Origin of the sequence: Leclercia barmai (assembly GCF_049312895.1) — a bacterium.
Classification (GTDB): Bacteria; Pseudomonadota; Gammaproteobacteria; order Enterobacterales; family Enterobacteriaceae; genus Enterobacter; species Enterobacter barmai.
The window spans coordinates 344,180-459,522 of sequence record NZ_JBMNWZ010000003.1 but is presented as its reverse complement, the minus strand read 5'-3'; the positions used below and the strand labels follow the sequence as shown (position 1 = coordinate 459,522).

The window sequence follows — 115,343 nt, the reverse complement described above, 5'->3', positions numbered from 1 at the left end:
TCACTGCCAGTTCGTGCTTGAGCATCGTTCAGTGCAGGAGGAAGCCGGGTTTCACCGGCAGGCGTGGTGCCAAATGCCCGTTATTATTAGCGGACACGAAAACCAGGCCATTACTCACAGTATAACGGTCGGTAGTGCAGTAACGGTTCAGGGGTTCATCTCTTGCCACAAGGCAAAGAACGGCCTGAGCAAACTAGTTCTGCATGCCGAGCAGATTGATTTGATAGATTCTGGAGACTAGCCAAATGGCACGTTATTTCCGTCGTCGCAAGTTCTGCCGTTTCACCGCGGAAGGCGTTCAAGAGATCGACTATAAAGATATCGCAACGCTGAAAAACTACATCACCGAAAGCGGTAAGATTGTCCCAAGCCGTATCACCGGTACTCGTGCAAAATACCAGCGTCAGCTGGCTCGCGCTATCAAACGCGCTCGCTACCTGTCCCTGCTGCCGTACACTGATCGTCATCAGTAATCGGGCACGGTCCATTAATACGACTTTAAGAGGATAAGGTAATGCAAGTTATTCTGCTTGATAAAGTAGCAAACCTGGGCAGCCTGGGTGATCAGGTAAACGTTAAAGCGGGCTACGCTCGTAACTTCCTGGTTCCACAGGGTAAAGCTGTTCCTGCTACCAAGAAAAACGTAGAGTTTTTCGAAGCACGTCGTGCTGAACTGGAAGCCAAACTGGCTGACGTTCTGGCGGCTGCTAACGCTCGCGCTGAAGAAATCAACGCACTGGGCACCGTTACTATCGCGTCTAAATCAGGCGACGAAGGTAAACTGTTCGGTTCCATCGGTACCCGCGATATCGCTGATGCAGTAACTGCAGCTGGCGTTAAAGTGGCTAAGAGCGAAGTTCGTATGCCGAACGGCGTTCTGCGTACCACCGGTGAGCACGAAGTGGACTTCCAGGTTCACAGCGAAGTATTCGCGAAACTGGTTGTTAACGTTGTTGCTGAGTAAGTAATTACTCTTCACCACGTCGAAGCGCCGGCCTTGTGCCGGCGTTTTGCTTTTTAACGCGACCAGCCCCTTTCTTTGTGACTTGTATGGTGGCTATTCCTTGCGCATTCCCTGATAATAAAATGAAACGACATTTTATCTTTGGGATTTGTCATGGACACCGCTCTGCCTGCACCGCTTTTCTCTCGTAAAAACATTGTCTTCGCCAGCGCGACCCTGTGCTGTCTGTTATGGGGTAGCTCCTATCCCGCGATTAAGAGTGGCTACGAACTCTTTCAGATCGCCGCCAACGACATTCCGTCAAAAGTGGTCTTTGCCGGTTATCGCTTTGTTTTTGCAGGCCTGCTGTTGCTGCTGCTTGCTCTGGCTCAGCGCAAGCCGATTGGCCGGCTTAGCCCGCGACAGTTCGGACAGCTGACGGTCCTTGGCCTGACGCAGACCGCTATTCAGTACACCTTCTTTTATATCGGCCTCGCCTATACCACAGGTGCTAAAGGCTCGATCATGAACGCGACCGCCACCTTCTTCAGCGTTATGCTGGCGCACTTCATCTATCAGAACGACAGGATCAGCTACAACAAGGCACTTGGGTGTATCCTCGGTTTTGCCGGGGTGATGATCGTGAACTTTAACAGCGGCTTGCAGGACTTCCACTTTGTCTGGAACGGGGACGGTTTTGTGGTGCTGGCGGCGTTTATCCTCTCTGCCGCCACGCTCTACGGTAAACGCATCTCTCAGACGGTCGACCCGATGGTGATGACCGGCTGGCAGCTGGCGATTGGCGGGGTGATGCTGGTGGTGGGCGGTTACATCACCGGCGGAACGCTGGCCGTCCCCAGCTTCAAGGCGGCGGCTATCCTCGGCTATCTGACCCTGCTCTCCTCGGTTGCGTTTGCCCTGTGGAGTTTGCTGCTGAAACACAACCGCGTAAGCATGATCGCCCCGTTCAACTTTTTAGTGCCGGTCGCCGGAACCGTACTCTCGGCCATTTTCCTCGGTGAGAATATCCTCGAGATCAAATATGCCGTGGCGCTGGTGCTGGTCTGCTCAGGGATCTGGTGGGTCAATAAAGAGAGTGGAAAGCAGGCCCGGTAAGCCTTACGCCACCGGGCGAACTGCTATTTAGCGCGGATAAAGCTGCCGTCAGACTGACGGGTAAACAGCACCTGCTGGCCGTTTCCGCTGTCAATGGTCAGCCCGGTTACCACACCGCTCGCATTTTGGCGGATCTGCACCATCTGGCCGTTTTGCAGATTGCTCAGCGGCTTGCCAGCACCTTCAACCTGCGCCATGGCATAGACATCGGTCGGCGGCAGGTTATGATCGCGGAACAGCTGCGCCAGGGTTTTACCCGGCTCTACCCGATAGGTCCGCCACTGCTGCTCAATACCGGGAGGGGATTGCCGGGACTGAACAGGCGCGGCGGCCTGCTCCTGGGGTTGATCCTCCTGAATCGGCTCCGGCTCAACAGGGGCGATCTGGCCGGGATCGTTAGACGGGGCCACCAGCTGCGTCTGCATCGGCTGTGCGTCGGGCTGCGGCTGCGTCTGCGAACGAATATCCAGTTCGGCATCGCGACGAACCGGCGTCGTCGCGCTGTCGTCCGCGCCGCCTGGCAGCAGAAATCCGACAATCACCATCAACGCACCAATAATAATGCCTCTGCGGTGCAGGGGCGGCAGCGGGTCCATGATGCGAAAGTTATCCGGCGCATGCCAGATTTTCGTCAGGGTAGGTTTTAGTTCAAATGGCCCGGGCATGGCTCTCCTCCTGCTCCGCGTCTTTTTTCCTGTCCCGAGAAGTATAGTTTGCTAACTGCCTGATGAGCGTAACAAAGCCGGCTTCCGTGACACGCATTCGGGAAAAATCCAGATAGTCTCTATTGTTTCCGTTTCGTCGCAATTTGTCATCTTTCCATAAGACAAAGTTTTACCGGATGGAAGGTGGCTGTTATGCTGCCCGCTACTTTAAATGTGATGGAAGGAAATCCCATGACCACCCCGACTTTTGACACAATCGAAGCGCAAGCAAGCTACGGCATTGGTTTGCAGGTAGGACAGCAGCTGAGCGAATCAGGTCTGCAGGGTCTGTTACCTGAAGCGCTGGTGGCGGGTATCGCCGATGCGCTGGAAGGTAAACAACCGGCGGTTCCGGTAGATGTGGTTCACCGCGCGCTGCGTGAGATCCACGAACGTGCTGACTCCGTGCGTCGCGCTCGTTTCGAAGAGATGGCTGCGGCAGGCGAGAAATTCCTCGAAGAGAACCGTGAGCGTGAAGGCGTGAACAGCACCGAAACCGGCCTGCAGTTCCGCGTACTGACTCAGGGTGAAGGCCCAATCCCGGCGCGTACCGACCACGTTCGCGTGCATTACACCGGTAAACTGATCGACGGTACCGTGTTCGACAGCTCCGTTGCCCGCGGCGAACCGGCAGAATTCCCGGTAAATGGCGTGATCCCAGGCTGGATCGAAGCCCTGACCCTGATGCCGGTTGGCTCTAAATGGGAACTGACTATCCCGCAGAACCTGGCCTACGGCGAGCGCGGCGCTGGCGCGTCCATCCCGCCATTCAGCACCTTGGTCTTCGAAGTTGAGCTGCTGGAAATCCTGTAAGCGACCTTCCTCTTCCTCTCCCCGACAGGGGAGGGGAAATCAGTTAAAAAACCTATAGTTACGCGCCAATCAACAGATTATCTTGCAAAAGGTCACAGTAAGTGTATTTTTGTGAGCTGTTTTGCGTTGCTTAAGTGATATGACACTCAGTTTCAACATGTTGTTAACATAATATTTAAATCATAGTATTCATCCCGCCGATTCTTACCTAATATCGATGAGTCCTTAATCGGGGCCGTCGCTTTTCGATGTAATAAAGGGCCAGAAGAGCCTGAACAACACAGGTAGTCACAACAGGAAAACATCACATGGTAGATCAGGTAAAAGTCGTTGCCGACGAAGAGGCACCGTCTGAACAGTCGCTACGGCGCAATCTCACAAACCGTCATATTCAGCTTATCGCCATCGGCGGTGCTATCGGCACCGGGCTGTTTATGGGGTCAGGTAAAACCATTAGCCTTGCCGGTCCGTCGATCATTTTTGTCTATATGATCATCGGCTTCATGCTCTTTTTCGTGATGCGTGCAATGGGAGAGCTGCTGCTCTCGAATCTCGAATACAAATCCTTCAGCGACTTTGCCTCCGACCTGCTCGGGCCGTGGGCGGGTTACTTTACCGGCTGGACCTACTGGTTCTGCTGGGTTGTTACCGGCATGGCCGACGTGGTCGCCATTACGGCCTATGCGCAGTTCTGGTTCCCGGGGCTGTCTGACTGGGTAGCCTCGCTGGCAGTCATCGTCCTGCTGCTGAGCCTTAACCTCGCCACCGTGAAAATGTTCGGTGAAATGGAGTTCTGGTTCGCGATGATCAAAATTGTCGCCATCGTTGGCCTGATCGTGGTCGGCCTGGTGATGGTGATGACGCACTTCACCTCTCCGAGCGGCGTGCAGGCTTCGTTTACCCATCTGTGGAATGACGGCGGCTGGTTCCCGAAAGGGCTGAGCGGCTTCTTCGCCGGCTTCCAGATTGCGGTCTTTGCCTTCGTGGGGATTGAGCTGGTCGGCACCACTGCCGCAGAAACCAAAGATCCTGAGAAGTCGCTGCCACGGGCAATTAACTCCATTCCCGTGCGTATCATCATGTTCTACGTCTTCGCGCTGATCGTCATTATGTCGGTTACGCCGTGGAGCTCCGTCGTCCCTACCAAGAGCCCGTTCGTTGAGCTGTTTGTGCTGGTAGGCCTGCCGGCTGCGGCGAGTCTGATTAACTTCGTGGTGCTGACGTCAGCGGCCTCTTCGGCCAACAGCGGCGTGTTCTCCACCAGCCGTATGCTGTTTGGCCTGGCGCAGGAAGGCGTAGCGCCGAGCGCGTTCGCGAAGCTCTCTAAGCGTGCGGTACCGGCGAAAGGGCTGACCTTCTCCTGTATCTGCCTGCTGGGCGGCGTGGTGATGCTCTACGTGAACCCAAGCGTGATTGGCGCGTTCACCATGATCACCACCGTCTCTGCGATCCTGTTCATGTTCGTCTGGACCATCATCCTGTGCTCGTACCTGGTGTACCGCAAACAGCGTCCGCACCTGCATGAAAAATCGATCTACAAGATGCCGCTTGGCAAGCTGATGTGCTGGGTCTGCATGGCATTCTTCGTGTTCGTACTGGTTCTGCTGACGCTGGAAGAGGATACCCGTCAGGCGCTGATCGTTACGCCGCTGTGGTTTATCGCGCTGGGGCTGGGCTGGCTGTTTATCGGTAAGAAACGTATGGCAGGTGTAAGGTAAAAGCAAAACGGCAACTTCGGTTGCCGTTTATAGGCCCGGTAAGCGTTAGCGCTACCGGGCTTTTTTATTCCCCGGCAAGCGCCCGCGGGAACAGCACGTTATTCTCAAGACTAATGTGTTCCATCAGGTCGTCAATCATCTCGTTAATCCCGTTATACATCGCGCGCCAGGTGGTGCAGGCATCCGCAGGCGGGGTCACGTTATGGGTGATGTGCTTAATCACTTCGACCAGTTCACCGGCGTCGTCGTGTTCGCTTTCCATCACGCTGATAGGCCCCATCGCCTGGCTACCCATCCCCTGTTTGATCATCGGGAACAGGATCTGCTCCTCTTTCATCATGTGGCTGGAGAGCTCTTCATGCAGCAGGGTCAGGTTTTTCGCCAGGCCGCGCGGAACGGAGGCTTTTTCGGCATGGACGCGCTCAACCTTGGTGGCCTGCAGGATCAGCTCCGGCAGCTGTTCGCGGTGGCGGTCATGGAAACGCACGATGATGTGGTCGATGATCTCTGCCAGCGCCACGCTGCGCCAGTCTTTTTCCAGCGGCTGCTCGGCCAGTTTTTCCAGTTCAGCTTCGATGAGGTCCAGATCCAGTTCCTTACGCGATGCGGCACGCGCCAGGGTCTGCTTACCGCCGCAGCAGTAATCCATATCGTATTTACGAAACAGCGCGGAAGCGCGTGGGATGGAGAGCGCCAGCTCGCCTAAAGGTTGGTCGCGGAAGGCCATGGTCGTTACCTCATCGTTATTTGATAAGATGTATTTTAAATGCATCTTTAAGGTGAAGATATAACCCTTTAGGAGCAGAGGATTAAAAAGGGTGCAATTCACAAAAGTTTCTTATGATTTAACTTGCTGAATGGATTTGATAATTTCCAAATAATAGGGGTGGTTAGACCACGAATTGTTAAATAACACGCCCTCCCTGCCGATATACCCCTCAGACAATATCCTGCAAAAGAAGACTGAGAATGTTTAAACGTATTAAAGTAATCACCCTGTTAGTCTCGGTGCTGCTGGTGCTGGGGGTGATGCAAATCATCGCGGCGTCGGTATTTATCAATGCCCTGAATAACGATAAGGACAATTTCACCGTCTCCCAGCTCTCAAGCCAGAACGTGGCGGAGTTTACCGACGCGTGGATCAGCCTGAACCAGGCGCGCGTCACCCTTAACCGCGGTATGCTCCGTCTGCAGAGCAGCACGGCGAGCGAAATCAACGGCGGCCAGTTGGGCGAGCTGGTGACGGCGGGCAAAAACCTGCTGGCAGAAGCCCAGGGACACTACGACAAATATTACGCCCTGCCGGAAACGCCGGGCCTGGATGAGAAGCTGGCCGATCGGCTGGAAGAGCAGTACCGCGCTTACCACACCACGCTGACGAAAATGAACGAGCTGTTGGCGCAGGGCAACCTGGACGACATGTTCAGACAGAATGCCGAGCAGAAGCAGGTGGCAATGCAGGCTGTTTATCGTGAATGGCGTGAAGCCCAGGCGAAGCTGGCCAGCGCAGGCATTACTGACAACGAGAACGACTACCAGCGGATTCTGTGGATCCTGACGGCAATTATGGTGATTGTGGTGGCGGTGATTGTCGCCAGCTGGATCGCCATGCGCAACGTCCTGCTGAAGCCGCTGCACGAGGTGATTGCCCATATTCGCGCCATTGCCGCAGGGGATCTGACCCAGCCCGTTAACGCCGAAGGTCACAATGAAATGGCGATGCTGTCGCATAACGTACACGAGATGCAGAAGGCGCTGGCTAACACCGTGGGCGTGGTTCGCGATGGGGCAGATACCATCTATACCGGTGCCGGTGAGATCTCCGCAGGCAGCAACGACCTCTCTTCCCGTACCGAGCAGCAGGCGGCCTCGCTGGAAGAGACCGCCGCCAGCATGGAACAGCTGACCGCCACCGTGAAGCAGAACGCCGATAACGCCCGTCAGGCGTCACGCCTGGCGCTGGATGCCTCGAGTACCGCGAAGAAAGGCGGGAACGTGGTTGAAGGCGTAGTGCGCACCATGGACGAGATTGCCAACAGCTCCAGTAAAATCGCCCAGATCACCAACGTGATTGACGGTATCGCCTTCCAGACCAACATCCTGGCGCTGAACGCGGCGGTAGAAGCGGCGCGTGCCGGAGAGCAGGGACGCGGGTTTGCGGTGGTGGCTGGGGAAGTGCGTACGCTGGCCCAGCGCAGCGCCCAGGCGGCGAAAGAGATTAAAGGGCTGATCGACGACTCTGGCGCGCGCGTCAGCGCCGGTTCCGCGCTGGTGAACGAAGCCGGGGAGACGATGGCGGAGATCGTCAGCGCCGTCACCCGCGTTACCGACATCATGGGCGAAATTGCTTCTGCCTCTGATGAGCAGAGCCGCGGGATTGACCAGGTTGGCCAGGCGGTGGCCGAGATGGATCGCGTGACCCAGCAGAACGCCTCGCTGGTTGAGGAGTCTGCGGCGGCGGCAGCAGCGCTGGAAGAGCAGGCAGCGCGCCTGAACGAGGCGGTGGCGGTGTTTAAGATCACAAAGAGCCAGACGGCGAAGGCCGCGCCGATGAAAACTTATACCGCAAAAGCGAAGCCGGTGCTGGCGACGACGGACGCGAACTGGGAAACCTTCTAAAACCTGCCGGGTGGCGGCTTCGCTTACCCGGCCTGGGAAGTGTGCGGCCTGTTGCCCTCACCCCAACCCTCTCCCACCGGGAGAGGGAGCACACATTAAAAACGGCAACCCCAGGGTTGCCGTTTTGCTTTTACCTCGCCGCCGGGCGATACCTACAGCTCCGAAGCCGGAACAACCAGGGGTTTTTCCGGTTTCGCGCTCACCGCAATCACCACGCCTACCACCAGCAACACAATCCCCGTGCCGGTTAACAGCGGCGGCAGACTCTGGCGCATCAGGAAGGTATACAGCAGCCCGGCCAGGGTTTCGAAGACAATCAGCGGCCCTAATATCACCGTCGGTAATTTCTGGCTGGCGACGTTCCAGCACAGCGCACCCACCCACGAGCAGCACACCGCAATTGCCACCATCAGCCCAAGGAAGACCCACGGGCGCGGCCCCAGCGGAAGCGCAAAGTCCGGCTGCTGCACGTTCAGCCATGCGCAGGCGGCGAGATACCCCACCACCGAGACCGGCAGCGTCACCAGCGCCTGGGCGGTGGCCCACATCATCGGATGCTTGTCGGGGTTTTCCCGCAGCCAGCGGGCGTTACGCAGGGCATACCATGCCCAGCAGACCACCGACACCGACGCCAGCAGGATCCCGGACACGTAGCGCCAGCCGCTGCCCCCGGCCACACCATGACGCAGCTCGGCGATATTCACGCACACCAGCCCCAGCGCAATGGCAAGCAGTCCGGGGACCATCTTCGACCACGGCAGTTTACCGTCGCGCTGGCTGTAGAGCAGATTGGCGAACACCGGGATCACCACCGGCAGGGTGCCAATGATCATCGTCGAGACGGGCGCTCCGGTACGCTGGATTGCGCTGGCCAGGCAGATGTAATAGATCACATTGCCCATCATGGTCAGCGACAGCGCGGTGAGCCAGTCCCGGCCTTTAAGCTGGCGCAACCGCGCCCGGCCCAGCCAGGCGATCGGCAGGGCGATAAGCCCCAGCGCCAGATAGCGCCCCATCGACTGCAACGCCGCCGGGTATTCCGGGACGATCAGCGGACCAACAAAAATCAGCCCCCACATCAACCCTGCAAGCAGGGCATACAACATGCCGCTAATCATTTTTCCATCCATCTTATTTGAACCTGCTGGCAGTGTAGAAAGACAAAAGGGGGGACGTATTGTATGAGATTGCGCATTAGCGCTGCGTTACCTGTTTCTGGTAGCGCACGGGAGTGATGCCGTACCGACGCGTAAACGCCCGGGTCAGGTGCGACTGATCGGTCAGGCCCGTCGCAGCGGCAACTTCTGCCGCAGGCAGTCCCTGGGTGAGAAAGGCTTTGGCGCGCCACAGGCGGATGGCCATCAGCATCTGATGGGGTGTGACGTGAAAATGGGCCTTGAACTGGCGCTGGAAATGGTACGGGCTGAGCGACACCACCTGCGCCAGCTCATCAAGGGTCAGGGAGTGCATATAGTTGTCATGCAGGTAGTCGCGCACCCGCTCGAAGCGATGTGCCCCTTCGTGCAGGACAGGCGCATGGCGCGCCAGCGGTTTAAAGGTATCAATCAGGTCCAGCAGCAAGCCTTTTTGCGCCAGCGGATCGTTGGTATGCCACAGGCCGTAGATCAGCTGACAGATCTGCTGCGAACGGCGGGGATCGTGGCGGGTAACGTCGCTGAACCACCAGTGGCGGATGCCGGTCACCTCTTCAAGCAGATCCGGTTCGAGATAGATCATCCGGTAGCGCCAGCCGTCGGCAGTCTCGGCCTCGCCAGTGTGAAGTTCATCAGGATTCATGGTGACGACGGAGTGGACCGGGGCGACGTACTGCGTCCCGCGATAGCGAAAGCGTTCGGCACCGGCTTCTATGGCGCCGATCCCGAAGGCCTCGTGGGTATGGGGCTCAAACGCGTAGCGGGAGATATGGGCGTGATACAGTTCGACGCCAGGCACCTGCGCCAGATGGCGAAAGCGCGCGCTGTCTCTCTCATCGAAGAACTGTTCGGGTACGCCTTGCACGGTGAGCCTCCTCGCGGGTCAGACTGTCATTATCAGAGATGACCCGCGGGGATGCCACACTAATTAACTACATTTTAACAATTACAGGATGCCCTTCACGCTCTCAGCAAGCGTTGTGGTCGGGCGACCCAGCAGCGCGCTCAGGGTGCGGCTGTCATCAAACAGGCCGCCTTTCGAGGCGCCCACGTCGGAGTCGGCCAGCATATCCGCCAGGCCCGCCGGTAAGCCAACGCCCTTCAGCGCGGCGGCAAAATCGGCTTCGCTCAGGTTCTGATACGCCACGTTTTTACCGCTCTGGCGGCTGAGTTCGGCTGCAAGTTCTCCTAATGTCCACGCGTGGTCGCCCGCCAGCTCATATACTTTACCGGCATGGCCCTCTTCGCTGATGACGCGTGCGGCGGCAGCGGCATAGTCGGCGCGGGTGGCAGAGGCGATTTTGCCTTCGCCGGCGGCACCGATGAACACGCCGTGCTCCAGCGCAGGCGGAGCGCTGGCGAGATAGTTTTCGGTATACCAGCCGTTACGCAGCAGGGCATAAGGAATGCCCGACTCTGCCAGGGCGCGTTCGGTGGCGACATGCTCCACGTGCAGGCCCAGCGGCGAGGTATCGGCATGCAGCAGGCTGGTATAGGCGATGAACTTCACGCCCGCCGCCTTCGCCGCGTTAATCACGTTCTGATGCTGCGGGGCGCGCTGGCCCACTTCGCTGGAGGAGATGAGCAGCAGCTTATCCACCCCTGCGAGCGCACGGGTGAAGGCGGCCTGGTCGGTGTAATCGGCCTGACGCACGGTCACGCCCTGCTGGCTGAGCGCCTCAGCCTTTGCCGGGTTGCGTACAATGGCGACCAGCTGGCTGGCCGGAACGGTTTTCAGGAGCTGTTCAATAACGAGTTGGCCAAGCTGGCCGGTAGCGCCGGTGATTGCGATCATGATGATTATCCTTCGTATTGGGTGACTGTTGTGGCACACTATCACTCAAACTAACTTTTAGTAAGTACGCACAAAAAGGTAAGTATCAAATGACGAATCAGACCCTCAGCGAGCAGCTGCGCGACGGCAACCTGTTTGCCGAGCAGTGTCCTTCCCGGGATGTGCTCAAGCATGTGACCAGCCGCTGGGGCGTGCTGATTCTGGTGGCGCTGCGTGATGGAACGCATCGCTTCAGCGATCTGCGCCGCAAGATGGGCGGGGTGAGCGAAAAGATGCTGGCCCAGTCGCTCCAGGCGCTGGAGCAGGATGGCTTTATCAACCGGGTGTCTTTTCCGGTGGTGCCTCCCCACGTGGAGTACAGCCTGACGCCGCTGGGGGAAGAGGTGAGTGAGAAGGTTGCGGCGCTGGCCGACTGGATAGAGCTGAACTTACCGCAGGTGATGAGTAACAGGGGGGAGCGGGCGGCGTGATTATATAAAATTGTGCGGCCTGATGCCCTCACCCCAACCCTCTCCTTTGGTCCGAGGGCGCAAACACTAAAAACGGCAACTTGCGTTGCCGTTTTGCTTTTACCTCGCCTTACCCGGCCTACATAAACGACTATTTGCTCAAATCTAATTGATAAATCGCAAATCCGATCTCATCGGTGGCGACCTGCTGCATCGGGTACTGCGCTTTCTCTTTGATAAACGCCGCCGCTTTTTCCGTTGGCGCGGTCTCAAAGCGAACATCCAGCTTCACGTCGCTGTGGACAGGGGCCAGACGCCAGTTGTTGTCCGCTGCTGGATGGATTTCGCCACGCTTCTTCGACTCCTCGCCAATCCACGCCGCCAGCACCGAGCGGTTCTCATCCGGTGAGGCGAAGGCGATATGGCTGTCGCCGGTTCCGGCAAACTTCCCGCCGTAGGCGCGGTAGTTGTTGGTCGCCACCAGGAAGGTCGCTTTCGGGTCGATCGGCTTGCCGTTAAAGGTCAGGTTCTTGATGCGCTCGGCCTGGGCATTCACCACCTGGCATTCGCCGTCATATTTCGCCGGCTGCGACACGTCAATCTGGTACTCCACGCCGTCGATCACGTCGAAGTTATAGGTACGGAAACCGTCCCAGTTAATCAGCGACTGTGGTTTGCTGCTGTGGGTATCGATCTGGTTGAACTGTCCGGCGGAACACTCCAGCCACTCCTTCACCTCCTGGCCTGTGGCTTTGACCACCACCAGGGTGTTCGGATAGAGATAGAGATCGGCGGCGTTACGGAAGGTCAACTGGCCTTTCTCCACTTCGACGTAGCTGGCCGGATCGTTTTTACGTCCACCCACCTTAAACGGCGCGGCGGCGGAGAGCACCGGCAGTTTCGCCAGATCCGGGTCGCCCTGGATATATTTCTCCACGTAGGCTTTCTGCGCCATGTTCACAACCTGTACGGTAGGATCGTCCTGCACCAGTGACAGGTAGCTGTACATGTTGTCGGCGGATTTACCGATCGGTTTGCTGACAAACTCGCGGGTGGCGTCGTGATCGTGCTTCAGCACCTCAACAATGTGCTTATCCTCGGCCACCAGCGCTTTTTTGGCGGCCAGATCGTAAATCGGTCGGGCTTCGGCTTTCGACTGCGTGACCTGCCATTTCCCGGCGTCGTTATTCAGCACCAGATCGACCACCCCAAGGTGATCCCCCCACATGCCCGGCATCACCGCTGGCACACCGTTCAGGGTTCCTTTCGCAATGTCGGCTCCTTTGATGCTGGCGAAATCTTTGCCCGGGAACACCGCGTGGGCGTGGCCGAAGAGAATGGCGTCCACCCCTTTGACTTCGCTGAGGTAGTAGACCGAGTTTTCCGCCATCGCCTGGTATGGGTCGGCAGAGAGACCCGAGTGCGCCACCACTACCACCAGATCGGCGCCTTTCTCGCGCATCTCCGGCACATACTTGCGGGCGGTTTCGGTGATGTCGTTGACCGTCACTTTGCCGCTCAGGTTAGCCTTATCCCAGGTCATGATCTGCGGCGGGACAAAACCGATATAGCCGATCTTCAGGGTCTGCTGTTTGCCATCCTGATCGACGACTGTCGTTTCTTTAATTAAGTAAGGCGTAAACAGCGGTTTGTTGGTCTTAACGTCGATGATATTGGCGTTAACGTACGGGAATTTGGCCCCGGAGAGCGCCATGTGCAGGTAGTCCAGCCCGTAGTTAAACTCGTGGTTGCCGAGGTTGCCCACCGCGTAATCCAGGGTGTTCAGCGCCTTATATACCGGATGCACATCGCCCTTTTTTAGCCCCTTCGCCGCCATGTAATCCCCAAGCGGACTACCCTGAATTAAGTCGCCATTATCGACCAGCACGCTGTTTTTCACTTCGCTACGGGCGGCGTTAATCAGGCTGGCGGTGCGCACCAGGCCAAATTTTTCCGTCGGGGCGTCTTTGTAGTAGTCGAAGTCCATCATATTGCTGTGCAGGTCGGTGGTTTCCATTATGCGGAGATCGACCGTCGCCGCCTGTACGCTCGCTGCAATCAGCGTCGCCAGAAGCGTTGCGCTAAACTTAATCATCAGAGGAGTCCTTTTTTAGATCCAGGCCACAAAAGAATATGTATCTATATTTTTTTGCTTACAGAATTGTGAATCCTGCCAGAAAAAAGGGCACTGAAACCGGAATTGCTTCACAGATAGCGGATTTATTCACAATGCGATATAAATAAAACAAAGAGTTAAACCCACTGTGTTAACAAAGAGGTGGAGAATGTTAGATAAAATTTGTCAGCTCGCACGGGATGCGGGCGATGCCATTATGCAGGTCTACGATGGCAAGATCCCAATGGACACGATCCGTAAAATCGACGACTCCCCGGTCACTGCAGCCGATCTCGCGGCGCACGGGGTGATCCTGCAGGGTCTGCAGGCGTTGACGCCCGATATTCCGGTGCTGTCCGAAGAAGATCCTCAGCCCTGGGACCAGCGCCAGCACTGGCAGCGTTACTGGCTGGTGGATCCGCTGGACGGCACCAAGGAGTTCATCAAACGTAACGGTGAATTCACGGTAAATATTGCTCTGATTGATAAAGGCAAAGCGGTGCTGGGCGTGGTCTATGCCCCGGTGCTGAAGGTGATGTACAGCGCCGCAGAAGGCAAAGCGTGGAAAGAAGAGTGCGGGGTGCGCAAGCAGATCCAGGTGCGTGACGCCCGGCCACCGCTGGTGGTGATCAGCCGCTCGCATTCGGATAATGAGCTGGAGGAGTATCTGCATCAGCTGGGTGAGCACCAGACGACGTCCATCGGCTCATCGCTGAAGTTCTGCCTGGTGGCAGAAGGGCAGGCGCAGCTTTACCCGCGCTTCGGCCCGACCAACGTCTGGGATACGGCGGCAGGCCATGCCGTTGCCGCCGCTGCGGGTGCACACGTTCACGACTGGCAGGGCAAGCCGCTCGACTATACCCCGCGTGAATCTTTCCTCAATCCGGGCTTCCGGGTCTCGCTTTACTGACCGAGCAGCTTGTGCAGCAGGGCAACCACCTGCTGCACCTCTTCCTGGGTCAGGGCGCCATCTTTCGCCCACTGCACGTTACCGTTTTTATCCAGCACCACGACTGCCGAACTCTCTTCTTCCAGCTGCCAGGCGCTACGCGCGGCACCGTTGCTGTCGACAATGAACTGTGACCATGGATAGAGCTTTTTATTGCTCTCGAGGCTGCTGCGCACGAACATGCCGGAGCCCGGGATCGCATCATCGGTGTTCACGACGGTAGTGGTCTGATAAGTATCTTTTGGTAAATGTGCCGCCTTGATCGCTTCAATCAGGGTTGCGTTTTTCTCTTTTGCCGATGTGCGGCCGGCAATATGTAGCACCACTCGCACTTTGCCCACGAGCTGCGCGCTATTCCAGGTTTTGTAGCTAAACTCATTATTGTCGAGGATCAATTCTCCCCGGTCGGCAATGCCCACCGGCGGCACACGTTGTCCCTTCTCAAAATTATGTGCGGAAGCCATCAGTGGCAGCATCAGGCAGGCAGTTGCCAGGATGTTACGTAAGGTCATGGTGTTTTCCTTTTTGTTTTTAGCAGGTGATCCGACCACTTGGTCTGACGTTTTAATCATAAGTGCGATCGCGGTGCTTTACCCGCAATCCCGGTGCCAGAGTGAGGTGGAACGCACATATCTGCACAAAAACGATGGCTTATACTGCCTGAAAGTTACGTTTGCAAAGAATATTCTGATTATTTGTCATCAAAAGGTAAATAAACTTATGCAGACTGGGTATCACCTTTTTTCTCGTCTATAGTCATTGGGCAACAAAATTTGCGCTCCAGAGGGTCGGCCCGATTGTGGTGCCGCAAGAGCGTATGATTCGCAGGAGATAATAGAATGAAAATTTTCCAACGCTACAATCCGCTTCAGGTAGCTAAATACGTAAAAATCCTGTTCCGTGGACGGTTGTATATCAAGGATGTTGGCGCTTTTGAGTTTGATAAGGGCAAAATCCTTGTCCCGAAAGTGAAGGATAAACAGCACTTTTCTGTGATGTCCGAAGTCAACCGTCAGGTTATGCGTCTGCAAACTGAGATGGCTTAACCAACGTGCTATGCAGTAAAAGAAACGGCTCCCGATGGGAGCCGTTGATGTTTCTGGCTTAGGCCGATACGTTCTCTTCGGCGTCCGGCAGTTTCGGTACCAGCACCGTCGGCTTGTTGTCGATGCGGGTCACCAGCAGCTGGTCGATGCGGTAGTTGTCGATATCCACCACCTCGAACTTGTAGCCCGAGAACTTCACCGAGTCGGTGCGTTTCGGGATCTTACGCAGCATGAACATCATAAAGCCGCCAATGGTCTCGTAGTTGCCCGACTGCGGGAACTCGTCGATATCCAGCACGCGCATGACGTCGTCGATAGGCGTGCCGCCGTCCACCAGCCATGAATTCTCATCGCGCGCCACAATCTGCTCTTCCAGACCCTGGCCCACCAGATCGCCCATCAGGGTGGTCATCACGTCATTCAGGGTGATGATACCCACCACCAGCGCGTATTCGTTCATGATCACCGCGAAGTCTTCCCCGGCGGTTTTGAAACTTTCCAGCGCTTCGGAGAGCGTCAGGGTGTCCGGGACAATCAGCGTATTGCGGATCTGCACGCCGCTGTTCAGCGCCAGGCTCTGGTTTGCCAGCACGCGGTTGAGCAGGTCTTTGGAGTCGACATAGCCGATGATGTGGTCGATATCTTCATTACACACCAGGAACTTGGAGTGCGGATGTTCCGCCACCTTGGTCTTCAGGCTCTGCTCGTCTTCGTGCAGATCGAACCAGATCACGTTCTCACGTCCGGTCATGGATGACGGCACGGTACGGGATTCCAGCTCAAACACGTTCTCGATCAGCTCATGCTCCTGCTTACGCAGCACCCCCGCCAGCGCACCGGCTTCGAATACCGCGTAAACGTCATCAGAGGTGATGTCATCTTTACGCACCATCGGCAGCTTAAACAGGCGGAAAATGGTATTGGCCAGGCCGTTAAAGAACCACACCAGCGGGCGGAACACGAACAGACAGAAGCGCATCGGGTTGATGATGCGCAAAGCCACGGCTTCGGGCGCAATCATACCGATGCGTTTCGGGGTCAGGTCGGCAAACAGAATGAACAGGCCCGTCACCAGCGAGAAGGAGAGAATGAAGCTCAACTGCTCGGAAAGCTCCGGAGAGAAGTACTTTGAGAAAAGGGCGTGGAATACCGGCGAGAAAGCAGCATCACCGACAATACCGCCAAGAATGGCGACCGCGTTGAGGCCGATCTGCACCACGGTAAAGAACATCCCCGGGTTTTCCTGCATTTTCAGGACGCGTTGGGCATTCAGGTCGCCATCGTCGGCGAGCAGTTTAAGTTTGATTTTACGGGATGCGGCCAGCGAGATTTCTGAAATTGAGAAAAATGCACTGACGGCAATGAGACAAAGTATTACTAAAATACTGTTTAACATATCTTATCCAGCTTATCGCCGGATCCTCGGAGGGAAGTTGGTCATACAGGTGTGTAGAGATTTTGAACACCGGTCCGAAGCAGTAGGCCGGTTATTTCAGCGGCTAGTATAGCGTAAATGTCTGTAAACCCGCCAGAGATCACTTTTTGAGCCGGTTTTGCTCGTAAACGGGCAAAACCGGCTTACTGTTATGCCAGTTGAGGCGGCAGGCAAACGCCGATGCCGCCGATACCGCAGTAGCCGTACGGATTTTTATGCAGATACTGCTGGTGGTCGTCTTCCGCGTAGTAGAACGGCAGCGCGCTGGCGATCTCAGTGGTCACAGGGCGATCGTCACCGGAAGCATGCATCGCCTGCTGGAAACGCGCCAGGCTGTCGCGGGCGGCGGCATCCTGCTCTGGCGTGAGCGGATAGATCGCCGAGCGGTACTGGGTACCGTGGTCGTTGCCCTGACGCATACCCTGCGCCGGGTCGTGGTTTTCCCAGAACACCTGCAGCAGCTGTTCGTAGCTGACGACGTTCGGGTCATACACCACGCGTACCGCCTCGGCGTGACCGGTCTGGCCGGAGCAGACTTCACGGTAGGTCGGGTTCGGGGTATAACCGCCGGTGTAGCCGGCCGCGGTGCTGTAGACGCCCGGCAGCTGCCAGAACAGGCGCTCGACGCCCCAGAAGCAGCCCATCGCGAACAGGGCGACCGCCATACCGTCCGGAACGTTGGTCATGGAGTGTCCGTTAACCGCGTGCAGGGTGGCGACTGGCATAGGGGTGTTACGTCCCGGTAATGCATCCGCCTGAGCAACAAGGTGTTTTTTATCAAATAAACTCACGGTGTGGCCTCCGGGTAGGTGATGTTTGGGTTAAGGTTGTCACGACGCGTTTAATTGAACACAATAAATGCGGTGAATGAGTCTAGATTTAAACATAAGAAATATTAGGTTGTTTAACCATTTTTCAACCCGTCTATTGGGTTTTGGGCTTAATGCCGTGATTTGCTGCGGAGCGGCACTTCATATGCTTCCAGGGGTGGAAACAAGGATATTCAGGAGAAAACGTGCCAAAAATCCGCCAGTTATGTTTAGTCAGTGTCTTGCTGACAAGCGGAGTCGCCAGCGCGGCGAATGTTCGTTTGCAGGTTGAGGGGCTATCCGGGGCGCTGGAAAAAAACGTACGCGCACAGCTCTCCACGATCCAGAGCGACGAAGTGACGCCAGACCGTCGCTTTCGCGCGCGCGTGGACGACGCCATCCGCGGCGGTTTAAAAGCGCTCGGCTACTACGAACCGACCATCGACTTCGAACTGCGTCCACCTCCGGCCAAAGGGCGGCAGGTGCTGATTGCCCGCGTCAAGCCGGGCGTACCGGTACTGATTGGCGGCACGGACGTGGTGCTGCGCGGCGGCGCGCGCACGGACCATGACTATCTGGATCTGCTGAACACGCGGCCAAAAAACGGCACCGTGCTCAACCACAGCGACTATGACGGCTTCAAAAAAGATCTGACTAAGGTCGCGCTGCGCAAAGGCTACTTCGACAGCCAGTTCAATAAAAGCCAGCTCGGCATCGCCCTCGACAGGCATCAGGCGTTCTGGGATATCGACTACGACAGCGGGGAACGCTACCGCTTTGGCGACGTCACCTTCGAAGGCTCGCAGATCCGCGACGAGTACCTGCAAAGCCTGATCCCCTTTAAAGAGGGGGATTACTATGAATCAAAAGATCTGGCGGAGCTGAACCGCCGTCTGTCAGCCACCGGCTGGTTTAATTCGGTGGTCGTGGCGCCGGAGTTTGATAAATCGCGGCAGACAAAAGTGCTGCCGCTGCACGGCGTGGTTTCGCCGCGCACCGAGAACACCATCGAGACCGGGGTGGGCTACTCCACCGACGTCGGCCCGCGCGTAAAAGCGTCGTGGAAAAAACCGTGGATGAACTCCTACGGCCACAGCCTGACCAGCAACCTCAGCCTTTCCGCGCCGGAACAGCAGCTCGATTTCAGCTATAAAATGCCGCTGCTGAAAAACCCGCTTGAGCAATATTACCTGGTGCAGGGCGGCTTTAAGCGTACCGATCTTAACGATACCGAAGCGGACTCCACGACCCTCGCCGTGTCGCGCTACTGGGATCTCTCCAGCGGCTGGCAGCGCGCCATCAACCTGCGCTGGAGTCTCGACCACTTTACCCAGGCCAACGTCACCAACACCACCATGCTGCTCTATCCCGGGGTGATGATCAGCCGGACCCGCTCCCGCGGCGGGCTGATGCCGGACTGGGGCGACTCCCAGCGCTATTCGATAGACTACTCCAATACCGCCTGGGGCTCGGATGTGGACTTCTCCGTAGTACAGGCGCAGAACGTCTGGATCCGCACCTTCTATGACCGCCATCGCTTTGTGGTGCGCGGCAACCTCGGCTGGATCGAAACCGGCGATTTTGAAAAAGTGCCGCCGGATCTGCGCTTCTTCGCCGGGGGCGATCGCAGCATTCGTGGTTATAAATACAAATCCATCGCGCCAAAAGATGACGACGGCAAGCTGATCGGGGCCTCGAAGCTGGCCACCGGCTCGCTGGAGTATCAGTACAACGTCACCGGAAAATGGTGGGGCGCGACCTTTATCGACAGCGGAGAGGCGGTGAGCGATATCCGCCGCAGCGACTTTAAAACCGGCGCCGGCGTCGGGGTGCGCTGGGAATCACCGGTCGGGCCGATCAAGCTCGATTTCGCCGTGCCGGTGGGCGACAAAGAGGAACACGGTTTGCAGTTCTACATCGGTCTGGGGCCTGAATTATGAGTTTATGGAAGAAAATCAGCCTCGGCGTACTTGTGTTTATCCTGCTGCTGCTGGCTGCGGTGGCTTATCTGGTGGGGACCACCAGCGGCCTGCATCTGCTGTTTAAGGCGGCAGATCGCTGGGTGCCGGGGCTGGAGATCGGCCAGGTCACCGGCGGCTGGCGCGACCTGCATCTGAAAAACGTCCGCTACGACCAGCCGGGCGTGGCGGTGAATGCCGGGGATCTGCATCTGGCGGTGAAGCTCGGCTGCCTGCGCGACAGCAGCCTGTGCATTAACGATCTGTCGTTAAAAGATGTCTTCGTGACGATAGATTCGAAAAAAATGCCGCAGTCCGAACCGGTCGCCGAAGAGGAGAGCGGCCCGCTGGATCTCTCCACGCCGTACCCGATTGCGCTCTACCGGGTGGCGCTGAATAACGTCAACGTCAAAATCGACGACACCACCGTATCGGTGATGGATTTCACCTCCGGCCTGCGCTGGCAGGAGAAAAACCTGACCTTAACCCCGACCAACCTGCAGGGGCTGCTGATTGCCCTGCCGAAAGTGGCGGAAGTGGCGCAGGAGGAGATCGTCGAGCCAAAAATTCAGAACCCGCAGCCGGAAGAGAAACCGCTCGGCGAAACCCTGAAAGATCTCTTCTCTAAACCGGTCCTGCCGGAGATGACCGACGTCCATCTGCCGCTGAACCTCAATATCGAAGAGTTTAAAGGCGAGCAGCTGCGCCTGACCGGTGACACCGATCTGACGGTTTTCAACATGCTGCTGAAAGTGAGCAGCATCGACGGCAACATGAAGCTCGACGCGCTGGATATCGACACCAACCAGGGCAGCGTCAACGCCACCGGCAATGCACTTCTGAAGGATAACTGGCCGGTCGATATCACTCTCAACAGCACCCTGAACATCGACCCGATTAAAGGCGAGAAGGTGAAGCTGAAGGTTGGCGGCGCCCTGCGCGACCAGCTGGAGTTTGGCGTTAACCTCTCCGGCCCGGTAGACGTTGTGCTGCGCGGCCAGACCCGGCTGGCGGAGGCGGGCCTGCCGCTCAACCTGGAGGTGGTCAGCGAGCAGCTGTACTGGCCGTTTACCGGCGAGAAGCAGTACCAGGCCGATGACGTGAAGCTGAAGCTCACCGGCAAGATGACCGACTACACCCTGTCGTTCCGCACGTCGGTGAAAGGGGAGGGGCTGCCGCCTGCGGGCATTACCCTGGATGCGAAAGGCAACGAGCAGCAGATTAACCTCGATAAGCTGACGGTCGCGGCGCTGGAGGGTAAAACCGAGCTGACGGCGCTGCTCGACTGGCAGAAAGCGATCAGCTGGCGCGGCGAGCTGAAGCTCACCGGGATCAACACCGCCAAAGAGGTGCCGGACTGGCCTTCGAAGCTCGACGGCCTGATTAAGACGCGCGGCAGTCTGTACGGCGGCAGCTGGCAGATGGAGGTGCCGGAGCTGAAAATCACCGGCAACGTCAAGCAGAACAAGGTGGATGTGAACGGCTCGCTGAGGGGCAACAGCTACCTGCAGTGGGTGATCCCGGGCCTACACGTCGCGCTTGGTCGCAACACCGCCGACATCAAGGGCGAGCTGGGGGTGAAAGATCTCGATCTCGATGCCACCATCGACGCGCCGAATCTTGATAACGCCCTGCCTGGGCTGGGCGGCACCGCGAAAGGACTGGTTAAGGTGCGCGGTACGGTCGAAGCGCCACAGCTGTTGGCGGATATCACCGCCAACAGCCTGCGCTGGCAGGAGCTCACCATCGCCCGCGTGCGGGTGGACGGCGACGTGAAATCCACCGACCAGATCGCCGGGCATTTGAACCTGCGGGTGGATCGGATTTCCCAGCCGGGCGTTAACCTTGACCAGGTGACGCTGGAGGCCAAAGGCAGCGAGAAACAGCACGACCTGCAGCTGCGCATTCAGGGTGAACCGGTCTCCGGCCAGCTGCATCTGGCGGGCAGTTTTGATCGCAAAGAGACGCGCTGGAAAGGGACTCTGGATAACACCCGCTTCGCCACTCCGGTGGGGCCGTGGTCGTTAACCCGGTCGATTGCCCTGGATTACCGCAACGCGGAGCAGAAAATCAGCATCGGGCCACACTGCTGGACCAACCCGAATGCCGAGCTGTGCGTGCCTCAGACCATTGACGCGGGCGCAGAAGGACGGGCGGTGGTTAACCTTAACCGCTTCGATCTGGCGATGCTCAAGCCGTTTATGCCGGACACCACCCAGGCGAGCGGCGTCTTCAGCGGCAAGGCGGATGTGTCCTGGGATGCCACCAAACCGGGGCTGCCGGAGGGTAACGTCACGCTCGCCGGGCGTAACGTGAAGGTGACCCAGGTGGTGAACGATGCGCCGCTGCCGCTGGCGTTCGACACCCTGAATCTCACCGCCGATCTGCATAACAACCGCGCCGAGCTGAGCTGGCTGATCCGTCTTGCCAATAACGGCCAGCTGGACGGCCAGATCCAGGTGACCGATCCGCAGGGACGGCGCAATCTGGGCGGCAACGTTAATATCCGCAATCTCAACCTGGCGATGGCCAACGCCATCTTCTCCCGCGGTGAGAAGGCGGCAGGCATGCTGAATGCCAACTTACGTCTGGCGGGCAGCGCGCAAAGCCCGCAGCTGTTTGGTCAGATGCAGCTGAACGGGGTGGATATCGACGGCAACTTTATGCCGTTCGATATGCTGCCGAGCCAGCTGGCGATGAACTTCAACGGCATGAGCTCGACCCTGGCGGGCACCGTACGTACCCAGCAGGGGCAGATCAACCTCAGCGGCGATGCGGACTGGAGCCAGCTTGATAACTGGCGCGCGCGCGTCGCGGCCAAAGGCAGTAAGGTGCGTATCACCGTGCCGCCGATGGTGCGTTTAGACGTCTCGCCGGACGTGGTCTTTGAGGCCACGCCGCAGCTGTTCACCCTCGATGGCCGCGTTGATGTGCCCTGGGCGCGTATCGTGGTGCATGAGCTGCCGGAAAGTGCGGTGGGCGTCTCCAGCGATGAGGTGATGCTCAACAACAACCTGCAGCCGGAGGAGCCGCAGAGCGCCTCTATCCCGATCAACAGCAACCTGATTGTGCACGTGGGCAACAATGTCCGTCTGGATGCGTTTGGGCTGAAGGCAAGGCTGACCGGCGATCTGAAAGTCGCGCAGGATAAGCAGGGTCTGGGCCTGAACGGGCAGATCAACATCCCGGAAGGGCGCTTCCACGCCTACGGCCAGGATTTGATTGTGCGTAAAGGCGAGCTGCTGTTCTCCGGTCCGCCGGACCAGCCGCTGCTGAATATCGAAGCGATCCGTAATCCGGAGGCCACCGAAAATGACGTGATCGCCGGGGTGCGCGTGACCGGCACCGCGGACGAACCGAAAGCGGAAATTTTCTCCGACCCGGCAATGTCCCAGCAGGAAGCGCTCTCATACCTGCTGCGCGGGCAGGGGCTGGACAGCAATCAGAGCGACAGCGCGGCGATGACCTCAATGTTAGTCGGCCTGGGGGTTGCACAAAGTGGTCAGGTTGTGGGTAAAATCGGCGAGACCTTTGGCGTAAGCAACCTGGCGCTGGACACCCAGGGGGTCGGTGACTCCTCTCAGGTGGTGGTCAGCGGTTATGTACTGCCAGGTCTGCAGGTGAAATATGGTGTGGGGATCTTTGACTCGCTGGCGACGCTCACGTTACGCTATCGCCTGATGCCTAAGCTATATCTGGAAGCGGTGTCTGGCGTAGACCAGGCACTCGATTTGCTCTATCAGTTTGAGTTTTAGCAATGCGAATATTTGTCTACGGCAGTTTAAGAACGAAGCAGGGCAATAGCCACTGGATGACCAACGCCCAGTTGCTGGGTGATTACAGTATCGAAAACTACCAGCTGTACAGCCTGGGCCACTATCCAGGCGCCGTTCCGGGGGAAGGAGCAGTACAGGGTGAGGTTTATCGTATTGATAATGCCACGCTGGCCGAACTTGATGCCTTGCGCACCAAAGGCGGGGAATACGCTCGCCGTTTGATCCAGACGCCCTACGGCAGTGCATGGATGTACGTGTACCAACGTTCGGTGGAAGGTTTAACGCTGATTGAAAGCGGTAACTGGTTAGACAGAGACCAGTACTGATACGAATAACGCCACCTCCGGGTGGCGTTGTTTTTTGCGCGTTACCTCGTATTTTGCCCTGCAAGTTTTGGCTTTCTCTCATTTTTCTTTGCCGCGCTTTCCTGAATCACTCTGCAGATAAATTTTGTGCTGGCCTGCAAATCTGCACTGGCGTAAAACAGTCATCGCACCTTTGTGAGTTATACTTTGTATAATTCAGGAGGAGCTGTGATGCGTATTACAATCAAAAAATGGGGCAACAGTGCGGGTGTGGTCATTCCCGGCGTTGTCATGCAGGAACTCAATATGCAGGTGGGCCAAAGTATGGATGCTCAGGTGGTAGACAATCAACTGGTGCTGACGCCGGTAAGTAAAGGTTATTCTCTGGAGGCGTTGCTTGCGCAATGCGATATGACTGCGCCAGAGATCGGGGAAGAAGCGCTGTGGGGCAAGTCAGACCCGACAGGCAATGAAGTATGGTAAAGGCCCGTGGTTTTGAGCGGGGCGATATCGTCCGGTTCAGGTTTTCACCTTCATCGGGCCATGAGCAGCAAGGCGAAGGCCGTCCGGCGCTGGTGCTTTCCGTCAGCGCATTCAATCAGTTCGGCATGGTGCTCATCGCGCCCATTACCCAGGGCGGGAATTTTGCCCGCTACGCTGGGTTTTGCGTGCCCGTCAGCTGTGAAGAGGGAGACGTGCAGGGCGTCATTCTGGTCAATCGGATCCGCATGATGGACCTGAAGGCCCGGCAGGCCATAAAGATTGCGGTTGCGACGGATGACGTCGTGCAGGATGCGCTTATGCGCCTGCAGGCAATCGTTGATTAATGGTTGGTAGGCCGGGTAAGGCGCAGCCGCACCCGGCAACCGACGGGCACAAAAAAGCCCCGGCTCGCGGGGCTTTATTAGCAGCAGTAAGAATTACTTCTTAGCGCGCTCGAAGGAGGCAATGATTTCGGCTTTCGCCGCTTCTGCATTGTCCCAGCCTTCCACTTTCACCCATTTGCCTTTCTCGAGATCTTTATAGTGCTCGAAGAAGTGGGCGATCTGCGCTTTCAGCAGCTCTGGCAGGTCGTTCACATCTTTGATGTGATCGTACTCTTTGCTCAGCTTGGTGTGCGGTACCGCAACCAGTTTCGCATCTTCACCGGCTTCGTCGGTCATTTTCAGCACGCCAACTGGACGGCAGCGAATGACGGAGCCCGGCTGCAGTGGGTACGGCGTTGGGACCAGAACGTCTACCGGGTCACCGTCCAGAGACAGGGTGTGGTTGATGTAACCGTAGTTGCACGGATAGAACATCGCGGTAGACATGAAACGGTCAACGAACAGTGCGCCGGTGTCTTTGTCGATTTCGTATTTGATAGGATCAGCGTTCGCCGGGATTTCGATAACTACGTAGATGTCTTCCGGCAGTTCTTTACCCGCTGGGACGTTGAGTAAGCTCATGTCTGTGTCCTTTAAAATGATTGGTAATCAAGTGGCGAGTATTATAGCCAACTGGCGCGGAATGTCTCCGCCTGTTTTCGCCATTCCCTTCACCTGAAGGCCACTATCAGCCCATTCTCATGACAAGATAATCCATAAACTCAGCCGCTTTTTTCATGGGTGAGTGAAAGCGATTACAAACTTGTGATTAACGTTTTATTCACTTTTCCGAAGTGTGATGTAACACACTCCGTTACATCTCGCATTGTCTATAGTTTGGTCGCAGAACATCTTTTACCCAACAATAAACTACCCTACGAGGACGCACTTATGTGGAAGCGCTTACTTCTTGTCACAGCAGTTTCGGCAGCCATGTCGTCTATGGCGATGGCCGCCCCTTTAACCGTAGGATTTGCGCAGGTCGGCTCCGAGTCCGGCTGGCGCGCCGCTGAGACCAACGTCGCGAAGAGCGAGGCCGAAAAGCGCGGTATCACGCTGAAAATCGCCGATGGTCAGCAAAAACAGGAAAACCAGATCAAAGCGGTACGCTCTTTTATCGCCCAGGGCGTTGACGCCATCTTCATTGCCCCGGTTGTGGCGACAGGCTGGGAACCCGTTCTGAAAGAAGCGAAAGATGCGGAAATTCCGGTCTTCCTGCTCGATCGTTCCATCGATGTAAAAGACAAATCTCTCTATATGACCACCGTCACCGCCGACAACGTGCTGGAAGGCAAATTGATCGGTGAGTGGCTGGTGAAACAGGTGGATGGCAAGCCGTGTAACGTGGTTGAGCTGCAGGGCACCGTCGGCGCCAGCGTGGCTATCGACCGTAAGAAAGGCTTTGCCGACGCCATCTCCAAAGCGTCAAACATCAAAATCATCCGCTCCCAGTCCGGCGACTTTACCCGCAGTAAAGGTAAAGAGGTTATGGAAAGCTTTATCAAAGCTGAGAACAACGGCAAGAACATCTGCATGGTTTACGCCCATAACGACGACATGGTGATCGGTGCCATCCAGGCCATTAAAGAAGCGGGCCTGAAGCCGGGTACCGACATCCTGACCGGCTCCATCGACGGCGTTCCGGATATCTATAAAGCGATGATCGACAAAGAGGCCAACGCCAGCGTTGAGCTGACGCCAAACATGGCAGGCCCGGCCTTCGACGCGCTGGAGAAATTCAAGAAAGACGGCACCATGCCGGAGAAAGTCACCATCACCAAATCCACGCTCTATCTGCCTGATACCGCTAAAGAAGAGTTAGAGAAAAAGAAAAATATGGGCTACTGATCCCTTGCCCCTCACCCCGCCCTCTCCCCAGAGGGGAGAGGAAGAAAGGCAGGGCGGAGCTGGAAATTAACAATTGGCACGATCAATCCCCTCTCCCCTCCGGGGAGAGGGTTAGGGTGAGGGGGAAATCATGACCACCAACCAACACCAGGAAATCCTCCGCACAGAAGGATTGAGCAAGTACTTTCCCGGCGTAAAAGCGCTGGATAGCGTCGATTTCAGTCTGCGCCGTGGCGAGATCATGGCCCTGTTGGGAGAGAACGGCGCCGGGAAATCGACCCTGATTAAAGCCCTGACCGGCGTATATCACGCCGATCGCGGCACTATCTGGCTGGAAGGGAACGCTATATCGCCAAGAAATACCGCCCATGCCCAGCAGCTGGGGATCGGGACGGTCTACCAGGAAGTGAACCTGCTGCCGAACATGTCGGTGGCGGACAACCTGTTTATCGGCCGCGAGCCGCGACGTTTTGGCTTTTTGCGCCGCAAAGAGATGGAAGCCCGCGCCACCAGGCTGATGGAGTCTTACGGCTTCTCCCTCGACGTGCGCGAGCCGCTGAACCGTTTTTCGGTGGCGATGCAGCAGATCGTCGCCATCTGCCGCGCCATCGATCTCTCCGCCAAAGTGCTGATCCTCGATGAACCCACCGCCAGCCTGGATACCCAGGAGGTGGAGATGCTCTTCACCCTGATGCGCCAGCTGCGCGACCAGGGGGTGAGCCTGATTTTCGTTACTCACTTCCTCGATCAGGTGTATGAGGTGAGCGACCGCATTACCGTCCTGCGTAACGGCAGTTTTGTCGGCTGCCGCGAAACCCGCGAGCTGCCGCAGATAGAGCTGGTCAAAATGATGCTCGGCCGCGAGCTGGAGACCAACGCCCTGCAACGGGCGGGCCGCACGCTGCTCAGCGAGAAACCTATTGCGGCGTTCAAGGATTACGGCAGGAAGGGCACCATCGCGCCCTTTGACCTTGAGGTGCGTCCGGGCGAGATTGTCGGTCTGGCGGGTCTGTTAGGCTCAGGCCGGACCGAAACGGCGGAGGTGATCTTCGGGATCAAACCTGCCGACAGCGGCACGGCGATGATCAAAGGCAAACCCCAGGCGCTGCGCTCTCCGCATCAGGCCTCCAGCCTTGGGATCGGCTTCTGCCCGGAAGACCGTAAAACCGACGGTATTATTGCCGCTGCCTCGGTGCGCGAGAACATCATTCTGGCCCTGCAGGCCCAGCGCGGCTGGCTGCGGCCCATTCCGCGTAAAGAGCAAAACGCCATTGCCGAGCGCTTTATTCGCCAGCTCGGTATTCGTACCCCGAGCGCGGAGCAGCCCATTGAGTTCCTCTCCGGCGGTAACCAGCAGAAGGTGCTGCTGTCGCGCTGGCTGCTGACCAAACCGCAGTTCCTGATCCTTGACGAGCCGACCCGTGGTATCGACGTGGGGGCGCACGCGGAAATTATCCGCCTGATCGAAACCCTCTGCGCCGACGGTCTGGCGCTGCTGGTCATCTCCTCGGAGCTGGAGGAGCTGGTGGGGTATGCCGATCGGGTGATCATCATGCGCGACCGTCAACAGGTGGCCGAGATCCCGCTGGACGCGCTCTCCGTTCCGGCCATCATGAACGCCATTGCGGCATAAGGAGTAGATCGTGATGCCACGTTCACTTTCTCAAACCGGCGAGCCGAAGCGCCGCTTCAGCTGGCCCACCGGCACGCCGCAAATCATTGCCCTGGTGCTGGTATTGCTGGTGGATAGCCTCGTTTCGCCGCATTTTTATCAGATTATCCTCCAGGATGGCCGCCTGTTCGGCAGTCCGATTGATATCTTAAACCGCGCCGCACCGGTGGCTCTGCTGGCAATCGGCATGACGCTGGTGATTGCCACCGGCGGTATCGACCTGTCGGTGGGGGCGGTGATGGCCATTGCGGGCGCGACGGCGGCGTCGATGACCGTGGCCGGACACAGCCTGCCGGTGGTGCTGCTGGTAACCCTCGGTACCGGGGTGCTGGCGGGACTATGGAACGGCATCCTGGTGGCGATCCTCAAGATACAGCCCTTCGTTGCGACCCTGATTTTGATGGTCGCCGGACGCGGGGTGGCGCAGCTGATCACCTCCGGGCAGATCGTCACCTTTAACGCCCCTAATCTGGCGTGGATCGGCAGCGGCTCGCTGCTGTTCTTCCCGACGCCGGTGATTATCGTGGTGGTCACCCTGATCGCCTTCTGGCTCTTTACCCGCAAAACCGCCCTCGGGATGTTTATCGAAGCGGTGGGGATCAACATTCGCGCCGCGAAAAACGCCGGGGTCAGCACCCGCCTGATGGTGATGCTGACCTACGTCTTAAGCGGGGTGTGCGCCGCCATTGCCGGGGTGATTGTCGCGGCCGATATTCGCGGGGCGGATGCCAACAACGCTGGTCTGTGGCTGGAGCTGGACGCGATCCTCGCGGTGGTGATTGGCGGCGGCTCGCTGATGGGCGGACGCTTCAACCTGCTGCTGTCGGTGGTGGGGGCGCTGATTATCCAGGGGATGAACACCGGCATTCTGCTGTCTGGCTTCCCGCCGGAACTCAACCAGGTGGTGAAAGCGGTGGTGGTGCTCTGCGTGCTCATCGTGCAGTCGCCGCGCTTTATCAGTCTCATTAAGGGGATGCGTGGTCATGATAAAACGTAATTTACCGCTCATGATAACCCTGGGCGTGTTTGTGCTGGGGTATCTCTACTGTCTGACGCAGTTCCCCGGCTTTGCCTCGACGCGGGTGATCTGCAACATCCTGACCGACAACGCCTTTCTGGGGATCATCGCCGTCGGCATGACCTTCGTGATCCTCTCCGGCGGGATCGACCTCTCCGTCGGGTCGGTCATCGCCTTTACCGGCGTCTTTCTGGCAAAAGCGATTGGTTACTGGGGGATCTCCCCGCTGCTGGCCTTCCCGCTGGTGCTGGCGATGGGCTGCGCCTTTGGCGCCTTTATGGGGCTGCTGATCGACGCCCTGAAAATTCCGGCATTCATTATCACCCTCGCCGGGATGTTCTTCCTGCGCGGCGTCAGCTATCTGGTGTCGGAGGAGTCGATCCCGATTAACCATCCGGTGTACGACACCCTCTCCAGCCTGGCGTGGAAAATCCCCGGCGGCGGCCGTCTGAGTATTCTCGGTCTGGTGATGCTGGGCGTGGTGGTGATCGGTATTTTCCTCGCTCACCGCACCCGTTTCGGCAACGAAGTATATGCCATTGGCGGCAGCGCCACCTCGGCTAATCTGATGGGGATCTCCACCCGCAGCACCACTATTCGGATCTACATGCTCTCTACCGGGCTGGCGACGCTGGCGGGGATTGTCTTCTCTATCTATACCCAGGCGGGCTACGCCCTGGCAGGGGTTGGCGTGGAGCTGGACGCAATTGCCTCGGTGGTGATTGGCGGCACGCTGCTCAGCGGCGGGGTCGGCACGGTGCTGGGCACGCTGTTCGGGGTGGCGATCCAGGGGCTGATCCAGACCTATATCAACTTCGACGGCACGCTCAGCTCGTGGTGGACCAAGATTGCGATTGGCATTCTGCTGTTCATCTTTATCGCCCTGCAGCGCGGCCTGACCGTACTCTGGGAGAATCGCCAAAGCTCGCCTGTCACCCGGGTGAGCATCACCACCAGTAAGGGGTAACTCCCTGAATTTGCGTAAAGTCTAAATCTTTTCCGGTAGCGGCCGATAACCCTTAATTCTGTCCAGATTTATCTCGCTACCGGAAATTACATCATGCTTAAAACGCTATCGATTCGTACCGGCTTGCTTTCGTTACTGGCCGTCATGACCCTCCTGCTGCTGCTCGTCAGCGGTATTGGCATTTATGCCCTCACGCAGAGTTCTTCCTCCCTGCAGCGCATTAATCACCTTCAGGGTGAACAGCTGGTGCAGCTCAATTCGGGCTACACCCTGATTTTGCGCGCACGCAACGAGGCGGGGCAGGCCGTCCGCATGATGGAGGTGGGCCTGCTGGATGACGCCGCCAAATCGGTGAAGAACATCAATGACGAAATCAAACAGGCGCAAGCCACGCTGAAAAGCGTGATCGATGGCGGCGTGAACGATCCCGAAGGGGAGCAGCTGCTGAAGAAGGTGGCGGAGAGCCTGGCGGCATACAACGCCCAGGGGATTGTGCCGATGCAGAACGCCCTGAATGCGCAGAATGCGGATGACTATTACGATCTGCTGGAGAACCGTCTGGTGCCGGTGGCGCGTCAGTTTGACAACGACATGCAGGCCTTCCAGATCTGGAGCGACGCCCGGGGCAAAGCCGAAGTCGCTGCGGTGCAGGCGAGTAAAAATCGGGTGATGATGCTGATTATCGTCGCCGCGCTGCTGACCGCTGGCATTATCGTGCTGGCCTGGCTGGCGCTGCGCCATATGCTGCTCAAGCCACTCTCCACCTCTATCGCCCAGCTTGAACACGTGGCCGCCGGGGATCTGACCCACGCCCTGACCCGCCCCGCCAGCCAGGAGTTTAACCGCCTCAATGCAGCCATCGAGGAGATGCGCCAGTCGCTGATGGGCTCGGTCCTGCGGGTGCGCGACGCCAGCTCGCAAATCGATACCGGCAGCCGGGAGCTGACCGCAGGCAACATGCACCTCGCCCAGCGGACCGAATCCACCGCCACTTCCCTTGAGCAGACCGCCGCCAGCATGGAAGAGCTCACCGCCACGGTGAAACAGAACGCCCACAACGCCGAGCAGGCGCATCAGGTGGCGAAGACGATGTCCGATACCGCCGACCGCGGCAGTGAAATGGTGTGCTACGTGATTGAGAAGATGCGCGACATCTCCGGCAGCGCCGACCGCATCGCCGACATTCTCAGCGTCATTGACGGCATTGCTTTCCAGACCAATATCCTGGCGCTGAACGCCTCGGTCGAGGCCGCCCGCGCGGGTGAGCAGGGGCGCGGTTTTGCGGTCGTCGCCGGGGAAGTACGTATCCTCGCCAGCCGCAGCGCCGATGCGGCAAAAGAGATCCGCACCCTGATCAGCGATTCACAGGCACACGTCAGCGAAGGCAGCGAGCTGGCCCAGCAGGCGGGTGAAACGATGGACGAGATCGCGACCGAGGTGATGCGTATGACTCGCCTGATGCGTGAGATCGCCAACGCGTCGCACGAGCAGAGTCGCGGTATTGAGCAGGTGAATATCGCTGTCAATCAGATGGATGAAACCGCGCAGCAAAACGCGGCGCTGGTCCAGCAATCCTCCGCCGCGACGCGCTCGCTGGAAGAGCAATCCCGCGAGCTCATCGAGGCGATGTCATCGTTTAAGCTGTCGTTACAGCAGGCGTAGCCTTATCACGTTCCGGCGCCGCTGGCGTCGGGACGCTCTCCGCGTTCTCCGGGGTGCTGGCGATATGATCGTGAATTGAAGCCAGCAGCTTTTCCATCTCGGCGGTCAGCTTCAGCGCGTGTGGCGTTGGCTCCAGGAACAGCCCCTTGCGGGTAAACAGCGGCTCATTAAACAGCATACCAAAGCGTTTCAGCGCCAGGCTCACGGCGGGCCTGGACATATCAAGACGTAAAGAGGCTTTGGCCATGCTCCCGCATCTGACGACTTCAATAAATACCGGAATAAGATTGAGATCGATTCCAGTGGATGAGCGAGAGTAGTTTTTCATTTCTGCTGATTCCCGTTGAACACTATTTGAACGCCGTAATGATGACGGATAGCGCCGGAGGGTTACAGCAGCATTTTTATATAGTGTTATACCGACACAGGTATAAATCTTTGGAAAAACAAAAGGGCCTGGCGGCCCTTTTGGTCAAACTCAGGCGTCCGGGTATTCGCGGATCAAACGTTCGACGTCTTCAACCATATGATCGTTGCCGACGAAGAACGAGCGGCGCTGGTGCAGGCTTTCAGGAATGATATCCATAATCCGCTCTTTGCCGTCGCTGGCTTTACCGCCCGCCTGCTCGGCGAGGAAGGCCATCGGGTTGCACTCGTACAGCAGGCGCAGCTTGCCTTCCGGGTGGCTGGCGGTGCTTGGGTAGAGGTAGATACCGCCCTTCAGCAGGTTGCGGTGGAAATCCGCCACCAGGGAGCCAATATAGCGCGAGGTATAAGGGCGCTGGGTGGCTTTATCCTCTTCCTGGCAGAATTTAATGTACTTCTTCACGCCCGACGGGAATTTAATGTAGTTCCCTTCGTTGATGGAGTAAGTGCTGCCTTTCTGCGGATAGCGCATGCGCTCCTGACACAGGCAGAACACGCCCAGCGACGGATCGTAGGTAAAGGCGTGCACACCGCAGCCGGTGGTGTAGACCAGCATGGTGGAGGAGCCGTAAACCACATAGCCCGCAGCAACCTGCTTGTTGCCCGGCTGCAGGAAATCTTCTTCGGTTACCGGCGTGCCGACAGGGGTAACGCGACGGTAAATGGAGAAGATCGTGCCGACAGAGACGTTAACGTCGATGTTGGAGGAGCCATCCAGCGGATCCATCAGTACGACATACTTCGCGTGTTCACACCCTTCAAAGACGACGATTTCATCTTCTTCTTCCGAGGCGATCCCCGCAACGATGTCGCGTGCGCGCAGTGCAGCTTTCAGTTTTTCGTTCGCGAACAGATCGAGTTTCTGTTGAACTTCGCCCTGCACGTTCTCAGCACCGCTGGCACCCAGGATATCGACCAGACCGGCCTTGTTGATATCGCGATGGATGATCTTGGCGCCCAGCTTTATTGCCGACAACAAAGCAGTGAGTTCACCGGTAGCATGCGAGAACTCGTGCTGCTTTTCGACAATAAATTCACCTAACGTTTTCATAACACTTTCCCTGCATTGGATGTTGAGTAAAGTTGTTGATGCCCAACAATCTTAACAAACTTTCAAATAGTGTCGCAGAGGTGAATCGCGCCAGCTTGCTACAGATTTTCCTGAAATGCGTTTCTCTGCTGCTGACATATGCGTAAAATGTGCGCCACATTGAAGAAGGATAGTGACGTATGCGCATTCATATATTGGGGATTTGTGGCACTTTCATGGGCGGCCTGGCTATGCTGGCGCGCGCTCTTGGCCATGAGGTGACAGGTTCGGACGCCAATGTGTATCCGCCGATGAGCACGCTGCTGGAAAACCAGGGCATCGATTTGATTCAGGGTTACGACGCCAGCCAGCTGGAGCCGCAGCCGGATCTGGTGATCATCGGTAACGCCATGACCCGTGGTAATCCCTGCGTAGAAGCCGTGCTGGAAAGGAATATTCCCTACATGTCAGGCCCGCAGTGGCTGCATGATTTTGTCCTGCGCGATCGCTGGGTTGTTGCTGTTGCGGGGACGCACGGTAAAACCACCACCGCCGGAATGGCGACCTGGATCCTCGAAGCCTGTGGCTACAAGCCGGGCTTTGTGATCGGCGGCGTACCGGGTAATTTCGACGTCTCTGCCCGCCTGGGCGAGAGCCCGTTCTTTGTCATTGAAGCAGACGAATACGACTGCGCGTTCTTTGATAAACGCTCCAAATTTGTCCACTACTGCCCGCGCACGCTGATCCTCAACAACCTTGAGTTCGATCACGCGGACATTTTCGACGACCTGAAAGCGATCCAGAAACAGTTCCATCACCTGGTGCGCATCGTGCCGGGACAGGGGCGGATTATCCTGCCGGAAAACGACATCAACCTGAAGCAGACCATGGCGATGGGTTGCTGGAGCGAGCAGGAGCTGGTGGGCGAGCAGGGCCACTGGCAGGCGAAAAAGCTGACCAACGATGCCTCCCAGTGGGAAGTGCTGCTGGATGGCGAAAAGGTCGGGGAAGTGAACTGGGCGCTGGTGGGCGAACACAACATGCATAACGGCCTGATGGCGATTGCCGCTGCCCGTCATGTGGGCGTGCTGCCTGCCGATGCGGCCAATGCGCTGGGCTCCTTTATCAACGCCCGTCGTCGTCTTGAGCTGCGCGGCGAAGCTAATGGCGTGACGGTGTATGACGATTTTGCCCATCACCCGACCGCGATCCTGGCGACCCTGGCTGCCCTGCGCGGCAAAGTGGGCGGCACGGCACGCATCCTGGCCGTACTGGAACCGCGCTCAAACACCATGAAAATGGGCGTCTGCAAGGACGATCTGGCCCCTTCTCTGGGCCGTGCGGATGAGGTCTTCCTCCTGCAGCCGCAGCACATTCCGTGGCAGGTGGCGGAAGTGGCGGAAGCCTGCGTCCAGCCAGCGCACTGGAGCGCCGATGTGGATACCTTAGCGGAGATGGTGGTGAAGACCGCGCAGCCGGGCGATCACATTCTGGTGATGAGCAACGGCGGGTTTGGTGGGATCCATCAGAAGCTGCTGGACGGTCTGGCGAAGAAAGCACAGGCCGCAGAGTAATAAAAAAGCCCGGTGGCGCTAGCGCTTACCGGGCCTACATTTCGCACGACCTTGTAGGCCGGATAAGGCGTTTACGCCGCCATCCGGCAAACAACGGGTTGGGGATTAACCTTCCGCTTCCGCCAGTTCGCGCAGATACTGGAAAATCAGACGCGCAGATTTCGGCGGCTTGTTTCCCTCTTTCTCTTTCTTCGCGTTGCGGATAAGCGTTCGCAGCTGCTGGCGGTCGGCGTCCGGCCACAGATTCAGCACTTCTGCCAGGGCATCATCACCATTATCAATAAGGCGATCGCGGATCTGCTCCAGCTTATGGAACAGCGCAACCTGCTGGTTGTGGCGGTTTTTCAGCTTATCCAGCGCCTGGCGGATCGGATCCACATCGCGCTGACGCAGCAATTTACCAATCAACTGAAGCTGGCGACGGCGGCCCTCTTTCTTGATGCGTTGTGCCAGTTCGATGGCGGCACGCAGATCGGGATCGAGCGGGATTTTGTCCAGCGCGTTTTTACCCAGCTCTACCATTTCCGCACCAAGCTGTTTTAACTCTTCGGCGTCGCGTTTAATTTCACTTTTACTGACCCAGATGATCTCATCATCTTCGTCTTCGATGTCATCACCGGGAACGTCGTCGAGCCAGTCTTCGGGCTGCTTAGTCATGTCAGGCTCCTTAAAAAAAGAGGCTAATGTTACCAGTTTAGACGCGTACTGAGAAACGGTTCTCTGTTAGACTTCAGCTAACTACACCTTACATTATGGCATTTACGATGAAAGTGATCTCACAAGTTGCAGCGCAGCGTAAAGCACTGGAAGAGGCCGTCTCCATGGCCCTGGAGCTGGCGTCAGCGAAATCCGACGGGGCAGAAGTCGCCGTCAGCAAGACCACCGGCCTGAGCGTCAGCACCCGCTATGGTGAAGTGGAAACCGTTGAATTTAATAGCGATGGCGCGTTAGGGATTACTGTTTATCACCAGAACCGTAAAGGCAGCGCCTCCTCGACCGACTTAAGTCCGGACGCTATTGCCCGCACCGTGCAGGCGGCGCTGGATATCGCCAGCTACACCTCCCCGGACCCTTACGCCGGCGTCGCAGAACGGGAATTGTTGGCTTTCGAGGCCCCGGATCTGGATCTGTTCCACCCGGCGGAAGTGACCCCGGACGAAGCCATTGAGTTTGCGGCCCGCGCGGAACAGGCCTCCCTTAACGCCGATAAGCGCATCACCAACACCGAAGGCGGCAGCTTTAACAGCCACTACGGCATCAAAGTCTTCGGCAACAGCCACGGCATGCTGCAGGGCTACAGCTCAACCCGTCACTCGCTCTCCAGCTGCGTGATTGCCGAAGAGAACGGCGACATGGAGCGCGACTACGCCTACACCATTGGCCGCGCGATGGGCGATTTGCAGTCGCCTGAGTGGGTTGGGATGGAGTGCGCAAAACGCACATTATCCCGCCTCGCTCCGCGAAAACTGTCTACCATGAAAGCACCGGTGATCTTCGCCAATGAAGTCGCGACCGGGCTGTTCGGACATCTGGTGGGCGCCATTGCGGGTGGAGCGGTGTACCGTAAATCTACCTTCCTCCTCGATGCGCTGGGCACGCAGATCCTGCCGGAGTGGCTGACCATTGAAGAGCATCCGCACCTGCTGAAAGGGCTGGCCTCCACGCCGTTCGACAGCGAAGGCGTGCGCACGGAGCGTCGCGATATCATCAAAGACGGCATCCTGACCCAGTGGCTGCTGACCAGCTACTCCGCGCGCAAACTGGGGCTTAAGAGCACCGGCCATGCGGGCGGGATCCACAACTGGCGCATTCCGGGCCGTGGCCTGGGCTTTGAGCAGATGCTTAAAGAGATGGGCACCGGGCTGGTGGTGACCGAGTTGATGGGCCAGGGCGTCAGCGGCGTGACCGGCGACTACTCGCGCGGGGCGTCTGGCTTCTGGGTGGAAAACGGTGAGATTCAGTATCCGGTGAGCGAAATTACCATCGCCGGTAACTTAAAGGATATGTGGCGCAATATCGTGACCGTGGGCAACGATATCGAGACGCGCAGTAATATTCAGTGCGGATCCGTACTGTTACCGGAGATGAAGATCGCCGGTCAGTAACATTCAAGCGCACTCCGGTGCGCTTTTTTTTGATAATAAAAAAGGAAGTGAGCAATGCGTAAAACCCTGTTAGCTATCCTCGCAGCGTCATCGCTGGTAATGAGTACGTCGGTCTTTGCCGACCTGGAAGACAATATGGACACCCTCAGCGAAAACCTGAAGGTGGTGCAAAAAACCGATAATGCCGGAGAGATGAAAGAGGCGTTAACCAAAATGCGTACCGCGGCGGTGGATGCGCAGAAAGAGACCCCGCCGAAGCTGGAAGGCAAAGCGGAAGACAGCCCGGAGATGAAAGATTTCCGCCACGGTCTTGAGACGCTGGTCGGCCAGATCGACGGCGCGCTGAAGCTGGCGAACGAAGGCAAAGTGAAAGAGGCCCAGGCGGCAGCCGACGGGTTTGTCACCACGCGTAACACCTATCACAAAAAATACCGTTAATGGGTGCCTGAGCCTTACGCCCTGTCCCCGTGTGCGGAGGCGCACTAAGCGCCTCCGCCTGTTTGCCCCTACGATCCGGAGCGACACTCCATTTGCGCAATCACTTCAAGCGAACCGTTTCGAAAACGGATCTCGCACAGCGTTTTCCGCGTCACCAGAGTTAAGATGATTATCGTCAAAGAAATAATCATCAAAACCCCGATACTGGGATCTCTGCGTTTCATGGATGCCTCCTTGCTTTAAAAGCGGGCGAGGTAGCGAACTCCACGTGGTTGGACGTGTCGTTTCGAGCCCCCGCCCTGATTTTTAGTCAGGCGGGGCTTTCCACTTTCCGTCCCATGCAAGAGACGGTCAGTCTCAAGCACCCACGGCCACTCTACCCAATCCGCATAAGAAAACCTTATCCAGCTCACATTTCTACGAGTCTGCTCGTAAACTTTTTCACTTCCAGAACGCCGTATTCGCCGTTCAGATGCGTGATATTCGTCACGTAAATCCAGTTCAAAATCATTATTCAGGGCAATTATGTGGCACAGATCACTGGTGCCGCTCTCCTTTCCACTTCGAAGTGGAAAACAACTCGCTACAAACCCATAACAGCCGGCGTTAGTTTTATCCCAGAGCCAATAACGGGGTAAGACGAGTGATTAACGGAACGGTAATAAACGACACTGGAGACCAGGCGGCACAAACTGAACAGCTCGCCGAAAGCATGCTCAGGCAGACTTTCGCGCTGCTTAGTCATCACAACATTATCCCCAATGCCGTTCAGGAGCAGATGCTGACCTCCCACGTTCGCGCCATGGCGCACCGGTCAGTTACCGGCGAACCCTTGCCGGAGGTCGAAGCTGACCTGTTTGACGAAATTTCACCAGAATCCATGCGGCTTGCCCGTGAAGTGGTCGCGCAGTTTGGCAATCTTCCTGATGAAGAGGCCTGGCTGCTCTCCGTTCACTTCGAAGTCGCAAAAGACAACCTTTAAGGAGCACATCATGGAACAAATTACAGTTGTCATCGGCGATCGCCTGGGCAAAGGCCAGAAGGTTGCAGCAGGGGTTGAAAAAGCAGGTGGCCGCGCGGTCGTGGTCCCTGGCATGGCGGCGGATATGAAGCTCGGCGACGTGATGAAAGCGGAAAACGCCACCTTCGGCATCTCCTTCTGCGGCAGCGGCGGCGCGGGTGCTATCACCGCCCAGACCAAATATGGCTACAAAGCGAAGTACGGCATGCGTTCGGTGGAAGAGGGCGTGACCGCCATCAACGAAGGCTGCAACGTGCTGGGCTTTGGCTTTATGGATAAAGAAGAGCTGGGCGAGCGTCTGGTTCAGGCGTGGCAGAAGAAGCACGGCGCATAAGCATGAAAGAACAGTTCACCACCACGGTGAGAGTGAAAGGCAAAGGTGACGTCAAAGCGCGCGCCTTTGCCGACGCGCTGAACCACGTTCAGGCCGCGGTGATGAAAGCATCGCCGCATATCTTACTGCGTATTGAGCCACAGGATGTGCAGGTTGTTCAGGCGCAAGAAGCGGTGCGTAAAGAGGCGTTTCTGTTCTTCTTTTTGCGCCGGGAAAGACGCACCTACAGCGTGGAGCTGGACGTGACCGTCAACGTGACTGCCATCAATCTCGACCAGGTGGACTTTGTCACGCAACGCTGATTCTTACTAATAGGGCAGACTAATGTTCCTGATAATTTTAATAAAATCGCTCATCATCGGCGGCCTGGTTGGCGTCGGCGTTGGTGCCGGGGCTGCACGCATGTTTCATGCGCCTACCACACAAGGTATGGGCGCGTTTCGTACGTTGGGGGAGCTGAACTCCTGTGAAGGGGATCCGGCGTCCCACTTCTCCTTTGGGTTAGGCTTCTTCTTTAACGCCTGGGCGTCGTCAGTGGCGGCGGGTTCCTTCACCCAGGACGTAGACCATCGCATCATCCCTAACTGGGGTGCTGCGGCGCTGATGATCAAAAACCGCAACGTCGGCGAGACGCTGCACGATCCCCGCAAAATGGCGATTGCCTGCGGCGTGATCGGCATGATTGTCGTCACCTTCCTGAACCTCACCGCCTCGTCCGTTCCGGCCGCGCTGCAGGTGACCGCCGTTAAGGTGCTGGTGCCGGCGGCTAACCTGCTGGTCAACACCGTGATGCCGGTGATCTTCTGGCTGGCGGCCATCGACGCGGGCAAAAAATCGGGCTTCTGGGCTACCGTCTTTGGCGGCGCGGCGCAGCTGATTATGGGTAACGCCGTACCGGGTCTGGTGCTGGGCATCCTGATCGGCAAAGGCGTGGAAGAGAGCGGCTGGAACCACGTCACCAAAGTGATGATGGCGGCCATCGTTCTGCTGTTCGTGCTGAGCGGCTTCTTCCGCGGCTTCGACATGAAGATGATTGAATCCTTCCATCTGACCGTGCCGAACTGGCTCGACATGATCCACAACTCGCTCAGCGGCAAGTAACAGGAGCCTCTAAATGGAACAAAATAAAGGTTTTTGGTATGCCGACTGGTCGTTCCCGATCTTCGTTGGCCTGCTCTCCTCCGGCGTGTTCGCCGGGACGCACATGTACTACCTCTACGGCATCGGTGCTTTTAACGAAGTGGCCTTCGTGGCGATGCTGAAAGCGGGGATCGATACCGGGGCTTACGGCGCGGTAGCGGCGTTTGGCGCCAGCTTCCTGTTCGCCCGTATTATCGAAGGTTCGCTGGTGGGGATCCTCGATATCGGCGGCGCGATCCAGACCGGCGTAGGCTTAGGCGTTCCGGCGCTGCTGCTGGGCGCGGGCATCATGTTCCCGGTGACCAACTTTGCCGCCTCGCTGGCAACCGGCCTGGTGATTGGCCTGGCGATTGGTTACGTCATCATCCTGGCGCGTAAGTTCACCATCAACCAGAGCAACTCCACCTACGGGGCAGACGTGATGATGGGGGCCGGTAACGCCTCCGGCCGCTTCCTCGGGCCGTTGATTATCCTCAGCGCGATGACCGCGTCGATTCCTATCGGCATTGGTTCGCTGGCGGGCGCACTGCTGTTCTATATCTGGCAGAAGCCGATCACCGGCGGCGCCATCCTCGGTGCAATGCTGTTGGGCTGGCTGTTCCCGGTCGCCCTTTAATACCCGCGGGCGCTCAGGCGCCCGATTCATCAGGAGAACCCCATGTTTGATTTACTCCTGCGCCGTGCGCGCCTCACCGACGATACCCTGACCGATATCGCCATTCAGGACGGGAAGATCGCGGCGACGGGCGACATCACCGATCCCGCCCACCGCACCGTTGAGCTCAACGGCGACACTTACGTCAGCGCAGGCTGGATCGACTCCCACGTCCACTGCTACCCAAACTCGCCGATTTACCACGACGAGCCTGACAGCGTCGGCATCGCCACCGGCGTCACCTCCGTGGTCGACGCGGGCAGCACCGGGGCGGACGACGTGGACGATTTCTACGCTATCACCCGCAAAGCCTCCACCGAGGTCTTTGCCCTGCTGAACATCTCCCGCGTGGGGCTGATTGCCCAGAACGAGCTGGCGAACATGGCCAACATCGACGCCGACGCGGTGAAGCAGGCGGTACAACGCCATCCGAATTTTATCGTCGGCCTGAAGGCGCGCATGAGCAGCAGCGTGGTGGGCGAGAACGGCATTACGCCGCTGGAGCGCGCCAAAACCATCCAGAAAGAGAACGGCGACCTGCCGCTGATGGTCCACATTGGCAATAACCCGCCGAACCTCGATGAGATTGCCGACCTGCTGAGTTCCGGGGACATCATTACCCACTGCTACAACGGCAAACCGAACCGCATTCTGACGCCATCCGGCGAACTGCGCGCCTCCATCACCTCCGCTCTGAAGCGCGGCGTGCGTCTGGACGTGGGCCACGGCACGGCGAGCTTCAGCTTTGACGTGGCGAAACGCGCCATCGCGATGGGCATTCTGCCGCACACCATCAGCTCGGATATCTACTGCCGCAACCGCATCAACGGTCCGGTGGGCTCGCTGGCAAGCGTGATGTCGAAATTCCTCGCCATCGGCATGTCGCTGCCGCAGGTGATTGAGTGCGTGACCGCCAACGCCGCCGACGGCCTGCGTCTGACGCAGAAAGGGCGCATTCAGCCGGGGCTCGATGCCGACCTGACGCTGTTCACCGTTAAGCGCCAGCCGACGGTGCTGGTGGATGCCGAAAACGACAGCCTGCAGGCTGAACACATTCTGGTGCCGCTTGCCGCGATCCGCGCGGGCAAGGGCTACATGACCGAACAAGGGAGCACGGAACATGCCTTCGATTTTTGAGAAATACAATTTAAAACAGGTGATTAACACCTCCGGACGCATGACCGCGCTCGGCGTCTCCACCCCGCGCCCGGAAGTGGTGCAGGCGGCAATGGACGGCATGAACCAGTACTTCGAGATGAAGGATCTGGTGAACAAAACCGGCGAATACATCGCGAAACTGCTGGATGTGGAAGGGGCGACCGTCGTCTCCTGCGCCTCGGCGGGCATCGCCCAGTCGGTGGCGGCCGTACTGGTAAAAGGCAGCGACTGGCTGCTGGAAAACCTGCACGTCACCCCGATTGAGAACAACGAGATCGTCCTGCCCAAGGGCCACAACGTGAACTTTGGCGCCCCGGTCGGCACCATGGTGGCGCTGGGCGGCGGCAAACTGGTGGAAGCGGGCTATGCCAACGAATGCTCCGCCGATCAGCTGGCGGCGGCGATCACTCCGCGCACGGCGGCGATCCTCTACATCAAATCTCACCACTGCGTGCAGAAGAGCATGCTCAGCGTGGAGCAGGCGGCCGTGGTGGCACGTAAGCACGACCTGCCGCTGATCGTCGATGCGGCGGCGGAAGAGGATCTGCATACCTACTACCGCTCCGGCGCGGACCTGGTAATTTACAGCGGCGCGAAGGCCATTGAAGGCCCAACCAGCGGCCTGGTGATCGGCAGGACCCAGTACGTGGAGTGGGTGAAGCGCCAGACGGCGGGCATTGGCCGCGCCATGAAGGTGGGCAAAGAGGGGATTCTCGGCCTGACCTGCGCCATCGAACACTACCTGACGGCCACCAAAGAGAGCGGTGCTGAGATGGTGGCGAAGATGACCCCGTTTATTGACGCGCTCAACACCCTGAACGGCGTCACCGCCCGCGTGGTCTGGGACAGCGCCGGTCGCGATATCGCCCGTACCGAAATCAAGTTCGACGAAGCCGCCACCGGCGTCGGCACCGGCGACCTGGTGCACGCCCTGAAGCAGGGCGAATACGCCATCTATTTCCGTGGCTACAAGGCCAACGAAGGGATCATCGAAGCGGACGTGCGCAGCGTCAGCGCCGACCAACTGAATATTGTCTATCGCCGCATCAGCGAAGTATTAGGCCAGGAGAAAAAGGCATGAAACTGACCCCCAATTTTTACCGTGACCGCGTCTGCCTGAACGTGCTGGCCGGATCGAAAGCCAACGCCAGCGCCATCTATGAAGCGGCAGAAGGCCATGTGCTGGTGGGCGTGCTCTCCAAAAACTACCCGGACGTCGACAGCGCCGTGGCCGATATGCGCGAGTATGCCGCGCTAATCGATAACGCGCTCTCCGTGGGCCTGGGCGCGGGCGACCCGAACCAGTCGGCGATGGTGAGCGAAATCTCCCGCCAGGTACAGCCGCAGCACGTCAACCAGGTCTTTACCGGCGTGGCGACCAGCCGCGCGCTGCTGGGGCAGAGCGAGTCCGTGGTCAACGGTCTGGTCTCGCCGACCGGCACCGTCGGCATGGTGAAAATCTCCACCGGCCCGCTGAGCAGCGCGGCGCCTGACGGCATTGTCCCGGTGGAAACGGCGATTGCCCTGCTGAAGGATTTCGGCGGCAGCTCGATCAAATACTTCCCGATGGGCGGCCTGAAGTGCCGTGACGAATACAAAGCGGTGGCGGAAGCCTGCGCCCGTCACGATTTCTGGCTGGAGCCGACCGGCGGCATCGATCTGGAAAACTACGAAGAGATCCTGCAGATCGCCCTGGATGCGGGCGTGAGCAAGATCATCCCGCATATCTACAGTTCGATCATCGACAAAGCCAGCGGCGACACGCGTCCGGAAGACGTGCGCACGCTGCTGGAAATGACGAAGAAACTGGTTAAGTAATAAAAACCAACCCCTCACCCCAGCGGTGTAATCATCCCCTCTCCCCTATGGGGAGAGGGTTAGGGTGAGGGGAACAAACCGCACAATCTCAGGATCCCCATGCACACCCAACATCAGCAGTACGCCTGGGTCGGCACTTACCATCCCCACGGCGAAGGCTTATACCGCTTTACCCTCGACCCCATCACCGGCGCGCTCAGCAACAAAACCCTGGCGCATACCCTGACAAACGCCGCGCAGCTGGCTATTGCGCCGGATGGCAATACGCTCTATCTGGCAAGCGAAGTGGAGCAGGGCGTTGTCCAGGCGTTGCGTATTGATGACGCCGGGGAGTTGCATCTGCTGAACGAGGTGGCGTCCGGCGGCGCAGGCCCGGTATCCCTGTCGTTGACCCCTACCGGACGTTACCTGCTGGTGGCCAACTACGGGGGCGGGTCGGTGGCCGTTCTGCCGGTGAAGGCAGATGGCAGCCTGAGTGAGGCCAGCGACGTTCATCTGCATCGGGGCGAGCCGGGTGCGGCAAAACCGGAAGCCGCCGTGGAGGGCAGTTTTGCCATCAGCGGGCATAGCGCCCCGCATGCCCACATGATCGCCGCGGATCCGAGCGGGAGATTCGTTTTTTCTACCGATCTGGGACTGGATCGCATCTATCAGTACCGTTTTGACGATCAAAGCGGAAAGCTCATCCCGAACGATCCGCCGTTTATCAGCGCCTCTTCGAAGGGAGCCGGGCCGCGCCATTTCGTCTTTACGCCAAAAGGCGATGCCCTGTGGCTGATTAACGAAGAGGCGTCTACGCTGACCCATTATGTGCTGGATAACAGCGGCAGGCTGAAAGAGGGTAAAACGGTCTCCGCGCTGCCGGAAGGTTACAAAGGCACCAGTTTTGCCGCCGGGCTGGCATTAAGCACTGATGGAAAACAGCTCTATGTCGCTAACCGTTTGCATAACAGCATCGGGCACTTTACCGTAACGGCGGACGGCATCCTGACCCATCAGGACGATGTCTGGACGCGGGGCGATTACCCGCGCACCCTGACGCTGGATAAACAGGGACGCTGGCTGTACGTCATGAACCAGCGCAGCGACAACATCACCCGTTTTCGCGTGGCGCAGGACGGCAGGCTGAGCTTTGAGCCAGACTACACCCCGGTAGGCAGTCCATCCCAGATGGTCATTTCACCCTGAGCAGTAAGAGGACAACCCCGTGCGATTTCCCAACCAACGTTTAGCGCAACTGTTCGAGATGTTGCAAAACGAAACGCTGCCGCAGGATGAACTGGCGCAGCGGTTGTCGGTATCCACGCGTACCGTCCGGGCGGACATTTCCGCGCTCAACGCGCTGCTGGCGGGGAACGGGGCGCAGTTTATCCTCAGCCGCGGGAACGGCTACCAGCTGAAGATCGACGATCCGGCGCGCTATCAGCTGCTGCAGGATTCCCACCCACGGATGCTGCGTATTCCGCGCACCGGCCCGGAACGGGTGCACTACCTGGTGGTGCGTTTTCTCACCTCGGCGTTCTCCCTCAAGCTGGAAGATCTGGCCGACGAGTGGTTCGTCAGCCGCGCTACGCTGCAGAGCGATATGGCGGAGGTGCGGGAGTGGTTTCACCGCTACCGCCTGACCCTGGAGACCCGTCCGCGTCACGGCATGAAGCTGTTTGGCAGCGAGATGGCGATCCGCGCCTGCCTGACCGATCTGCTGTGGCAGCTGGCGCAGCAGGACAATCTCAACCCGCTGGTGACGGAAGTGGCGCTGAATGCGGGCGTGCCGGAGCAGCTCGCCGCCGTCCTGCATGAGACCTTTACCCGGCACCATATTCGCCTCACCGATGAGGGCGAGCTGTTTTTACGCCTCTACGGCGCGGTGACGGTGCGGCGCATCAGCGAAGGCTATCCGCTGCCGGAATTTAACGCCGAAGAGGTGGCCGAGAACGTGCGCGACGCCGCGCGGGATATCGCCAGCGCCATCGCCCGGCTGGCAGATAAAACGCTGGCACCGTCGGAAGTGACCTGGCTGGGGGTGCATATCGCCGCGCGCCAGGTGCAGGAGATCTCCCCCAGCGCCATCAACGCCGATGATGAAGAGGCGCTGGTGAACTACATCCTGCGCTATATCAACACCCACTATAACTACAACCTGCTCGACGACGCCCAGCTGCACGCGGATCTGCTGACCCACATTAAGACCATGATTACCCGGGTGCGCTACCAGATCATGATCCCCAATCCGCTGCTGGATAACATCAAGCAGCACTACCCGATGGCCTGGGACATGACCCTCGCGGCGGTCTCCAGCTGGGGCAAATACACTCCGTATGCGATCAGCGAAAACGAGATTGGCTTCCTGGTGCTGCATATCGGCGTCGGGCTGGAGCGCCACTACAACATCGGCTATCAGCGCCAGCCGCGGGTGATGCTGGTGTGCGACGCGGGCAACGCGATGGTGCGGATGATCGAGGCGGTGCTACAGCGCAAGTATCCGCAAATCGAGGTCACCCGCGTTCTGACGCTGCGGGAATATGAGCAGTGCGAAAGCATCAGCGAAGATTTTGTCATTTCCACCGCGCGCGTCGGCGAAAAAGCCAAGCCGGTGGTGATGATCGCCCCGTTCCCAACCGACTATCAGTTAGAGCAGATTGGCAAGCTGGTGCTGGTGGACAGAACCCGTCCGTGGATGCTGGAAAAATACTTCGACGCCAGCCACTTCCGCGTGATTGAAAAACCCATCGACCAGCAGACGCTGTTCCAGGAGCTGTGCGGCCAGCTGCAGGAGGAGGGGTTTGTGAACGCGGAGTTTCTCGACTCGGTGGTCGAGCGTGAGGCCATCGTCAGCACCCTGCTCGGCGACGGCATCGCCCTGCCGCACTCCCTCGGTTTGCTGGCGCAAAAGACCGTAGTTTACACCGTGCTGGCCCCACAGGGCATCCAGTGGGGGGATGAAACCGCGCACGTCATCTTCCTGCTTGCCATCAGCAAAAGCGAGTATGAAGAGGCAATGGCCATCTACGATATCTTCGTCACCTTCCTGCGCGAACGGGCAATGACCCGGCTGTGCGGCTGCCACGACTTTGCGGAATTTAAATCCGTGGCAATGGAGTGTTTGAGCCGGTTTTGAGAGGCGCTATCCAGAATTCGATGTAATGCGAATGTAATGCTAAACTGCATTACAATTTCGTTCTTACCGGAGGCATAATGGCCACACTTAACGTCCGTCTGGATGACACGCTCAAAAACGAGGCTTATGCCGTGCTGGAAAAACTGAATATTACCCCGACGGAAGCCGTCCGGCTGCTGTTCCAGTATGTCGCGGAAAATGGCCGTATGCCGGTTAAAACCGTAACGGTGAGCGACAGCGAAGATCAACTGCTCAGGACGGTCAGGGAGCGGCTGGCGGATCCGCAAAAAGGGATCAAGGTTAGTCTGGATGATCTATGAGCTGAGAAATCAGCTGCCTATCGTGACATAAATCACCGGCTTTAGGGCTCAACGCAAATGATGCACCACCTGGTTACTGCTGCCGCGCCAGATAAGCATCGGATCTTTCAGATCCTGCACGAACTTGCCGTCGATCAGCACGTTGATGAGATCCACCACCTGCAGCTGGGCGTCGTTCAGTTCGTCCAGCTTGTAGCCGGTCCACATCCAGATATCTTTTCCCGGGCATTCGGCGCGGATGCGCTGTACCAGTTTTAAGATATCCGGCACGTTTTGCGGATGCAGCGGATCGCCGCCGGATAACGAAATGCCCTGACGTTTAATGCGCGTGTCGTTGAGATCGTCGATGATCAGCTGCTCCATCTCTGCGGTAAACGGCATCCCGGAGTTCAGCCGCCAGGTGCTTTTGTTGTAACAGCCCGGGCATTCGTGGATGCAGCCCGAAACAAACAGAGTGCAGCGGGTGCCGGGGCCGTTGACGATGTCGACGGGGTAGTATTGGTGGAAGTTCATTTTCGCTTCTCAATTAACGCCATTACTGCGTTGGCTGCACTCGCTTGCCGCCTTGTCCTGGCGCGAGCTGCTTTGCGAAAACGCCGGGTGGCGCTACGCTTACCCGGCCTACAAAAGAGCGCGGTCCGTAGGCCCGGTAAGCGCAGCGCCACCGGGCATGAAGGCGGCAGCGAATTACCCGATCTGCCCATTCCCTAAATGCTTAACCCGGCGCTTCACCTCTTCCTGCTTACCGGCGTTGAACGGACGGGCGTCCGGGCTACCCAGATAACCGCACACGCGGCGGGTCACGGAGACGCGGGCGGCGTCGTGGTTACCGCATTTCGGGCAGGTGAAGCCTTTGCTGGTGCATTCGAACTCACCGGTAAAGCCGCACTCGTAGCACTCGTCGATTGGCGTGTTGGTGCCGTAATAAGGCACGTGCTGATAGCTGTAATCCCACACGTCTTCCAGCGCCTTCAGGTTGTGCTGGATGTTCGGGTATTCGCCGTAACAGATAAACCCGCCGCTCGCCACCGGTGGGTAGGCCGCTTCGAAATCGATCTTGTCGTACGGGTTCACCTTCTTCTCCACGTCGAGGTGGAAGCTGTTGGTGTAGTAGCCTTTATCGGTCACACCCTCCACCACGCCAAACTCGGCGGTATCCAGGCGGCAGAAGCGGTCGCACAGGTTTTCGCTCGGGGTGCTGTAGAGGCTGAAGCCGTAGCCGGTTTCGTCTTTCCAGCGATCCACCGCGTCGCGAAGGCGCTGCACGATAGCGATGCCTTTCTCACGCAGGGCTTCGCTGTCATAGATGTGCTTGTCACCACAGAGCGCATTAATGGTTTCATGGATGCCGATATAGCCCAGCGAAATGGACGCCCGGCCATTCTTGAAGATCTCAGACACATCGTCGTCGGCCTTCAGACGCACACCGCAGGCCCCTTCCATATACAGGATTGGCGCGACGCGGGCCTTGACCCCTTCCAGACGGGCGATACGGGTCATCAGCGCTTTACGCGCCAGCACCAGACGCTCGTCCAGCAGTTTCCAGAAGGCCGCTTCGTCGCCTTTGGCTTCCAGCGCGATGCGCGGCAGGTTGAGGCTGATGACGCCCAGGTTGTTACGCCCGTCGTGGATCTGCTCGCCGTTTTCATCTTCGTAGACGCCGAGGAAGCTGCGGCAGCCCATCGGGGTTTTGAACGAGCCGGTAACTTTCACCACCTGGTCATAGTTCAGAATGTCCGGGTACATGCGCTTGCTCGCGCACTCCAGCGCCAGCTGCTTGATGTCGTAGTTGGCATCGCCGAACTTGTGGTTCAGGCCGTCGCGGATGGCGAACACCAGCTTCGGGAACACCGCGGTTTTGCGGTTTTTGCCGAGGCCGGAGATACGGTTGCGCAGAATGGACTGCTGGATCAGGCGCGACTCCCAGCTGGTGCCCAGGCCAAAGCCAAAGGTGACAAACGGCGTCTGGCCGTTGGCGGTGTGCAGGGTGTTCACTTCGTATTCCAGCGACTGGAAGGCGTCGTAGCACTCTTTCTCGGTGCGGGAGCGGGCATAGCCGTCCGCATCCGGGATCTGCCACTCTTCTGCCACCTGACGGTGCTTGTCAAAGCTGGCGGTCACAAACGGGGCCAGCACTTCGTCGATACGGTTGATGGTGGTGCCGCCATAAATATGGCTGGCAACCTGGGCGATGATCTGCGCGGTTACAGCAGTGGCGGTGGAGATCGATTTTGGCGGCTCAATCTCGGCGTTGCCCATCTTAAAGCCGTGGGTCAGCATGCCTTTCAGGTCGATCAGCATGCAGTTGAACATCGGGAAGAACGGCGAATAGTCGAGATCGTGATAGTGAATATCCCCGCGCTCGTGGGCCTGCACCACGTCGCGCGGCAGCAGGTGCTGACGGGCATAGTGTTTGGCGACGATACCCGCCAGCAGGTCGCGCTGGGTCGGGATCACCTTGCTGTCTTTGTTGGCGTTTTCGTTGAGCAGCGCGGAGTTGGTCTGCTCGACCAGGCCACGGATCTCCTGGTTCAGACGACCGCGTTTTTCACGTTCGATATCCCGGTCGTGACGGTATTCAATGTAGGCGCGCGCCAGCTGCTTGTACGGGCCAGACATCAGCTGGTTTTCCACCGCGGTCTGGATCTCGTTGATGTCGACCTTGCTGCGGTCATGCATCTGATTGCTGACGACTTCTGCGACGGTGGCGCAATAGTCTGCGTCATCGACTCCCGCTGCTTTAGCTGCACGCAGAATCGCTTCCTTGATGCGCTCTGATTTGAAAGGCACGTTACAGCCATCTCGTTTCATCACATGCGGTGTCATGATCACTCCATTTTAAGAACAGGTTATCCACAGAAGCAGGGAAAAGGGTCGGGGCCGTAACTGCCGACGCGCGCGCGATTTCTCCTGATATCGACCCTTTTTATCCACAAACTGATGCCGCGTGGGTTGCAAAGTCTTGTGGCAATAATAGATGATGAATACAACATCTTGGGTCGGCGAGCATTCTAAGTTCTATATGTAGTGATTTGCATCAAACTTGTTTGCGATTTATTTGATTCAGGACAAGGTAAAAAACGAAGTGTACAGATGACGGGCGATCCGGGATTTGTAAATTCTTCAAGCGCTAATCTGGTTGATTTTCCACCAAAAAAAGCGTGCGCCGGGCAAGGGTGCGCTGCCCGGCGGATAACATCAGTTTTGCAGCCACCACACCGCTTCAAACGGACGCAGGGTCATGGCGCCAGGCTGCCGGGACACCTCGGCATAGTTGCTCATCGCCACCTGCCATTTGCCGTCCACCGAATGCGGCCGCCACGGCTGGCACTCGCGGCTCAGGTTCGCGACCACCATTAGCGTCTGGCCCTGCCAGTGACGGCGATAGCACCACAGGGACGGGTGATCCGGGAGCAGATCCTGGTAATCCCCCCAGGTCAGCACCGGCAGGGTTTTACGCAGCTGGATAAGCGCCTGGTAGGTGTAAAACACCGAGTCGGGATCGGCCAGCGCCGCGTCAACGTTGATCGCCTCTGCGTTATCGCCCAGCCCAATCCACGGCTCGCCGGTGGTGAATCCGGCGTTGGGGGAGGCATCCCACTGCATCGGCGTGCGGCTGTTATCCCGGGACTTACTTGCGAGGATCGCCAGCAGGTCGTCGGCATCATGTCCCTGGTTGCGCAGTTCGGCGAACATGTTGTGGCTCTCCACGTCGCGATAATCGGTGATGCGGCTGAAGTGCGGGTTGGTCATTCCAATCTCTTCACCCTGGTAGATGTAGGGCGTGCCCTGCATCCCGTGCAGCACCATCGCCAGCATCTTCGCCGCCGGGACGCGGTACTCTCCCTCATCGCCAAAGCGCGAGACGATGCGCGGCTGATCGTGGTTACACCAGAACAGCGCGTTCCACGCCCGGTTGTGCATCCCCTGCTGCCAGTGGCTGAACAGGCTTTTCAGCGCCACATAGTCCGGCTTTGCCAGGGTCCACTTCTCGCCGTTGGGATAATCCACCTTCAGATGGTGGAAGTTAAAGGTCATCGACAGCTCGCGCCCGTCCAGCGCCGCGTACTGCTGGCAATGTTCCAGGCTGGTAGAGGACATCTCGCCCACCGTCATCAGGTTGCGCGGGATGAAGACGTCCCGGCTCATCTCCTGCAGGTAATTGTGAATACGCGGCCCGTCGGTATAGAAGCGGCGACCGTCGCCGATGTTGTCTTCCGGGAAATCCTGATCTTTTGAAATCAGGTTGATCACGTCGAGGCGCAGGCCGTCCACGCCGCGATCGGCCCAGAACTCGCACACCTTTTTCAGCTCGGCGCGCACCTCGGGGTTCTCCCAGTTCAGGTCCGCCTGTTCCGGGGCAAAAAGGTGCAGATAGTACTGCTCGCTCTCGGCATGCCAGCGCCAGGCGTTGCCGCCAAACTTGGAGCGCCAGTTATTAGGCGCCTGCTCCGGGGTGCCGTCGCGCCAGATATAGAACTCGCGGTACGGGCTTTGCGGGTTCAGCGACTCGCGGAACCACGCGTGCTGGGTGGAGGTGTGGTTAAACACCATATCCAGCACGATGCGCATTCCGCGGCGATGGGCTTCGGCCACCAGCTCGTCGAAGTCGTCCAGGGTGCCGTAGGCCGGATCGATGCTGACGTAGTTCGCCACGTCGTAGCCGTTATCCACCTGCGGAGAGATGTAGAACGGCGTCAGCCAGAGGGCGTCAACGCCGAGGGTTTTGAGGTAGTCGAGACGCGACGTCACGCCGCGCAGATCCCCGGTGCCGCGCCCGGTGGTGTCCTGGAAGCTCTTCGGGTAGATCTGATAGATGACGCCGTTTTGCCACCAGTGAGGAAGGGTATTCATTATGCGTTCCTGCAAATGCGAAGGGGGCGCAACTGCGCCCCGAAGAAGATTAAACCGCCTGTAACGCGCCCTGACGGTACTTGCGCTGATAGACAACGGTGGTCAGCGCCATCGGAACGATGATCGCCACGGCCATTGCCAGGGAGAACACCTGCCAGTAGGTCGGCTGGATGGAGAGAATGCCTGGCAGGCCACCGACGCCAATGCCGTTGGCCATCACGCCGTTCAGTCCGCACAGCAGGCCCGCCAGCCCGGAGCCGATCATCGCGCACAGCATCGGGAAGCGGTACTTCAGGTTGATACCGTACATCGCCGGTTCGGTGACGCCGAGGTAGGCGGAGATCGCCGCCGGAACCGAGATTTCACGCTCGTTATGCTTGCGGCTGACGATGATGATGCCGGTGACCGCCGAGGCCTGGGCAATGTTCGACAGGGCAATCAGCGGCCACACCGGGGTACCGCCGAGGCTCTGGATCATCTGCATATCAATGGCCAGGGTGGTCTGATGCACGCCGGTGATCACCAGCGGGGCATACAGGAAACCAAACAGCGCGGCGCCAATCGGGGCGAAGCTGCCGGTCATCAGGTGACGCACCGCGTAAGCAACGCCGTCGCCAATCATGCGGCCAAACGGACCGATAAAGGCGTGGGCGAGGAACACCGCGAGGATCAGGGAGCAGACCGGCACCACCACCAGATAGAGGTAGTCCGGCACCATGCGCTTGAGGCGGGTTTCAATCATCCCCAGCGCCAGGCCAGCCAGCAGGGCCGGGATCACCTGCGCCTGATAGCCCACTTTGGCGATGGTAAACAGGCCGAAGTTCCACACTTCAGGCACCTGCTGTCCAAGTAAGTAAGCGTTCATTAACTGCGGAGAGACCAGCGTCACGCCCAGCACGATACCCAGGATCGGGGTACCGCCCATTTTGCGCACCGCCGACCAGCAGATGCCCACCGGCAGATAGAAGAAGATGGCCTCGCCAATCAGCCACAGGAAGTCATAGATGCTCTGTAGAGCCGGATACATCTGGGCCAGGGTTTTGCCGTCGCTCATCGGCACATCGCCAATCACGTTACGGAAGCCGAGGATCAGGCCTCCGCTGATCAGCGCCGGCAGCAGCGGGAAGAAAATCTCTGCGAAATGTGAAATGAGCTGTTCATGCCACTTCATGCTCTGGCGCGCCGCTTTCTTGGCCTGCTCTTTATCAGCCGAGGAGTGGCCGGTGGTCGCCAGCAGCGCCTTGTAGTAGTCGCCCACTTCGGTGCCGATCACGACCTGGAACTGTCCGGCGTTGGTGAAGCAGCCTTTCACCATCGACAGATCTTCGATGGCTTTCGGGTCGGCTTTGGCCGGGTCGTTTAACACAAAACGCAGGCGGGTAATGCAGTGGCTGACTGTGGCGATATTGTCACGTCCGCCAACCAGCACGATCAGCTGGTCGATATCCGTTTGTTTTACTTTGCTCATCATGAAACCTCATGACACTCGTTCAGGGGGAGGAAGATAACTGGTGGCAAGCCTACTCTTAACCTCAATTAACGAAAATGGGAACGTTCCCGAAATCGGGCGAGGATCACAATAAAGCGTCTTTTGACCCTCAGGAAAGGGTGGCGGGAATGACGATCTGGCGTGGTTTGCTGCGGCCGTTAATCTGCTCAATCAGCTGCAGAGCGGCCTGACGGCCGGAGTCGGCGTAGCCGGGATCGACGGTGATGATCTCCGGGTGCAGGAACTTCATCAGCGGCGTGTTGCCCACGCTCGCCAGCTGCAGGCTGTCGATGCGTTGTTCTTGTAAGTACTTACTTGCGCCCAGAGCCAGAGTATCCGTGGCGCAGACCAGCGCGGTGGTCTGCGGGGTCAGCACATCGGCCACCTTCTCATAGCCCTGTTTCATCCCCAGACCGGGTAAGGCGGCGACCGCTGGCAGCGCATGCTGTTTGCAGAATTCCAGATACGCAGCATGGCGGCGCTGGCCGGTGGTGACGTCGCTGTGGGGCACGCCAAGATAGCTGATATGGCGATGGCCGCTCTCATACAGGCGCTGCATCAGGATGTGGATCGCCCCTTCATCGTCATAGCATACCGAGGCAAACCCGCGGGCATCGCGCGCCAGCAGCACCAGCGAGGACTGCCACGGGGTGAGCATCTCTTCACTGATGCCGGTAAAGCCAAACAGCACCACGCCGTCGATATTGCGGCGCTTGAGCATCCCGAGATGCTCTTCCACCATCTGCGGCGAGAACTTACTCTCCATCATGATCGGATCGTAGCCCTGTTCGTAGAAGGCGGGCAGCATGGTCTGGACGGCCAGGTTTTCCGACAGCGAATCCAGACGGGTGACGATAATTGCCACCACCTTGTCGCTCTGGCCACGCATGGCGCGCGCCGAGCGGGAAGGGGAAAAGCCGTGCTGATCCATTACCGCCTCGACGCGCTCGCGCGTGCGCTGGCTGACACCACTTTCGTTATTCAGCACCCGCGAGACGGTGGATTTACCCACGCCGCTCAGACGGGCAATGTCTTTAATGGTGAGGCGGTTCTGCATGCTTTATATCCTGTTATGCATCAATGAAATAATCAGTAAGCCTAAATCGGGTATGGCGATGTGCAATGGGCAATGTCTGGTTTACGTTTGGTTTAATGCCAGGGCGGTATCATACCGCCCGAATTGTCACTCACGGTATGGTTAAAACACTATACTGCGCGCCGACTTACTTTTTTTACTTACCGGAGGCCGTATGGATCCCGATCCCACCCCTCTCCCGACAGGGAGAACCCTTTTACTCCGGTAAGTCTCTTCCTGCCTTACCGGATGCGTAAGGCAGTGACGTTTTATCCGTCCCTGCATAGTTGATATCGCCGCTCAGGCGTGGCTTTGTCACGTCTGATGGCAAGACTGCGCCCGTTTTTTACGGGTGCGGGGGACTTCGTATGTTCAAAAATTTCACCCAACAGCTGTTCACCCGGCTGAGCCGCCATCTGCCGCGTCGTCTGGTGCAGCGTGCGCCAATGGCAACCGGTAAAACCGATGCCGCTGTTCCCGGCGCGCTTGCCGCCCACTGCCTGCGGGTCGCCGCAATGAAAGAGAATGCGCTCTGGCATGCATTCGCCAGCCACCCGGAAGGGTTGAATGCCACAGAGGTGGGGATCGCCCGCGCCCGCCATGGCAAGAATGAAATCCCGGCGCAAAAACCGGCCCGCTGGTGGGTTCATCTGTGGACCTGCTACCGCAATCCCTTCAACCTGCTGCTGACGGTGCTGGGGGTTATCTCCTATGCCACCGAAGACCTGTTTGCCGCCGGGGTGATCGCCCTGATGGTGGGCATCTCCACGCTGCTGAACTTCATTCAGGAAGCCCGTTCAACCCGCGCGGCGGATGCCCTCAAGGCGATGGTCAGCAACACCGCCACCGTCCTGCGCACCCTCAACGACAAAGGCGAAAGCGGCTGGCAGGAGATACCCATCGATCAGCTGGTGCCAGGGGATCTGGTCAAGCTGGCGGCCGGGGACATGATCCCGGCGGACCTGCGTATCCTCCAGGCACGCGACCTGTTCGTGGCGCAGGCCTCGCTGACCGGCGAATCCCTGCCGGTGGAGAAAGTGGCCCACAGCCGCGATCCGCAGCAGAGCAACCCGCTGGAGTGCGACACCCTGTGCTTTATGGGCACCACGGTGGTGAGCGGTACGGCGCAGGCGATGGTGATCGCGACAGGGGGCAACACCTGGTTTGGACAGCTGGCCGGGCGGGTCAGCGAGCAGGAGAGCGAGCCGAACGCCTTCCAGCAGGGGATTGGCCGCGTCAGCATGCTGCTGATCCGCTTTATGCTGGCGATGACCCCCATCGTGCTGCTGATTAACGGCTACACCAAAGGCGACTGGTGGGAAGCGGCGCTGTTTGCCCTCTCGGTGGCGGTGGGGCTCACCCCGGAGATGCTGCCGATGATTGTCACCTCGACCCTGGCGCGCGGGGCGGTAAAACTCTCGAAGCAAAAGGTGATCGTCAAACACCTCGACGCCATTCAGAACTTTGGCGCGATGGACATCCTCTGCACCGACAAAACCGGGACCCTGACCCAGGACAAGATCGTGCTGGAGCACCACACCGACGTTTCGGGCAAGATTTGCGAGCGGGTGCTGGAAACCGCGTGGCTGAACAGCCACTACCAGACCGGGCTGAAAAACCTGCTCGACGTTGCGGTGCTGGAAGGGGTGGACGAAGCCGCCGCCCGCACCCTCTCGACCCGCTGGCAGAAAGTGGATGAGATCCCCTTTGATTTCGAGCGTCGACGCATGTCGGTGGTGGTGAGTGAAGAGCAGGGCGTGCATCTGCTGATCTGCAAAGGGGCGCTGCAGGAGATCCTGAACGTCTCGACCCAGGTACGGCATCACGGGGAGATTGTCCCGCTGGACGAGAGCATGCTGCGGCGCATCCGGCGCGTGACCGACAACCTCAACCGCCAGGGGCTGCGCGTGGTGGCGGTGGCCAGCAAGTTTCTGCCGGCCCGCGAGGGCGATTACCAGCGCATCGATGAATCGGATCTGATCCTCGAGGGCTACATCGCCTTCCTCGATCCGCCGAAAGAGACCACGGCGCCAGCGTTAAAGGCGCTGAAAGAGAGCGGCATCACGGTGAAAATCCTCACCGGCGACAGCGAGCTGGTGGCGGCGAAAGTGTGCCGCGAAGTGGGTCTGGATGCGGGCGAAGTGGTGACGGGCAGCGAAATTGAAGCGCTGACTGACGACGCGCTGGCACTGCTGGCGAAGCGCACCACGCTCTTCGCGCGCCTGACCCCGATGCACAAAGAGCGCATCGTCACCCTGCTGAAGCGCGAAGGTCACGTGGTGGGCTTTATGGGGGATGGCATCAACGATGCCCCCGCGCTGCGTGCGGCGGATATCGGTATTTCGGTGGACGGGGCGGTGGATATCGCCCGCGAAGCGGCGGATATCATTCTGCTGGAGAAGAGCCTGATGGTGCTGGAAGAGGGGGTGATCGAAGGCCGCCGCACCTTCGCCAACATGCTCAAGTACATCAAAATGACCGCCAGCTCCAACTTCGGCAACGTCTTCAGCGTGCTGGTGGCGAGCGCGTTCCTGCCGTTCCTGCCGATGCTGCCGCTGCATCTGCTGATCCAGAACCTGATGTACGACATCTCCCAGGTAGCGATCCCGTTTGATAACGTCGACGAGGATCAGATCCAGAAGCCGCAGCGCTGGGACCCGGCAGAACTGGGCCGTTTCATGCTCTTTTTCGGGCCGATCAGCTCCATCTTTGACATTCTGACCTTCTGCCTGATGTGGTTTGTGTTCCACGCTAATACCCCGGAACAGCAGACCCTGTTCCAGTCCGGCTGGTTCGTGGTCGGGCTGCTGTCGCAAACGCTGATTGTGCATATGATCCGCACCCGCCGCATTCCGTTCCTCCAGAGCCGTGCCGCCTGGCCGCTGATCCTGATGACCGGCCTGGTGATGGTGCTCGGCATCGCGCTGCCGTTCTCGCCGCTGGCGGGCTATCTGCAACTGCAGGCGCTGCCGCTCAGCTACTTCCCGTGGCTGGTGGCGATCCTCGCCGGGTATATGGTGCTGACGCAGCTGGTGAAAGGATTCTATAGCCGCCGGTACGGGTGGCAGTAGGTTTTTGCCCGGCGGCGCTGCGCTTGCCGGGCCTGGGATCCACACGTAGGCCGGGTAAGGCGAAGCCGCCACCCGGCAAATGGCTTTTCTCCCAAATTCAACAACCTGTGATCTCCGTCATCCGCCGCGCTTGACGCTAATTTGCGCACATGTTAACAGAATGTTTTGCTTTTTTCGGCCCGTCAAATAAGGAACATTCATGTTACGGTACAGCCTCTTAACCGCCGGGCTTATGCTCGGCTTTTCTGCGTTTGCCGCCCCGGCAGGCGATCTCCCCCTGATGCCCTGGCCTGCCAAGGTTGAACGTCCTGCCACCCAGGGGGCGCTGGCCATCAACAATAATTTCCAGGTCAGCGTTTCCGGGGACGATCTCGGCGATGCGGTTGCCCGTCTGCGCCAGCGCGTGGCGCTGCAAACCGGCTGGACGCTCCAGCCTCAGGCGGACAAGCCGGAAAAACCGACCGTCACCATCGCCATCGCCCGTAAGGTGGACCCGCTGCCGAAACCGGACAGCGATGAAAGCTATAAGCTCACCGTCGACGCCAGCGGGGTTTCCATTACCGCCAACACACGTTTCGGCGCGCTGCGGGGGATGGAAACCCTGCTCCAGCTGATCCAGAACGGGCCTGAAAATACCTTTCTGCCGTGGGTCGCCATTGAGGATGCCCCGCGCTTCCCGTGGCGCGGCCTGCTGCTCGACTCCGCCCGCCACTTTATTCCGCTGGAGGACATCAAACGCCAGATCGACGGCATGGCGGCGGCGAAGCTCAACGTGCTGCACTGGCACTTAACCGACGATCAGGGCTGGCGATTTGCCTCGAAGCGCTACCCGAAACTGACCGAACTTGCCAGCGACGGGCTGTTCTACACCCAGGATCAGATGCGCGACGTGGTGCGCTACGCCGCCGCGCGTGGCGTTCGCGTGGTGCCGGAAATTGACATGCCCGGCCACGCCTCGGCCATCGCCGTGGCCTATCCGGAGCTGATGAGCGCCCCGGGGCCGTACCAGATGGAGCGCCACTGGGGCGTGCTTAAGCCGGTAATGGATCCTACCAAAGAGGCCACCTACGCCTTTGCCGGGGCGATGATCGCCGAACTGGCGGCGATCTTCCCGGATCCCTATCTGCACATCGGCGGCGATGAGGTGGACGACACCCAGTGGAAAAATAACCCGGCCATCCAGCAGTTTATGCGCGACAACAAGCTGGCCGACAGCCACGCGCTGCAGGCGTACTTCAACCGCAAGCTGGAGACGATCCTCGAGAAAAACCAGCGCCAGATGGTGGGCTGGGATGAGATCTACCACCCGGATCTGCCGAAAAGCATTCTGATCCAGTCCTGGCAGGGGCAGGACGCGCTGGGCGAGGTGGCAAAAAAAGGCTACAAGGGGATCCTCTCGACGGGCTTTTACCTTGATCAGCCCCAGTACACGGCCTATCACTACCGCAATGAGATCGTGCCGCAGGGGCTGAACAATGTGGACGTCATTACCGACAGCGACAGCGCCCAGAGCTGGTCATTCACCCTGCCGCGCCTGAAGGGCAAGCCGGTGGAGGGCAGCTTTACGCTGGTGAAAGGCGAGGCGGGCTGGCGCGGCTTTATCGATTTCAGCGGCAAATCCCGGCGGGCGGTGCAGGATATCGAATGGCGCAGCGACAACCAGGTGAGCTTCACCGTGGACACCTGGATGGGGGAGACCCGTCCGGTGGTGACGGTGAAAGACGACAAGATTGAGGGCTATTTCCTGCTGGGCAACAGCCGTTATCCGGTGACGGGCCAGCGGCTGGACGCGGTGCCGGAAGGGATCGCCCCGGCGGTGCCGGATGCCAGCCAGCAGGCCAATCTGCTGGGCGGCGAGGCGGCGCTGTGGGCGGAAAACGTCTCTGCACCGGTGCTGGATATTAAGCTCTGGCCGCGGGCGTTTGCGGTGGCGGAGCGGCTGTGGTCGGCCCAGGAGGTGAACGATATCGACAATATGTACACCCGCCTGCAGGCGATGGACAGCTGGTCGACAGTGTCGGTGGGGCTGCAGCAGCATGCCCGCCAGCAGGTGCAGTTCACGCGGCTCGGCAACACCACCGACACGCTGGCGCTGACGATCCTCGCCCAGGCGCTGGAGCCTGCGCAGTATTACACCCGTAACCATCTCAAGTTCCAGGCCGGGAATTACGATCTGTTTGAGCCGCTGAACCGCCTGGCCGACGCGCTATCGCCCGAGAGCAATACGGTGCGGCAGATGAACCACTGGGTGGAACGGCTGGTGAGCGATGCCGAAGACAGCGAAAGCGCGGAGTCGCTGCGCCATCTCTTTACCCGCTGGCAGACCAACACTCCGGACGCGCTGGCGCTGGCAGAAAACAGCTATCAGCTGAAAGCGATCAAACCGGTGATTCAGACGGTGGATAAGCTGGCGACGATTGGGCTGCGCTTAACGGATCTGGTGGCGCGTCAGGGAACGCTGGATGATACGGAGATTGCGTCGATTCAGGGCGAGCTGGATAACGCGGCGCAGATTCAGGATGAAGTGGTGATTGCGGCGGTTTATCCGCTGGAGAAACTGCTGCGCGCAACGCGCAATCAGTAAAAAAACGCCCGGTGGCGGCTTCGCCTTACCGGGCCTGGAAAAGCGCAGTCACGTAGGCCGGGCAAGCGAAGCGCCGCCCGGCACACAGACCGCACAATCCTCAACGTATTACTTCAGAGTCCACGCCATCTGCCAGTGAGAACCGACACCCGGTTCGAACTGGTTAGAGCCAGCGGAATACTGCACGCAGTAGCCGCTGTATGGCGCTTTCTTACACTGGTACGTTTTGCCATTTTTAGGCTGCAGTACCACGGTGCCTGCCTTGTAGGAAGAGAGGTTCTGCGGGAAGGTATAGTCGTATTTACCCGCGGTATCGGATGATGCTTCGTTTTCCAGCATCATATCGATCACATCCTGCGCGAACAGCACGCCATCTTTGTTGGTGGCGAAGTATTTCAGCATGTGGTGTCCGGCAGTCACGTCAGTCAGGTTCATGGTCACGTCCTGGTTGGCGTTGTTCATGTCCTGCTTCAGGTAGCCTTTTTCCGCACCCGCGTGGTTCAACGCACTGGCTTCCAGGCTGACATCGCCCTGGGTGTTCACGTGGAAGGTCACGGTTGCTGCGCCGTTCTTGATTTTGGAGAACTGCACGTTGGTGACGGCGATGTTTTCGCTCACCTGCGCCTGCTGCTCTTCATAAGAGATCGCCACGGATTTCAGCGTGCTGCCATCTTTCACATAGACGTTGTTCGCGCCGTGAACCGGGTTCACCACGCCGCTTTCGTCCTTCACACCGACACGGACATCGCTGTGCGCGGCGTTAATCGCCTGCGCCAGATCGAAGGACCACTGGCTTGCCTGACCCTGGGATGCAGAAGCCACGGTCAGTTCGGTACGCATGGAGGCGACTTCGCCGTTAGCATCGAAGAAGCGGGCAATGATTTTATCGCCTGCATTCACGTTATTCCCGGCGATCTGGCCGTCCAGGGTTTTCGTCCACTCGGATACCTGAGCCGGAGTCTCATCGTCAGGGATCACGTTGCCGCCGTTACCGAAATCAACGTCGATAGCCTGATAGAAGCTGTTAGTGGTATCTGCAATTTCCCATACCGCGTAAATAACCTGGTAGCCGGTACGCTGTGGCACGTTACAGGTCATATCCTGACGAACAGCTGGCGTCTGGCCATTACCGTTAACGGTACAGAATGGTGTGGATTCAAATTGATCGCGGGTCAGCGGTTTATTAGGATTCCAGTCTTGTTTGGTAATATACCAGCGCCAGTTGGTGGTTTTATGCGGAGCGGTGTGATACCAGGTAAATTTATTCGCACCCGCAGTAATAGGCGTTTTAGTCCAGGCGTTCATGCTCTGGCGATCGAGCTGGGAATACTGGGAGATACCGGCGCTGGCCAGCTGACCATCTGGCGGCAGTGCGCCCGTCGGGAAGCCAGATGTGCGTTCAACACTCTGTGGTTCATATTGTACAGAACCGCAATCGATATTTTTACCGAGCTTACACATATAGGCACGGCTGGCCGGAGTATCAACATAACCATGCGCTAAAGCCGATGAAGCAACCGTGAGTGTGGCAAGTGCCAACGCAATTTTAGACAGTTTCATTTTTATTCCATTAAAGAGGGGATTAATTATTTAGGCAGGGCTAGTCTCCTCTGGAATAAAAAATTAATCATTTCAGGCGGCGGCGAAAAATAACGGTGAAAATGCTTGAAGAATATTATTTGCTGTGTATTCAGAAAATAAAAAAGGCAGCCGAAGCTGCCTTTAACTTTTCATAATCAATAATTAGCGGCGCACGGCGATCGCTTCGATTTCGATTTTCACGTCTTTTGGCAGACGCGCCACTTCCACGCAGGAGCGCGCCGGGAAGCTGGCGTTATGCTCGGTGAAGAAGGCTTCGTAGGTGGCGTTAACGGTGGCGAAGTCGTTAAGATCTTTTACGAATACCGTTGTTTTAACGATATCGCCCACTTTCAGGCCAGCGGATTCGACGATCGCTTTGACGTTTTCCAGCGACTGACGCGCCTGAGCGGAGACGTCTTCCGGCACTTCACCGGTTTTTGGGTTTACCGGGATCTGGCCGGAGGTGATGATCATGCTGCCAAGATCAACGCCCTGAACGTATGGGCCGATTGCTGCAGGTGCATTTTCCGTCGCGAGTACTTTGGTCATGATTTCTCCTGAATAACAGCGTTATGAATGTCCCGGCCATTATAAAGAGCCGGGAAGGCATTACCACCGGGATTAGTTGGCCAGCACCACATTGTGGGAAAACTCTTTTTCACAGTATTTGCATTTGAGCGCGATGTCATCGGCGCGTTTTTTCACTGCAAAACTGGAATTTACCGGCTCAGCGTGGCTGATGCAGTTGCTGTTCGGACACACCAGCACGCTCTCAATGCGCTCCGGCAGGCTCGGGCGGGATTTACCCACCACTTCGTAGTCGTCGATGCGGTTGACGGTGGCTTCCGGGGCGTACAGCGACAGCTGGTTTACCTGCTCGTCGGTCAGGAAGGTGTTTTCGATTTTAATCAGGTCCTTACGGCCCATCTCGCCGGAAGGCAGGTTCAGGCCGATGGTGATGCGCTGGTCGGTTTCGGTCAGCTTGAACAGGGTCAGCAGCTTAAAGCCCACCTGCGCGGGGATGTGGTCAATTACGGTGCCGCGTTTGATGGCTTCGACCTGGAGTTTGTTATCGTGTGTCATTGTCATTTCCCCTTACAGAGCTAAATCGCGATTCAGAACCAGTGCCAGTAACGCCTGGCGGGCGAAGATGCCGTTCCCGGCCTGCTGGAAGTACCAGGCGTGCGGCGTCTTATCCACGTCGGTGGTGATCTCATCGATACGCGGCAGCGGGTGCAGCACCTTCATGTTGTTGCGTGCGCCTTCGAGGTCGCTGGCGCGCAGAACGAACTGCGCCTTGACGTTGGCGTACTCCGACGGATCCAGACGCTCTTTCTGCACGCGGGTCATATAGAGAATATCCACGTCGCCCATCACCTCTTCGATGCTGGCGTGCAGGCTCCACGGGATCCCTTTCTCATCCAGCATATCGAGGATGTACTGCGGCATCGCCAGCGCGTCCGGGGCGATAAAGTAGAAGCGGTTGCCGTTGAATTTCGCCAGCGCCTGGGTCAGGGAGTGGACGGTCCGGCCATATTTCAGGTCGCCGACCATGGCGATGTTCAGGTTCTCAAGCGTGCCCTGGGTCTCCTGAATGGTGAACAGATCCAGCAGGGTCTGGGTCGGATGCTGGTTAGCCCCGTCACCGGCGTTCAGCACCGGAATACCGCCGGAAAACTCGGTTGCCAGACGGGCCGCGCCCTCCTGCGGGTGACGCATCACGATGGCGTCGACGTAGGTGCTGATCACCGAGATGGTGTCCGCCAGGGTTTCGCCTTTTTTACCGAGCGACGTGTTGCTGCTGTCGGAGAAGCCCACGACGCTTGCGCCCAGACGGTGAATGGAGGTCTCAAACGACAGGCGGGTACGGGTGGAGGCTTCGAAGAAGCAGCTGGCGATCACCTTGTGCTTCAGCAGCTCCGGCTGCGGATTGGCTTTCAGTTTTGCCGCGGTTGCCAGAACCAGCTCCAGCTCTTCACGGCTGAGGTCGTTGATGGAAATGATGTGTTTTTGATAAAGCGGATTCATTTTTCTCTCCTGACGCCGGGCAAAAAAAAACCCCTCAAATGAGGGGCTTCTGGAATAGGGATTGCAACGGGAAGAAAAACGGCAGGCCAGCGTCTGATTTAAGACGCGCTGGGGCACTCTGTCGAACATGTTTGAGCATGCTTCCTCCTGGCAAATTGTGGGGCATTATACGCAGCCTGAATCATCGATCAAGCGAATAATGCACACTTTACGCAACGTAAAGGTTTCCGCATGCATGGTTATGCGCAAGAGCAAATCCCCACTAAAAAGTGGTGGTATGGCAGCTGAAATTCTCGTATAAAAGTTGAAAATGAAACGTTGTTTTATAATGAGGATTTAAACATGATCGTTGGCAACATCCACAACCTCCAGTCCTGGCTGCCGCAAGCGCTGCGTCAGGCGATCGAACACGTTAAAGCGCATGTGACAGACGCCACACCGACCGGCAAACACGACATCGACGGCAACAACCTGTTCTATCTGGTTTCTGAAGACATGACCCAGCCGTTCGCCGAGCGTCGCGCGGAGTATCACGCCCGCTATCTGGACATTCAGATCGTGCTGAAAGGCCAGGAAGGGATGACCTTCAGTACCCTGCCAAACGGCACGCCGGACACCGACTGGCTGGCGGACAAAGACATCGCGTTCCTGCCGGAAGGCGAGCAGGAAAAAACTGTAGTGCTGAGTGAAGGCGATTTCGTGGTCTTTTACCCGGGCGAAGTCCACAAGCCGCTGTGCGCGGTGGGCAACCCGGCGCAGGTGCGCAAGGTGGTGGTGAAGATGTTGGTAGGGTAAATACCCTTCATCATCACCCCTCACCCCTCACCCCTCACCCTAACCCTCTCCCCAGAGGGGAGAGGGGACTGCACGATGTGGTCTTTTCCCCCTCGCCCCTATGGGGAGAGGGCCGGGGTGAGGGGAAAAAAATTTGTGATCCAGCTTAAATTTCCCGCACTCCCTGTTCTCCTCTCATTTACCTGCGCTTTTTCTGCGTCATAGTATGATCGTTAAATAAGCGAACGCTGTTCTATAATGTAGAACAAAATGATTCAGCAAGGAGATCTCATGCAGCAGACCGTGCAGTTCTCGGGCATTATTCCCCCTGTCTCCACCATTTTCACCGCCGACGGAAAGCTGGATAAACCGGGCAGCGCCGCGCTCATCGACCATATGATCGACGCCGGTGTCGATGGCCTGTTCTTCCTGGGCAGCGGCGGCGAGTTTTCCCAGCTCAACACCGCCGAGCGCAAAGCGATCGCCGAATTTGCCATCGCCCACGTGAACCGTCGCGTGCCGGTGCTGATCGGCACCGGGGGCACTAACGCCCGGGAAACCATCGAGCTGAGCCAGCACGCCCAGCAGGCGGGGGCCGACGGCATCGTGGTGATCAACCCCTACTACTGGAAAGTCTCTGAAGCGAACCTGATCCGCTACTTTGAACAGGTGGCCGACAGCGTGACCTTGCCGGTGATCCTCTATAACTTCCCGGCGCTGACCGGGCAGGATCTGACCCCGCAGCTGGTTAAAACCCTGGTGGACTCCCGCGCCAATATCGTCGGGATCAAAGACACCATCGACTCCGTAGCCCATCTGCGCAGCATGGTCCTCACCGTTAAAGCGGCGCATCCGCACTTTGTGGTGCTGTGCGGCTATGACGATCACCTGTTCAACACCCTGCTGCTGGGCGGCGACGGGGCGATCTCCGCCAGCGGCAACTTTGCGCCGCAGGTGTCGGTCAAACTGCTGCAGGCGTTCCGCGACGGCGACCTGGCCCGGGCGGCGCAGTATCATCAAACGATGCTGCAAATTCCGCAGATGTATCAGCTGGATACGCCGTTTGTGAACGTGATCAAAGAGGCGATTGCGCTCTGCGTGCGTCCGGTCTCCACTCACGTGCTGCCGCCAGCCGGGCCGCTGAACGACGCGCGCAAGGCGCAGCTGAAAACGCTGCTGCAACAGCTCAAGCTCTGCTGAAGCCGGAAGGTCACGATGTCGATAGAAACCATTTTTACCCCGCAGGATGACGCCTTCTATTCGGTGATCACCCACGCGGCCGGGCCGCAGGGGGCGCTGCCCCTGACCCCGCAGATGCTGATAGAATCCCCCAGCGGCAATCTGTTTGGCATGACGCAAAACGCAGGAATGGGCTGGGATGCGAATAAGCTCACCGGCAAAGAGGTGCTGATTATCGGCACCCAGGGCGGGATCCGCGCCGGAGATGGCCGCCCGGTTGCGCTGGGTTACCACACCGGCCACTGGGAGATTGGCCTGCAGATGCAGGCGGCGGCAAAAGAGATTACCCGCAACGGCGGGATCCCCTTTGCCGCCTTCGTCAGCGATCCCTGCGATGGTCGATCCCAGGGCACCCACGGGATGTTTGACTCCCTGCCGTACCGCAACGATGCGGCAATCGTGTTTCGCCGTCTGATTCGTTCCCTGCCCACGCGCCGGGCGGTGATTGGCGTCGCCACCTGCGACAAAGGCCTGCCCGCCACCATGATCGCCCTGGCCGCGATGCACAACCTGCCGACCATTCTGGTGCCGGGTGGTGCCACGCTGCCGCCGACGTTCGGCGAAGATGCGGGTAAAGTGCAGACCATCGGCGCGCGCTACGCCAACCATGAACTCTCTTTGCAGGAGGCCGCCGAGCTGGGCTGCCGCGCCTGCGCCTCGCCGGGGGGCGGCTGTCAGTTCCTCGGCACCGCAGGCACGTCACAGGTGGTGGCCGAAGCCTTAGGCCTGGCATTGCCGCACTCGGCGCTGGCGCCGTCAGGCCAGGACGTGTGGCTGGAGATCTCCCGCCAGTCCGCCCGGGCGGTGTTTGAGCTGGATAACCGCGGGATCACCACCCGGGATATTCTCACCGATAAAGCGATTGAGAACGCGATGGTGATCCACGCCGCGTTTGGCGGTTCCACCAACCTGCTGCTGCACATTCCGGCCATCGCCCACGCGGCGGGCTGCACCATTCCTGACGTGGAGCACTGGACGCGGATCAACCGCAAGGTGCCGCGGCTGGTGAGCGTCCTGCCGAACGGACCGGATTATCACCCGACGGTGCGGGCGTTCCTCGCGGGCGGCGTGCCGGAGGTGATGCTCCATCTGCGCGATCTGGGCCTGCTGCATCTGGATGCCATGACCGTTACCGGTCAGACGGTGGGGGAAAACCTCGACTGGTGGCAGGGCTCGGAACGGCGGGAACGCTTCCGCCAGTGCCTGCGCGAGCAGGACGGCGTTGAACCGGATGACGTGATCCTGCCGCCGGAGCGCGCTAAAGCCCGCGGGCTCACCTCCACGGTGGCCTTTCCGATGGGCAACATCGCCCCGGAAGGTTCGGTGATCAAGGCCACCGCCATCGACCCGTCGGTGGTGGGGGAGGACGGGGTCTACCGTCACACCGGCCGGGCGCGGGTGTTTGTCTCGGAAGCCCGGGCGATCAAGGCGATTAAAAGCGGCGAGATTGAGCAGGGCGACATCATGGTGGTGATCGGCGGCGGGCCGTCCGGCACCGGCATGGAGGAAACCTACCAGCTGACCTCGGCGCTGAAGCATATCTCCTGGGGTAAAACGGTGTCGCTTATTACCGATGCCCGCTTCTCGGGCGTCTCCACCGGGGCCTGTTTTGGTCACGTCGCCCCCGAAGCGCTGGCCGGTGGGCCGATTGGCAAGCTGCGGGACAACGACATTATCGAAATCGCGGTGGACCGTCTGGCCCTGACCGGCAGCGTGAATTTTATCGGCACGGCACAGGTACCGCTCACCCCGCTGGAGGGGGCGATGGAGCTGGCCCGTCGTGAGCCGCACCCTGATCTGCATGCCCATGAATTTTTACCGGACGATACGCGTCTGTGGGCGGCATTACAGTCGGTCAGCGGCGGCACCTGGAAAGGCTGTATTTACGACACCGATAAAATCATTGAGGTAATTAACGCCGGCAAAAAAGCGCTCGGACTTTAATTATATTTATCACTTTTGTCGTCTGCGGAAATATTCCGCGGACGGCTTTGTTGTTCCTGTTATTAATTACCTAAAATCAAATGGTTATCTTATTTCGAGGGGCATCACAAAAGCAAAATAACGTAATTCAGAAACAAGATATGACCATTGCTGGTTAATTGAACAGCTCATTACACTCTATTAACACGATGTTGTAAATTCAGCACACTAAATAAGGGTGTATTTCTGATGATGCAATTAACCATGAAAGATAAAATTGGCTACGGGCTGGGTGACACCGCCTGCGGCTTTGTCTGGCAGGCGACCATGTTCCTGCTCGCCTATTTCTACACCGATGTGTTTGGCCTGTCGGCCGGGATTATGGGCACGCTGTTCCTGGTCTCCCGCGTGCTGGATGCGGTGACCGACCCGCTGATGGGGCTGCTGGTGGACCGCACCCGCACCCGCCACGGCCAGTTCCGCCCGTTCCTGCTGTGGGGGGCGATCCCGTTTGGCATCGTCTGCATGCTCACCTTCTACACCCCGGATTTCTCCGCCAACGGCAAAATTATCTACGCCTGCGTCACCTACATCCTGCTGACCCTGGTTTATACCTTCGTTAACGTGCCGTACTGCGCCATGCCGGGGGTGATCACCGCCGATCCGAAAGAGCGTCACGCCATGCAGTCGTGGCGATTCTTCCTTGCCGCAGCCGGATCGCTGGCGATCAGCGGCATTGCCCTGCCGCTGGTGGGGATCATCGGTAAAGGCAACGAACAGCTCGGCTACTTTGGCGCGATGTGCGTGCTGGGGCTCTGCGGCGTGGTGCTGCTCTACGTCTGCTTCTTCACCACCAAAGAGCGCTACACCTTTGAGGTGCAGCCGGGCTCGTCGGTCAAAAAAGATCTTAAGCTGCTGCTCGGCAACAGCCAGTGGCGGATCATGTGCGCCTTCAAGATGATGGCGACCTGTTCCAACGTCGTGCGCGGCGGGGCGACGCTCTACTTCGTGAAATATGTGATGGATCACCCGGAGATGGCGACCCAGTTCCTGCTCTACGGCAGCATCGCCACCATGTTTGGTTCGCTCTGTTCTTCGCGCCTGCTGGGCCGTTTCGACCGGGTGAAGGCCTTCAGGTGGATCATCGTCATTTACTCCCTGATCAGCCTGCTGATCTTCTTCACCCCGGCCGAACATATGGCCCTGATTTTTGCCCTCAACATCCTGTTCCTGTTCGTCTTTAACACCACCACGCCGCTGCAGTGGCTGATGGCCTCCGACGTGGTGGATTACGAAGAGAGCCGCAGCGGCCGTCGTCTGGACGGGCTGGTGTTCTCCACCTACCTGTTCAGCCTGAAGATCGGCCTGGCGATCGGCGGCGCGGTGGTGGGCTGGATCCTGGCCTGGGTTAACTACTCCGCCAGCAACAGCGTGCAGCCGGTTGAGGTGCTAACCACCATCAAAATTCTGTTCTGCGTGGTGCCGGTGGTGCTCTACGTGGGCATGTTCACCATGCTGTCGTTCTATAAGCTCTCGGATGCGCGGGTGGAAGCCATCAGCAAGCAGTTACTCAAAAATCGCGCGGCGCAGGGGGATGCGATCCCTGACGCGGCGACGGCGGCATCTCATTAAGCAGGAGGCACTATGTACACCATTACCAACCCGATCCTGACCGGCTTCAACCCGGACCCGTCGATGTGCCGTCAGGGCGAGGATTACTACATCGCCACCTCGACCTTTGAGTGGTTCCCGGGCGTGCGTATTTACCACTCCCGCGACCTGAAAAACTGGCGGCTGGTGAGCACCCCGCTGGATCGCGTGTCGATGCTGGATATGAAGGGCAACCCGGACTCCGGCGGCATCTGGGCGCCGTGCCTGAGCTACGCCGACGGGCAGTTCTGGCTGCTCTACACTGATGTGAAAATTGTCGATTCCCCGTGGAAAAACGGGCGCAACTTCCTGGTGACCGCTCCCTCCATTGAGGGGCCGTGGAGCGAGCCGATCCCGATGGGCAACGGCGGGTTCGATCCCTCGCTGTTCCATGACGACGATGGCCGCAAATACTACCTCTACCGCCCGTGGGGGCCGCGCCATCACAGCAATCCGCATAACACCATTGTGATGCAGGAGTTTGATCCGCAGACCCGCACGCTGTCGCCCGAGCGGAAAACCCTCTTCACCGGCACGCCGCTGTGCTACACCGAAGGGGCGCATCTCTACCGCAAGGAGGGCTGGTACTATCTGCTGGTCGCCGAGGGGGGCACCAGCTACGAGCACGCAGTGGTGGTGCTGCGGGCCAGAAACATCGACGGGCCTTATGAGCTGCACCCCGATGTGACGATGATGACCAGCTGGCACCTGCCGGAAAATCCGCTGCAAAAGAGCGGCCACGGCTCGCTTCTGGAAACCCACACCGGCGAGTGGTACATGGCGTATCTCACCAGCCGCCCCCAGCGCCTGCCGGGCATTCCGCTGCTGGCCTCCGGCGGGCGGGGCTACTGCTCCCTGGGGCGTGAGACGGGGATCGCACGCATCGAATGGCGCGACGGCTGGCCATACGTCGAAGGGGGTAAACATGCCCAGGTGACGGTGCCGGGCCCGCAGATGACCGAGAGCGCAGCCGTGACGCAGGACGCCTGGCGGGACGACTTCGACGGCGAGCGCCTCGACCCGGAGTTGCAGACGTTGCGTATTCCGTTCGACGACTCTCTTGGCTCGCTGCGGGCGCGTAAAGGCTTCCTGCGGCTGTACGGCAACGACTCCCTTAACTCGACCTTTACCCAGTCCACCGTGGCGCGCCGCTGGCAGCACGTCGCCTTTCGCGCCGAGACGCGCATGGAATTTTCGCCGCGTCACTTCCAGCAGAGCGCCGGGTTAACCTGCTACTACAACAGCAAAAACTGGAGCTACTGCTTTGTCGATTATGAGGAGGGGAAGGGCAGAACCCTGAAGGTGATCCAGCTTGACCACAACGTGCCGTCATGGCCGCTGCACGAGCAGCCGATCCTGGTACCGGATGAGGCGCAGAGCGTCTGGCTGCGGGTAGATGTCGATCGTCTGGTCTACCGCTACAGCTACTCCTTTGACGGCGAGACGTGGCAGACCGTGCCGGTCACCTATGAGGCGTGGAAGCTGTCGGATGACTATATCGGCGGGCGAGGCTTCTTTACCGGGGCCTTTGTCGGGCTGCACTGCGAAGATATCAGCGGCGACGGATGTCACGCCGACTTTGACTACTTCACCTACGAGCCGGTATAACGGCTCAGGCCGGGTAGCCCAGCGCGCGTGAGAGCTGGCGCCCGGCCTCCTGCAGCTGCTCGCGAAAGCGGGCCAGTTCCTCGTCGTCCACGCGGGAGGTTAAGGTCGACAGGCTCAGGGCGGCAATGACCCGGGACTCATGGTTACGCACCGGCACCGACACGCAGCGCACCCCCTGTTCGTTCTCTTCGCTGTCCAGGGCATAGCCCTGCTCGCGGGTTTGCGCCAGCGCGGCCAGCAGCGCCTCGCGGGAGGCCAGCGTCGCCGGAGTAAAGGTGGTGTACTGATAGCCTTCCAGCAGGGTGTTCAGCTCGGCGTCGCTCAGCCAGGCGATCAGCACTTTGCCGATGGCGGTGGCATGTACCGGCAGGCGACGACCAATGCGCGAGTAGGCGATGGCCGCCAGCTTGCCCTCAATCTTTTCGATATAGACCCCTTCGCGCCCGTCCAGAATGCCCAGATGGGTGGTCTGCCCGGTGCGCTCCGACAGCTCGGTCAGAAAATGCTTCGCCTTCTGGCGAATATCCATGGTGCTCACCACAAAGTGGCCGCGCTCGACCAGCTTCATGCCCGGGCGATATTTGCCGTTCTCCGGGTTCTGATCGATATAGCCGTGCAGCTGCAGGGTTTTGAGAAGCGAGTGAAGGGTGCTTTTACTCAGGCCCATCTGTTTACTGATGTCGGTGATTTTAAGTTCCGTCGCCTGTTCGTTAAACAGATCGAGGATCTGTAAGGCACGTTCAACAGATTGAATAATAGGCATGAGATCGGCTTATCCGCGCTGGAATTAAGGCGAAAACGTACCTTTTTTGGGCAGGAAAATCAATTGAGTGGAACGATCTGCCCCAGTACCTGTACAAGGTAAACACTAAAAACGGCAACATCGTTGCCGTTTTTAGTGTTTATTCCCTCTCCCTGTGGGAGAGGGTCAGGGTGAGGGCACCAGACCGCAGAGGACTTAACCCCCAAGCGTCGCCACCATCACTGCCTTAATGGTGTGCATGCGGTTTTCAGCCTGATCAAATACCACGCTTGCCGCAGATTCAAAGACCTCGTCCGTCACTTCCATCCCGCCGTGCAGATCGAACTCTTTCGCCATCTGCTTGCCGAGCGTCGTCTGATCGTCGTGGAACGCCGGCAGACAGTGCAGGAACTTGACGTCCGGATTGCCGGTGAGCGCCATCATCTGGGCATTCACCTGATAGCCACGCAGCAGGGCGATACGCTCGGCCCACTTCTCTTTGGGCTCGCCCATCGACACCCACACGTCGGTGTAGATAAAGTCCGCGCCCTTCACGCCTGCCGCCACGTCTTCCGTCAGGGTGATTTTGCCGCCGTTCTTTTCTGCCAGCGCGCTGCACTCTGCTACCAGGCTCGCTTCCGGCCAGCAGGCTTTGGGCGCAACCAGACGCAGATCCAGCCCGGTGAGCGCCGCCGCTTCCAGCATCGAGTTACCCATGTTGTTACGCGCATCGCCGGTATAGACCAGCACCATCTCGTTAAACGCCTTGCCCGGCAGATGCTCCTGCATGGTGAGCAGGTCCGCCAGCAGCTGGGTCGGATGGAACTCGTTGGTCAGCCCGTTCCACACCGGCACACCGGCAAATTCCGCCAGGGTTTCGACAACTTCTTGTCCGTGCCCGCGATACTGGATGCCGTCGTACATCCGGCCCAGCACGCGAGCGGTATCTTTAATTGATTCTTTATGCCCAATCTGGCTGCCGCTCGGCCCGAGATAAGTGACGCGTGCGCCCTGGTCAAATGCGGCAACTTCGAAAGAGCATCGGGTGCGGGTCGAGTCTTTTTCGAAGATGAGCGCGATGTTTTTGCCAGTAAGCTTCTGTACTTCAGTGCCTTTTTTCTTATCAGACTTCAGCTTCGCCGACAGCGCAAGCAGGGACGTGATTTGTGCAGGGGTAAAATCGAGCAATTTCAGGAAGTGTTTTTTATACAGTTCAGACATTTTATCCTCACATGGCAAAGGCCACTTATTGAATTAAAATTCACTTTATAAGTATTAATATTCACTTGCAACCCCGTTTCACAAATCTTTCTTACAAAGGTGGAGGCAAACACATCCGTGTGTGAAAATAGAAGTATCTGCCGCACTTTAAAGAGGAACGAGCCATGGCAAACCCAGAACTGCTGGAAGAACAGCGCGAAGAGACGCGACTGATTATTGAAGAACTGCTGGAAGACGGCAGCGATCCGGATGCGCTGTACACCATCGAGCATCATTTCTCTGCGGATGATTTCGAAGCGCTGGAAAAGCTGGCGGTTGAAGCGTTCCGCCTGGGTTACGAAGTGACGGAGCCGGAAGAGCTGGAAGTGGAAGAGGGCGACACCGTCATCTGCTGCGATATCCTGAGCGAAGGCGCGCTGAAGGCAGAGCTGATCGACGCCCAGGTTGAACAGCTGATGGACCTGGCCGAACGTTTTGAAGTGGAATACGACGGCTGGGGCACCTACTTCGAAGATCCGAACGGCGAAGAAGGTGACGACGAAGACGACGAAGATTTCATCGACGAAGATGACGACGGCGTGCGTCACTAAGTGTTATTTGCGGTGGCCTTTGCCACCGCTTTTCCAGGTACAAAAATGGATTACCCGCAGATACTCGCCCCTGTTTTAAACTTCCTCCAGTGTCCGACCCCGCAAGCGTGGATTGATAAAGCCCGCGACCCGGCGAACCTGCCGCTGCTGCTCACCGACCACATGGTGTGCGAGCTCAAAGCCGCCCAGACCGCGCTGCTATTAGTGCGAAAATACGTCGCCGACGAGAGCGGAGCCGACGCGCTGCTCGAGTGGCTCAGACCCTACGAAGCTTTTACTTTCCGCGAAGGTCCGGAACCGGATTTTGTCGCCCTGCACAAGCAGATTGGCAAAAGCGTAATGCCCAAGACCGACGACCCCTGGGGCCAGGCGCTCATCGACAGCATGGTGCTGTTGATTAAAGAGGAGCTGCACCATTTCTGGCAGGTGCGGGAGGCGATGCTGATGCGTAACATTCCCTACGTCAAAATCACCGCCAGCCGCTACGCTAAAGGGATGCTGAAAGCCGTGCGCACCCACGAGCCGCTGACGCTGATCGACAAGCTGATTTGCGGCGCCTATATCGAAGCGCGCTCCTGTGAACGCTTCGCCGCGCTGGCGCCGTTCCTCGACGAGGATCTGCAGAAGTTTTATCTGTCGCTGCTGCGCTCCGAGGCGCGGCACTATCAGGACTATTTGCGTCTGGCGCAGCAGGTCAGCGATGACGACATCACCCCACGCGTGAAGCTGTTTGGCGAGGTGGAGGCGGAGCTTATCTTATCGCCCGACACCGAGTTCCGCTTCCACAGCGGGGTGCCGGTTTAATAACAAAAGGCAGGGAATGATGAAAAAGGGTTTACGTATCGCCATCGCCGTCGTGGTGGGTATGGTGGCAGCAGGCTGGTTTTATCGCGACAACGCGCCCAGCACCGAACAGCAGCTGGATACCGCGCTCAGCAGCATGCCGGTGTGGCAGGTGATCAAGGAGCAGGAGCCGGCGTTCCGCAAACAGGTGCAGGACGAGATGCTGGCTCTGCAGAAAGCGGGTAAAAACGAGCAGCAGATTATCGACACCCTGCAGCCAAAGATTTTGAAGCTGCAGATGGCGCGCCTGCAAACCGCCCCGGACGCCAACGTGGTGGCGTATATGAAGCTCAACATGGAGCAGACCGCTGCCATGCAGAAGGTGAGCGATGACAGCTGCTTCCGCTTCCTCTACCCGGAGGTGAAGGGCGGCGTCAACCCGATGCGTCTGCTGGATAAGGATCTGATGCAGCGCCGCATGCAGGCCGACGTCGACATGATGCGCGCCGCCGTTGGGCCGGATAAACACACCGTGACGCCGCAGGAGATTAAACAGGCCGAGACGGATGTCGTGCCGATTGTCCAGAAGCTGACGACGAAGTACGGCGACGATATCGAGCTGCTGCAGGCACCGCAAAAAGGGCAGGGCAAAGAGAAGCAGAGCTGTGACCTGGTGCAGGATCTGTGGAACAACGTGCTGGCCCTGCCGGAGCCGAACGCCGCCGGGCTGATACGCTATGCGGTGTCGGACCTGTAAGGGCGGAGTGGGTTACGCTGGTTTTTTGGACACTTAGCGAAACAACCGTACGTCGCCGCTTGCATGGCGGCGTGCGACAGGTATAATCCACAACGTTTCCGCATCCCCTTCAGTGCCGAAGTGGCGAAATCGGTAGACGCAGTTGATTCAAAATCAACCGTAGAAATACGTGCCGGTTCGAGTCCGGCCTTCGGCACCATCGGAACATCAATAGACGTCAACGGACGTCTTTTTTTGTGCCTGAAATCCAGTATCCGCAAGGCATTCCGCCAAATTTCATTCAACTGATGTCAACTGTGTCTATCCACATCAAGTCGCTTGTGAGTATAGAACCGAGTATACATGCTGGTTCAATAATGGTTATATACTCACAGCGGTGCATGGAAGGAAACCGTTATGGCTCTTACAGATATCAAAGTACGTACAGCAAAACCCGATGCAAAGGAATACTCGCTGGCTGATGGCGATGGCATGTCTTTGTTGGTGCATCCTAATGGGTCCAAGTACTGGCGCTTTCGTTTTCGCTTTGGCGGAAAGCAGTACCTGATGGCATTTGGTGTTTATCCTGAAACTTCTTTAGCCGATGCTCGTCAGAAGAGAGAAGAGGCGAGAAGGTTAGTTGCTGCCGGTATTGATCCCCGTGAACATAAACGCGCAGTGAAAGAAGAGCAGGCAAAAGAAGTTATCACTTTTGAATCTGTTGCCAGAGATTGGCATGCCAGCAATCAAAAGTGGTCAGATTCCCACAGTGGGCGTGTTCTTAAAAGCCTGGAAGATAATTTGTTTGCTGCGATTGGTAAACGAAATATCACTGAGCTAAAGACGCGAGATCTTCTTATCTCCATCAAAGCCGTAGAGATGTCTGGACGTCTTGAGGTGGCTGCGCGTCTACAACAACGCACGACTGCGATTATGCGATTCGCCGTACAGAGCGGCTTAATCGACTACAACCCCGCGCAAGAAATCGCAGGTGCTGTCGCCACTGCTAAGCGACAGCATCGCGCAGCATTAGAGCTCAACCGCATTCCTGAACTACTTCATTGTATCGGTACATATACCGGCAGACCACTAACACGCTTAGCTGTCGAGTTGACCTTGTTAGTTATCATCCGCTCTAGTGAGTTACGTTTTGCTCGCTGGGCAGAAGTCGATTTCGAAAACGCTATGTGGACGATCCCGGGAGAACGTGAACCATTGGAAGGTGTGAAGCATTCATATCGAGGTTCAAAAATGCGGACTCCTCATCTTGTTCCTTTATCCCGTCAGGCTCTGACCATTCTAGAACAGATCAAAAGCATGAGTGGAAACCATGAGCTGATTTTCGTTGGCGATCATAATCCGCGTAAGCCGATGAGTGAGAACACCGTGAATAAGGCGCTTCGGGTAATGGGCTATGACACGAAAGTCGAAGTCTGTGGCCATGGTTTTCGCACAATGGCGTGTAGTTCGTTGATAGAGTCAGGGCTGTGGTCGAGGGATGCGGTAGAGCGGCAGATGAGCCATATGGAGCATAACTCTGTGCGGGCAGCGTATGTCCATAAGGCAGAGTTTATCGATGAACGTAAGTTGATGCTGCAATGGTGGGCGGATTATTTGGATGTGAATCGGGAGAAGGGGATTAGTCCGTTCGATTTTGCCAAGATTGCGTTAGAAAAGTAACATCATTTTTAATGATAGTTTATTAAGTTTAACAGCTTAACTATCATGGGGCTAATGGATTTTAGATGTCTATTCACTCTTCACGTTTTCAGTTTATCATGTTTGTTTTACATTTTTTCAGTGAAGAGATCATCAATAGTATGAAACATGAGAGCTACCTATTATTTTGTGCGATGATTAAATGCACAAATGAACCGGTAGCTCTCAACAAGCAGTTTCAACTTATACCTGCTAATTATGTATTGGCAATGCCATGTGGCTATATTCCCAATAACCTCAGCCAATATTTTTTGGTCGTTTTCCACTATCCTTCTGGCAACAATTTTCGAGAATGCTCTATCTCAAAACCATCCGGAACAGGTTTAAAGGGCTTGCCTGGCGAACGGTAACTACTTTGAAATTGTCGCAATGCATTTACGTCAATCTCACCAATTACACAATAATCTGTAATACCGCCTTTGACTCGCAGTACATCACGCTTCCAGCTATCTTTGAAGGGGCCTCGGATGCGGCTATCGCCATACTGGCGGTCATTGCATTGTATGATGTAAGCATGGATATCCAGCGCAGCAGATTCGACCAAGGCATTGAAAGTTTCAGTATCCTGATTCCACTCTGGCACAAACAGCGCGTCAACGTTGCCACGCAGTGCTGCGCGATAACTAATATTGGTCAGCTCACTACAAATCAACAAGGCAAAACGAAAATCACCGTGTTGAATGATGGGAGGCGTAGTCCATCTCTTTTCTGGTTTCATTTCTAGCCCTGCTAGCCGTTGTAACTCCTGCTCTTCATGCAGTGCTGGGCGTTGTTTGTCCTGACGGTAAATCATTAGTGAAGGAAAACCCAACCCGTCATGAGACAAGGAAGCCCATACCTGATTGCGCACCCTTGCTTTACTGGCATGTAAATATTCAATACCGGTGACAAGTGAAATCCCGCGACCTTGTAACTTACGGGCAATCCTAATAAACCAGTGCGCAGGGAGTGAGAGCTCCGGCAGAATTAAGTAACGACTGTTATGTGGTTGGGCTATCACACCATCAAGCAAGCGACACAATCGAGTGTAACGGTTGGCATCCTGATCGGCTGAACGCATGACCGCCGCAGTCCAGCTTGACATGGACGTTTTCCAGCTAGAGACGGCAACCCCATATTTTCCAGCAGATTGACCGTCAGGAATTTGTAATACGCCTTGTTTATCGATACAAGGTGTTTTATTACCGAGAACAAAACCGCGAACAGCGAGAACAACAGCTCGCATTTCTTGCCGAGCTGAGGCTGAATAAGCCTCATTGTTTAGAATAAAGAGTTCAGGCAGGCTGAAAGGCCGGGTGGCAAATAACAGTCCATGTGGAATGATTTTAAATTTGCACCATTCTGCTAAAACCTGATTACCTAAAACGACAATATCAGGCAGTAATTCTGATGCTTCCGCACAATGGCCTACTGTTTTCGGAGCGGGTATGCCCCGTTGAGCAATCATCTCTTTTGGTAGACCAATAAAGCGGAATGGCATGTGCGCTAAGTCTAAAGAGAATAATCTCGCCTGCTGTTCTTGGTATCCCTTTAACGAAAAATCACGACCCAAATATTCTATGTCTAGTCCACACCGGGTGTGCCAGTTTTTTAAATTGTCATTCCAGGTTTGCTTACCTACCTTGGAAATACGCGGAGGAAATGCTGCAACGATAGCTTCAAGCACACTGCTAAAAAGCTGAGCCCTCCATTTACCAATAATCTCTTCTTCAGAAGGGAGGTGATCATCAGGACATGCCTTGATCGCAAGGAGGCAATTTTCTCGTACTTCATTGCAAATATGCTCGAGCGCGAAGATAAGTTTGCGCAGTTCGACAAAGTCCTCACAGGCCGTGGCCAGTCGGATCACTCGGGGTAGGTAGACCGATAAATCAAAAAATTGTGGCAGAACCATTACATGATCAATAAATGCCCGGAAAAAAGCCTGGCGATGGCCTTTCCATGTGCCCGGTTGCAGGTCACGCTCATAGGCTTCAAAGTCGCGTAATTTGATGGCAAACCCCGCTCTACGCATAGTCAGTGCATCTGCTTTACGCAAATTATCAGCGACTTCGCCATTACTTTGAGTTGCTGCAAGCAAGTCAGTACCGACATTGCTGAAGGAGTGAGGTAACCGAGGCATAGCACGCCATTCGCTGGCTCGTTCATAAATCTGATGAGCAATAGCATCAACTAAGGTTTTGCCGGGGTCACCCGCCAAGATAAACACTTTATTCTTCGCATTTGCAAAACGAATCTGGCTGTCATGCAGATAGTTTGGTTGAAAACTGATCTGTTTGTTTTCCTCGCCCTTCACCCAGTCCAATTTGCCGGAAGAACGGGCGAACAACCATTGCCACAGCTCTGCCATGGAACGGAAATTTGCACCATTTTCCATGACCAGCATGATGTCATCTACATACCGTCCGTAATAGATAGGTGCGACTTGCTGCTCAATAACGCGATCCAGCTCGATCAGAGCTACGTTGGCAACAACAGCTGAAGCAGGAAGACCTACAGGTAATCCTTTCTTCAACGGGGTCTCAATTGCCCATGCTTTTAACGCATTAATAAATAATCGATTAAGCTTGCTTTGTTCTGCAGTGAGTTCCAACTCTAAAATATCTTTGACGAAGGTTGGATCAAGCATAAACCCGGGATTCAGCTCGTGATAGAAAGAACTAACATCAGCAGTGAGTGCCACGATTTTTTTGCTGTCACTTAGCGCGCTTCGCATGGCGTCAATGCCATTGTCACGCCAATCACGAAAAGGTCTGAGATAAGGTTGAAAAGAACCAATTGAAAGTGCATTGATGTCCTTTCCATCGATAGTACGGCGCAGGCGGTTACCGTAAGCACAAGTTGATAATTTGGCATCAAAAAGATGCCCGACTTTCAACATCCAAAGAGTCGAGAGAACATGAAAATCCAGGCTGCATTGAGCCATTACTCGAAACTCGGCTTTGATTTTTTTTTGTTCGCTTTTCTCAGCCATTGAGTTGCAAGCATACGTCCACTTTTCCGCAGGTGAAGAAAATATGAGACCGTTAGCTTGCGGGTCGCGCTGCTGTTCCCAGCAAGTCATGTCAACAGATTTGGAGGCCAGAAACCAGTTACCGGTAAACTCATTCTCTTCCACCCATGATTCGTCGTCACCTTGTATTTTTCCCTGCAGAACCGTCAGATTCGTGTGTAGGGACTCTTCGTATTCCGCAATTGCTTCTAGCGAAACATGGGACGAATAGTACAGATCGACTTTCGCTTTGCGATAGGCAAGGCCAAGGTCTTCAAGGCTAATAATCATGCCAATTCCTCTTTAAAAAATAACTACATTCTCGGCTTATGAATTGCCGTCAGCCGGACGTAAGCAACCGCTTGATTGGCGAGAATGCAGCTGTTCCAATAAAACGAATCATCCATTTTAGATGCCTTCAGAAATAATGGTTTCTAGTATATTTGGAAAGCGAAACTCCTTTGGAAATTACAATTCGGCGTTCCAGTTTCCGAAATATCGCTTAAGTTTTTCAATAGTGTGTCGCCATTTTGGAGTTGTTGGTTTGCAGACCGTATTTTGATTGCCGAAGAATCCGACTTCGTTCACCGCCTCTTGTTCACTGCGGGTTTCCAGCCATTTCACGGGGACAAAATACTCGGACTTATCGGGGTCATCTGCGTTCCGGTGATAGAGAACGCTGTACTTAAGCACATCCATCGCCCGCTTTTCACCGTCGTCAGTGTTGATGGTGAAGCTACTGGCAGGCTCAACGGCGCTCTGCACAATCCCTACGCCGACGTAACCTGTTGCCGGAATTTTCACCCAGACCCGGTCACCCGGCTGGAGCTGTTTTAATGTTTGGCTGTACCAGCTTCCGCCACCAGCACTGATAAAACCGTAGCGACGAGCCTCTTCCCAGACGCGGCTGTGTGGGTCGCCAAACGAGACGTAAAACTCACCGTTCCAGGGTTCCTTCACATTGGCACTTGTAGCGGTGGCCTGTGCAGCATTAGTTTGCGTTTCGCTCGGGTCGATAAGCCAGGCGCGGCTTAAGAACTGTTCATCACCATGCTGGAATACTTTAAAGAATAGAACGTTAATCGAGATGCCGTTCTTGCTCAGATAATCGACGATACGCTCGGTGGACGGGTCCAGCTCCGCCGCCACGATAATGATTTGATGCGACTGGTTGAGCGACTCTTCTTCCAGCTCAGTATTAAAGCGCTGCTTAAATGCCTCCCCCAGATTTCCGCCACCCGAGAATTTTTCATAAATCTGCGACAGGCGATCGGCGGTTAAATCATCCACCCAGGAGGCGTAATCCAGCGCCTGAGCGACCACTTCACGCGGCGTACGATCGCGCTTAAGCTCAATCAGAATCAACGAGGCATCCGGCGCGATAGCCAGCAGATCGATACGCCCTTTATCGAGCGTATTTTCCTGATGGCCGATGATCATCCACTGATCTGAAAGAATCGTCGGATCGTTTAAAATCATCTTCTCCAACAGTTGCTCGCTGGCGAGTTTGCTGATGGTCAGCGGTTGAGGGTTCTCCCCCACTCGCCAGATTGCATGATGAACCGGCATCGTCTGTTCCTTAGTTTAATGCTGCGTCGGTGAGCGCGTCCGCCAAGTGGAGCTGGGTTTGCTGGGCGGATTGCAGACGGGATTTGAGGGATTCGCAAAAACTCAAAAGAACATCAATCTTTTCTACAATCACCTTCTGCATTAATAAAGGCGGAAGTGCTAATTTTAAATTTGATAATTCAGAAGAATTAATATTCTTAACACCTGTAGTTGTTCTGATCGGTTTCTCTATTTGATCGCGAATAAAAACCGTCTTCATCATTAATGATATATATTCAGCACATACCGCATCACTAAACATCCTTGCACGAATTAAATAACCGGCATAAGCATGATCAACTAAAGATTGTCGTAATAAAGTACACTGACCAACAATACCAAGACTTCCATTTGATCGAATAAAAATTAAATCGTCTTTTTCTAATGATAACTCTTTCACTTCATGCTCTGATAGTTTACCAAACTTCATATCTTCTAAATAAATTTCGCCTCCAACCACGTTGGGAATTCTCAGAACAGGATATCCATTAGTTAAATAATCACATTTCTGAGAAGTTCCATACTTTAACTCTGTTAAAATTTCACCAAACCGAATCCATTCCCATCCCAACGGTAACTCAAACGGTTTTTCCTCATCACTAACTGGCGGCAACGATTTTTGTTTTTTGATTTTCCCTTCTTTCACCAATTGCGCTTTTTCCTGCTCGATACGTTTAAGCAGTTCAGATGCCGGTTCATCGTTAGGATCCTGCTGCACCAACTTACCCATTACCGCCAGTTGCAGAATGGTTTGCTTAAGCGCATCGATACTCGCTTCGGTGGTAAACAGAGTGTCGAAATGCTGGCTAATTCGCGCCCAGTTTTCGGCGAGTTCTTCGGCATTTTGGCTGTCGACCAGCGTTGCCAGCAGGGTTTCCACCAGTTGCTGATGGGCATCCAGACTAGTCAGGGATTGCTGTTCCAGCTGATCGCACAAAGATAATAAAAAAGTAGTCTCTTCCAATAATTGAGCACAGTTTCTCTTGGAGGGCATAGCTACTAATAGCATTTCCAAATTTGATTTGTTTAAATTCTTAATTCCAATACCTTTGCCAGAAGATTTTGTTTGCTCTCTGTACAATGGTGTTTTGAGGAAGAATCCGATGAACTCATCGACTATTTTAGAGTATGTTCTGACAACACCACAGAAAGCACCGAATGTGTAATTTCCATTCTCAAAAAATTGAGCAGCCTTTCCAACAAGTGACTCCGAACCACTAGACATGGCTATTAATACATCACCCATACGCAGATATTGTTCAGGGGAAACCAATTCCTCATCAACATAGACAAGCGGCTCAAGTAAAATTTCAGATTGAATATTATTCGCCCTAAGAAGAGGAAGCATTCCGTCTTTCTTTATTTCCGAAGATTGAGCTTTCCCATATGTCACACCACGGATAATTTCAGCGACATCCCCCAACCTTACCCACTCCCACCCCACCGGCAACTCAAACGGCCTCTCATCCTCGCTAATTTCCGGCAGAGGCTTCTGCTTTTTAATTTTACCCTGCTTCACCAGCTCCGCTTTTTCAGCGGCAATACGCTTTAACAACTCCGACGCGGCTTCATCATTCGGGTCATGCGGCACCAGCTTACCGCGCACCGCCAGTTCAAGAATCAGCTCACGCAGCTTCTTAATGCCATAGAGGTCAATTTTGCCATTGCTGCCGCGCCCGGCGGTGGAGCGGGTTTGCAGGGCGGAAGTCCAGGTATCGAAATGGTCGGTTATCAACTTTTCAACAGCCATCAGTTTGCCCCCTTGTTGTCTGCCAGCGCGGCACCGAGGATGTCGCGCAACTGGTTGCGTATTTCGCTGATTTCGCCCTGCTGCTTCTGGAATTTCGCCAGCAATTCGTCGGGGTCGTGGCTGATGGTTTCGCCCTGGTACGGGTTTTTGATGTCTAGGTTAAAGTTGCGGGCAATGATTTCGTCGATGCCCACTTTCCACGCCTGGTTGTTTTCTTCGCGGCTGGCAAAGCCATCGGCTTCATTACCCCACCAGTCGATCTCTGCCTGGAACTCCTCAAACTTCATCGGCTTGGTTTTGCTGTAGTTCTTCACGCCCGCCGGGTACGGATGCTCATAGAACCAGATTTCTTTCGTTGGCTCACCTTTGGTGAAGAACAGAATATTGGTTTTGATGCCGGTGTACGGGTTAAACACGCCGTTCGGTAACCGCACGATGGTGTGCAGGTTGCATTCTTCGGTGAGCAGTTTTTTGATTTTGGTTTTCACGCCCTCACCAAACAGCGTGCCATCCGGCAGGACCACCGCTGCGCGGCCTTTGTCGGCCAGCACTTCGATAATCAGTTGCAGGAACAGGTCGGCGGTTTCACGGGTCTGCATCTCTGCCGGGAAGTTTTTCTCAATACCGTCTTCTTCGGTGCCGCCAAACGGTGGGTTGGTAACAATCACATCAACCTGCTCATCCCACGAGGAAAGCGGCTTGTTGAGGGTATTGTCATGGCGAATTTGCACTGGCACTTCAATACCGTGCAGGAGCATATTGGTGGTACACAGCAGATGTGGAAGCTGCTTTTTCTCGACACCGTGAATTTGCTGTTGCAGGGTTTTATGGTCCTCTGTCGTTTTGACGTAATGCTCTTTCACATGGTCAAATGAGCAGGCAAGGAAGCCGCCGGTACCACACGCCGGGTCCATAATCGACTCGCCTAGTTTCGGATCAATTCGGTTGACCATAAAGCGCGTCACTGCACGCGGGGTATAGAACTCACCTGCATTACCGGCACTTTGCAGGTCGCGCAGGATCTGTTCGTAAATATCGCCAAACAGATGACGTTCAGAGCTGCTGCTGAAGTCGATTTCGTTGAGCTTGTTAATCACCTGGCGCAGTAACGTGCCGTTTTTCATATAGTTGTAGGCATCGCTAAACGCCTGTTTGACCACAAAACCACGCGGATTTTTGTCGATTGGCGCGGTGAGGTTTTTCAGCGTCGGGAACAGATCGTCATTCACAAATTCCAGCAACGCATCACCGGTGATGCCTTCGCTGTTCGCTGCCCAGGTGCGCCATAGATAGCGTTCAGGAATAGGAAGGTTGTAGTCATCCTGCTCCAGTTCAAGCTCTTCTTCCTGGGTATCAAAAATCTTCAAAAACAGCAGCCATGAGAGCTGCCCCAGACGCTGGGCATCGCCATCCACGCCGGCGTCTTTACGCATAATGTCCTGGAGGGATTTAATTACTGAACTAATCGACATGTATTCTTTCCATACTTAAAAAGGATGCCACCGGTCGCACTTGCGGCCGGTGGCAATATGTTTGTTCATTATCAGGCTGAGCGCGGCGGCAACTGGTAGATTTCGTTTTCTAGCTCATTTATGGCCTGCGCATAAGACTGTTTACCACCAAAGCGCTTATTGATGATTTCTAACGGGCGGCCCAGGATATCGAATGGTTTCAATTTCAGAACATTAACATCTTCAATTTCCTGAACCCCTTCATCGGCGTATTTATCCAGCAACGTGTGGAGCACTAATTGCGCCGGTTCGGCATATTTTGTGAAGTAGTTGCGCTTACGCACGTTGGCCGCACGCTCCTGACGTGTTAGCGGTGGCTGACCGTACACTACGTGGCAGAGCAAATCAAACGGGTCGAGATCTTTACCCACCTCTTCGGCCAGCACGTCCCACAGAATCCCCAGTTGCTCCAGTTCTTCGATGATGACCTGTTTGCGCGGCGCATCCTGCCATTTACGTACGAAGCTATCCAGTGACGCGTATTCGCTGTCTTTCAGCATCGTTTTACGGGTGTAATCCTGGAAGGATTCAGTCACCAGTTTGCCGTCTGAATCGTAATACTGAACACGCTTGGCCAGAACTTTCACATCCACGCCATTCACATGAAACTTGCGGACTTTGTTTTCGTCGTCATCATGGAATTCACCGCTCCCCGGTTTGTTGTCAGGATTGACCTGATATTCGGCTCCGTCTTCCCGTGCTTCACTGGCAGGGTTATGATCCTCATCAACATTATCTTCAGCATCCAGTTGTTCACCGAAGTCAGAATCTGGATTGGAAATGTCGCTGGGTTTCACTACCAGTACTTTTTCTGGCAAACCGTCAAAGCGTGGGTCGGCAAACAGCTCGGTTGCTTTTTTGAAGTCGAGAATGGTGAACCACAACTTACCGTGCTTTTCGTTGATACGGGTACCGCGCCCGATAATCTGTTTAAACTTGGTCATGGACTGGATATTTTGATCCAGTACCACCAGCTTGCAGGTCTGAGCGTCAACACCGGTGGTCATTAGTTCTGACGTTGTTGCGATAACAGGATAAGCTTTTTTAGGATTAATAAAGTTATCCAGTTGCGCCTTGCCAATGTCGTCATCACCGGTGATTTTCATCACGTATTTTTCGTTTTCTAGTACCTGTTTCGGATTGAGAACCACCAGTGCGTGGCGCATTCGCTCAGCGTGATTAATGTCGTTGCAAAAAACGATGGTTTTATCCATCGGATTGGTGCGTTTCAGGTAATCGGTGATGGTCTGAGCCACCAGCATGGTGCGTTCATCGATGACTAGCGTGCGATCGAAATCCTTCAGGTTGTAGATACGGTCTTCTATCTCTTTACCGTATTTATCAAGTTGGCCTTTTACGGGCCGCCATCCTTGCAAGTCAACATCGATATCGACACGCACAACTTTATATGGGGCGAGGAAGCCATCCTCAATCCCCTCTTTAAGCGAATAGGTGTAAACCGGCTCTCCAAAGTAGTCGATATTAGAGACGTCTTCAGTTTCTTTTGGCGTAGCTGTCAGGCCAACCTGTGTGGCGCTACCGAAATACTCAAGTATCTCCCGCCAGGCTGAATCTTCAGATGCACTACCACGATGGCATTCGTCGATCACAATCAGATCAAAGAAATCCGGGGCAACGTCCTTATAGGCTTTTTGATGTTCTTCCGGGCCGGTTATCGCCTGGTATAGTGCCAGATGCACCTCATAAGCAGGATCGATTGTTCGGCCGGTGACTTTAGTCATCGCAGAGCCAAAAGGCTGGAAATCGTTATTTTTCGTCTGATCGACCAGAATGTTGCGATCAGCAAGGAACAGGATGCGTTTTTTATTTTTAGCTTTCCACAGTCGCCAGATTATCTGGAAAGCGGTATAGGTTTTGCCCGTACCGGTTGCCATCACCAGTAAAATACGGTTTTTGCCAGCAGACACTGCATCTACCGTTCGGTTGATTGCTTGCATCTGATAGTAACGGGGAGCTTTTCCACTGCCGTCGTCATAATAGTCCTGACTGATAACTGGCAACTGCTCCTGAGTGAACCCTTTCCAGTCACAATATTTTTGCCAGAGCTGTTCAGGCCCAGGGAAGTCGCTGAGGGTAATTTCGGATTCGAGATTTTGCGGATTAGTTTTATCGTGGAAAACAAATCCGTCGCCGTTAGATGCAAATACAAAAGGCACATCAAGCAGGCTGGCGTAGTCCAGACCCTGTTGCATCCCTTTGCTGATAGCGTGCTTATTGGCTTTAGCTTCTATAACAGCTAACGGCAAGTTCGGTTTGTGGTACAGCACGATATCTGCAGATTTTACTTTGACACGTGATGCCAGTTTGCCGCGAACTACAATTTTGCCATCACGTAGTTTCACTTCCTGACGGATCTGCGTCAGAAGGTCCCAACCGGCATCTTTAACCGCTGGAAGGATAAATTTGGTGATAATGTCCGTTTCAGTCAGATGTGCTTTGTTTATGCCAGCCATAGCAGAGCTCTCAACAACTAGGATTAGCTCTGATTTTACACAGATTAGAGGGTTGAGTAATGACCTGAAACGATGTTTTGGGCTGATACCGACAAAATCATTATGCTTTAAAAAAACCATGACCATCCTTGAAATCTCATCAATGCCTAATCGCCTACGACACAAGCATTGAGCTTAAAGCAATGACCTTTACAAAGCAGAACGAGCTGGCATCGTTTGAGTGAACAAATCATTCTGCAGAATAATGATATTAGCCTCTGTCAAACAGTTAATGAGATATCAGGAGTGATGAGAAATTTTATTAAATTTTTGTGGTATCATTTATCCTGTTTTTTATGGAGGATTTCATGGATAAAATTTTCGATATTTTAAATGGATGGTTGGAGACAGCTGTGTCTGATGGCGTCATTCAGGTTACACAGGTTTTAATTTTTTTCCCTATTATCAGTGTTTTATATCTTTTGATTTGGAGGTTACATAGCATAGCTGCACTTTTTAAGGCAGTTAGAAACTCAAGGATTAATGAGTATCAACGTTTGCTGAATAAATATGAGCTGAACGATAAGGATCGTGACTGTTTAAATAACGAAATTAAAAGGATAATACGGTACCGTACTTCTGGGATCTCTGATGTTGCCAGACAAAAGATTGTATGGAGCTTACTGCATAAAAATAAAGATATAATACCAATAAATTTCTTCAAAAAGTTCAGATCATTTTTGCATTTAGAAAACAATGTGTTAGTGTTCAAGAAAGGAGTTCCATATTGGATAGAAAATGGAATTTATTTGTTTTATTCATTGCAATTCCTGTTCCTTTCAATTATATGCCTTGTGCTGGCTGTATATAGAAGTGATCAAATTCCTGTATGGGGACAGTTGATATTGTACTTAGGGGCGGGTGTGACAGTAACGTTCTTTATTGCATATGCGAAAATGATACCTCGTGCCAAAGAATGTACCTTGTTAAATGAAATTTTAAATACTCAGCATGATATAATTGAGTAAGTTTTTCAAGGGAGTCAGCGGAACACTACTTATTATGGCTCCCGCAATAAAATTTTTTTATTCAATAAAATAGATATTCAAATTTTACTAATTTTATTACTACTAAATGAAGGGCGGTTTTATAGCCCCTTCATCTCCTTCCCAAAAGTCCATTAACCCAAACTTCTTCCCTGTGAGGACGCTTATCCTTTGTCGTCCATAGCTCAAAAATCTCGATCTTCTTTCTCTCCCGTATCAGTGCTCGCAATCCCACCTCATCCATATCCGTAAACCGCCTCCCATCCACCTCCCGTTCCCCATCCCCATACTTAAACGACACATACCAAACCCCGCCAGGCTTAAGCGCATCCGCAAGCTTCCGCATCACCCCCGGCAACTCCTCCGCCGGAACATGCAACAACGACGCACAGCACCAAATCCCATCAAACTCTTCTTTCCAGTTCACATCCGCAAAGGACATTAGCTGAACCGGTAACCCGGTATGCTCCCGTGCCAGCTCAACCATCGCAGAGGACGCATCAAACGCCTCCACCTGATATCCCATCTCCTTAAACGCCTTTGCATCGCGTCCTGAGCCGCATCCCGCGTCCAGCACCCGAGCCCCAGACGCAAGATGGCGAGTAAAGGTCTCGTAGAGCGACGACATATCGACATTCACCGTCCCGTCGAAGAAAGTCTGCGCATTGTCCTGATAGTATTTGAGCGTCATTAGAATGTGGCCTCGCCTTCGGCTTTCGGTTCCCAGGTATGGAACAGCCTCACTTTGGCAGCGTACCAGTTATTTTCAAGAAAGTTTTTCCGCGTGGCGGGCTGCTTTCCGGTCTGCTGGACAATGGTTTCATGCAGTGGAAGTTTGCTTTGGATGAAATACTCGTTGCGGGCATTTAACCGTTCCAGCAGTCTGCTTCCTGGCAGGCGAGCAGACTTGCCCTCAACGCCGCGATTGCAGCATTTGCAGGCCAGCACCAGATTCCACACGCCATTGATATTGGTGACTTCATCGCGTGCCGCCCACGGAATGAAGTGGTCAACATCAGCCAGCTCAGGATCGCCCGGTATCAGGCTGATGGGTTTGAAGCAGTAAAAACAGCGTCCTTTCTGGTAGCCGTTGAGACTATCGCGACAGCTGGTGATATCAACCCGACGCGCATTCACGCGGCTAAACAGCAACTGATTGTCTTCGTCGAACTCAACGCCAACAAGGTTGCGGGAAACGCCCATCGCCCAGGCTTGTTCGACCAGGTTCCAGCGCGCAGTGGTTTCAAAAGCCAGGTTCTGATACTGCAGACGCTCGCCCAGATGAAAGAAGTTATCCGTCAGGCGGATGCCGTTATATGTCTTGCGCTCATCAATGAAAAACCGTTTTTCGATCTCGCCGCCATTCACATTGTGGAAGGCATCAATCACATTGGCAAAACCTCGACGTACCGTGGTTTCAATCAGATGGTTATGAGAAATTTCATTGTTATTAAACTGCACGCAGGTTTTCAGGAACTGGCTGCGGCTCGAGGTGATCTGCTTCGGGGCGTGTTTCAGATGTTCGCAAAGATGGCGGCTGAACGGCACGGCGAGTTCGTCGAGAGTAATGATGTCGCTGCCCGACTTATCGATCTCATACAGGGCATGGGCAAGCGCGAACTTGTACGATGCGACGTTCTTTCCAAAAAGAATCACCCCGCGCCAGTAGTTCTCCAGCGTAGGATCAGCCTGGTAAAATTCCATCAATGAAATCCTGTTACGGTGGGGGAGGTAGCTAACTACCAAAACCTGTAACGGGATCACACAATAAATGAATGGTGATGTAAACGGTGAATCTATGTATTTGGTGAATTTGTGACGTTTTGCAGTAGAAGATCGTGGCGCCGGGCATAACAAAAAAGGCGCCCATCGGCGCCTTCCTCATTCCATCCCTGTCTTAAGCCTTTCGAAGCTGCCCCGAGATCACCCCAACAAAGTCCATCACCTGCTTCTGCTTACTCGCCGACAGCTGGCTCACCTCGCGCATCAGCGTCTCAATCTCCGGTTCGGACTCCCGGGACGTCAGTATCATGCAGCCTTTCATCACCTTCACATCCACCTTCGTTCCGGTGCTGAATCCGGCTTCATTTAGCCACAGGCCTTTCATGATGAATGCGGGGATGCGGGTGTAATCCCCATAGCGCGTCGCATAACTTACGGTAAATACGCGGTCGTCAGCGGCAAACACTTCTGGTTGCAGGGATTCTGCAATACAATCGATATTAGTCATGGTTACTATTCTCTATAAATAGTGATTGTGATGAGCAATACGGGCATGTTGGCGCATGCCCGTATTGCGTTAAATAACACCTGTAAATCTAACCAGTAAATAAAAATAAGTCCAGAGTAATATAAAACGTAATAAGCGCGATTAGACTGCTTTTAGGTATTAATATAATGAATGGCTTGATGCTGTATTAATGATAATAAATTTATATACGTTTAATCCTGTTTGGTTTGTTCTCTAACAGCTTCAATTATTACACGATGCAACTCATCTACCGTTAAATCACGAATGATCGGCCTGGGTATGCCACGTAACCAGTTGATAAAAAGCCCGATACCAAAAGGATCAAGCCCTTCACTGGTAAACAGGTACTCGTTCTCTGCGAGCGAGAATCTCTCTCGGAGGCTTTTAACCTCCGTATTAAATGAAATAGTAAACGCTTGCTCACAGGCCTCTAAAAGGTCTGTACCATCGTCGCCACAGATATGCAGGTCATCTTCAATGAGTGAATTGCCGTCGATAGGTTTGCGATAAGGTCCGAATTTTTCTCGAATAATCTTAATCACCTCATCTAACGTTGGTTCCATAATGATATTCTCCTTTTAATCCACAATCCCTGCACCAGAATACTGAAATAAGAATATAACCAGGCAGTTAAGATAGAGAAAGTAATATAAACCTTTTACCATAGTGTGCATATTATTCGGGCGTGTCAGGTGGAGTATGCTTTTACAGGGAACGTGGACATTCATCAGGATCGTGCTTTTCTTTATCGTCATGCTATTCGTCGCATGGGCGGTTCCTTATGAAGAGCTGGTGGATAATTTTATCTATGCGCACATAAGTCTCACTGATGCAGAAAAGATAACGAAACAGATTTGGGGAGAGCCTGAACCCGAGCCTTACGATTCACTTAGAGCGGACATAAGCCTCTTAATCAACATGCTAATCAGCGTTCCTTTAATGAGCATAATTATTAGCGCTTATAATGCGATTACAGGCAAAACAAGGCCTGCTGAGCTTCTTAAAGAGTGGACACTATCCACGTTAAGACGGTTTGGGAAGATAGTCTTTTTTACTTTCCTGTTTTGGGCGCTGCTCCGTTTGCTGCCTTATGAGATGATTTTTCCTGCCGGGGAAAAGGTTTCTAATGCTGCTTTCGCAGCCGCTGTGGGCTTCAATTTACTGTTAGCCGTTTTTAGCTACAGGTTTTGTACCCGAATAATCAAAAGGGGTTTTTCATAGCCCCAATCCCACCCCCATCGCCCCCCTTATAATAGGAATCGGCGTCAACAAATGCTGATACATCAACTCCCCCGCCTTAACCTCATCTCTTGCCAGTACCGCATCCAGCAACCGCTGATGCTCCACATGCTTCTCTTCTAACATCGCCACCGATAGCACCGTCTTCCGCAGCCACACGTACCTATACCGCGCCGCCAGGTCGAACAATCTTTCCCGCATCTGCATCAAATACTGCGAACCACACCCCGCCACAATGGCGGTATGAAACGCCTGATGCCGCTGGTCCCATTCGTCCAGCATGGTCTCGCTGGCATCGCGGGATTCCAGCTTGTTCAGCAGATGCATGCGGGCGAGGAGGTCGGCTTCCCACTCTTCGCCGCCGCGTTCGATGGCGAGGCGGACCAGCATCGCCTCCATGTTGGCGCGCGCGTCAAAGATATCGAGCAGCTCCTGTTCGGACATCGGCGCCACCCGGTAGCCTTTCTGGTTGATAACCGTGACCAGCCCTTCGGCAACCAACTGCGACAGCGCTTCGCGCAGCGGGCCGACGCCCAGCTCATAGCGGGAGGTCAGCAGGCTCATGCGCAGCTTCTCATCCGGCTGATAAACGCCGCGGATAATGTCGTTCTTCAGCCAGCGGTATCCGTCTATGGCCGTCGCCTGGGAAATGATGGTCATGGTCCTGCTCCTTAAAAACTGCCCGGCTTACACCGGGCGTAAAATCTAGCCCTGCTTCGCCTCGTCAAAACACTCGGCGATGATCGCCAGCCCCTGCTGAAGCTGCGCCTCTTCCACGGTCAGCGGCACCAGGATGCGCAGCACGTTGTAGTATGGGCCGCAGGAGAGCAGGATCAACCCTTTATCCCGCGCCCGGGCGACAATCTGCGCCGTCAGGGCGGCGTTCGGTTTATTGTGGTCCCCGTCTTCAAACAGCTCGATGGCGATCATCGCCCCCAGGCCGCGTACGTCGCCGATCTCCCGGTGTTTTTCGGCGATAGCCAGCAGGCCCTCGCGCAGGGTGTTGCCCAGTTTATTGGCTTTGCCCAGCAGATCTTCCTGCTCGAACACCTTCATCACCGCCAGTGCGGCGGCACAGGCGATGGGGCTCCCGGCGTAGGTGCCGCCCAGCCCGCCCGGGGCGGTGGCGTCCATCACGTCGGCGCGTCCGGTGACGCCCGCCAGCGGGAAGCCGCCGGCAATGGATTTGGCGAAGGTGGTGATATCCGCCGCCACGCCCATCTGCTCCATGGCGAAGAAGGTCCCGGTACGGCCCGCGCCGCTCTGCACTTCGTCGGCGATCAGCATGATGCCGTGCTCGTCGCACAACTCGCGCAGGCGCTGCATAAAAGCAGGGGAGGCGGCGTAGAAGCCGCCTTCACCCTGCACGGGTTCGATCACGATGGCGGCGATATCTTCCGGCGCGGCATCGTTCTTAAAGATGCGGTGGATGCTGGCGATGGCATCGTCATCGCTGATGCCGTGCAGGGCGCACGGATAGAGCGCGCGATAGACGTGGCCCGGCATCAGCCCCATACCCGCAGAGTAAGGGTTCACTTTCCCGGTCAGCGAGAGGGTGTAGTGGGTGCGGCCGTGATAGGCCCCGGTAAAGGCGATGGTGCCGTTGCGCTTCGTGGCGGCGCGGGCAATTTTCACCGCGTTCTCCACCGCTTCGGAGCCGGTGGTCACCAGCAGGGTTTTTTTCGGGAAATCGCCCGGCACTTTCTGGTTCAGGGTTTCGCAAAGCTCCAGGTAGGGCTCGTAGGCCAGCACCTGGAAGCAGGTATGCGACAGCTTTTTCAGCTGCTCTTCGACGGCGCTGACTACCTCCGGGTGCAAGTGCCCGGTGTTCAGCACCGCGATGCCGCCGGCGAAATCAAGATATTCACGGCCTTCAACGTCCCACACCCGGCTGTTCTCGGCGCGGGCGGCAAAAATCGGGTGGATCTGACCCACGCCGCGGGGAATGGCATTGCTACGACGCTGCATTAACTCTTTATTGCTGCTCATTGAAATCTCCTGAATCACATAAGTTAAAGGCCGATGCACATATATTTGATTTCTAAGTAATCTTCGATGCCGTATTTGGAACCTTCCCGACCCAGACCGGAGGCTTTGATCCCGCCGAACGGGGCCACTTCGTTAGAGATAATGCCGGTGTTGATCCCGACGATGCCGTACTCCAGCGCCTCGCCGACGCGGAACACGCGGCTCAAATCGCGGGCATAGAAATAGGCAGCCAGACCGAACTCGGTATCGTTGGCCATCGCGATAACGTCCGCCTCATCCTGAAAACGGAACAGCGGGGCCAGCGGGCCGAAGGTCTCCTCTTTGGCCACTTTGGCATCACCGGGCACATCTACAAGAATAGTCGGCTGGAAGAAGTTGCCGCCCAGTTTATGCAGCGATCCGCCGGTGATAATGCGCGCGCCTTTCTCCACCGCGTCGGCAATGTGTTCTTCAACTTTTGCTACCGCCTTGCTGTCGATCAACGGCCCGGTAGTGACGCCCGGCGTCATACCGTCGCCGAGCTGGAGTTTATCCACCGCCTGCTGGAGTTTTTCGGCAAAGCGATCGTAAACGCCGTCCTGCACGTACAGGCGGTTGGCGCACACGCAGGTCTGCCCGGCGTTGCGGAACTTGGAGGCCAGCGCCCCTTCCACGGCTTTGCCCAGGTCGGCATCGTCAAAGACGATAAAGGGCGCGTTGCCGCCCAGTTCCAGCGACACTTTTTTGATGTCTTTCGCGCACTGGGCCATCAGCTGGCGGCCAATCTCGGTCGAGCCGGTAAAGGAGAGCTTGCGCACCAGCGGGTTGCTGGTCAGCTCGTTACCGATGTCCGACGCTGAGCCGGTCACCACGTTGAAGACCCCCTCGGGGATGCCCGCGCGGCTTGCCAGTTCGGCCAGCGCCAGGGCGGAGTAGGGCGTCTGGCTGGCGGGTTTGAGCACCATGGTGCAGCCTGCCGCAAGCGCCGGGCCCGCCTTGCGGGTGATCATCGCCGCCGGGAAGTTCCACGGGGTGATGGCGGCGGTGACGCCAATCGGCTGCTTTATCACAATCAAGCGCTTGTCCGCCTGATGGCCGGGAATGGTGTCTCCGTAGACGCGTTTCCCCTCTTCGGCGAACCACTCTATAAAGGAGGCGGCATAGCTGATTTCACCTTTCGCTTCCGCCAGCGGTTTGCCCTGTTCGAGGGTCATCAGCTGAGCCAGATCGTCCTGGTTGGCCATCATCAAATCGAACCAGCGGCGCAGGATGTTGGCGCGCTCTTTGGCAGTGAGCGCTCGCCAGGCGGGCAGGGCGCGGTTCGCCGCCTCAATCGCGGTGCGGGTTTCATCGGCGCCCATCTTCGGCACGCTGCCCAGGGTCTGGCCGTTTGCCGGGTTGGAGACGGTAATCGCCTCGCCGCGGTGCGCGTCGCACCACTTTCCTTCTATATAGGCCTGCTGGCGGAATAAGCTGGGATCGTTGAGTTGCATGATGGCTTCCTGTCTCAGAATGTTTAACGGGTACAGGCGGCGTGGAGTGTGTCCACGCTTCTGGCTGCCCGCAGTGCGCGGCCGGGGTTGTGTTGACTGGCGAGCAGGGTCTGAACCTTGCTGACAATATGCGCGCCAATGGGGATCGCCGAGGTCGCCGCCGGTGAGGGCGCATTACAGGTATGAATGGTTCGCGGCGTGGTGACAAATAAAAAGTCGTCGATGAGCTTCCCGTCTGGCGAAACTGCTTGCGCCCTCACACCCGCAGGCCAGGGGTGCAGATCTTTCACCGTCAGGCTCGGGCAATATTTTTGCACCAGCCGCAGGTAGCCGCTTTTGCACAGAGAGTTTTTCATCTCGCTTAAGCCCGAGCGCAGGTTGTTTTGCAGCACCCGGCGAATGCCGGAGGAACCAATAATTTCCAGCATATCGGTTAAGGAGATATCGCCCTTGCGATAGCCCTCGCGCTTAAAGGCCAGCACCGCGTTGGGGCCCACCGTGACGCTGCCGTCGATCATGCGGGTGAGATGCACGCCCAAAAACGGCATGGCCGGATCGGGGATCGGGTAGATCAGGTGGTTAACGATCTGATTATGTTCCGGCGCGAGGCGGAAATACTCCCCCCGGAACGGGCAGATAATAAAGCCCGGATCGATGCCGAGCATGTTGACCAGCCTGTCGGCCATCAGCCCGGCGCAGGCAATCATGGTCATGGCTTCAAACTCGCGCCCGTCGCGGGTGTGGATGACCACGCCGCTGGCATTCTCCTTCAGGGCGCTGACTTCGGCGTTGAAAATCACCTCGCCGCCTTTCGCCTGGAAGCGTTTTGCCATCGCTGCTGTCACCTCGCGATAGCTGACAATCCCGCTGGAGGGGACAAAAATCCCGCCCAGCCCGGTGATATTGGGCTCGCGCTCGCGCAGTTCGGCGGCGCTCAGCCACTCGCGCTCGATCCCGTTGGCGGCGGTGCGATCCCACAGGGCCTGCATCCGTTCCATCTCAAGCGCAGAGGTGGCAACCAGCATCTTGCCGCAGGTGTCATAGCGAATCTGGTTCTCATCGCAAAAGGCTTTGGTGGCCCGGTTCCCGGCCAGGCAAAACTGCGCCTTCAGGCTGCCGGGAGTGTAATAGACTCCGGCGTGGATCACGCCGCTGTTGCGCCCGGTCTGGTGGCAGGCCGGACCTGCCTCCTTCTCCAGCAGCGCGATGCGGGCGTCCGGGTAGAGCTCCATCAGCTGCATGGCGGTCGACATGCCGATGATGCCGCCGCCGGTAATCACGAAATCATACATCCGCGCAATCCCTACTGATGAGTCTGATAGTGGCTGGTGGCGTAGCTGATATACCCCCGCTGGCGCATCAGTTCCCGGCGCAGATCCGGGTGCGGGGTGAAGCGGTCCCGGCCGTGCAGCCAGAACATGTTGTTGATCAGCAGGAATTTACCCACCGGCACCGGAATGGAAATGATGTGTTTACTGCTCTCCAGTGCGTCAGAAAGTTCGCTCAGCCACACCCCCTCTTCAAAATCTTTCGGCTGCACGAACTGGTCGATATAGCGCATCACCGGGCGGCCCTGCTGGTCGACGTCGAACACCGGATGAAACACATCCTGCGCGACGTTTTTGCTTGGCGGTGCCGTCCAGCGTAACGGGCGGCGGGCCAGCGGATGGCTGAAGAATTTTTCCAGCGACTCCCAGTCATCAAGGTGCAGCAGCAGGGAGTTGCCGCCCTGCATGTTCTGCTCGTCGATCTTCATCATCAGCACGTAGTCGGTCACTTCATCGACGAAGGTACCGTCGTTGTGCAGCTCCAGCACGCGATGGGGCTGGCGCAGATAGCTGTCTGAGTTATCAACGTTTTTCACCGTAAAGCGGGCGTAATACTGGCCGCTCATGGCGTCATAGTTCGAGCGTCCAATCAGGTGCGCCACGGCGGTGGCGATCTTCACCATCTCGTCGGCCTGGGCGACGTTATCCACCCCCTCGGCGTCAATCAGCAGGGCACCCTCGCTGCGGCTGAGGATCGTGTTCAACAGCAGGGGCTGGAGCTGGTTGCCGCACAGGTCATCAAGGATCTTCGCCACCCGAAAGCGGAGGAAGGATTTGTACTCCAGCGCCTGGATGGGCCACTGCTCCACCTCCCGCAGGAACTGCTGCGTGACGTCCGCTGAGAACGTCAGCTCCAGCAGGCGCGGAGACTGCACGGAGGGCGCGATGCGAAAACCGGTAATGGTGCGGGCTAACGCCTCGTCGGGCTGTTTTACGGCGGTCAGTGCATTCATCAGAATCAATCCTCTCAGAAAGTATTCAGGGAACGGGGTATTTCGTAGCCATAAATTAAAAATATCTACATTTTGGATAAATGGGCACATACCAGGCAGATTGTTTAGATTTTGTGATGCAGGCGTAAAAATTGACCGAATTGAGCGGAAAAAACGGGAAAAGAGGGGGATATGAACCTGGCGCAGTGATGGCGCTCACGGAAAATGCGGTGTGATCTTAACAAAAACGTGACATATCCACACAAATCTTAACAAATCGCGAGGGCGGTGCTGTACGGCGTTCAGGCGCTCTTCTATACCTTGATTCGTGTTACCTGCGACACCAACTCAACACAGAGAATAAACGTATGGAACAGACTTCTGGCAAGAAAAGTGAAGAAATTCATAGCGATACTACACAGCAATTTAACCGCTCCATCGGTCTCATCTCTAACTTTTCGCTTGGGTTCACCTACCTCTCGCCGCTGACGGCGGTCTACTCCCTGTTTGCGCTGGCGGTGACGCTGGCGGGGCCTCCGGCCATCTGGTGGATCCCGATTGTCGCCTGCGGGCAGCTGCTGGTGGCCCTGGTGTTTGGCGAAGTGGCGTCGCAGTACCCTATTACCGGCGGGTTGTACCCCTGGGCGCGCCGCCTGTGGGGGAAAAAATATGCGTGGATCGCCGCCTGGATCTACCTCTGGGCGCTGGTGGTGACCATCACCTCGGTCGCGGAATACACCGCCACCTTCGTCGGTTCCCTGTTCGGCTTTGAAATCTCGCCCGGTAACATGCTGATCACCTCGGTCGTGCTGCTGCTGATGATGATGGCGATAAACATGTCGGGCACTAAAAACCTCGCCCGGGTCGCCAGGATCGGCTTCTGGTGCGAGATCGTCAGCGTGATTGCGCTCGGGATCTACCTGCTGATTTTCCATCGTGCCCAGCCGTTTTCGGTGGTGTTTGATTCGATGGGGGTGATTGCCAAAGACGGTAGCTACCAGCCGGCGTTTATGGCGGCGGCGCTGATCGGCCTGTTCATGTTCTTCGGCTTTGAGGCCTGCGGCAACGTGGCGGAAGAGGTGAAAAACCCGAGCAGGAAGATCCCGGTGGCGATGATCCTCAGCATCGTGTTTGGTGCCATTTCGGCGCTGATCTCCATCCTCGGCTACCTGTTGGCCTCCCCGAACCTGATGAACATCGTCAACGGCAAGATCGCCGATCCGATCCCGGCGATCCTCAACGAGGCCCTGGGTGAAACCGGCGCCACGGTGTTTATCATCATCGCGGTGATCGCCATGCTGTCGTGCATTCTCTCCCTGCAGGCCGCGCTGAGCCGCCTGATCTTCTCCTTCTCCCGCGACCAGATGCTGCCGGGCAGCGCCTGGATGTCGAAGCTGTCGAAAAACAGCGTCCCGGACAACGCGATGATCGTCAGCTGCCTGCTGCCGGTGCTTATCTGCGTCTGGGTTTACTTCCAGCCGGATAACCTGGCGCGCATCACCGCCTTTGCGGTTATCGGCATCTACATTTCGTTCCAGATGGTGGTGCTGGCGGCGCTGCGCCAGCGTCTGAAAGGCTGGAAACCGGCCGGGGAGTGGAGCGTCGGCGGCTGGGGAATGCTGGTGAACGTGCTGGCGCTGGCCTATGGCCTGTGCGGCATCTGGCTGCTGGCACAACCTGCCGAGAGCAGCGACTTTATCGACCGCTGGACGGTGCTGGTGGGGCTGTCGGTGGTGGTGATTTCCGGACTGGTGTACATGGCGCTGGCCCGTCCGTTCGGTCGCTCAAACGCGCCGGAAAACGACGCGATCGAGCATGCAAAACGCCTGAACGCGGGACAATCTCTCTAATCACTCAGAACATAAAAACAATGGAGTCGGCTATGCAACACAACTTACTGATTAATGGCGAACTGGTTGCGGGTTCAGGTGAGATGCAACCCGTGTACAACCCGGCCACCGGCGAGGTGCTGCTGGAGATCGCCGAAGCCAGCCCGGAGCAGGTAGACGCCGCGGTGCAGGCCGCCGATCGCGCCTTCCGCACCTGGGGCCAGACCACGCCAAAAATGCGTGCCGAATGCCTGCTTAAGCTGGCGGACGTGATTGAGCAGAACGCTGACACCTTCGCCCGCCTGGAGTCGCAGAACTGCGGCAAACCGCTGCACTGCGTGCTGAACGACGAGATCCCGGCCATTGTCGATGTGTTCCGCTTCTTCGCCGGTGCCACCCGCTGCCTGAACGGCCTGGCCGCCGGGGAGTATATGGAGGGGCACACCTCGATGATCCGCCGCGACCCGGTGGGCGTCGTCGCCTCTATCGCCCCCTGGAACTACCCGCTGATGATGGCGGCCTGGAAGCTGGGCCCGGCGCTGGCGGCGGGCAACTGCGTGGTGCTCAAACCCTCTGAAATCACCCCACTCACCGCCCTGAAGCTGGCCGAACTGGCGAAAGATATCTTCCCGGCCGGGGTGATTAACGTGCTGTTTGGCAGGGGTAAAACCGTCGGCGACCCGCTGACCGGCCACGACAAAGTGCGCATGGTCTCCCTGACCGGATCCATCGCCACCGGGGAGCACATTATTGCCCACACCGCGCCGTCGATTAAGCGCACCCATATGGAGCTCGGCGGTAAAGCGCCGGTGATCGTCTTTAACGACGCCGACATCAATGCGGTGGTGGAGGGCGTGCGCACCTTTGGCTTCTACAACGCCGGGCAGGACTGCACCGCTGCCTGCCGGATCTACGCGCAAAAAGAGGTTTATAACGCGTTGGTCGAAAAACTGGGCGTCGCCGTCGCCAGCCTGAAAATGGGCGCTCCGGATGATGAATCCACCGAACTTGGCCCGGTCAGTTCCGCCGCCCATCTGACCCGCGTCAGCGAGGCGGTCGAGCGCGCGAAAGCCCTGCCGCACATTCACGTGGTCACCGGCGGCAACAAGGCCGAAGGTAAGGGGTATTACTATCAGCCGACCCTGCTGGCCGGGGCGAAGCAGGGGGATGAGATCATCCAGCGCGAAGTCTTCGGCCCGGTGGTAAGCGTCAGCGTGTTCGACGACGAAGAGCAGGTGCTGGAGTGGGCCAATGACTCCCAGTACGGCCTGGCCTCATCGGTCTGGACCCAGGACGTTGGCCGGGCACACCGCATGAGCGCGCGCCTGCAGTACGGCTGCACCTGGGTGAACACCCACTTTATGCTGGTGAGCGAAATGCCGCACGGCGGCCAGAAGCTCTCCGGCTACGGCAAGGATATGTCGATGTACGGGCTGGAAGATTACACCGTGGTACGGCATGTGATGGTGAAGCACTAATCTGCTTAAGCGGCGGCAAGCGCGATTCACGTTTGTCGCCGCAAAGGATATATACATTCTATATGGATCATTTTTTTGCCTCTCTATATACTTTGCATATAGCGGTAAAGAAGAGAGGTTATCATGCCCACCCCAACACGCACTGCACCTAAAAAGTTCCTGTTCCAGCTCCGTTCCGTTGACAACGAATTCGGCGTAAGTGAAGAGACGTTTGTACGTCTGATGGCGGAGCTATCCCTGAACCAGACTGAGTTAGTCCACAAGGCGTTACGCAACCTCGCCAAAGAGGTGTTGCCCGCCTACGAACAGGACGATGGCCCGCTGACCGAAGCGCAACACAACGCGGTCAGAAAAATGTCAGGCCTCGACATCTCAGAGGACGATCTGGACTCTCCATTATTTAAATAAGCAGGACGCTTATGACTAATAATTACAACCCGTTACCGGCAATCGGTGACATCATCTGGTGTCGATTTCCTCAACATGAGGATCTGGGGCATCCGGGGCCGAAAGCGCGTCCCGGACTGATTTTGAACGTCTTCCCGGATCTGCATGCCGTCCTGATTGTCTATGGAACCTCCCGGACGGACCACGTCTATCAGGGCGAATTTGTCATCGACGATCAGTTGGATACGGCAGGGCTAAGCTGGCCGACAAAGTTTGATCTTAATCGCCTGCAAAAATTGCCTTTTAATACCGAGTGGTTTGCGGTGGCACCAGGCGTGGAGATTGCTTCACCGTTGCCCAAAATGGGCGTTATCCCACCGGTGTTTATTCCCGTAATGCGTGCCGCCTGGTCTAAAAGACGGTAGCAGCCATTGCCCGGCGGCGCTTCGCTTGCACGGGCCTACGGTTTTGCCCTTTCGTAGGCCGGGTAAGCGCAGCGACACCCGGCGCTTCTGTTTATACGTCGATAAACATGCTAAAGAAGTGAGGTTAACCTCTATACGGAACTGACCTCATGCTCAACGCCCTTAACCATCTGACCCTTGCCGTCAGCAACCTGCCTGTCAGCATCGCATTCTGGCGCGATCTTCTCGGCCTGCGGCTGCATGCCGAATGGCACTCCGGGGCTTACCTTACCTGCGGCGATCTCTGGCTCTGCCTGTCTTATGACGAAACGCGAACATTTATCCCGCCGCAAAATAGCGACTACACCCACTACGCCTTTTCTGTTGCAGCGGAAAATTTCGACGCCGTTGTACAAAAGCTGAAAGACGCTGGCGTAACGGTCTGGAAAGAGAACAAAAGCGAAGGGGCGTCGTTCTATTTTCTCGACCCGGACGGGCACAAGCTGGAACTGCACGTGGGGGATCTGGCCGCGCGGCTGGCGGCGTGTCGGGATAAGCCTTACGCGGGGATGGTATTTACCTCAAAGTAAGCTGATGCCCGCACCTTCAGACTGCCGCTGTTTATTATTCTGTTCTCGTTTTTTCTGCATGTTTCATAACGTCATGGGAGGCCTGACGCCTGCTAAGCGAGCGTCAGGTTCACATATTAAAGTGTAAAAGCTTCTGGGAGATGGAGTTTTGAGTTTTGAATGCTGGTTCCGATGGTAAAAGGGACGACCCACAGACGTAATGCATGACCATCCGGTTTGTGAAGTTCAAAGGGATGGGGAAGCGCATCATTAAAACCGTCATGCCCTGGATAGATAAGTATCATATCCCCCCGGCTATCGAGATATTTCACCCCGTAGGCTTGCATCTGGTAAAGGTCATTTTGCGAAATGTTAAAGCCAGGTTTATACGGCTTGATCTTTTTCCATTTCGTATCGCAAATAATCGGTGAATGCTGCGAAGTTTCATGCGGGCGAAGCCAGATATCCGGCTTGAGTCTGAACATATTCTTCGTGTGATAACGAGCCAGGCTGTGTTTTTTTGCCTGTGTATCGATCTGGTAGTGTAGATGATGGTGATGTTTCATCCAGGCGGCAACGAAGGATTCAAAAACAGCCTCCATTGGAAAGAGCAGTGAAATGGCATTAGCCTGCCCCTGCATACAGTGTGGAGACTCGCCTTGTAAAATGAGTTTTGCCCAGTCCAGTGCCTGTTCGTAATAATGCATATGCCTGTCCAGGCGAACCTGGCTGAAGGCAAATGCGACATCCATAACTGGGGAAAGGGGTTCAAAGGCTGTCAGCAAAGGCTGAAGCTGTCGTATCAGCTGAGGATTGCGGGTCAGTCGGGAGACTTTATCGATAGCCGTTTTCAGAATGCGGTTTTCGGGACGCTCAACGCTGTATTCATCATATTCCACTTGAAAACGATCGTGCCGAACGCTGTTTTTGGTTAGCTGTGCTGAAACCCGTAATTTGCCTTTCATCCACGCCAGATTATCGTGCTGACGAAGATAGTCGCGTTTAAGACCTTGTTGAAGGATAAACTGAACGCTGATGATGAACTGCTGAATAAAGATATCCATCAACGGCATGCGTGAGGTCTTGATGCTCGCCGATGTTGTTGCAATATGTCGGAAGGTTTTCAGAGTACGCAGCATCATTATTAACTGCTCACGGGCGTGTTCATGGCCCGTTTTGGGTAACACCTCAATAAACGCACCTCCCGGTAGCGCAATCACGCCCACGTAATTTTTCACCTGCAGTGCCTGAACCCGGCCAACAGCGCGAAGGGTAAGCAACCGGCTATCATATTCTACATCGTCACTTAAACAGCGTTGCACCAGCCATTGAAAAAGCGTATCGGGCAGCACAACCGCGTCCCTGACGCGGCCCTGATCTTTATCGCTAATCACATATCCGTGCTCAATGAGCGTCCAGGAATGGCCGGATGTCATTCCTCGCTCTCCTGATGTATGGCTTTTGGATCGTAAATCTGGCGATAAGCCAGCGGGTTATTCCATACGGGCTTCGACTCGTGAGAAAGATGGTAGGTCATCCCCGCCTCCTGCAAATCTTCTGCAGCATCAGCACCAAACAATCGCAGGAAATTGCCTTCACTGTTTATTGATGAGACGAACTGTAAGCTCTCGTCCTGTTTCTGGTTGTCACCGAGGACAAGGCGGATTTTTTGCCAGTCGTTATAGAAATACTCCTCCAGCAAAGGAAGGATTTTATTTTTCATGATGCGTTTAAGCAGATCGAAGGCGGCATCTTCGTCATCCTTAGCTTGTATTACGGGCATGAAAAATGCGTGTCCCAGCGTGTGTTCATAATCATACAACGCCTGAATCCTGGCATTCAGCGTTTCCAGTAGCCGTTCAAGCTGAATCCCCTTGATCCTAGTGCCTGCCAACAAGCTGGTGTCTGGAAGCATAGGTACAAACTCGAAGCGGCGGCGCAACGCGGTATCGAGCGCCGTCAGGGAGCGGTCTGCGGTGTTCATTGTGCCGACAAGGTAAAGATTATTGGGGACGCTAAATGACGTGGCGGAATAAGGGAGAGAAACACTGAGTTCTTCTGCTTCACCTGCACGTTTAGAGGTTTCAATCAGCGTGATGAGCTCGCCGAAGATTTTAGAAATATTGCCACGGTTAATCTCGTCAATAATCAGTACGAAATTCTGTCGTTTAGCGCCAGTTGTCTTCTCCGGTGTGGCCGGAATATGATTTTCGCGAATCAGAAACGCCAGGATCCCACGTATATAAGAAACGTTATGCACTTTGGCATTGTTATCCTGGTACCAGGCTCGAATGTCCTTAAGATAAGCATTGTAGCCCTGACCCAAATCTTCTTTTTTGCTCTGCTCAGGGAAGATCCCAAAGACAGCCTCGCTTTTGTAAGTCACACGGAAAGGGTTACCATTGTGGGTGCGTAGCGTAATGCTCTCTCCTTCAGCAAGCCGTTCCTGTAACAGCACAAGTGCCTTGTCCAGAGCCTGCTGTATACCCGCATTGCCAAAAGCGGCGTCATCGCAAATTTGCTTGAAAATCCCAGGTTTGACGTCATAACGCACGTTACCGTCGTCGGTCGTTTCTGCCCTTAGTCCTTCAATGAACTCTTCGTACCCGAAGCTTTGATGGAAAGTAATAAAACGGATCCGTTTTTCGTTCATCAGCTGGTTATAAATTTTCTTAAGCTCGCGTCGACGTTCGCTCTCTTCTTTTCCATCCAGCCTGGCGTATGCCTGAGGTTCACAGGCGCGCACGGCAACGTCGATTGTTTTATAGGTTTTGCCCGTGCCTGGTGGCCCATACAGGATCAAGTTTTTAGGCAATTGAAGATCGTTGGGTTCAGAACCCTGTTCATCATCTTCACCCGTGTTGTCGGGCACCACCACAGTATCGTCTTTCTCAAGGATAAAATGTTTGTACAGATGCCAGAGAGACATATTCAATGTGATGGCATCAATCTGGGAGCCTATCGCCTGGTTAAGTGCCTTTTTCAATTCAAGATTAAGGTCAAACCACTCGCCTTGACCTGACAGGCCCAGATCAAAGCGGTTATTGCAGTAGTTATAGATACGAAAGAACGCGCCAGTGTTAACAATATTGCTGATGTGCTCAGGGTACATAACTGCAAACGCACGATGGCACAGCGCCCAGTACACTTTTTTCAGGATCTTTTGTTCTTTGAGAGACTTCAGTTGTGTAATCACCTGCTGATAATTGGCGGGCGTACATTCTTTGGCAATCAGACGGGACAGGGCGCGCAGCTTTTCTTTCGCCTCGTTAAATTCATTCAGTGACATGCCGCCTTGCTTAATACTGGCGACGCCATTGGAGCGGTTGTACCAAAGTTCATAGAGCGTCTCGTCTGAGAAGTTGGGGCGCTCTTCCTCCACTTTTATTCGTAGTGCCCAAAACGCCGGGCCCCATTCAATACTGTAATTCTCGTTATTGGCCGTGTGAGAGGTGAAGAATGAAAGTACGTCGGTGTGTTCCTGAACCATTACCCGCTCCAGCTTGATGAAAATAAAAAGTTTTCCTCATTTTATCGGAATTATCTGAAGTGTTGCACTGCTTGTTCAGGGGGCAGTGGATGTGAACAGCTGACGCCAGGTGGCGTCAGCTTTAACACTTACAGCCCCTTCACAAACGTCAGCAGGTCTTCGTTCAACTGGTCCTGATGCGTCAGCGCAAAGCCGTGCGGCGCGTTGTCGTACACCTTCAGCTCCGCATTGCTAATCAGCTCCGCCGCCACTTTACCGGTGGTTTCAAACGGGACGATCTGGTCGTTGCTGCCGTGGATCACCAGCGTCGGCACGTCGACTTTGGCCATATCCGCACGGAAGTCGGTTTCGGCAAAGGCGGTTACGCAGTCCAGCGTCCCTTTCAGGGAGGCCAGCAGGGCGATGTTCAGGGTCTGGGTCAGGCCGCCTTCAGACACTTTCTGTCCGGCGTTGAGGCCGTAGAACGGGGTGGCGAAATCGCTGATGAACTGGGCGCGATCTTTCAGCAGCCCGTCGCGAATGCCGGCGAAGACCGACTGATCCACACCCTGCGGATAAGAGTCAGACTTACCGAAGATCGGCGTGACCGCACCCAGCAGCGCCAGCCCGGCCACGCGGTCGGTGCCGTAAGTGCCGATATAGCGGCTCACGTCGCCGCCGCCCATGGAGAAGCCCACCAGGGTCACGTCGCGCAGATCGAGCGCGGTGATCAGGTCGTTGATGTCGGAGGCAAAGGTGTCGTAGTCATAGCCGTTCCACGGCTGATCTGAACGGCCAAAGCCGCGACGGTCGAAGGCGATGGCGCGGAAGCCGCGCTCGGCCAGATAGTTAAGCTGGCTGTCCCACATGTCGGCATCCAGCGGCCAGCCGTGGCTGAACAGCACCGGCTTACCCGCGCCCCAGTCTTTGTAGTAAATCTGCGTGCCGTCTTTCGCTTTGATCGTAGCCATAGTCTCTTCCTCAAAATGTTGTTTTAGGTTTTAAACCGGCGCCACCAGATAACGGGTCGCCGGGGGTGCATCGCCCTGATGAAAAGCCAGCACGCGGCTTTGCAGCAGGTGGTCGTTCATGGTGTGGCGCTCCTGCAGACGCAGGTGTTCAACCCACGAGCCCAGCAGGAAGGTCTCGATATAGAGGCCCGGCCGGTCGATATCCTCATACACCGCCCAGCTCATGGCGCCCGCCCGCCGCCTGACCCGGCGCAGCTCGTGGACCGCCTGCAGAAAGTCGTTTACCGCGTCGGGATCAACCAGATATTCGCAGGAGACCAGCACCGGGCCACGCTCGTTGGGGATGTTCTCCCGGGCGTCGTCGGCAATCAGGCCGCTGGTGTCCAGATTCAGGTTAGGATCTTTCTCAAGCTTCCAGCGCAGCACCGTGGCGCTCGCCAGCAGCATCCCCACCGTCGCCACGCAGAGTGACGTATAGGTGTTGAAGTGCGAGGCAATCTGTCCCCACAGGGCGCTGCCCGCGGTCATCGAGCCGAAAAAGACCGTCAGATAGACCGCCAGCGCCCGGGCCTTCACCCAGCGTGCGGCGCTGCGTTGCGCCCCCAGATTGAGCGTGGATAGCACCGCAATCCACGCAAAGCCGGTGAAAAACTCAAACAGGTTCAGCAGCCAGAAGTGGCGCACGAAGGCCAGGGCCAGCATGGTGAGGGCGAAGACCAGGCTTGCCGCCACCATCAGCCGGTCGGCGTTCAGGCGCTGGCGCAGTCGTGGCAGCAGCACCGCCCCGGCAATCGCCCCCATCCCGATGCAGGCCAGCATGATGCCGTACCCCGCCGGGCCGAGGCCCAGCTCCCGGCGCGCCACCAGCGGCAGCAAGGCCCAGCCCGCGCTGGCGAACACGAAGAACGCCACGGTGCGAATTAAAACGTTACGCAGCACCGGGGCGGCGTGGACGTAGCGCACCCCGGCGCGCACCGCCGAGAAAAAGTGCTCCGGCGGCAGGCGCTGCACCGAGAGCGCAGGCTTCCAGCGCCACAGCACCCAGGCCACGCCCAGCACCGACAGGGCATTGAGCAGGAACACCATCCACGGCCCGGCCAGCGAGAGCAAAAAGCCGCCCAGCGCCGGGCCGATGGCGCGGCTGATGTTCACCCCCAGTGAGTTGAGGGCAATCGCCGGGCCTAGCTCCGCCTTGCTCACCAGATCCGGCACCACCGCCTGGAACGGCGGCGAACTCATGGCGCTGCCGACGCTCAGCAGAAACGCCGCCACCAGCAGCACCGTCGGCGTCACCTGGCCGGTAAACGACAGAATGGTCAGCCCGGCGGCGGCGATAAACACCCACAGTTGCGAAAACAGCAGGTACTTGCGCCGGTCGACGATATCCGCCATCACCCCGGAGGGCAGGGCGAAGAGGAACATCGGCAGGCTGCTCGCCGCCTGCACCATGGCGATATCCAGCGGATCGGCGCTCAGCGTTAGCATGCTCCAGTTGATCCCGACGTCGCTCATCCACGAGCCAACGTTCGACACCACCGTGGCGATCCACAGCATGCGGAACACCCGCTGGTGCAGCGGCTGCCACGTCGACATCGCCGGGGCAGGCGGGTGCTCGATGTGCGCGTCGGTCACCTGGGTCATGCGAATCTCTCCGTGGCACGCGAGCGTAACCGCCACGCGCCGGGGCCGGTGATGGCAAGGGTGGTGAAGATAATCAGCAGCAGCCAGCCAAACTGACCTTCGGCAATCGACCAGTCAGGGTGCACCGCCAGCATCGCCACCAGCAGCACGGCGATAATCGGCACGCAGGCCAGCCGGGTCGCCACGCCGAACAGGATCAGGATCGGGCAGATCACCTCGGCGAAGATCGCCGGGATCAGGCTGAAGTACGGCCCAAAGCCAAAAGGATCTTCGATCCGCGTCAGTTCTTCGCTAAAGTGCAGCACCTTCGGCAGGCCGTGAACGTAGAGCAACAGCAGGCTGCCGGTGATGCGCAGGAAGAACAGCCCCAGGTCGATCCGGGGCAGGGGTTGAGTTGAGTTCATCATGATCAGAACGCGAAGCAGCTGCAGCCCAGCGCTCCCCAGAAGGCGTTATCGTCGGCCACCGGCATCTCTGCGCTGCGGGCAAAATCGTGGGCGTGGTTATGCACGCCGCACGGCCCGCTGCAGTGGTGCACGGCGCTCATCCCCACCCGGGCGGCCTGCGGTGGCGCGGATCGGTAGTGTCCCGGCACCTTGACCACCGGCGACCACTCCGGCAGAACCGGGATAGCAGGCGGCGCCAGCGGGCCGAAAGCGCCTGCGGCATAGACGATATCGCCGTCCACCACCGTCAGCACCGACTCGATGCCCTTGATCTCCTCTTCCGGCACGCGGAAGAAGTCTTTGCTCAGCACCGCGAGATCCGCGAGCTGGCCCTTTTTGATCTGCCCTTTCTGGTTCTGCTCGTTCGAGAACCACGCGCTGCCCTGGGTCCAGAGCATCAGGGCGGTATCGCGATCCAGACGGGCGCTGTGATCGTACATCTGCATGCCGCCCACGGTGCGCCCGGAGACCAGCCAGTAGAGCGCGGTCCAGGGGTTGTAGCTCGCCACGCGGGTGGCGTCGGTGCCTAAGCCTACCGGCACGCCGGTCTCCAGCATGCGGGTCACCGGCGGGGTATGGCGGACAGCCTCCATCCCGTAGCGCTCGGCGAAGTACTCGCCCTGGAAGGCCATGCGGTGCTGCACGGCGATGCCGCCGCCCAGAGCCTTGATGCGGTCGATGTTGCGCTGGGTGACGGTCTCGGCGTGGTCGAAGAACCAGTGCAGGCCGTCGAACGGGATCTCGCGGTTCACCTTCTCGAAGACGTCCAGCATCCGGCTGATGGACTCGTCATAGGTGGCGTGCAGGCGGAACGGCCAGCGGTGTTCCACCAGATGGCGCACCACGCGCTCCAGCTCGTCCTCCATGCCGGGGGCCAGATCCGGGCGCGGCTCGAGGAAATCCTCGAAGTCGGCGGCGGAGAAGACCAGCATCTCCCCCGCGCCGTTATGGCGGAAGAAGTCGGTGCCCTGGCCCGGCTTGAGCATGTCGGTCCACTTCTCGAAGTCCTCCAGCTCGTGGCCGGGACGCTGGGTGAAGAGGTTGTAGGCGATGCGGATGGTCATCTGCTTTTTGTCGTGCAGCTCGGCGATCACCTCGTAGTCTTCCGGGTAGTTCTGGAAACCGCCGCCCGCGTCGATGGCGCTGGTCAGCCCCAGACGGTTCAGCTCACGCATGAACTGGCGGGTGGAGTTCACCTGCTGCTCCAGAGGCAGTTTCGGCCCTTTGGCGAGGGTGGCGTAGAGGATCATGGCGTTCGGACGGGCGATCAGCATCCCGGTCGGGTTGCCGTTGGCGTCGCGCTGGATCTCGCCGCCCGGCGGGTTCGGCGTCTCTTTGGTGTAACCCACCACCTTCAGCGCCGCGCGGTTGAGCAGGGCGCGATCGTAGAGGTGCAGGATAAAGACCGGGGTATCCGGCGCGGCCTCGTTGATCTCATCCAGGGTCGGCATGCGGCGCTCGGCAAACTGGAACTCGCTCCAGCCGCCCACCACGCGCACCCACTGCGGGGACGGGGTGCGCAGGGCCTGCTCTTTCAGCATCCGCAGGGCGTCGGCCAGCGACGGCACCCCTTCCCAGCGCAGCTCGAGGTTGTAGTTCAGCCCGCCGCGGATCAGGTGCAGGTGCGAATCGTTGAGACCGGGGATGGCGGTGTGACCTTTGAGATCCACCACTTTGGTGGCCTCGTCGTGGTACTGCATCACGTCGGCTACGGTGCCGACGGCAAGGAATTTGCCGTCACGTACGGCCACCGCTTCGGCGAGGGGATTTTCACGGTCGACGGTATGAAACTGGCCATTCACCAGAATCAGATCTGCTTTAGCAGAGGAAGTCATAACTGCTCCTGACTGAGAGGGGTTTGGTCAGGATTATTGGAACCGGTTACCGAAAAAAACCAGTTATACAAAGGGATAGGTATACCAAAGTATAACTATACCGACGTATAACTATACGAAAGGTTAATTATACAAAGAGATAATTACCTCCGGGGCGAGAGAGACATAGGATGCAGTCAACGCATCGTCAAAGGTGGTGCGGCGGATTTCACCTGTTAACCTCACTGGATACCATTATGTCTAACTCAAAGCTCGAAGTGTTAACCCCGGATAACTGTCAGATTATCTTCATCGACCAGCAGCCGCAGATGGCGTTTGGCGTGCAGTCTATCGACCGTCAGGTGCTGAAAAACAACGTGGTAGCGCTGGCGAAATCGGCCAAAGTGTTCAACATCCCGACCACCATCACCACCGTTGAAACCGAAAGCTTCTCCGGCAACACCTTCCCGGAACTGCTGGACGTCTTCCCGGGTAAAGACATCCTTGAGCGCTCCTCCATGAACTCCTGGGATGACCAGAAAGTGCGTGACGCCCTGAAAGCCAACGGCAAGAAGAAAGTGGTGGTCTCCGGCCTGTGGACCGAAGTGTGCAACAACACCTTCGCCCTGTGCGCGATGCTGGAAGGCGACTACGAGATCTACATGGTGGCGGATGCGTCCGGCGGCACCTCGAAAGAGGCCCACGACTTCGCGATGCAGCGCATGATCCAGGCCGGCGTGATCCCGGTAACCTGGCAGCAGGTGATGCTGGAGTGGCAGCGTGACTGGGCGCGTAAAGAGACCTACAACGCGGTAATGGATATCGTGCGTGAGCACTCCGGTGCCTACGGCATGGGCGTGGATTACGCCTACACCATGGTGCACAAAGCACCGTCTCGCCAGAAGAGCGAGCACGAAACCCTGGCCCCGGTTCCGGCCCCGGTCCGCTAAGTTCGACGCGGCAGGCTGGGCCCTCATCCGGCCTGCCGCTGACCTCCCTGGAGTTCACCATGAGTACTGGGTTAATTTCCCTCGCGGCAGGCGTGCTGATAGGCCTGCTCTACGCGCTGCTGAAAGTGCGTTCCCCCGCGCCGCCCGCGCTGGCGCTGATTGGTCTGCTGGGAATGCTGGCCAGCGAACAGGCGACCCGCCATTTTCTGCACGCTGACGACACCGCGCAAAAAGCGCCCGTCACCCTCTCAACAGGAGCCTCGTCATGAAAGCCTGGGTCATTTCACTGAGCTGTGGAATTCTGGCAGGGGTTATTTATGCCGCAATTGATGTACACTCGCCCGCGCCGCCCGTTGTTGCGCTGATGGGGCTGTTTGGCATGCTGGTGGGGGAGCAGCTGATCCCGATTGGCCGCCGTCTTTTCAGCCGCCAGCTGACGATGACCTGGTTTCGTCACGAATGCGTTCCCAAAATCAGCGGCACTCCGCCTCCACCCCGTCCCGGCGACGGCAGTGAGGGTTAATCACGATTCATTTGAGGAACACGAGCATGCCGCAGCGCATAGCCATCATTGATGATGAACGGTCTGTTCGCAGCGGGTTAAGCAACCTGCTGCAGTCGGAGGGGTACGCCACCGAAGCCTTCGACTCGGCGGAGGGGTTTCTCAGCCACCCCACCGCGCTGACCGACGCGGCGCTGGTGATTGCCGACATCCGCCTGCGGGGGATGAACGGTCTGGAGATGCTCGACAGGCTGCACCTCATCGCCACTTCGCCCCCGCCGCTCATTTTTATCTCTGGTCATGCGGATGACAACATAGAGCGCTACGCTGTTGAGAATGGTGCCGTTGTTTTTCTGCGCAAACCCATTAATGTCGATGTGCTGCTGGCGCATATTCAGCGCGCGCTCGCCACCTGACAACACCTTTACCTGTTTCCCACGATAACCATTAATGAAGAAAAATAAGGAACGTGGATGACTAACCCATCGCTGCCTGAGATCTGGCCCGCCCCCGGAAATTTATCCGAAGGGCGGGCTTTTGTGCTTAAAGAAGACGTCATTTTTACCCCGCTGGGGCAGGAGGGGAGCCTCTGCTGGCTCAACGCCCGACTGCCCCGTTCCGGCGGAGCCTTTATCATCGCCACCGCCGTGAGCGATGAAGAAGAGGCCAGCGCAACGCGCCTGCTGCGCAACGAGTTTGCCCTGCGGGAGTACCTGAGCGACGACTGGGCCGTGCGTCCGGTCGCCAGCACCCAGTACCACGGGCGCTTTGCACTGGTTTATGCCCCTTTTTCCTTTGTGCTGCTGACGCGCATCGTGGGCGCGCCGATGGCCTGCATCCAGAGCTTTCTGGAGCTGGCGATCCGCATCAGCCTGCCCCTGCGCCTGATGCATCTGCGCAACCTGGTGCACGGGGATATCAAGCCGGGAAATATCTTTATTCACGAGGACAATACCTGTCGGCTGGGGGGCTTTGGCCTGTCGTCCGGCACCTCGAAAGAGCTGCAGCAGTCGAGGCTGGCGGTGGTGGGCGGCACGCCTGCCTACATGTCGCCGGAACACACCACCCGCACCCATCGCGCGGTGGACAGCCGCAGCGATCTCTACAGCCTCGGGGTGGTGCTTTACGAGCTGCTTACCGGCAGCCTGCCGTTTGAGCTGGGCGGCCAGGATCAGGGCAAGTGGGCGCACTATCACATCGCCTCGGAACCGCGATCGCCAGGAGAGGTCAGCCCCGGCGTGCCCGCCATGCTGTCGGCCATCGTGCTGAAAATGCTGGCGAAAAAACCGGAGAACCGTTACCAGACCATCGATGGCCTGATTGCCGACCTGCGCCGCTGCCAGGCCACCCTGAGCGACGAGGGGGATATTGCCGCCTTCACGCCGGGTTTGCAGGATCGCTCGCCGGCGTTTCATCTCACCGATACCCTCTACACCGCCCATCCTCAGGCGGCGGATCTGATCCACGCCTTTGACCGGGTGAGCCGGGATGGGATTGCCGGATTTGTGGCCATCAGCGGCCCGTCGGGGATCGGTAAGTCGTCGCTGATCGCCTCGGCGCTGAAGGCCTTACAGCACCGCAGCGCGCTGCTGGCGGTGGGCAAGGTGGATCAGTTTTCCCCTACGCTGCCCTATGCCGCCCTGACCTCGGCGTTTCGCACCCTGGCGCTGCACCTGCTGGGGCTCCCGGCGGTGGAGGTGGCGCACTGGAAGATCCGCCTCTCAAGGGAGCTGGAGGGCTACGAAGAGCTGGCCGTCAGCCTGGTGCCGGAGCTGCGGCTGCTGCTGGACAACAAGCCGCGCTTCTCCAGCGATACCTTCTCCATCGACGCCCGGGCGCGCTTCAGCCACATGGTGCTGGCGCTGGTGAAAACCTTCGCCAGCGCGGGCGCTCCGCTGGTGCTGCTGCTGGACGATATCCACTGGATCGACGCCGCCAGCCTGCAAATTCTCGAATACCTGCTGACCCACGGCACTAACATGCCGCTGCTGATGGTGGTGGCGCACCGGGACGCCTGTTCGCTGCCGGACAACACCCTGCATCAGCAGCTGGCGAACCTGCACCGGGCGTCGCGCAACACCACCGAGCTGCGCCCGGAGCCGCTGTCGGTGAAGGCGGTCTCCCGCTGGCTGGCGAACATCTTCCATACCCGCTCCGCCAGCACCACCGATCTGGCCGGGCTGATCCACGAGAAAACCGGCGGCAACCCGCTATTTGTGCATGAGTTCTTCCGCCGCATCGTCGATGACGGGCTGGTGACGCACAATAAATATCAGGACAAATGGCACTACGATCTGCACGCCATCCGCACCCGGCACTACACCGAAAACGTGGTCACCCTGGTGCTGCAGCAGCTGGAGGAGATGCCCGAAGAGGCCCGCCGCCTGCTGGGCAGCATCGCCTGTCTGGGCGGTAGCGGCGAGCTGGAGATGGTCTGCCGGGTGGTGTCGATGTCGGTGGCGGAGATCCGCTATGCCCTGCACCCGGCGGTGACGGCGCAGCTGATCACCCTCAGCGCCGACGGCTATGCCTTTACCCACGACCGGGTTCAGGAGGCGGCATTTGCCCTGCTGGATAACGCCGAGCGCAGCCGCCTGCACCTGACCACCGCCAGCCTGCTGGCGGAGTCGGCCCGTCAGGCGGCGGGCAACGAGATTTTGTTCCGCGCCGTCCACCACGTCACGGCGGCGCTGGACTGCATCCAGCCTGCCCCCCAGCGCCAGATGTTCCGCGAGCTGAGCCTGCTGGCCGCCCGACGCGCCCGGCGCTCGGGGGATTATCTGTCCGCCCTGAGCTACATCCAGACCGCCCGGGCGCTGGGCAACGCCGGTGCCGCGCCCGAGAGCGCCAGCGATTTTATCCTCGACAGCGAAGAGGCCGGGTGCGAGTTCGCGCTGGGCAATCTTGAGACCACCCGCAGGCTGTGCGACCGCATTCTCGGCTCCCCCGGCGGGCTGGCGGAGAAGGCGCTGGCGGCCAACCTGCTGGCGGAAGTCTATATGCGCCAGTCCGACAACCGGCTGGCGCTGGAGGCAGCCCTGTGCTGGCTGGCGGTGTTTGGCATTCACGTCAGCCGCTTCCCGGAGACCGCCGAGTGCGACGAGGCCTGGCAGAGCCTGTGCAACCGCGTTGGTGATAATCCGCAGAGCCATTTCAACCGGCTGCCGCTAATGAAGGATGGCGATACCGAGGCGGTGATGAACCTGCTCAACAGCGCCAGCCTGTTCGCCAGCTTTACCAGCTCGCGCCTGCATTTCGTGCTGCTGTGCCGGATGATGCACCTGACCCTCGATCACGGCATTACCGGCGCCTCCACCACCGCGATGGCGTGGTTCGGGGTGCTGATTGGCCACCGCTACGCCGAATACCGGCTCGGCTTCCAGTACGGCACCCTGGCCCGGGAGCTGGTAAACCGCCACGGCTACGACGCCTTTGAGGCCAAAACCCTGCTGCCGCTGGATCAGCTCAGCGTCTGGACCCAGCCGCTGGGCTACACCATCGAGTGCGCCAAAGCCTGCTTTACCTCCGCCGTAACCCACGGGGACATGACCGTGGCCTGCTTTGCCGCCTGTCATCAGGTGATCAACTTCCTGACCCGGGGCGATCACCTCGACGCGGTGCTGATGAGCATCGAGCGCGGGCTGGCCTTCGTGCGCAAAACCCATTTCCAGGACGTGGAGGCGATCCTGCTGATGCAGCGCCACTACGTGGAGCACCTGCGCACCCCGGTGAGCGGCCCCTGGAGCGCCAGCGAGGTGCTGCCGCAATCC

The 115,343-nt window shown here is 56.9% G+C and carries 103 protein-coding genes, 1 tRNA gene and 1 pseudogene (2 of these 105 running past the window's edge); 58 read left to right on the top strand and 47 right to left on the bottom strand.

Going from position 1 to position 115,343, the window contains the following annotated elements; translation table 11 throughout:
* From priB to ACOYA6_RS14810, 4 genes are all read left to right on the top strand, one after another.
* On the top strand, window positions 1-241 hold the 3' portion of the coding sequence (priB, locus tag ACOYA6_RS14825) for a primosomal replication protein N (protein WP_039028462.1). 74 nt of this gene lie to the left of the window's left edge; 241 of the gene's 315 nt are visible here — the last part of the coding sequence; the start codon falls outside the window, past its left edge; its stop codon occupies window positions 239-241.
* 4 nt (window positions 242-245) lie between these two features.
* Window positions 246-473 (top strand): 30S ribosomal protein S18, encoded by a 228-nt coding sequence (gene rpsR / locus ACOYA6_RS14820; protein WP_000135199.1) that lies wholly within the window; start codon window positions 246-248, stop codon window positions 471-473.
* 41 nt (window positions 474-514) lie between these two features.
* On the top strand, window positions 515-964 hold the full coding sequence (gene rplI / locus ACOYA6_RS14815; protein WP_032616202.1) for a 50S ribosomal protein L9: 450 nt from the start codon (window positions 515-517) through the stop codon (window positions 962-964).
* Window positions 965-1,117: 153 nt separating this feature from the next.
* On the top strand, window positions 1,118-2,059 hold the full coding sequence (locus ACOYA6_RS14810) for a DMT family transporter (protein ID WP_039028463.1): 942 nt from the start codon (window positions 1,118-1,120) through the stop codon (window positions 2,057-2,059).
* 23 nt (window positions 2,060-2,082) lie between these two features.
* Here the strand turns inward: ACOYA6_RS14810 and ACOYA6_RS14805 are convergent, their stop codons facing one another.
* On the bottom strand, window positions 2,083-2,724 hold the full coding sequence (locus tag ACOYA6_RS14805; protein ID WP_039028464.1) for an OapA family protein: 642 nt from the start codon (window positions 2,722-2,724) through the stop codon (window positions 2,083-2,085).
* Window positions 2,725-2,955: 231 nt separating this feature from the next.
* On the opposite strand from ACOYA6_RS14805, the gene fklB reads away from it, so the two are divergent.
* Window positions 2,956-3,576 (top strand): BamJ family beta-barrel-assembly machinery protein, encoded by a 621-nt coding sequence (gene fklB, locus ACOYA6_RS14800; protein ID WP_039028465.1) that lies wholly within the window; start codon window positions 2,956-2,958, stop codon window positions 3,574-3,576.
* A gap of 308 nt (window positions 3,577-3,884) precedes the next feature.
* Window positions 3,885-5,294: a D-serine/D-alanine/glycine transporter gene (gene cycA, locus ACOYA6_RS14795; RefSeq protein WP_039028466.1), complete on the top strand. Its 1,410-nt coding sequence runs from the start codon at window positions 3,885-3,887 to the stop codon at window positions 5,292-5,294.
* Between the two features lie 64 nt (window positions 5,295-5,358).
* On the opposite strand, the gene ytfE is transcribed toward cycA, so the two are convergent.
* Window positions 5,359-6,021 carry an iron-sulfur cluster repair protein YtfE gene (gene ytfE / locus ACOYA6_RS14790; RefSeq protein WP_039028487.1) on the bottom strand — a complete coding sequence of 221 codons (663 nt, stop codon included), beginning with the start codon at window positions 6,019-6,021 and terminating at the stop codon, window positions 5,359-5,361.
* A 242-nt stretch (window positions 6,022-6,263) separates the two neighbouring features.
* Between ytfE and ACOYA6_RS14785 the strand changes: the two genes are divergently transcribed.
* Window positions 6,264-7,913 carry a methyl-accepting chemotaxis protein gene (locus ACOYA6_RS14785; RefSeq protein WP_422654924.1) on the top strand — a complete coding sequence of 550 codons (1,650 nt, stop codon included), beginning with the start codon at window positions 6,264-6,266 and terminating at the stop codon, window positions 7,911-7,913.
* 152 nt (window positions 7,914-8,065) lie between these two features.
* Here ACOYA6_RS14785 and ACOYA6_RS14780 read toward each other — a convergent pair whose 3' ends face one another.
* From ACOYA6_RS14780 to ACOYA6_RS14770, 3 genes are all read right to left on the bottom strand, one after another.
* A complete protein-coding gene (locus ACOYA6_RS14780; protein WP_422654978.1) occupies window positions 8,066-9,031 on the bottom strand; it encodes a DMT family transporter in 966 nt (321 codons plus the stop codon).
* 76 nt (window positions 9,032-9,107) lie between these two features.
* Window positions 9,108-9,932 (bottom strand): AraC family transcriptional regulator, encoded by an 825-nt coding sequence (locus ACOYA6_RS14775; protein ID WP_422654923.1) that lies wholly within the window; start codon window positions 9,930-9,932, stop codon window positions 9,108-9,110.
* Window positions 9,933-10,013: 81 nt separating this feature from the next.
* Window positions 10,014-10,862: an SDR family oxidoreductase gene (locus tag ACOYA6_RS14770; protein ID WP_422654922.1), complete on the bottom strand. Its 849-nt coding sequence runs from the start codon at window positions 10,860-10,862 to the stop codon at window positions 10,014-10,016.
* Window positions 10,863-10,951: 89 nt separating this feature from the next.
* Here ACOYA6_RS14770 and ACOYA6_RS14765 point away from each other — a divergent pair, with 89 nt between their 5' ends.
* Window positions 10,952-11,332 (top strand): winged helix-turn-helix transcriptional regulator, encoded by a 381-nt coding sequence (locus ACOYA6_RS14765; protein WP_422654921.1) that lies wholly within the window; start codon window positions 10,952-10,954, stop codon window positions 11,330-11,332.
* A 130-nt stretch (window positions 11,333-11,462) separates the two neighbouring features.
* On the opposite strand, the gene ACOYA6_RS14760 is transcribed toward ACOYA6_RS14765, so the two are convergent.
* Window positions 11,463-13,406 carry a bifunctional 2',3'-cyclic-nucleotide 2'-phosphodiesterase/3'-nucleotidase gene (locus ACOYA6_RS14760; protein ID WP_422654920.1) on the bottom strand — a complete coding sequence of 648 codons (1,944 nt, stop codon included), beginning with the start codon at window positions 13,404-13,406 and terminating at the stop codon, window positions 11,463-11,465.
* 190 nt (window positions 13,407-13,596) lie between these two features.
* Between ACOYA6_RS14760 and cysQ the strand changes: the two genes are divergently transcribed.
* Window positions 13,597-14,337, top strand: coding sequence for a 3'(2'),5'-bisphosphate nucleotidase CysQ (gene cysQ, locus ACOYA6_RS14755; RefSeq protein WP_223074453.1), 741 nt, complete (start codon window positions 13,597-13,599; stop codon window positions 14,335-14,337).
* Here the strand turns inward: cysQ and ACOYA6_RS14750 are convergent.
* Window positions 14,331-14,888 carry a YtfJ family protein gene (locus ACOYA6_RS14750; protein WP_039028473.1) on the bottom strand — a complete coding sequence of 186 codons (558 nt, stop codon included), beginning with the start codon at window positions 14,886-14,888 and terminating at the stop codon, window positions 14,331-14,333. The genes cysQ and ACOYA6_RS14750 overlap by 7 nt on opposite strands.
* A gap of 327 nt (window positions 14,889-15,215) precedes the next feature.
* Here ACOYA6_RS14750 and ACOYA6_RS14745 point away from each other — a divergent pair, with 327 nt between their 5' ends.
* A complete protein-coding gene (locus ACOYA6_RS14745) occupies window positions 15,216-15,422 on the top strand; it encodes a DUF1107 domain-containing protein (protein WP_032616223.1) in 207 nt (68 codons plus the stop codon).
* 58 nt (window positions 15,423-15,480) lie between these two features.
* Here ACOYA6_RS14745 and paeA read toward each other — a convergent pair whose 3' ends face one another.
* Both paeA and msrA read right to left on the bottom strand, forming a co-directional pair.
* On the bottom strand, window positions 15,481-16,818 hold the full coding sequence (paeA, locus tag ACOYA6_RS14740) for a polyamine export protein PaeA (RefSeq protein ID WP_039028475.1): 1,338 nt from the start codon (window positions 16,816-16,818) through the stop codon (window positions 15,481-15,483).
* Between the two features lie 188 nt (window positions 16,819-17,006).
* Window positions 17,007-17,648 carry a peptide-methionine (S)-S-oxide reductase MsrA gene (gene msrA, locus ACOYA6_RS14735; RefSeq protein ID WP_039028476.1) on the bottom strand — a complete coding sequence of 214 codons (642 nt, stop codon included), beginning with the start codon at window positions 17,646-17,648 and terminating at the stop codon, window positions 17,007-17,009.
* Between the two features lie 224 nt (window positions 17,649-17,872).
* Between msrA and tamA the strand changes: the two genes are divergently transcribed.
* The 5 genes from tamA (at window position 17,873) to ACOYA6_RS14710 (ending at window position 24,532) form a co-directional block, all read left to right on the top strand.
* Window positions 17,873-19,606 carry an autotransporter assembly complex protein TamA gene (tamA, locus tag ACOYA6_RS14730; protein ID WP_138370102.1) on the top strand — a complete coding sequence of 578 codons (1,734 nt, stop codon included), beginning with the start codon at window positions 17,873-17,875 and terminating at the stop codon, window positions 19,604-19,606.
* The gene (gene tamB / locus ACOYA6_RS14725) at window positions 19,603-23,379 is read left to right on the top strand and encodes an autotransporter assembly complex protein TamB (protein WP_422654919.1); all 3,777 of its coding nucleotides are present in this window, start codon (window positions 19,603-19,605) and stop codon (window positions 23,377-23,379) included. Before tamA ends, tamB begins: the two co-directional genes overlap by 4 nt.
* A 2-nt stretch (window positions 23,380-23,381) precedes the next feature.
* The gene (locus ACOYA6_RS14720) at window positions 23,382-23,726 is read left to right on the top strand and encodes a gamma-glutamylcyclotransferase family protein (protein WP_039028479.1); all 345 of its coding nucleotides are present in this window, start codon (window positions 23,382-23,384) and stop codon (window positions 23,724-23,726) included.
* Window positions 23,727-23,936: 210 nt separating this feature from the next.
* Window positions 23,937-24,188: an AbrB/MazE/SpoVT family DNA-binding domain-containing protein gene (locus tag ACOYA6_RS14715; protein ID WP_139564059.1), complete on the top strand. Its 252-nt coding sequence runs from the start codon at window positions 23,937-23,939 to the stop codon at window positions 24,186-24,188.
* Window positions 24,182-24,532, top strand: coding sequence for a type II toxin-antitoxin system ChpB family toxin (locus tag ACOYA6_RS14710; RefSeq protein WP_422654918.1), 351 nt, complete (start codon window positions 24,182-24,184; stop codon window positions 24,530-24,532). Before ACOYA6_RS14715 ends, ACOYA6_RS14710 begins: the two co-directional genes overlap by 7 nt.
* 93 nt (window positions 24,533-24,625) lie before the next feature.
* Here ACOYA6_RS14710 and ppa read toward each other — a convergent pair whose 3' ends face one another.
* Window positions 24,626-25,153 (bottom strand): inorganic diphosphatase, encoded by a 528-nt coding sequence (ppa, locus tag ACOYA6_RS14705; protein WP_032616230.1) that lies wholly within the window; start codon window positions 25,151-25,153, stop codon window positions 24,626-24,628.
* 309 nt (window positions 25,154-25,462) lie between these two features.
* Here ppa and ytfQ point away from each other — a divergent pair, with 309 nt between their 5' ends.
* The 5 genes from ytfQ to ACOYA6_RS14680 all read left to right on the top strand — a co-directional run bounded on the left by ytfQ (window position 25,463) and on the right by ACOYA6_RS14680 (window position 31,738).
* Window positions 25,463-26,419 (top strand): galactofuranose ABC transporter substrate-binding protein YtfQ, encoded by a 957-nt coding sequence (gene ytfQ, locus ACOYA6_RS14700; RefSeq protein ID WP_032616231.1) that lies wholly within the window; start codon window positions 25,463-25,465, stop codon window positions 26,417-26,419.
* A 130-nt stretch (window positions 26,420-26,549) separates the two neighbouring features.
* On the top strand, window positions 26,550-28,052 hold the full coding sequence (gene ytfR / locus ACOYA6_RS14695; protein ID WP_422654917.1) for a galactofuranose ABC transporter, ATP-binding protein YtfR: 1,503 nt from the start codon (window positions 26,550-26,552) through the stop codon (window positions 28,050-28,052).
* 10 nt (window positions 28,053-28,062) lie between these two features.
* Window positions 28,063-29,088, top strand: coding sequence for a galactofuranose ABC transporter, ATP-binding protein YtfT (gene ytfT, locus ACOYA6_RS14690; RefSeq protein ID WP_138370105.1), 1,026 nt, complete (start codon window positions 28,063-28,065; stop codon window positions 29,086-29,088).
* A complete protein-coding gene (yjfF, locus tag ACOYA6_RS14685; protein WP_039030620.1) occupies window positions 29,075-30,076 on the top strand; it encodes a galactofuranose ABC transporter, permease protein YjfF in 1,002 nt (333 codons plus the stop codon). Before ytfT ends, yjfF begins: the two co-directional genes overlap by 14 nt.
* Before the next feature lie 93 nt (window positions 30,077-30,169).
* Window positions 30,170-31,738: a methyl-accepting chemotaxis protein gene (locus ACOYA6_RS14680; RefSeq protein WP_422654916.1), complete on the top strand. Its 1,569-nt coding sequence runs from the start codon at window positions 30,170-30,172 to the stop codon at window positions 31,736-31,738.
* On the opposite strand, the gene ACOYA6_RS14675 is transcribed toward ACOYA6_RS14680, so the two are convergent.
* Together ACOYA6_RS14675 and fbp are read right to left on the bottom strand one after the other, a co-directional pair.
* Entirely contained in the window at window positions 31,713-32,066 is a 354-nt protein-coding gene (locus tag ACOYA6_RS14675) for a LysR family transcriptional regulator (protein ID WP_039030618.1), read from the bottom strand. The genes ACOYA6_RS14680 and ACOYA6_RS14675 overlap by 26 nt on opposite strands.
* A gap of 150 nt (window positions 32,067-32,216) precedes the next feature.
* Window positions 32,217-33,215 (bottom strand): class 1 fructose-bisphosphatase, encoded by a 999-nt coding sequence (gene fbp / locus ACOYA6_RS14670; protein WP_039030617.1) that lies wholly within the window; start codon window positions 33,213-33,215, stop codon window positions 32,217-32,219.
* 179 nt (window positions 33,216-33,394) lie between these two features.
* On the opposite strand from fbp, the gene mpl reads away from it, so the two are divergent.
* Entirely contained in the window at window positions 33,395-34,768 is a 1,374-nt protein-coding gene (gene mpl, locus ACOYA6_RS14665) for a UDP-N-acetylmuramate:L-alanyl-gamma-D-glutamyl-meso-diaminopimelate ligase (protein ID WP_039030616.1), read from the top strand.
* Between the two features lie 105 nt (window positions 34,769-34,873).
* Here mpl and yjgA read toward each other — a convergent pair whose 3' ends face one another.
* The gene (gene yjgA, locus ACOYA6_RS14660; RefSeq protein WP_138370108.1) at window positions 34,874-35,425 is read right to left on the bottom strand and encodes a ribosome biogenesis factor YjgA; all 552 of its coding nucleotides are present in this window, start codon (window positions 35,423-35,425) and stop codon (window positions 34,874-34,876) included.
* Between the two features lie 95 nt (window positions 35,426-35,520).
* On the opposite strand from yjgA, the gene pmbA reads away from it, so the two are divergent.
* Entirely contained in the window at window positions 35,521-36,873 is a 1,353-nt protein-coding gene (pmbA, locus tag ACOYA6_RS14655; RefSeq protein ID WP_422654915.1) for a metalloprotease PmbA, read from the top strand.
* Between the two features lie 54 nt (window positions 36,874-36,927).
* Window positions 36,928-37,311 (top strand): cytochrome b562, encoded by a 384-nt coding sequence (cybC, locus tag ACOYA6_RS14650; RefSeq protein WP_039030613.1) that lies wholly within the window; start codon window positions 36,928-36,930, stop codon window positions 37,309-37,311.
* Window positions 37,312-37,379: 68 nt separating this feature from the next.
* On the opposite strand, the gene ACOYA6_RS14645 is transcribed toward cybC, so the two are convergent.
* Window positions 37,380-37,502, bottom strand: coding sequence for a Hok/Gef family protein (locus ACOYA6_RS14645; RefSeq protein WP_231568143.1), 123 nt, complete (start codon window positions 37,500-37,502; stop codon window positions 37,380-37,382).
* Window positions 37,503-37,954: 452 nt separating this feature from the next.
* Here ACOYA6_RS14645 and ACOYA6_RS14640 point away from each other — a divergent pair, with 452 nt between their 5' ends.
* The 11 genes and pseudogenes from ACOYA6_RS14640 (at window position 37,955) to ACOYA6_RS14590 (ending at window position 46,875) form a co-directional block, all read left to right on the top strand.
* Entirely contained in the window at window positions 37,955-38,293 is a 339-nt protein-coding gene (locus ACOYA6_RS14640; RefSeq protein WP_422654914.1) for a glycine dehydrogenase, read from the top strand.
* Between the two features lie 10 nt (window positions 38,294-38,303).
* The gene (locus tag ACOYA6_RS14635; RefSeq protein WP_032616243.1) at window positions 38,304-38,666 is read left to right on the top strand and encodes an SFCGS family glycine-rich protein; all 363 of its coding nucleotides are present in this window, start codon (window positions 38,304-38,306) and stop codon (window positions 38,664-38,666) included.
* 2 nt (window positions 38,667-38,668) lie between these two features.
* Window positions 38,669-38,968 carry a DUF4312 family protein gene (locus ACOYA6_RS14630; protein ID WP_039030610.1) on the top strand — a complete coding sequence of 100 codons (300 nt, stop codon included), beginning with the start codon at window positions 38,669-38,671 and terminating at the stop codon, window positions 38,966-38,968.
* Between the two features lie 22 nt (window positions 38,969-38,990).
* The gene (locus tag ACOYA6_RS14625; protein WP_039030609.1) at window positions 38,991-39,767 is read left to right on the top strand and encodes a DUF4311 domain-containing protein; all 777 of its coding nucleotides are present in this window, start codon (window positions 38,991-38,993) and stop codon (window positions 39,765-39,767) included.
* Between the two features lie 13 nt (window positions 39,768-39,780).
* Window positions 39,781-40,422, top strand: coding sequence for a DUF4310 family protein (locus ACOYA6_RS14620; protein WP_039030608.1), 642 nt, complete (start codon window positions 39,781-39,783; stop codon window positions 40,420-40,422).
* A 42-nt stretch (window positions 40,423-40,464) separates the two neighbouring features.
* Window positions 40,465-41,598: an amidohydrolase/deacetylase family metallohydrolase gene (locus ACOYA6_RS14615; protein ID WP_422654913.1), complete on the top strand. Its 1,134-nt coding sequence runs from the start codon at window positions 40,465-40,467 to the stop codon at window positions 41,596-41,598.
* Window positions 41,582-42,700, top strand: coding sequence for a DgaE family pyridoxal phosphate-dependent ammonia lyase (locus ACOYA6_RS14610; RefSeq protein ID WP_422654912.1), 1,119 nt, complete (start codon window positions 41,582-41,584; stop codon window positions 42,698-42,700). Before ACOYA6_RS14615 ends, ACOYA6_RS14610 begins: the two co-directional genes overlap by 17 nt.
* Window positions 42,697-43,437 carry a 2-dehydro-3-deoxy-phosphogluconate aldolase gene (gene dagF, locus ACOYA6_RS14605; protein WP_039030605.1) on the top strand — a complete coding sequence of 247 codons (741 nt, stop codon included), beginning with the start codon at window positions 42,697-42,699 and terminating at the stop codon, window positions 43,435-43,437. The genes ACOYA6_RS14610 and dagF overlap by 4 nt, the downstream gene beginning before the upstream one ends.
* 117 nt (window positions 43,438-43,554) lie before the next feature.
* Window positions 43,555-44,625, top strand: a pseudogene (locus tag ACOYA6_RS14600) (lactonase family protein); the annotation flags it as partial.
* A gap of 19 nt (window positions 44,626-44,644) precedes the next feature.
* Window positions 44,645-46,555, top strand: coding sequence for a BglG family transcription antiterminator (locus ACOYA6_RS14595; protein WP_039030604.1), 1,911 nt, complete (start codon window positions 44,645-44,647; stop codon window positions 46,553-46,555).
* Between the two features lie 77 nt (window positions 46,556-46,632).
* A complete protein-coding gene (locus tag ACOYA6_RS14590; protein WP_039030603.1) occupies window positions 46,633-46,875 on the top strand; it encodes a type II toxin-antitoxin system RelB/DinJ family antitoxin in 243 nt (80 codons plus the stop codon).
* A 48-nt stretch (window positions 46,876-46,923) separates the two neighbouring features.
* Here the strand turns inward: ACOYA6_RS14590 and nrdG are convergent, their stop codons facing one another.
* From nrdG to treR, 5 genes are all read right to left on the bottom strand, one after another.
* Window positions 46,924-47,388 carry an anaerobic ribonucleoside-triphosphate reductase-activating protein gene (gene nrdG, locus ACOYA6_RS14585; RefSeq protein WP_422654911.1) on the bottom strand — a complete coding sequence of 155 codons (465 nt, stop codon included), beginning with the start codon at window positions 47,386-47,388 and terminating at the stop codon, window positions 46,924-46,926.
* Between the two features lie 174 nt (window positions 47,389-47,562).
* Window positions 47,563-49,701 carry an anaerobic ribonucleoside-triphosphate reductase gene (gene nrdD / locus ACOYA6_RS14580; RefSeq protein WP_039030601.1) on the bottom strand — a complete coding sequence of 713 codons (2,139 nt, stop codon included), beginning with the start codon at window positions 49,699-49,701 and terminating at the stop codon, window positions 47,563-47,565.
* Window positions 49,702-50,073: 372 nt separating this feature from the next.
* Complete coding sequence (gene treC / locus ACOYA6_RS14575; RefSeq protein ID WP_422654910.1) at window positions 50,074-51,729, bottom strand: alpha,alpha-phosphotrehalase; 1,656 nt, start codon at window positions 51,727-51,729, stop codon at window positions 50,074-50,076.
* Window positions 51,730-51,778: 49 nt separating this feature from the next.
* On the bottom strand, window positions 51,779-53,197 hold the full coding sequence (gene treB / locus ACOYA6_RS14570; RefSeq protein WP_422654977.1) for a PTS trehalose transporter subunit IIBC: 1,419 nt from the start codon (window positions 53,195-53,197) through the stop codon (window positions 51,779-51,781).
* A 130-nt stretch (window positions 53,198-53,327) separates the two neighbouring features.
* Window positions 53,328-54,275, bottom strand: coding sequence for a trehalose operon repressor TreR (gene treR, locus ACOYA6_RS14565; RefSeq protein WP_139564074.1), 948 nt, complete (start codon window positions 54,273-54,275; stop codon window positions 53,328-53,330).
* A gap of 386 nt (window positions 54,276-54,661) precedes the next feature.
* On the opposite strand from treR, the gene mgtA reads away from it, so the two are divergent.
* Both mgtA and ACOYA6_RS14555 read left to right on the top strand, forming a co-directional pair.
* Window positions 54,662-57,364, top strand: coding sequence for a magnesium-translocating P-type ATPase (gene mgtA / locus ACOYA6_RS14560; RefSeq protein WP_138370116.1), 2,703 nt, complete (start codon window positions 54,662-54,664; stop codon window positions 57,362-57,364).
* A 199-nt stretch (window positions 57,365-57,563) separates the two neighbouring features.
* Window positions 57,564-59,948, top strand: a complete 2,385-nt coding sequence (locus ACOYA6_RS14555; protein ID WP_422654909.1) for a beta-N-acetylhexosaminidase — start codon at window positions 57,564-57,566, stop codon at window positions 59,946-59,948.
* 108 nt (window positions 59,949-60,056) lie between these two features.
* On the opposite strand, the gene gbpA is transcribed toward ACOYA6_RS14555, so the two are convergent.
* From gbpA to ACOYA6_RS14530, 5 genes are all read right to left on the bottom strand, one after another.
* Complete coding sequence (gene gbpA / locus ACOYA6_RS14550; RefSeq protein WP_138370118.1) at window positions 60,057-61,508, bottom strand: N-acetylglucosamine-binding protein GbpA; 1,452 nt, start codon at window positions 61,506-61,508, stop codon at window positions 60,057-60,059.
* 183 nt (window positions 61,509-61,691) lie between these two features.
* Complete coding sequence (gene ridA / locus ACOYA6_RS14545; RefSeq protein ID WP_039030594.1) at window positions 61,692-62,078, bottom strand: 2-iminobutanoate/2-iminopropanoate deaminase; 387 nt, start codon at window positions 62,076-62,078, stop codon at window positions 61,692-61,694.
* A gap of 72 nt (window positions 62,079-62,150) precedes the next feature.
* Complete coding sequence (gene pyrI / locus ACOYA6_RS14540; RefSeq protein WP_039030593.1) at window positions 62,151-62,612, bottom strand: aspartate carbamoyltransferase regulatory subunit; 462 nt, start codon at window positions 62,610-62,612, stop codon at window positions 62,151-62,153.
* Between the two features lie 12 nt (window positions 62,613-62,624).
* Complete coding sequence (gene pyrB, locus ACOYA6_RS14535; RefSeq protein WP_139564077.1) at window positions 62,625-63,557, bottom strand: aspartate carbamoyltransferase; 933 nt, start codon at window positions 63,555-63,557, stop codon at window positions 62,625-62,627.
* A 34-nt stretch (window positions 63,558-63,591) separates the two neighbouring features.
* Entirely contained in the window at window positions 63,592-63,696 is a 105-nt protein-coding gene (locus ACOYA6_RS14530) for a pyrBI operon leader peptide (protein ID WP_138370120.1), read from the bottom strand.
* Window positions 63,697-63,899: 203 nt separating this feature from the next.
* Between ACOYA6_RS14530 and ACOYA6_RS14525 the strand changes: the two genes are divergently transcribed.
* The 5 genes from ACOYA6_RS14525 to ACOYA6_RS14505 all read left to right on the top strand — a co-directional run bounded on the left by ACOYA6_RS14525 (window position 63,900) and on the right by ACOYA6_RS14505 (window position 70,751).
* Window positions 63,900-64,352: a YhcH/YjgK/YiaL family protein gene (locus ACOYA6_RS14525; RefSeq protein WP_138370121.1), complete on the top strand. Its 453-nt coding sequence runs from the start codon at window positions 63,900-63,902 to the stop codon at window positions 64,350-64,352.
* Window positions 64,353-64,622: 270 nt separating this feature from the next.
* Complete coding sequence (locus tag ACOYA6_RS14520; protein WP_422654908.1) at window positions 64,623-65,531, top strand: dihydrodipicolinate synthase family protein; 909 nt, start codon at window positions 64,623-64,625, stop codon at window positions 65,529-65,531.
* Window positions 65,532-65,546: 15 nt separating this feature from the next.
* The gene (gene yagF / locus ACOYA6_RS14515; protein WP_422654907.1) at window positions 65,547-67,514 is read left to right on the top strand and encodes a xylonate dehydratase YagF; all 1,968 of its coding nucleotides are present in this window, start codon (window positions 65,547-65,549) and stop codon (window positions 67,512-67,514) included.
* 228 nt (window positions 67,515-67,742) lie between these two features.
* Complete coding sequence (locus ACOYA6_RS14510) at window positions 67,743-69,125, top strand: MFS transporter (RefSeq protein WP_422654906.1); 1,383 nt, start codon at window positions 67,743-67,745, stop codon at window positions 69,123-69,125.
* A gap of 12 nt (window positions 69,126-69,137) precedes the next feature.
* A complete protein-coding gene (locus tag ACOYA6_RS14505; protein WP_422654905.1) occupies window positions 69,138-70,751 on the top strand; it encodes a glycoside hydrolase family 43 protein in 1,614 nt (537 codons plus the stop codon).
* Window positions 70,752-70,755: 4 nt separating this feature from the next.
* Here the strand turns inward: ACOYA6_RS14505 and ACOYA6_RS14500 are convergent, their stop codons facing one another.
* The 3 genes from ACOYA6_RS14500 to argL form a co-directional block, all read right to left on the bottom strand.
* Window positions 70,756-71,514: an IclR family transcriptional regulator gene (locus ACOYA6_RS14500; protein ID WP_039030588.1), complete on the bottom strand. Its 759-nt coding sequence runs from the start codon at window positions 71,512-71,514 to the stop codon at window positions 70,756-70,758.
* Between the two features lie 195 nt (window positions 71,515-71,709).
* Window positions 71,710-72,714, bottom strand: a complete 1,005-nt coding sequence (argF, locus tag ACOYA6_RS14495) for an ornithine carbamoyltransferase (protein WP_422654904.1) — start codon at window positions 72,712-72,714, stop codon at window positions 71,710-71,712.
* Complete coding sequence (gene argL / locus ACOYA6_RS14490; protein ID WP_375540633.1) at window positions 72,684-72,986, bottom strand: putative translational regulatory protein ArgL; 303 nt, start codon at window positions 72,984-72,986, stop codon at window positions 72,684-72,686. The genes argF and argL overlap by 31 nt, the downstream gene beginning before the upstream one ends.
* On the opposite strand from argL, the gene rraB reads away from it, so the two are divergent.
* From rraB to ACOYA6_RS14465, 5 genes are all read left to right on the top strand, one after another.
* Window positions 72,879-73,304, top strand: coding sequence for a ribonuclease E inhibitor RraB (gene rraB, locus ACOYA6_RS14485; protein ID WP_039030585.1), 426 nt, complete (start codon window positions 72,879-72,881; stop codon window positions 73,302-73,304). The two genes, argL and rraB, sit on opposite strands and share 108 nt — an antisense overlap.
* Window positions 73,305-73,349: 45 nt before the next feature.
* The gene (miaE, locus tag ACOYA6_RS14480) at window positions 73,350-74,108 is read left to right on the top strand and encodes a tRNA isopentenyl-2-thiomethyl-A-37 hydroxylase MiaE (protein ID WP_138370127.1); all 759 of its coding nucleotides are present in this window, start codon (window positions 73,350-73,352) and stop codon (window positions 74,106-74,108) included.
* Window positions 74,109-74,124: 16 nt separating this feature from the next.
* Window positions 74,125-74,844: a topoisomerase II gene (locus tag ACOYA6_RS14475; RefSeq protein ID WP_422654903.1), complete on the top strand. Its 720-nt coding sequence runs from the start codon at window positions 74,125-74,127 to the stop codon at window positions 74,842-74,844.
* Between the two features lie 114 nt (window positions 74,845-74,958).
* Window positions 74,959-75,043 (top strand) — tRNA-Leu (locus ACOYA6_RS14470).
* A 197-nt stretch (window positions 75,044-75,240) separates the two neighbouring features.
* Window positions 75,241-76,503 (top strand): tyrosine-type recombinase/integrase, encoded by a 1,263-nt coding sequence (locus tag ACOYA6_RS14465; protein ID WP_422654902.1) that lies wholly within the window; start codon window positions 75,241-75,243, stop codon window positions 76,501-76,503.
* 304 nt (window positions 76,504-76,807) lie between these two features.
* Here the strand turns inward: ACOYA6_RS14465 and ACOYA6_RS14460 are convergent, their stop codons facing one another.
* The 5 genes from ACOYA6_RS14460 to hsdR form a co-directional block, all read right to left on the bottom strand.
* The gene (locus ACOYA6_RS14460; protein WP_422654901.1) at window positions 76,808-79,825 is read right to left on the bottom strand and encodes a reverse transcriptase domain-containing protein; all 3,018 of its coding nucleotides are present in this window, start codon (window positions 79,823-79,825) and stop codon (window positions 76,808-76,810) included.
* A gap of 177 nt (window positions 79,826-80,002) precedes the next feature.
* Complete coding sequence (locus ACOYA6_RS14455) at window positions 80,003-81,103, bottom strand: nuclease (protein ID WP_422654900.1); 1,101 nt, start codon at window positions 81,101-81,103, stop codon at window positions 80,003-80,005.
* 10 nt (window positions 81,104-81,113) lie between these two features.
* Complete coding sequence (locus ACOYA6_RS14450; protein ID WP_422654899.1) at window positions 81,114-82,892, bottom strand: restriction endonuclease subunit S; 1,779 nt, start codon at window positions 82,890-82,892, stop codon at window positions 81,114-81,116.
* Window positions 82,892-84,364 (bottom strand): N-6 DNA methylase, encoded by a 1,473-nt coding sequence (locus ACOYA6_RS14445; protein WP_422654898.1) that lies wholly within the window; start codon window positions 84,362-84,364, stop codon window positions 82,892-82,894. The genes ACOYA6_RS14450 and ACOYA6_RS14445 overlap by 1 nt, the downstream gene beginning before the upstream one ends.
* A gap of 71 nt (window positions 84,365-84,435) precedes the next feature.
* Entirely contained in the window at window positions 84,436-86,877 is a 2,442-nt protein-coding gene (gene hsdR, locus ACOYA6_RS14440; RefSeq protein ID WP_422654976.1) for an EcoAI/FtnUII family type I restriction enzme subunit R, read from the bottom strand.
* A gap of 347 nt (window positions 86,878-87,224) precedes the next feature.
* Between hsdR and ACOYA6_RS14435 the strand changes: the two genes are divergently transcribed.
* Window positions 87,225-87,884, top strand: a complete 660-nt coding sequence (locus tag ACOYA6_RS14435) for a hypothetical protein (RefSeq protein WP_422654897.1) — start codon at window positions 87,225-87,227, stop codon at window positions 87,882-87,884.
* A 130-nt stretch (window positions 87,885-88,014) separates the two neighbouring features.
* Here the strand turns inward: ACOYA6_RS14435 and ACOYA6_RS14430 are convergent, their stop codons facing one another.
* The 4 genes from ACOYA6_RS14430 to ACOYA6_RS14415 form a co-directional block, all read right to left on the bottom strand.
* The gene (locus ACOYA6_RS14430; RefSeq protein WP_422654896.1) at window positions 88,015-88,593 is read right to left on the bottom strand and encodes a class I SAM-dependent methyltransferase; all 579 of its coding nucleotides are present in this window, start codon (window positions 88,591-88,593) and stop codon (window positions 88,015-88,017) included.
* Complete coding sequence (locus ACOYA6_RS14425; protein WP_422654895.1) at window positions 88,593-89,606, bottom strand: HNH endonuclease family protein; 1,014 nt, start codon at window positions 89,604-89,606, stop codon at window positions 88,593-88,595. The genes ACOYA6_RS14430 and ACOYA6_RS14425 overlap by 1 nt, the downstream gene beginning before the upstream one ends.
* A 193-nt stretch (window positions 89,607-89,799) precedes the next feature.
* A complete protein-coding gene (gene symE / locus ACOYA6_RS14420) occupies window positions 89,800-90,132 on the bottom strand; it encodes an endoribonuclease SymE (protein ID WP_039030578.1) in 333 nt (110 codons plus the stop codon).
* Between the two features lie 212 nt (window positions 90,133-90,344).
* The gene (locus ACOYA6_RS14415) at window positions 90,345-90,716 is read right to left on the bottom strand and encodes a hypothetical protein (RefSeq protein WP_039030577.1); all 372 of its coding nucleotides are present in this window, start codon (window positions 90,714-90,716) and stop codon (window positions 90,345-90,347) included.
* Between the two features lie 136 nt (window positions 90,717-90,852).
* Here ACOYA6_RS14415 and ACOYA6_RS14410 point away from each other — a divergent pair, with 136 nt between their 5' ends.
* Window positions 90,853-91,374 carry a hypothetical protein gene (locus ACOYA6_RS14410; protein WP_422654894.1) on the top strand — a complete coding sequence of 174 codons (522 nt, stop codon included), beginning with the start codon at window positions 90,853-90,855 and terminating at the stop codon, window positions 91,372-91,374.
* On the opposite strand, the gene csiR is transcribed toward ACOYA6_RS14410, so the two are convergent.
* From csiR to glaH, 5 genes are read right to left on the bottom strand one after another with little or no spacing between them, the layout of a single operon-like run.
* Window positions 91,369-92,052 (bottom strand): DNA-binding transcriptional regulator CsiR, encoded by a 684-nt coding sequence (gene csiR / locus ACOYA6_RS14405; protein ID WP_039030575.1) that lies wholly within the window; start codon window positions 92,050-92,052, stop codon window positions 91,369-91,371. The genes ACOYA6_RS14410 and csiR overlap by 6 nt on opposite strands.
* Window positions 92,053-92,097: 45 nt before the next feature.
* A complete protein-coding gene (gene gabT / locus ACOYA6_RS14400; protein WP_422654893.1) occupies window positions 92,098-93,381 on the bottom strand; it encodes a 4-aminobutyrate--2-oxoglutarate transaminase in 1,284 nt (427 codons plus the stop codon).
* Between the two features lie 23 nt (window positions 93,382-93,404).
* Window positions 93,405-94,853, bottom strand: coding sequence for an NADP-dependent succinate-semialdehyde dehydrogenase (gabD, locus tag ACOYA6_RS14395; RefSeq protein ID WP_422654892.1), 1,449 nt, complete (start codon window positions 94,851-94,853; stop codon window positions 93,405-93,407).
* A 23-nt stretch (window positions 94,854-94,876) separates the two neighbouring features.
* Complete coding sequence (gene lhgO, locus ACOYA6_RS14390; protein ID WP_039030572.1) at window positions 94,877-96,145, bottom strand: L-2-hydroxyglutarate oxidase; 1,269 nt, start codon at window positions 96,143-96,145, stop codon at window positions 94,877-94,879.
* Between the two features lie 11 nt (window positions 96,146-96,156).
* On the bottom strand, window positions 96,157-97,134 hold the full coding sequence (gene glaH / locus ACOYA6_RS14385; RefSeq protein ID WP_039030571.1) for a glutarate dioxygenase GlaH: 978 nt from the start codon (window positions 97,132-97,134) through the stop codon (window positions 96,157-96,159).
* Window positions 97,135-97,481: 347 nt separating this feature from the next.
* Between glaH and ACOYA6_RS14380 the strand changes: the two genes are divergently transcribed.
* The 5 genes from ACOYA6_RS14380 to ACOYA6_RS14360 all read left to right on the top strand — a co-directional run bounded on the left by ACOYA6_RS14380 (window position 97,482) and on the right by ACOYA6_RS14360 (window position 101,801).
* The gene (locus tag ACOYA6_RS14380) at window positions 97,482-98,963 is read left to right on the top strand and encodes an APC family permease (protein ID WP_039030570.1); all 1,482 of its coding nucleotides are present in this window, start codon (window positions 97,482-97,484) and stop codon (window positions 98,961-98,963) included.
* A 32-nt stretch (window positions 98,964-98,995) separates the two neighbouring features.
* Window positions 98,996-100,420, top strand: coding sequence for an aminobutyraldehyde dehydrogenase (gene patD / locus ACOYA6_RS14375; RefSeq protein WP_039030569.1), 1,425 nt, complete (start codon window positions 98,996-98,998; stop codon window positions 100,418-100,420).
* A gap of 123 nt (window positions 100,421-100,543) precedes the next feature.
* Window positions 100,544-100,828: a hypothetical protein gene (locus tag ACOYA6_RS14370; protein WP_039030568.1), complete on the top strand. Its 285-nt coding sequence runs from the start codon at window positions 100,544-100,546 to the stop codon at window positions 100,826-100,828.
* A gap of 11 nt (window positions 100,829-100,839) precedes the next feature.
* Window positions 100,840-101,232 carry a hypothetical protein gene (locus ACOYA6_RS14365; protein ID WP_039030567.1) on the top strand — a complete coding sequence of 131 codons (393 nt, stop codon included), beginning with the start codon at window positions 100,840-100,842 and terminating at the stop codon, window positions 101,230-101,232.
* 149 nt (window positions 101,233-101,381) lie between these two features.
* A complete protein-coding gene (locus ACOYA6_RS14360; RefSeq protein WP_039030566.1) occupies window positions 101,382-101,801 on the top strand; it encodes a FosA8 family fosfomycin resistance glutathione transferase in 420 nt (139 codons plus the stop codon).
* 116 nt (window positions 101,802-101,917) lie between these two features.
* On the opposite strand, the gene ACOYA6_RS14355 is transcribed toward ACOYA6_RS14360, so the two are convergent.
* From ACOYA6_RS14355 to ACOYA6_RS14330, 6 genes are all read right to left on the bottom strand, one after another.
* Window positions 101,918-103,216 (bottom strand): McrC family protein, encoded by a 1,299-nt coding sequence (locus tag ACOYA6_RS14355; protein ID WP_039030565.1) that lies wholly within the window; start codon window positions 103,214-103,216, stop codon window positions 101,918-101,920.
* A complete protein-coding gene (locus ACOYA6_RS14350; RefSeq protein ID WP_039030564.1) occupies window positions 103,213-105,270 on the bottom strand; it encodes an McrB family protein in 2,058 nt (685 codons plus the stop codon). The genes ACOYA6_RS14355 and ACOYA6_RS14350 overlap by 4 nt, the downstream gene beginning before the upstream one ends.
* 128 nt (window positions 105,271-105,398) lie before the next feature.
* Window positions 105,399-106,220 (bottom strand): alpha/beta fold hydrolase, encoded by an 822-nt coding sequence (locus tag ACOYA6_RS14345; protein WP_039030563.1) that lies wholly within the window; start codon window positions 106,218-106,220, stop codon window positions 105,399-105,401.
* A gap of 30 nt (window positions 106,221-106,250) precedes the next feature.
* Window positions 106,251-107,861, bottom strand: coding sequence for an MFS transporter (locus tag ACOYA6_RS14340; RefSeq protein ID WP_039030562.1), 1,611 nt, complete (start codon window positions 107,859-107,861; stop codon window positions 106,251-106,253).
* Window positions 107,858-108,265 (bottom strand): DoxX family protein, encoded by a 408-nt coding sequence (locus ACOYA6_RS14335; RefSeq protein ID WP_419146419.1) that lies wholly within the window; start codon window positions 108,263-108,265, stop codon window positions 107,858-107,860. Before ACOYA6_RS14335 ends, ACOYA6_RS14340 begins: the two co-directional genes overlap by 4 nt.
* Window positions 108,266-108,270: 5 nt before the next feature.
* A complete protein-coding gene (locus tag ACOYA6_RS14330; RefSeq protein ID WP_039030560.1) occupies window positions 108,271-110,142 on the bottom strand; it encodes an amidohydrolase in 1,872 nt (623 codons plus the stop codon).
* A gap of 236 nt (window positions 110,143-110,378) precedes the next feature.
* Here ACOYA6_RS14330 and ACOYA6_RS14325 point away from each other — a divergent pair, with 236 nt between their 5' ends.
* The 5 genes in view from ACOYA6_RS14325 to ACOYA6_RS14305 are tightly spaced (at most 59 nt apart) and all read left to right on the top strand, a layout consistent with a single transcriptional unit that may run on beyond the window.
* Window positions 110,379-111,071, top strand: coding sequence for a hydrolase (locus ACOYA6_RS14325; protein WP_039030559.1), 693 nt, complete (start codon window positions 110,379-110,381; stop codon window positions 111,069-111,071).
* A gap of 59 nt (window positions 111,072-111,130) precedes the next feature.
* Window positions 111,131-111,340, top strand: coding sequence for a DUF1427 family protein (locus ACOYA6_RS14320; protein WP_039030558.1), 210 nt, complete (start codon window positions 111,131-111,133; stop codon window positions 111,338-111,340).
* Entirely contained in the window at window positions 111,337-111,594 is a 258-nt protein-coding gene (locus ACOYA6_RS14315) for a DUF1427 family protein (protein WP_039030557.1), read from the top strand. Before ACOYA6_RS14320 ends, ACOYA6_RS14315 begins: the two co-directional genes overlap by 4 nt.
* A 26-nt stretch (window positions 111,595-111,620) precedes the next feature.
* On the top strand, window positions 111,621-111,989 hold the full coding sequence (locus ACOYA6_RS14310; protein ID WP_039030556.1) for a response regulator: 369 nt from the start codon (window positions 111,621-111,623) through the stop codon (window positions 111,987-111,989).
* Window positions 111,990-112,046: 57 nt separating this feature from the next.
* A protein-coding gene (locus ACOYA6_RS14305) for a trifunctional serine/threonine-protein kinase/ATP-binding protein/sensor histidine kinase (protein WP_039030555.1) crosses the window boundary here: on the top strand, window positions 112,047-115,343 show its 5' portion. Its footprint extends 2,307 nt past the window's final position; only the first 3,297 of its 5,604 coding nucleotides appear in the window; it begins with the start codon at window positions 112,047-112,049; its stop codon lies beyond the right edge, outside the window.

Coding starts and splice junctions, on each gene's coding strand:
- glaH (WP_039030571.1), bottom strand. CDS start 97,134: ATGAATGCACTGACCGCCGTAAAACAGCCCGACGAGGCGTTAGCCCGC.
- fbp (WP_039030617.1), bottom strand. CDS start 33,215: ATGAAAACGTTAGGTGAATTTATTGTCGAAAAGCAGCACGAGTTCTCG.
- ACOYA6_RS14785 (WP_422654924.1), top strand. CDS start 6,264: ATGTTTAAACGTATTAAAGTAATCACCCTGTTAGTCTCGGTGCTGCTG.
- yagF (WP_422654907.1), top strand. CDS start 65,547: ATGTCGATAGAAACCATTTTTACCCCGCAGGATGACGCCTTCTATTCG.
- ACOYA6_RS14445 (WP_422654898.1), bottom strand. CDS start 84,364: ATGTCGATTAGTTCAGTAATTAAATCCCTCCAGGACATTATGCGTAAA.
- ACOYA6_RS14435 (WP_422654897.1), top strand. CDS start 87,225: ATGGATAAAATTTTCGATATTTTAAATGGATGGTTGGAGACAGCTGTG.
- ytfQ (WP_032616231.1), top strand. CDS start 25,463: ATGTGGAAGCGCTTACTTCTTGTCACAGCAGTTTCGGCAGCCATGTCG.
- ACOYA6_RS14590 (WP_039030603.1), top strand. CDS start 46,633: ATGGCCACACTTAACGTCCGTCTGGATGACACGCTCAAAAACGAGGCT.
- yjfF (WP_039030620.1), top strand. CDS start 29,075: ATGATAAAACGTAATTTACCGCTCATGATAACCCTGGGCGTGTTTGTG.
- fklB (WP_039028465.1), top strand. CDS start 2,956: ATGACCACCCCGACTTTTGACACAATCGAAGCGCAAGCAAGCTACGGC.
- cybC (WP_039030613.1), top strand. CDS start 36,928: ATGCGTAAAACCCTGTTAGCTATCCTCGCAGCGTCATCGCTGGTAATG.
- ACOYA6_RS14500 (WP_039030588.1), bottom strand. CDS start 71,514: ATGCCTATTATTCAATCTGTTGAACGTGCCTTACAGATCCTCGATCTG.
- ridA (WP_039030594.1), bottom strand. CDS start 62,078: ATGACCAAAGTACTCGCGACGGAAAATGCACCTGCAGCAATCGGCCCA.
- ACOYA6_RS14325 (WP_039030559.1), top strand. CDS start 110,379: ATGTCTAACTCAAAGCTCGAAGTGTTAACCCCGGATAACTGTCAGATT.
- ACOYA6_RS14465 (WP_422654902.1), top strand. CDS start 75,241: ATGGCTCTTACAGATATCAAAGTACGTACAGCAAAACCCGATGCAAAG.
- ACOYA6_RS14330 (WP_039030560.1), bottom strand. CDS start 110,142: ATGACTTCCTCTGCTAAAGCAGATCTGATTCTGGTGAATGGCCAGTTT.
- ACOYA6_RS14345 (WP_039030563.1), bottom strand. CDS start 106,220: ATGGCTACGATCAAAGCGAAAGACGGCACGCAGATTTACTACAAAGAC.
- argL (WP_375540633.1), bottom strand. CDS start 72,986: ATGCTCGATGGTGTACAGCGCATCCGGATCGCTGCCGTCTTCCAGCAG.
- paeA (WP_039028475.1), bottom strand. CDS start 16,818: ATGTTAAACAGTATTTTAGTAATACTTTGTCTCATTGCCGTCAGTGCA.
- treC (WP_422654910.1), bottom strand. CDS start 51,729: ATGAATACCCTTCCTCACTGGTGGCAAAACGGCGTCATCTATCAGATC.
- ACOYA6_RS14675 (WP_039030618.1), bottom strand. CDS start 32,066: ATGAAAAACTACTCTCGCTCATCCACTGGAATCGATCTCAATCTTATT.
- ACOYA6_RS14745 (WP_032616223.1), top strand. CDS start 15,216: ATGAAAATTTTCCAACGCTACAATCCGCTTCAGGTAGCTAAATACGTA.
- ACOYA6_RS14620 (WP_039030608.1), top strand. CDS start 39,781: ATGGAACAAAATAAAGGTTTTTGGTATGCCGACTGGTCGTTCCCGATC.
- ACOYA6_RS14315 (WP_039030557.1), top strand. CDS start 111,337: ATGAAAGCCTGGGTCATTTCACTGAGCTGTGGAATTCTGGCAGGGGTT.
- ACOYA6_RS14760 (WP_422654920.1), bottom strand. CDS start 13,406: ATGATTAAGTTTAGCGCAACGCTTCTGGCGACGCTGATTGCAGCGAGC.
- ACOYA6_RS14455 (WP_422654900.1), bottom strand. CDS start 81,103: ATGCCGGTTCATCATGCAATCTGGCGAGTGGGGGAGAACCCTCAACCG.
- ACOYA6_RS14415 (WP_039030577.1), bottom strand. CDS start 90,716: ATGGAACCAACGTTAGATGAGGTGATTAAGATTATTCGAGAAAAATTC.
- ACOYA6_RS14525 (WP_138370121.1), top strand. CDS start 63,900: ATGATCGTTGGCAACATCCACAACCTCCAGTCCTGGCTGCCGCAAGCG.
- ACOYA6_RS14630 (WP_039030610.1), top strand. CDS start 38,669: ATGAAAGAACAGTTCACCACCACGGTGAGAGTGAAAGGCAAAGGTGAC.
- mpl (WP_039030616.1), top strand. CDS start 33,395: ATGCGCATTCATATATTGGGGATTTGTGGCACTTTCATGGGCGGCCTG.
- cycA (WP_039028466.1), top strand. CDS start 3,885: ATGGTAGATCAGGTAAAAGTCGTTGCCGACGAAGAGGCACCGTCTGAA.
- rplI (WP_032616202.1), top strand. CDS start 515: ATGCAAGTTATTCTGCTTGATAAAGTAGCAAACCTGGGCAGCCTGGGT.
- miaE (WP_138370127.1), top strand. CDS start 73,350: ATGGATTACCCGCAGATACTCGCCCCTGTTTTAAACTTCCTCCAGTGT.
- gabD (WP_422654892.1), bottom strand. CDS start 94,853: ATGCAACTCAACGATCCCAGCTTATTCCGCCAGCAGGCCTATATAGAA.
- tamB (WP_422654919.1), top strand. CDS start 19,603: ATGAGTTTATGGAAGAAAATCAGCCTCGGCGTACTTGTGTTTATCCTG.
- lhgO (WP_039030572.1), bottom strand. CDS start 96,145: ATGTATGATTTCGTGATTACCGGCGGCGGCATCATCGGCATGTCGACC.
- ACOYA6_RS14680 (WP_422654916.1), top strand. CDS start 30,170: ATGCTTAAAACGCTATCGATTCGTACCGGCTTGCTTTCGTTACTGGCC.
- ACOYA6_RS14320 (WP_039030558.1), top strand. CDS start 111,131: ATGAGTACTGGGTTAATTTCCCTCGCGGCAGGCGTGCTGATAGGCCTG.
- ACOYA6_RS14520 (WP_422654908.1), top strand. CDS start 64,623: ATGCAGCAGACCGTGCAGTTCTCGGGCATTATTCCCCCTGTCTCCACC.
- ACOYA6_RS14340 (WP_039030562.1), bottom strand. CDS start 107,861: ATGACCCAGGTGACCGACGCGCACATCGAGCACCCGCCTGCCCCGGCG.
- gbpA (WP_138370118.1), bottom strand. CDS start 61,508: ATGAAACTGTCTAAAATTGCGTTGGCACTTGCCACACTCACGGTTGCT.
- ACOYA6_RS14505 (WP_422654905.1), top strand. CDS start 69,138: ATGTACACCATTACCAACCCGATCCTGACCGGCTTCAACCCGGACCCG.
- ACOYA6_RS14780 (WP_422654978.1), bottom strand. CDS start 9,031: ATGATTAGCGGCATGTTGTATGCCCTGCTTGCAGGGTTGATGTGGGGG.
- ACOYA6_RS14720 (WP_039028479.1), top strand. CDS start 23,382: ATGCGAATATTTGTCTACGGCAGTTTAAGAACGAAGCAGGGCAATAGC.
- ACOYA6_RS14610 (WP_422654912.1), top strand. CDS start 41,582: ATGCCTTCGATTTTTGAGAAATACAATTTAAAACAGGTGATTAACACC.
- ACOYA6_RS14425 (WP_422654895.1), bottom strand. CDS start 89,606: ATGGAATTTTACCAGGCTGATCCTACGCTGGAGAACTACTGGCGCGGG.
- ACOYA6_RS14430 (WP_422654896.1), bottom strand. CDS start 88,593: ATGACGCTCAAATACTATCAGGACAATGCGCAGACTTTCTTCGACGGG.
- ACOYA6_RS14460 (WP_422654901.1), bottom strand. CDS start 79,825: ATGATTATTAGCCTTGAAGACCTTGGCCTTGCCTATCGCAAAGCGAAA.
- ACOYA6_RS14310 (WP_039030556.1), top strand. CDS start 111,621: ATGCCGCAGCGCATAGCCATCATTGATGATGAACGGTCTGTTCGCAGC.
- ACOYA6_RS14360 (WP_039030566.1), top strand. CDS start 101,382: ATGCTCAACGCCCTTAACCATCTGACCCTTGCCGTCAGCAACCTGCCT.
- ACOYA6_RS14750 (WP_039028473.1), bottom strand. CDS start 14,888: ATGACCTTACGTAACATCCTGGCAACTGCCTGCCTGATGCTGCCACTG.
- treR (WP_139564074.1), bottom strand. CDS start 54,275: ATGCAGAACCGCCTCACCATTAAAGACATTGCCCGTCTGAGCGGCGTG.
- ACOYA6_RS14510 (WP_422654906.1), top strand. CDS start 67,743: ATGATGCAATTAACCATGAAAGATAAAATTGGCTACGGGCTGGGTGAC.
- ACOYA6_RS14355 (WP_039030565.1), bottom strand. CDS start 103,216: ATGACATCCGGCCATTCCTGGACGCTCATTGAGCACGGATATGTGATT.
- ACOYA6_RS14810 (WP_039028463.1), top strand. CDS start 1,118: ATGGACACCGCTCTGCCTGCACCGCTTTTCTCTCGTAAAAACATTGTC.
- patD (WP_039030569.1), top strand. CDS start 98,996: ATGCAACACAACTTACTGATTAATGGCGAACTGGTTGCGGGTTCAGGT.
- nrdG (WP_422654911.1), bottom strand. CDS start 47,388: ATGAACTTCCACCAATACTACCCCGTCGACATCGTCAACGGCCCCGGC.
- ACOYA6_RS14715 (WP_139564059.1), top strand. CDS start 23,937: ATGCGTATTACAATCAAAAAATGGGGCAACAGTGCGGGTGTGGTCATT.
- ACOYA6_RS14350 (WP_039030564.1), bottom strand. CDS start 105,270: ATGGTTCAGGAACACACCGACGTACTTTCATTCTTCACCTCTCACACG.
- ACOYA6_RS14450 (WP_422654899.1), bottom strand. CDS start 82,892: ATGGCTGTTGAAAAGTTGATAACCGACCATTTCGATACCTGGACTTCC.
- ACOYA6_RS14380 (WP_039030570.1), top strand. CDS start 97,482: ATGGAACAGACTTCTGGCAAGAAAAGTGAAGAAATTCATAGCGATACT.
- ACOYA6_RS14710 (WP_422654918.1), top strand. CDS start 24,182: ATGGTAAAGGCCCGTGGTTTTGAGCGGGGCGATATCGTCCGGTTCAGG.
- ACOYA6_RS14615 (WP_422654913.1), top strand. CDS start 40,465: ATGTTTGATTTACTCCTGCGCCGTGCGCGCCTCACCGACGATACCCTG.
- ytfE (WP_039028487.1), bottom strand. CDS start 6,021: ATGGCCTTCCGCGACCAACCTTTAGGCGAGCTGGCGCTCTCCATCCCA.
- rraB (WP_039030585.1), top strand. CDS start 72,879: ATGGCAAACCCAGAACTGCTGGAAGAACAGCGCGAAGAGACGCGACTG.
- mgtA (WP_138370116.1), top strand. CDS start 54,662: ATGTTCAAAAATTTCACCCAACAGCTGTTCACCCGGCTGAGCCGCCAT.
- ytfR (WP_422654917.1), top strand. CDS start 26,550: ATGACCACCAACCAACACCAGGAAATCCTCCGCACAGAAGGATTGAGC.
- ACOYA6_RS14370 (WP_039030568.1), top strand. CDS start 100,544: ATGCCCACCCCAACACGCACTGCACCTAAAAAGTTCCTGTTCCAGCTC.
- rpsR (WP_000135199.1), top strand. CDS start 246: ATGGCACGTTATTTCCGTCGTCGCAAGTTCTGCCGTTTCACCGCGGAA.
- ACOYA6_RS14645 (WP_231568143.1), bottom strand. CDS start 37,502: ATGATTATTTCTTTGACGATAATCATCTTAACTCTGGTGACGCGGAAA.
- pyrB (WP_139564077.1), bottom strand. CDS start 63,557: ATGAATCCGCTTTATCAAAAACACATCATTTCCATCAACGACCTCAGC.
- ACOYA6_RS14625 (WP_039030609.1), top strand. CDS start 38,991: ATGTTCCTGATAATTTTAATAAAATCGCTCATCATCGGCGGCCTGGTT.
- ACOYA6_RS14365 (WP_039030567.1), top strand. CDS start 100,840: ATGACTAATAATTACAACCCGTTACCGGCAATCGGTGACATCATCTGG.
- ACOYA6_RS14530 (WP_138370120.1), bottom strand. CDS start 63,696: ATGCTCAAACATGTTCGACAGAGTGCCCCAGCGCGTCTTAAATCAGAC.
- csiR (WP_039030575.1), bottom strand. CDS start 92,052: ATGACCATCATTTCCCAGGCGACGGCCATAGACGGATACCGCTGGCTG.
- ACOYA6_RS14765 (WP_422654921.1), top strand. CDS start 10,952: ATGACGAATCAGACCCTCAGCGAGCAGCTGCGCGACGGCAACCTGTTT.
- treB (WP_422654977.1), bottom strand. CDS start 53,197: ATGAGCAAAGTAAAACAAACGGATATCGACCAGCTGATCGTGCTGGTT.
- cysQ (WP_223074453.1), top strand. CDS start 13,597: ATGTTAGATAAAATTTGTCAGCTCGCACGGGATGCGGGCGATGCCATT.
- ACOYA6_RS14410 (WP_422654894.1), top strand. CDS start 90,853: ATGCTTTTACAGGGAACGTGGACATTCATCAGGATCGTGCTTTTCTTT.
- ACOYA6_RS14555 (WP_422654909.1), top strand. CDS start 57,564: ATGTTACGGTACAGCCTCTTAACCGCCGGGCTTATGCTCGGCTTTTCT.
- ACOYA6_RS14635 (WP_032616243.1), top strand. CDS start 38,304: ATGGAACAAATTACAGTTGTCATCGGCGATCGCCTGGGCAAAGGCCAG.
- pyrI (WP_039030593.1), bottom strand. CDS start 62,612: ATGACACACGATAACAAACTCCAGGTCGAAGCCATCAAACGCGGCACC.
- nrdD (WP_039030601.1), bottom strand. CDS start 49,701: ATGACACCGCATGTGATGAAACGAGATGGCTGTAACGTGCCTTTCAAA.
- yjgA (WP_138370108.1), bottom strand. CDS start 35,425: ATGACTAAGCAGCCCGAAGACTGGCTCGACGACGTTCCCGGTGATGAC.
- ACOYA6_RS14335 (WP_419146419.1), bottom strand. CDS start 108,265: ATGAACTCAACTCAACCCCTGCCCCGGATCGACCTGGGGCTGTTCTTC.
- gabT (WP_422654893.1), bottom strand. CDS start 93,381: ATGAGCAGCAATAAAGAGTTAATGCAGCGTCGTAGCAATGCCATTCCC.
- ACOYA6_RS14805 (WP_039028464.1), bottom strand. CDS start 2,724: ATGCCCGGGCCATTTGAACTAAAACCTACCCTGACGAAAATCTGGCAT.
- pmbA (WP_422654915.1), top strand. CDS start 35,521: ATGGCATTTACGATGAAAGTGATCTCACAAGTTGCAGCGCAGCGTAAA.
- dagF (WP_039030605.1), top strand. CDS start 42,697: ATGAAACTGACCCCCAATTTTTACCGTGACCGCGTCTGCCTGAACGTG.
- argF (WP_422654904.1), bottom strand. CDS start 72,714: ATGTCTGAACTGTATAAAAAACACTTCCTGAAATTGCTCGATTTTACC.
- ACOYA6_RS14475 (WP_422654903.1), top strand. CDS start 74,125: ATGATGAAAAAGGGTTTACGTATCGCCATCGCCGTCGTGGTGGGTATG.
- ACOYA6_RS14770 (WP_422654922.1), bottom strand. CDS start 10,862: ATGATCGCAATCACCGGCGCTACCGGCCAGCTTGGCCAACTCGTTATT.
- ppa (WP_032616230.1), bottom strand. CDS start 25,153: ATGAGCTTACTCAACGTCCCAGCGGGTAAAGAACTGCCGGAAGACATC.
- hsdR (WP_422654976.1), bottom strand. CDS start 86,877: ATGGCTGGCATAAACAAAGCACATCTGACTGAAACGGACATTATCACC.
- symE (WP_039030578.1), bottom strand. CDS start 90,132: ATGACTAATATCGATTGTATTGCAGAATCCCTGCAACCAGAAGTGTTT.